The following is a 111,873-nucleotide window of genomic DNA, read 5'->3' on the forward strand; positions in this document are numbered from 1 at the left end:
GCGCGGGAGCCTACTTTGGCGGCCTAACCGGCGCCGTAATATGTGGCGGGCTGGGCGGCTTTATTTACGGACAGATCGTGACACACGTTGTCCTGAAACATTATCGCCACCGGCTGCAGGACGAAGCCCGCTGATCTTTGAAGACATTAAGGCTTGCAGGCTCAGTAAGCTGTTGGTGCAGCTCTTGATTTATGCGTCTCGGTGAATGCCACCTGGGAGTTACTGATAGTCAGTCAGCTGCGCCGAATAAATTCAGGGCAATAAACCATCTTTCATCGTTGTGGCCACCTTATAATCATCTGTTTTAATTAGAAAATAAGCCTAAGTGGTAAGCCAGTACAGAATTATTTCGGTATTTCTGGAATAATTGAGGCGAATTGAATAGGTGGTGTATTGTGTCTTTTTTGCTCGATTGGAACCTGTCCTGTCGCGCTAATGTGTTCCTCTCACTTCTGGAGGGGATTATGATAAAAAACAAAACGGTTATTTCTCTGGCTATTGTTATGAGTATGTTCTGGGCTGGTCTTTCTGAGGCGAAAGCATCGAAGAAAACTGACGATCAGATTCGCCAGCTCATAATTGAAGACTCCATTTCGGCTTATCCGGGTGTATGTGCATGCCCGTTCAACTCTGCACGCAATGGCAGCAGCTGCGGCAGGCGCAGTGCCTGGAGTAAGCAGGGCGGATATGCACCCATTTGCTATAAAAAGGAAGTGACGAAAGAAATGGTTGATGAATGGCGTAGCAGTCATGCTGCATAAACCATCTTTTCCGGCAGTTCATTATCATTAATATATAGGGTCAGCTTGCTGATTTGATTGATGATGAAAGATCAATCCCAATCTCTTGCTGGCCCGTTTGATGTGACACTATCTTCAATAACTGACTAAAACGAATAGCCGCGCATACGAACAAATACTTCCCGCTACCTTGTTATCAGTTAATCCTGTTATTTTTCCAGGCCCCAACTTTCCTTGTGTTGCTGTCTTTCTGCTTTTTCGGGCACAGATACTTCTGACAAAGGCACATGAATATGACACTTCTGCACCATGTCAGCCGGTTCGCACAGGGTATTGATACGTCCATTACCCAGCTGATGCTGGGCGACTTCGCGTTTATGAGTTTGAAGTGCCCAGGCAGGTTGCCATTTATGACAGGCAGAAGATCGCACAGGCTCAGCTGAGCGGGGGCAGGCAAAAGACCAGACTGACTTTCTGAATTTTCTCTGTACCCGGTAGCCTTCTGGTAGAGGGGTTTGCTATGTGTCAGGCGGGTTCTGTCTCAGTAACCGGTGATCTGCCGGGCAATGCTTATTTCGCTGCCGCTGATGTTGAGTGCCTCTATTGAGACATGGCCAGAGGGCTGGCCGCTGGCGGCATCGCCTCCTAAGGACAGTTACAGTTGCTGCAGCCGTTCCTGGGTCTCGCAATTTCGGCAACGCTGCTGTCTGAAACGGTAGGCCCGGTGATGATTATGATAATGCTGGGTATCATCCTGTGTGTAATCTGCTCGCGCAGATTTGCATATCAGGCCACAACCACTTCCTCTGTCTTTTTGGGCGCTGCAAATGACCTCTTCTGGCCAGGAATGTGGCTTTTATTGCAGGATGATGTTGTCATGTTCAATCTCAATCGGGTCAGGAGATGTGATTCGGGTTGCCGCCTGTGAGCGAACAGCAGATATAAAAACCTGATTATCTGGCGCTTCCTAAGTCTCGGTCACTTTCCAGACCTTTAATCATAAGTGTGGCTTCTTCGATACGAATAAATCTTCCAGAATCATCTGTTTCAGCGAACATATACACTTCCATATCAGCCTCTTCACCATCACGCTTAAAACACAAAACACGATGCCTTGAAGCATAGCGATTTCCATCCCGTAACTCGTCGTGCATCTCAATTATGCCGGAAGCAATGATCTCGCGAAGTTTACGTGCATGTTGATTAAATCCATCTAAGTCCTCCCACGCGTTATCAGTACGCTGCCGATAACCGGGACTAAAATAGCGATTAATTATCACATCGAGTGGCATCTGCTGTTGGTTAAGAATCTCATCCAGTACGTCAGTAATAGAAATCATTTTCATGGTCTGCCCTCAGTAAAAGTCAGGCGTACTCTACAATCGACTCGATGGCTTCGGTACGGTATAAAAGACATCAAATACCTCAGACGCGCCAATATGACTGAACCATTGATTTCGTTCACCCGGACTTTAGCTCCAGATGGCCCCCCATTGATTGTCACAGTCAGCCAGTCTGATGCAATAAGGGAAACGGCTCGCCACCATCACTCCTGTGGACAATTACTCGGAGCTGAGGATGGGCTGCTTACGGTCGATGCCGGAAATTATCGGTGGGTCGTACCGGCAACGCATGCCGTATGGATACCTCCAGATGTTTCGCATGGACTACGCTCGCACGGCCCTTATTCAGGCTGGAGTATCTATGTGTCTGCCACCGTATGCAGTGAACTAACTGATAAACCTGTTGTTCTCTCAATTACAAATCTGTTGCGTGAGGCAATAACACGGGCTGCCTCATGGGAAAATGCAGAGTTAAATGCGCCTCAAAAACGTTTAGCTGGCGTTATTCTGGATGAAATAGGCTCCCTTCCTGAAGTCGATCTTGGGCTGCCCATGCCGCAGGATGTCCGGCTCGTCAGAATTGCTCAGGCACTATCTGACAACCCGAACGACGATCGCGGACTTAAGGAATGGGCGGTCTGGGCAGGAATATCTTCGCGCACACTGTCTCGTCGGTTTAACGCTGAAACTGGTTTTACCTTTAATGAATGGCGACAACGCATACGGCTACTCAAGGCTCTTGAGCTTTTGGCTTCAGGCAAGCAAGTGACGACAATTGCCCTGGAACTTGGGTACAACAATGTGAGTGCTTTCATCGCCCTGTTTCGCAGAGTATTTGGTACGACGCCTGCGCGGTTTAAAGTTTAAATATCCAGGCCTGCATTAAGCGTCCGTTTCTGGCACAAGCGGGCTTACCACCAGGAATAAAAAACCCGCCGAAGCGGGTTTAGCAAATTTAATTCATTCTCAGGCTGCCATCTTTCTGCATTGTTCAGCACAGTGATGACAAGCTCTGGAGCACTCCTGACAATGGTCATGTTCATGCTTTCCACATTCATCGCCGCACTTCTGACAAACGTCAGCGCAAAGACGGCAGAGCGCCTGTGCTGAGTCGCTATTTAGTGTCATGAATTGAGCTGCGAGACGGCAGATATTTGCACATTGCATATCCAGCTTTATGCATTCACGCATCATTTCAAGATTCTCTTCTTCGAGACATGAAGCCGCGCAGTTATCACATGCAGCTGCGCACAGGTAACAGGATTCGATGCATTTTTTATATTCGTCTGACATGATATCTCCTCAGCTAAAGTTACAGATTAAGCATGGATGAGATAACTGATTATGCAATTCTGGAATGAGTTAATAACCTTTCCGGGGTTTCACACACTTCATAACATCGCCTCTTCTATTCAAAAATACTTTTTGCCCGCAGCACATCCCGGCTTGCGGAATTCCGTTTTCCTTCCATGCCAGAGGTGCGCAGTTTCCCTGAGGAAGTTCACGCCTTGTCCTGTGATCTGAATACGTTGGGTATCCATTCTGCTACAGATGGCAGGTTTTTTATCATTTTCCGGCTAAAAACAGCCGCATAAACCTGCCAGTGCGCCATATTTAATGATTAATCAAACACCAAGGGACTTCCTGTTATGTTGCAACCTCAATCTTCACGTCTGGGCGGCTTACTGCTGCTGATCGCGGCAGCGATCGGTTTCGCGGTGGCTTTGTATGCGTGGCTGACGCCACTGACCGGTGTGACCGGTACAATCGGCGCGTTAGGTGTGGCTATCGCCAGCGTCATTCTGGCGATACTGACATTTATTCTGCGTAGTGCATCCGGTCGCGGTGCACGTGCGACATTAATTGTTCTGACCCTGGTCGTGTTATTCGGTACTGCTTTCGCCGCCGCCTTGCTGCATCAGTACATCATTACGGCAGCGATGGTTGCAGGCCTTATTGGTCTGATTACGCTCTGCAGAAACCCCGCCCGTCCTGACCATCGCGTTAAAGCCTGAGGAAACCTTCGTGAAGAACAATAAAACGACTCCGGTAATGAAAGTCGGCATGACGGCGCTGGCGCTGCTGCTTACCCCACTGGCACTCCATGCGCAGGATAAAGCTGCGGAGGCCTCTATGGGCGCGCGGGAGAAGGTCAGTCCGGATGCGGCTGATCACCAATCTCCCGGTACCACTAACACCACAGACGATGCATCAACCGGCAAGCGTGATGGAGATAAGGTCGCAACGGCAGACAATCCGCCGACTTCTCTGGTGCCATCGGGTGCGACCTGGGACAGCTTTCATGGTCAGCTTAACGCGCAGAAATACAGCCCGCTGAAGCAGATCAATACCGACAACGTCAGCCAGTTAAAGAAGATCTGGGAATTTCATACCGGTGATGTCTCGGACGGCAAGGGTGACACGCCCGCGACCGTCTGGTCAGCCACCCCTATTTTTGCCAATCAGACCCTGTATATCGGTACGCCTTTCGATCGCCTGATTGCCCTCGATCCCGGTACGGGCAAAGAGAAATGGCACTACGACACCAAATCCCCGCGTAAAGCCCTGACCCAGCCCGTTCTGAAAAACCGGGGCGTCTCTTACTGGCAGGCAAAAACCCCCGTCGCCGGACAGGCGTGTCAGAAAATCGTCTACATGGGTACGGTTGATGGCAAGCTCTTTGCGCTGGATGCCGATTCCGGTAAGCCATGCAGCGACTTTGCTGATAAGGGTGTTCTCGATCTGAATCAGTGGAACACGATTAACGCCAAATACCCGCTTTCAGTTCTGCAGCCGCCAACGGTCGTGGGTAACCGCCTGCTGATTGGCTGGGCGGGCAAGGACTGGGCCTATGCTGAAGCGCCTCCGGGCACGGTTTTCGCTGTCAATGCGCAGACCGGCAAACGCGAATGGACCTTTGACGCTATTCCGGAAGCGGTCCGCAAACGGACCGGTACGGCTAACGTCTGGACACATATGTCAGCTGATGAGGCGCATGGACTGGTGTATCTGCCGGTCTCATCGCCGTCTCCCAACTACTGGGGAGGTAATCGCACTGCACCTATCCCACTGGCTACCTCAACCACTGCACTGGATGTGAACACTGGTAAAGTCGTCTGGTCCCGTCAGTGGGTGCACCACGATGTGTGGGACTACGACATCAACTCGGCGCCGACACTGATGGATATCACGGTCAATGGCAAACCGATCCCGGCACTGATTCAGGCAACCAAGCAGGGCTTTTTGTTTGTAGTGAATCGGCTGACCGGTGAGGATGTCTGGCCGATTGAAGAGCGACCTGTGCCGCAGGGGGATGGCTCAGTTCAGGGTGAAGTTCTTTCACCCACGCAGCCATTCCCGACGAAACCTGCACCGCTGCTTGACCAGTCGAAAAAGCCAGCGATCTGGAAACTGGCGGATATGGTGGGGGCAGGTCAGTGTTCAAGGCTGTGGGATAAGCTGACCTACGAAGGCATGTACACGCCGCCTGTCACCAAAGGCGAAGGCACACTGACGTATCCGGACAGTGCGGGTGGCGTGCAGTGGGGCGGCGTCGCGTTCGATCCTCAAAAGCAGATCGCGATCGTTAATACCTCCCATATCGTGCAGTACGTTAAGCTCTACAGCCGCGAAGATTATGAAAAAGCGGATAATGGCGCGGGCAATGAGAGTGGTTTTGCACCACAGGAAGGCGCGCCTTACGGCATGCGTCTCATGGTTGCCAATAACTGGCTGGGCATGCCGTGCTGGCAGCCACCCTTTGGTGAAATCGTGGCGATTGATATGCACACCGGTGACGTCAAATGGCGTCGTCCTGTTGGCGCATCTCAGCAGTATGGCTTCTTTATGCCAGAAAGCTGGGGCTCACCGACCATCGGCGGCCCGGCAGTCACTGCGGGCGGCGTGATATTTATTGGTGCGTCAATGGATGCTAAGGTTCGCGCCTATTCCGTGGAGAGTGGCGAGGAGCTGTGGTCCGATCAGGCAGAAGCCCCTGCGGTAGCCAATCCCTCGGTCTATGAGTATAAAGGCCGCCAGTACGTGGCGTTTGTCGCCGGCGGTAATACCATCCTCAAGGATCAGGTGGGCGACCAGGTGGTGGTTTACGCTTTACCTGAATAGCGGTTGCTGAAGATTCCGTGGAGAATGTATGGGGCCTCTGGGGCCCCATTTTCTTTGTGATTCTGAGCAAATGATCATTCTTCTAAAAGCAATCTCATGCCCAGTCTGAGAGCCGTCGACTGCAGATAGAACTGAAAGGCGTTATTGATAAAAGTTACTGACTAAGCAGATCAAACAGTTCTGGCTTCTGAATTTTCAGGATTAATATCTTATGTATTCTTCAGGTTCAGGAAGTAGTCCATTAACGTTTTGTCCCTGCGCTTTCCATACTGAGTGTCATTTATGCCTGTGTTTTTATCCTGTATGACATCATTGCCTTCTAATCTGAATCCATGCTTCTTGCCGGCTTCGGTGACAGTAAATACACCATCTTTGCTGATGACATCAGGTTCTTCAATTTTCAGTGTGGCTTCGCTGGCCGTTTTTATTATGTAGTTATTCTGTCCCTGACTTACATAAGTTGCGAACGGAGATGCCATGAATTGGCTTTTCGATGTCGCATCAGAACCGGTAGTTTTCATGATGGATTCCAGATAGTCAAAACTCGCGGTATGACTGAAAGAATACCCAGGGTCGAGTTCATATCTGATAAAAGCAGGGTCGAGGCCAGAGTTTGCAAAGTTATCACCGCTCAGAATACGGGATGCTGTTGCAGCATCTTTATCTGTAAATGATACCGTCTGAACCCGACCAGTCGTATCGTGACTATTCCCTGTATTATAACTACCTGACACGCTTCCGAACTTACGGTAATTACCTAAATCTCGTGCTATATCATCAACATATCGTAAGTCAGCTCCCTGTGTCTGTGCCTGATCATAGAGATGTGAAAGTGCGCCCAAATCGCTCTTCGTCAGAAAAACAGAGGCATCCATCCCCTGGTTATTTTTGGTAAGCTGAGTCTGCATTTCAGGTAAGGTGCTTACCTTACCAAACAGACGAGACATCATCAGTCCTCGTCCACTTATCGTAGACTGGCCTGACGAGACAGGCTGCACGACTGTAGCGTTGCTCTCGCTGGCAGGGTAGAGGCTGGAGCTTTCAGGGGTTTTAACTGATACAGATGGATTCTGCCTGTAAATATTGTTTAACGTATTGATGTTCATTGCCAATGCCTCTCCATCCTGAACAACACTCAGTCCGTGATAAATATCGATGGTTTTTTTAAGTAACGACAGAGCGACATAAAACTTAAGATGAAATGATTCATTTAAGGTCTCCAGTCAAAAAAGCAAACGCTCTGTTCTTTACAGATTTAAGCGAAGAGGCCGCTTCTGGTACAAAGCGGACCTTGTGAAAAGTCAGACGTTCAGCCAGAGCGATATCAGGTTTTAATACCTGAATTACATCAACCTGACTGAAAGAGATTCATTACGAAAAGTCTGTCTACTTAGACGCTCTGGCACCGCTCATCCCCGGAGAACCATCGTGACCTCCATTGGTACCACCCTGACCACCCTGACCACCTAACCCCCCGGGGCCCGCATCACCTCCATTTCCACCGTTACCTGAACCATCACCATTACCGCCATTTCCACCGTTACCTCCATCTTCGCCACCACTCCCCCCATTACCTCCGTTTCCATCAGACCCGGCTCCGGCATTTCCGCCGTTACCGCCGTCACCATTGCCGGAGCCATCACCTCCATCACCTCCATCTCCATCGTCTGCGGTAGCATTAAAGCTAATGGCAAAAGTTAATGCCGGTAACAGAATAGAAGGTGTGCAAAAAATTAATACCCGAAGTGTTATGAGAGTTATTATGACTGATGACTTTAAAAAGACGCGCAAACTAAAATATTGCATTCAGACTCTCCTTAAATGAATTTGTTACATTATCTGATTAAGTGTTTCCCCCATCCCCGCCATCTCCACCGTCACCGCCATTTCCGCCAGGTGAATTATTACTGCCCCCATCACCTCCATCTCCACCATCAGCGCCATTTCCCCCGGCCGCGCCTTCACCTCCGTTCCCGCCGGGTGAATCAGCACTATTACCATTTCCACCATTCCCGCCGTTGCCCCCATTGCCACCATCAGGCCCACTCCCGCCATTTCCACCATTCCCGCCATTGCCCCCGGCTGAGCCACTTCCGCCATCACCACCATTGCCGCCATCAGCTGTCAGATGAAACAAATGAGAAGCCGGTATTACAATTTTTTTCTCCTTGTTTGCCCAGGCATTGGTCATTGAGTTGAGAATTACTACGCTAAACAGGCTTAACGAGAAAAATGTATTTATTTTGTTATTCATCCATTAGCTCCATTAGCTCCGGGCGCACCGTTTCCGCCATTTGCGTTTCCATCAGGCGTGTTACCGCCATTACCGCCATTGCCGCCATTGATGCATGGGGTTCCCGACACACCTTGCCTGCCATTCTCACCATTAGCGTCACCGCTTTTCGTCGTGCCGCCATCTTTCCCATTCAGATATGAGCAGTCATTATGTTTATGATGATGCCTGTTTGAGGCCTGAGCATTCAAAGCACTGACTAAAATAGTTGAAAGGATAACTATATTGATGGTTAATGAGCGAACTTTCATTTTATATCTCCATAAATTAAACGCGGAGAAATCATTCGCCGCGTATTAAAATTAAAGCAGCCTGTTATGAACCACCATCACCACCATTATCTCCTCCGCCATCTCCGCCGCCATTATCGCTTCCGTCACCATTACCGGTACCGTTATTATCTCCACTGTCATTACCATTGCTGCTGCCATTCCCACTATCGGCATTACCACCATTACCGCCATTGCCGCCATCCCCGCCTGGCGCTCCCGGTGAATTATCATTCCCACCATTCCCCCCATTACCTCCTGCAGCACCTGCAGCGCCATTCGCATCGCCGATTAACACATAGGGCTTCGCAGAGTCGGATTTAACAGCCTCACTGTCCAACAGCGCTGCGACTGATAGCCGGGATGACATAATTAGCAAAACTCCTAACGCAAAAGTGATTTTATTGAGTCTCATAGTCCATCCTTAAATTAAGAAATACATGAGTAAAAAACACGTTGCTGATAACACCGTCGTGGGGTTGCCTGAAGTAAATTAAAAAAAGCATGAAAAGAGAAGGGATGCAGGTGTAATAAGAAGTGTCTGGTGATTAACTGTTGTGTGTAAAGTAGCAGGTAGGTTTGTTAGATCTTTAATGTATCTTTCTGGCGGGTGCTGTTTTGTCAGGCCAGCTCTGAAAGTGAGATACAGTTCACGGTAACAGCTTTTACAGGCTGAAACGTATTACATTTTTATTAAGCATTAATTTTATGTTTATCTAAAAAATTGGATAGGTAATGAAAAATTGCATTTCAGAAGGTTGTAACCTCTTTAATTCTGATTATTTAATTATTAATGCAGAAACTGTTTAAGAGCAGATCTGTTGCATTCAGGACAAACTGGCACGGCGAGGCTGGAGGGCTCTTCAACAGGCGCGCTGAAGATACACTACGAATCCAGAGGAGCTGGGTTAAGCGGATCGCACATCAGAAAGGAGTCAAAACGCCTGCTGATTCTGACTAAAACAGACTGTTTGCCAGCGTAAATTATTGTGAGATAGCCACTGAAAGGGCTGAATCCTTAAGGTGTGTTTCCGGCGGATGGCCAGGCGCCCCAAGCCGCGCTGCAGATCCATCAGGCTGCTAAAAAACTGCACCTGGTGTTTTTCTGAACCTGGAACTGAGTAAAATCATACGGGCTTTTACAGACCCGGTTACGCTTATCTGCCACTCTTTCTGCAGCATGAGTGAGTCAGAACCCACCTGAACTCTTTTCGATTGAACAAGCATGCTTCAGCACAGCGTCACAGTGCTCTGTTTTTATAAATTTTAACAAAGGTAATATTTTATTAACGCGGCGCGGAAAATATAACTTTCAACTCAGTGTCATAAGAATTTGTTTTAATTTTAAAATTTTTATCCCTGTCGTCTGGCTTATTTCGCCTGGCGTGCGTCTCGCTTATGCTTTTTCCCCGCAGAGTTTAAACGGGTCCGCTTGCAAACATCCTTGCCCCCTCTAGAATAAACAGTGCAACACGAATACGGCTGGCGATATTTATCATGCCGGTTACCATCTATTTTTAGAAAAGTTATCCAGGAGGATAATATGGCCGAACATCGTGGTGGTTCAGGTAATTTTGCAGAAAACCCTGAGAAAGCATCTGAAGCGGGTAAAAAAGGCGGGCAAAACAGTGGCGGTAACTTCGCCAATGACCGTGAAAAAGCTTCAGAAGCGGGCAAAAAAGGTGGCCAGAATAGCCACGGGGGCGGACGTAAGTCTGAATAATCAGAGATGTTAATGCTGATTTAGCCCCAGGCCCCGGCATTCCTGCCGGGGCTTTCATTTTTAATACATTGAGAGATGAGGGTTAATTTACGAAACCATTGTCAATAAATAAGCGCTGCCGCAGTGTTACTGGCAATGTTTATTAAATCCTTTTTCTGCCAGCCGATATTGTTTCATATCAGGCTCTCTTCTTCACTTATTCCCGTCCCGTTTAAATAGTGCCAGCCATAAGCACGTTTAACTGCCTCTTTGTCTGCCTCACAATGCATCGCGTGACTGGCACGTGTCAGCGCAAGCAGGGCATGGCGCTGCGCCTCTGCGGCATAACGTTGAGGTGAAATCACCGCCAGCGAGTGTAGCGCTTTCTGCAGGCGCAACTGAACTTCGACCAGTGCGGCACCATCGCGCGCAATCCCGGTGAAAATATCGTCAAACATGTCGCAGATTTGTGCGGGCTGCATAAAGAGCCGCGGGTAGTGCGTGGTGGCAGAGTCTGCAGAGGCGGGCAGGGTGAACAACCTGACCGCCCGGCCGATAATATCGATCGCAGTGCCCGGATCGTTAACCGCCGGAGATAGCGCGCGTGAGGCGATTTCGGACAGGACACACAGCCCAAAGCGGGGGTCCTGTTCAAAGGAACGCTGCTCACCCAGGGTGAAGGCATGACACACTCTCTGCATCTCATCCTCCTCCAGTGGCCGATCGCACCAGAGCAGCGGGGCGCCATGATGAATAAAAGTGCCCGGCTGAGCAGCAAGATAAAGATGACAGTCGTTCTCCTGAGCGAAGTCGGAAAGATTTTGCAGGTCAACATGTTGCAGATAGCCGGTCTGCGGATGAAAGATGCTCTGCGGGGCGCTATTCTCCGGCAGAACACCGTTCCAGGCAGAGCAGCCCATACAGGGTTGCCGGAGGCGATCGTGGAGGGCTGCCGTGGTGGCTTCTTCGACGCGATGTGATGTGTCAGACATGCAGCCAAACTGAGCCAGATGCTGTATCCAGCGCAGCAGCGTCACGACAATCGTAGCAATGACCACCAGGGTGACAAAAAAGAGAATCACCCGCCCCTGGGTGCCATAGGCGCCCATGCCAAGGGCGATGATGCCCACCAGGCTGTAAAGAAAGGAGCCAATAAAGGTCGCCAGCACATTCTGCGTCGTGCCATCTTCAAGCAGCAGCACCGTAGCGCGTGGCGTCACGCTGCTGCTGGCAGAGTTATAAGCGGTAACCACGATATTGAGCGAGAAAGTGGTGACGGCCAGCATACTTGAGGCGAGTATCGTCAGGATCTTATCGACTGCGTCACTGCCCACAATCCCTGATACCGAAACCGGTATAAAGGGTTTAATGGCGATAGCGACAAGGGCAGTGATAATCGCCAGCAGCGCGAATAATGAACTGCGAAACCAGAGCTGTCGGGTCAGCCGGAGAAGAAGCCACCGCGTTTTAGACATCATGTCACCTTTTTAATCAGTTTATCGTCGCGGCTTCGCATCAGGCCTTCGTCCGCTGTCCTTATAAAGCCACTCTGTCACCTCTCTTTCCTGACCATCGGCTTGGGCAGAAACCTTCATTTACAGAGCTGGCTGGTTGCAAGGTAAGAATAGCCACGGATTGGCGCATTGACACCCGCTCGCCCTGCGCGGAAAGGCGCTGACCTGTTGCAAGCGGGGTTGATCGGTCATGGCATTCGTTTATAGTAACGGGTCTGTCTGTTCAGCTTTTCGCTCTGATCAGATATCACGGCCCGCGTTCAGAACAGCATTGCGCGGGATGACTTCCGTCCTGAAGGCACTTTGTAGCCGTAAAGGAGAACCTGAAATCATGCGTCTTACGCCACCCTGAGTCTTACCCCTCCTCTGTCGCACTGAGCCCGCTCAGCTGCGCGCCCTGCACATCCCGTCTGCGGATGGATCTTTTCGTATCTGAAAATTATTGCCCCTGCGGGCTGACTTTATTCAAAATCTGAGAAATTATTATGCTGCTGTCCTCGACGCGTAAGGACTGGCTGGGTAACGTCCGTGGTGACGTCCTTGCCGGTATTGTTGTCGCGCTCGCGCTTATTCCGGAAGCGATCGCTTTTTCCATCATTGCTGGTGTCGACCCCCAGGTCGGCCTCTATTCCGCCTTCTGTATTCCCATCGTCATGGCCTTCTTTGGTGGCCGCCCGGCGATGATCTCCTCCTCAACCGGTGCGATGGCACTGCTGATGGTCACGCTGGTTAAAGACCACGGACTGCAATATCTGCTTGCGGCCTCTGTGCTGACCGGCGTGTTCCAGCTGATAGCCGGATACCTCAAGCTCGGCAGCCTGATGCGCTACGTGTCGCGCTCGGTGGTGACCGGCTTCGTGAACGCACTGGCGATACTGATATTTATGGCGCAGTTACCGGAGCTGAAGCATGTCACCTGGCACGTCTATGCGCTCACGGCTGCCGGACTCGGCATTATTTATCTCTTCCCGTACCTGAATAAAACGATTCCTTCCCCCCTGGTCTGCATCATCGTGCTGACCGCTATCTCTGTCTGGCTGCACCTGGACGTTCGCACGGTGGGCGATATGGGCAAACTGCCTGACAGCCTGCCGGTGTTTCTCATTCCGGATATCCCGCTTAACCTTGAGACCCTGCTGATCATTCTGCCGTACTCGGCGGGGCTGGCCGTGGTAGGGCTGCTGGAATCCATGATGACCGCCACGATTGTGGATGATATGACCGACACACCGAGCGATAAGAACCGCGAGTGCAAGGCACAGGGTATTGCCAATATCTGCACTTCGTTTATTGGCGGGATGGCGGGCTGTGCCATGATTGGCCAGTCGGTAATCAATGTTAAATCGGGTGGGCGGGGACGGCTTTCCACGCTTACGGCGGGCGTGGTGCTGCTGTTGATGGTGGTATTTCTGCGCGACTGGGTGTCGCAGATACCCATGGCGGCGCTGGTTGCGGTGATGATTATGGTTTCCATCGGCACCTTTTCATGGCAATCCCTTGCGAACCTGCGCACCCACCCGCTTTCAAGCAGCATTGTGATGCTGGCGACCGTGGCCGTGGTGGTCGCCACCCATAATCTGGCCTTTGGCGTGCTGACCGGGGTACTGATTGCATCACTGAACTTTGCCACTAAGGTGGCCCACTTTATGGCCGTTTCCTCTGCCGTAGAGTGCAATACCCGCACCTATACCGTGAGCGGACAACTCTTCTTTGCCTCAGCTGACCGGTTTACCCGCCATTTCGATTATCGCGAGAAGCTGGATCGCGTGGTGATCGACGTGACGCACGCCCATTTCTGGGATATCACCGCAGTCAATGCGCTGGACCGCATTGTGATTAAGTTTCGCCGTGAGGGCACCGATGTCGACATCAGGGGAATGAACGACGCGACCCGGACGCTGGTTGACCGGTTCGGCGTGCATGACAAACCTGAAGAGGTAAAAAAGCTGATGAGCGGCCACTAATTCATTGATGATTTATGGTGATACAGGATCGGCTTCCAGCCGTGTCATCACTTAAAAGCAGAATGCCGTGGCGATCACCACGGCATTGGTTTGTAACCACTTAGCAGCCTGAAGGTCTGGATGGTTGCCCTGGACAGCGTTGCTGCAGTATCGGCAATGGTAAAGCGGTAAGAGTGATCCTTTATCAGGGGGCTGAGATCGGTACAGGCAATCAGAAGCGCCTCTGCCTCAAGCCTTTCCACTTCAGCGACTAACGCCTTCCATCCTGCCTGCACCTCAGCGTCGTGGAAGCCTTTTGCTTTCACTTGCCCGATTAAAGCTGTGGTCATTTCACGAAGCCGCTGTGAATCAATCATCTCGCGGCCAGACGCTTTTATGCGTGCCTGATAGAAACCGGCCTCGAGGGTAGGTTCTGTCGCCAGTACTGCGATTCTGCTGGCTTCTGCGGGTAGCGACGCCAGGGCACTCTCTGCAATATGAAGAAGGGGAATATCTCCACAGGCCTTTTTCATTTCGGCGAAATAGCAGTGTGCAAGATTACAGGGAACGGCTATCAGGCTGACTCTGGCCTTAACAAGGTCGGCAATGCCCTCCTGCAGGGCGGTAACCATAGCGTGATCGTCAATGTCCCTGCCGGGCCAGAACGGGGTCGGCAAAGAGATGATATGCATTTTAGGAAAATCCAGATCATATTTTGCACCATAGCCCAGCTGGCACTCTGTCACCAGCATATCAATGAACGGGGCCGTAGAACGGGGTCCCATACCTGCAAGTACACCTATAGAAACCGTCACGCCAGCGTCTCCTTTCCTTAATTCTTTTTCCGGATCCCCGGACCTTCCTGAGTAATCAGCATCATGGAAGGGTGACATTTCCGTTATCTCTTTACCAGAGTTCACACGCAGCAGGGTGATGGCGGATCAAGGACTGCGCTGCCCCGCAGATTGCTCGTGGTGGCTAATTCGGCACACTCTCTCTATGATGACTTTTTTCCGACTCTCTGTCGGGAACGATCAACGACTCAGGGAAGTATCTTCGCGATGACCATGTTAAATGACCTCGATCTGCGTCAGCTGGAGGCCTTCTCGGCGGTAATTTCTGCGGGCAGCGTCACGGCGGCAGCCAAAGCACTGAACCGCTCGCAGCCCGCTGTTTCCCGTCTGATTCAGGAGCTGGAGCAGTCGCTGGGCTACCCCCTGTTTATCCGCAACGGCCCACGTATTCATCCCTCTGAAGAGGCGTTACAGCTGCATCAGTATGTGCAAAAAGCACTGCTCTCTTTGCAGCAGATCCGCTTACGCGCCCAGGAGATTGCGCATCAGCAGCATCGCCCGCTCAGTATTGCTGCTACGCCTGCGCTGGCGGCCGGATTACTGCCGCAGGCGCTGGCCGCGCTGAACCTGCAGAACAAAGTCCAGATCATCAGTGAATCTGCCGTCCAGACGGCGCACGCGGTGATCACCGCAGAGGCTGACATCGGTTTATGCAGTCTGCCGCTGGAACATCACGCGGTTGAGCTGCACTGGATTGGACAGTCGCAGTGCGTCGTGGCGCTGCCGGAAGAGGATGAGCTGGCGGCGAACCGGGAGCTTTCGCTGAGCCAGCTGGCAGGCCGCCGGCTGATCGCTCCTTTCAGCCCGCAGCGCTTACGCGGACGCTATGAAAAAGCGCTGAAAAAGGTCAGGGCCCCGCTGCTGGAAACCATTGAAACCAACTCCTCGGCCAATATCCTGGGCTGCGTGCGGGCTGGATTAGGTGTGGCGATCCTCGAACCGGTAACTGGCTGGGGCATGCCGCTGGCCGGTGTGGCAATCCGCCCGATTCAGGAAGATATTCCTTACTTCTTTGGCGTCATCACCCCGCAGGGCCGCCAGATTTCCAGTGCGGCCCGGGCGCTGGTGGAGGCCCTGGCAGATGCTGCCGCACACCTGTTGCCGGGATTTGAACGTCTGACAGCCAGTGAACATCCCCGCATCATGCGTATTATCAACCAGAATTAACACCGCCTCTCACGGTCACCCGGCAGGGTGACCTCTCGTCCTGCCAAAATCAACAGATACCCGTCAGGGTTAACCAGACGCAGGCTTCTGAATAATTCCTGTAATTTCAATGCTTATAACTTATGCGGCATAAGATATAAGAAATCCATTGGTCAATGGGTGAGCGTGCTTCTTGACTCCGATTTGGGGCAAGAGGAATATGCGAAAACTGAGTTCTTACTATGCGTTATGATGATTCTTATCCGCTTACTATGTGTTTTTAAGATAATAAAAAGCAGGGTCATCGGCGCGTTTTAATCGTTTTCGCCCGCTATCCGGCGATCGCTGACACCAGGGAAATCTCTATATGACGTATGCCGCCAAAGGCCTTGCCGCGCTTGAAGCTCAGCTGCAGCAGGATCTGGAATGTCTGGAACTGCCCGCCAAATCCTGGGTGCCGGAGCGCACCTGGCAGGGGGCGCCGGTTCGCGATGTCGTGGTCATCGGTGCCGGTATGTGCGGTCTGGCTGCGCTCGCTAAATTACAGCTCACCGGCATCAGCAATGTGGTGGGGTATGACGCCGCACCGGCAGGGCGGGAAGGCCCCTGGGTGACCTTTGCACGCATGGAAACCCTGCGCTCGCCGAAAACGCTGCAGGGCCCGGCACTGGGTCTTGCACCGCTGACCTTCCGCGCATGGTTTACGGCGCAGTGGGGCAAGGAAGCCTGGCAGGCGCTGGATAAAATTCCTAAAGCGCAGTGGATGGATTATCTGATCTGGTATCGCAGGGTGCTGAACCTGCCGGTGCAGAACAACGTGCGGGTCTGCACTATCGCCCAGGCCGGAGATGTCATTGCGCTGGATCTGGACGGCGCCGAAACCGGCCGTGTTTACACACGCCGTCTGGTGCTGGCTACCGGACGTTCAGGACTGGGCGGGTTTGCCGTTCCGGATTTCCTGCAGGGTATTGATCGCCGGTTCTGGGCACACTCCGCCGATGAGATCGATTTTGCGGCGTTACAGGGCAAACGCGTGGCGGTGATTGGAGCAGGCGCGTCGTCAATGGATAACGCCGCCACCGCACTGGAGCAGGGTGCCGCAGCGGTCGATCTGCTGATCCGGCGCAAGGCGATGCCGCGTATCAACAAGATGACCGGCATCGGCAGCCAGGGGGTAATACACGGCATGCACTCTCTGCCGGATGCGTGGAAATGGAAGTTTGTCGACTACACCGCCGCGACACAAACGCCGCCGCCGCGCGCGTCAACCCTGCGCGTTTCCCGTCATGACAATGCACGTTTCTTTCTCGACTGTGCCATTAACGCCGTCAGGCAGGAAGCAGAGGGCCTGGTGATTGAAACCACCCAGGGCGCACTGCGCTACGACTTCCTGATCGCTGCCACCGGTTTCACCAACGATTTCAACGGCCGGCCGGAGTTTGCTGCCATCGCGCCGCATATCCGCAGCTGGGCCGACGGCCGTTATCAGCCAGAGATGGGGCCAGCACGTCAGAACCTGCTGGACGCGCCGGATCTGGGGCCTTCCTTTGAGTTTCGCGAAGTGACGCCGGGGGCCTGCCCGATGCTGGCACACATCCACTGCTTTAACGATGCCGCGATGCTGACGCACGGCAAAGTCTCCGGCGATATTCCGGCCGTGAGTGCGGGGGCCGATCGTCTGGTGCGCGGCATAACGGCCTCGCTGTTTGCCGAGGATGTCGAACAGCACTTCGCCAGTTTACAGGCTTATGACACCCCTGAATTGCAGGGCGATGAATGGGTGGATTCAACCCCGCAACTAAAACAGGAGAACGCGTTGTGATCGACGTTATTGATCAGGCAGCCGGATTAACACCCAATGAGGCGTTGTATCAGACGCGCCGCCTGCGCCCCGAATTTGTTGAGGGTGCAGAAGCGTGCCGTCTGTCCGTGCTGGCGCCCGAAGATGAACAGGGTTTACCGGCGGATCTGCGTCTGGCGCTGGCCCAGCGCATGGCACACCAGAACGACGATGCCGCGCTGCAACGGGATTACCAGGCTCAGCTGGCGGCGTTAAATCCGTCTGACGTGCTGCTGACCCTGGCCGCGGGCGGTGGAGTGAGTGAAGAGCCGCTGGCAACGATTGTGCGCCATGCCGATCTGGTGACGCAGCAACCTATTCAGGCGACCGAACAGCATATCCGGCTGCTTGAGCAGGCCGGGTTAAGTAATCCGCAAATCGTCGCGCTCTCGGAACTGATCGCCTTTGTTAACTTCCAGACGCGCGTCGCGGCTGGCTTACGCCTGATGAGGTCCGCATGATTCCGTCAGTTAACCTCAAACCACTGCACTGGCATCCCTATATCACGCCGGTCGAGGTTGAACAGGCGACACCGGCGCAGCTTGATGCGATGAAGGTGACGCCCTCCAACAAGAAAATCTCAGAGTACGTGCGCACGCTGGTGCACGATCCTGAAAGTTACACCGCCCGCACCGGCCTGTTCAACGCCATTATGTATGTTGAAGGGGGACTGGACCGCGCGGATCGTGAACTGGGCGCGCTCGGTGCATCCATCGTCAACGGTTGTCGCTACTGTGCGGTGGTGCATGCGCGCCGTCATGCCCAGCTGGCCGGGAATGACGCGGTGGTCAGTGCGGTCTACTTCGACAGGGCCGATGTATTAGGTGAACGCGACGCGGCGATCTATCACTTTGCCCGTCGTTTATCGGTCACGCCCTCTGAGGCGACGCCGGACGATGTGGCCGCTCTGCGCGCTGTCGGCATGAACGATCAGGAGATCATCGATCTCATCCATGCCATCGCCATCTTTGGCTGGGCCAACCGTCTGATGCATGTGCTCGGCCATGCTGACCTGAACAAATAAGGGCTGCACCGGATGTTAGAACTCAACAATATTACGCTCGCTTACGGCAGCAACCCGATTCTTAAAGGCGTTGACCTGTCGGTCAAACGTGGCGATGTGGTGTCGATCATCGGGCCAAGCGGCACCGGGAAAACCACGCTGCTGCGCTGCATCAACTATCTGGCGAAGCCCTCCGCGGGGACGATTCAGCTCGATCAGATCCGCATGGATTATCAGTCACCCGACAAAGCGGCGATTCAGGCGATCCGTCTGCGTACCGCCATGGTGTTTCAGCAGTTTAACGTCTTCAAGAACATGACGGTGCTGGAGAACGTGATGGACCCGCTGATCGTCATCCAGCGTAAAACCCGACAGCAGGCGCGCGACATCGCCGTGCAGGAGCTGGAGCGCGTAGGCCTGGGGGCGAAGCACCATCACTATCCGTCACAGCTGTCTGGCGGGCAGTTACAGCGTACCGGTATCGCCCGGGCGCTGGCAGTCCGTCCCGATGTGATGCTGTTTGATGAACCGACCTCATCGCTCGATCCCGAGCTGGTGGGGGAAGTGCTTAAAGTGATCAAAGATGTGGCGTCATCCGGCATTACCTCGCTGCTGGTGACGCACGAAATGCAGTTTGCGAAGAGCATTTCGAACCGCATCGTGTTTATGGATCAGGGTGTGGTGGCTGCGCAGGGGACGCCAGCAGAGATGTTTGATAACCCCACGCTGCCGCGCCTTGCCCAGTTCCTCAACTCAGAAAAAGTATTCTAATAAACACAGGAATCAGAGACATGCCTGCAATCAAAACCACATTACGTCGCCTGGCCGCGCCTGGCATCATCGCACTGGCCCTGATCAGCGGTAACAGCTTTGCGGATGATGTTCGCACCATAAAGATCGCCACCGCAGCAGAGTCCAAACCCCTGTCATGGGGCGCAATCGGCCATGAGCCACAGGGCTACGAGCCGGACGTACTGAGAGCGATCAACGCGAAACTGCCACAGTATAAATTTGTGATGGAAGGCGCGGCGGATATCGCTCAGGAAACCGGTCTAGTGACCGGCAAATATGACATGGCGACGGGCGGATATTATAAAGCGCCTGCCCGCAGTAAACAGTTCCTGATTCCGGATGCACCGATCGGTGCCAGCCTGATGAAGATTTACAGTCGCAGCGACAGCAACATCAACGGCATGAAAGATCTGGTCGGTAAGAATATCGTGCCGGTAACCGCAGGGGGTGGTGTCTATAAGTTTGTCACCCAGTGGCAGCAGGATAACCCGAACGACAAAATCACCATCAAAGCGTCCAGCGCGGGTGTGCCTTACCCGGATCGCCTGAAAGAGGTGCAGAACGGGAAATATGACGCGCTGATCCTGCCGTCAAATCTGGGTGAGCAGACGGTCATCGACAACCAGAAGCTGGCGATCAAAGCCAGTGAGCCGGTGGTGATTAACAACACCTATGTGCTGATCCACCGCTCCGCTGAGAATCAGGCGCTGAGTGATAACATCGCTCAATCGTTGAAGGCGCTGAAAGCGGATGGCACGCTGGATAAGCTGGCGCAGAAGTGGTTTGGCGAAGACGTGACGAAGTACATGAAGTAACAGATTCACTGCGCCCGGTGTCAGATCGGGCGCAGGCTGTCCTTTTTAGCAGGAGTGTTTCACCGTGAATCTATCCTCCATGATCCCAGAACTGCTGTCGGCGCTGCCTCTGACGCTCGGCATCATGTTTGTGGCGATGATTATCGGGTTCTTTCTGGCGCTTATCGCCACGTTTTTCCGCGTGCGCCGTCTTCCCGTGATCAGCCAGCTGGCCGATCTCTATGTCTCCTACGCGCGCAGCGTGCCCGTGGTGCTGCAGCTTTTTGTCGCCTTCTACGGCATGCCACTGATTACCGATAACTTCGGTTTTCGCGACTTTTTTACCGCCAACGTGGCGGCGATGATCGGCCTGAGCCTCTATCACGGGGGTTACCTGTCGGAAGTGATGCGCCCGGCCTATCTTGCGGTTGAGCGTGGTCAGCACGATGCCACCGACAGCCTGGGCTACAGCTTCCGCCAGAAAATGCTGCGTGTCATCGGCCCACAGGCGGTGCACTTTGCGCTGCCGGGCTACGGCAATGCCATTATCTATCTGATTCATAATGTGGCGCTGGTGATGTACATCGGTGCAGCTGATGTGATGGCAACCGCGCACCTGATTATGGAACGCGATTACAACCAGTATCAGTTCGGCACCTATCTGGTGCTGGCCGTGCTCTATTCACTGCTGTGCGGTGTGGCGTGGCTGGTTATCCGCTTCTTCGAACAACGTCATGCGAAGTACAGCGCTAAGTCTGCACCGCGCGTGAAGTTCACCACCAGCGTCTGAGCAGGGGAGAAAAACTATGTTTGATGCTGAGGTGTTACTGCCGGACTTCTGGAGCATTCTGGATGCGGTGCCGGTAACGCTGCTGATGGCAGTGACGATATTCATCTGTTCGACGCTGCTGGGCGGACTGTTTGCCTTTATTGAGCATCAGCGCATCCCGGTGCTGCGGCAGCTGGTCATCGCCTACAAAATTGCCTTCAAAGGTGTGCCGATGGTGGTGGTGATTTTTCTCGCCTATTACGGTCTGCCCCCGGCGCTGCACTTTGTCGCCACGCTGTCCGGAATAGCGGTTAATGCTCACTCGCTGCCGAACTGGGTCATCATCATTGTGGCGCTCAGTGCCTGCGTAGCGGCGTTCCAGGCTGAAGTGTGGAAAGGCGCGCTGAATTCGTTCGACAGCGGTCAGTCGGATGCCGCCTTATCGCTCGGCTACAGCGGCGGACAGCTGTTCCGTCGGGTGATGTTTCCACAGATCATCGTGGCGGCAATCCCCGACCTGGCGAATGCGTTTATGGTGATCATGAAAGCCCTGTCGCTGGCGTTTGCCATCGAGGTGGTGGATATTTTTGCTCAGGCCCAGTTAACGGCAGCCCTGAACTTCTACTATCTCGAAGCCTTCCTGATTGCGGCAGCGTTCTACATGGTGATTGCCTATGTGGTCACGAAAATTGCCGACAGGATCGAGGCCGCACTGCGCGTGCGCACCTGATGATTATTGCGTTGTCATGAAAGGGCCGCCCGGTGTGGCATATGCCGGGCGGCCAGGATCGGTTAAACGCAGGTTCGCCGATTTTGATCAAATGGGGCACTACGCAGGCCGGACCCTGGCTTTAGTGGGATGTCCGTCGCGGCCATCGTCATGCGTGTGATCGGGATCGGGCTCAATCAGCACAATAAAATCCTCTCCTTTTCCGTCGCGCGGCAACGTAATTAAATCGCCTGCGCGGGGTTTCGCGTCAAAGTCATGCTCTTCTTCCACGCCTGTATCTTCAAAAACCACCGTAATTTTCATTTTCGCGTCCTCTTTCTGATGAGCTGCGTCGTGACCTCAGTATTCGCTGACGCTGACCAGAATAAGAATAGCGCATCCTGAAAATAGCCTGAGCGGCCTGCCCGTAACACACTATCCTTTGCAGAGGAGGTGACTATGTGTGGACGGTTTGCGCAGTACAGCAGCAGAGATGAATACTTTGACGCACTGGGGCTGACGCCCGATGAGGTCATTTACGATCCGGAACCGATAGGGCGCTACAACGTTGCGCCTGGAACAAACGTCCTGCTGCTCAATGAGCGGGAGGAGGAGATCCACTTTGACCCGGTCAACTGGGGTTATGGTCCGGAGTGGTGGCACAAGCAGCCACTCATCAATGCGCGGGGTGAGACGGCTGCCACAGGGCGTATGTTTAAACCTCTCTGGGAGCATGGACGCGCCATTGTTCCGGCAGATGGCTGGTTTGAGTGGAAGCGGGACGGCAAAGCAAAACAGCCCTATTTTATCTGCCACAAAAAGCAGGAGCCGCTGTTCTTTGCTGCGATTGGCAGGGCGCCTTACGGCAGGGATCACGGGCGCGAGGGGTTTGTCATCGTAACGGCCGCGAGCAATCAAGGCATGGTCGATATTCATGACCGTCGCCCGCTGGTTTTGCGTGCCGATGCAGTACGCGAATGGCTGAGTGCAGAAACCACGCCAGAACGTGCGCAGGAGATCGCACGTGACGCAGCCTTACCTGAGACGGCCTTTACCTGGCATCCTGTTACCCGCAAAGTCGGCAACATTCATAATCAGGGTAAATCCCTGATTGAGGCGATTGAACCTGACTCAGTCGGAAACGCAGATTGAATTCATTTCCGGATTGCGTCCCGCGCCGCTGGCACAAATTCAGTAAAATGTAATTTCATCGATTCGGGATTGCTCCTGGCCCTCTGACAGATTGCCGCATTTTAAGGGAAGCGGTACTTTGCTGGCACAGTTCATTTCTCTGCGATTCATAACAACTGCTGGCCCGGATTCAGGAAACGTCTAATGAAAATTCCAGCCTGACGTTTTTATCTCGGTCATGATTTTTATTTTTTGCCGCTTACGCTTTATTTCTGAAAAGCAGCCTGTGATTTTCTTCTTTTAGCGCCACTCTTGCTGATTTTATGCGTAGCATCATGCTCGTAAGATTATTTAACATGCTGATCAGGCAGCAGGTTATCTGAGTTATTGACGGGACTAAGAATCGTCTTAAAAGCTCATGGAAGAAACTATACAGTGAATTTCGGCCCGGTACAGATATCAGGGTGAAGCTATTGCTTATAAAGACTATATATTTATTTTTAATCGAAACGGGAATAATCAGCGCGATTATTCCCTGAAGAAATTAATAATAAAAAGTTGTGTTTAAACACCATTCAAACCACGCTTGTTGAGTCCTTAACATTTAAAGTGAGATGAATATGGAAAAGCACAGAGGCGGATCGGGTAATTTCGCAGAAAATCCCCAGCGGGCTTCAGAAGCAGGGCGGATTGGCTGAAAAGCCAGTAGTGGAAATTTTAAAAATAACCCTGAACGGGCCGTTGAAGCGGGACGTAAAGGGGGTTCAGTGAGCCGTCGCGGTAAAACGCAGGAAACCCGTGCCTGACTCCGCTATTGCTGCACGGTATTCAGATCTATTTTGTCCGGAACTTTGTGCCGTGCAGAGTTCATTTTCTCCCGCCCTATTCAGGAGTACACAATGCAATATACAAAAACGGTGAAAGGGCTGCTGGCTGTCTCAGCAGTGGTGACCTTGTTCTCTACTGGCAGCGTGCAGGCTCAGACGCAGACGAACACACCGCAAAGCGGTAATCCCGCCTCCTCCGCATCGAACGGAAAACTCAGCGCCGGCGACCAGAAAGCGGTTAAAGAGATGGCGCAGGCCAATATCAACGAAATTGCCGCCGCAAAAATCGCGCTCAGTAAGTCGCAAAGCGCTGACGTTAAGGCCTTCGCTCAGAAGATGGTTGCCGATCACGGCGCTGCCCTGACCAAAGTGCAGAAGGTCGCTCAGCAAAAAGGGGTCGCGTTACCCACCGAGCCGGATGCCACCCATAAGGCGATGGCCCTGGAACTGGAAAAGCAGAGCGGCGGGGCATTTGACAAAATGTATATGGGAAATGCCGGCCTGAAAGACCATAAAATGGTACTGTCAACGCTGGAAAGTGATGCTAAGACGATAAAAGATCCGGATGTAAAAGCGCTGGCCGACGCGCATACCCCGGTTGTCGGGGAGCACCTGAAATCTGCCCAGCAGATGTCGCAGTAACCGGCTCAGGGTTTACTGAGTAAACAGCGTGCCGGGTGGGCAGGGCGTCCGGAAGAGTGGACGCCATTTGTCGCGATGTACCGGCCGGACAAGACGCTGTCTGTAACTCCTGATGCGCCCTCATCCAGCTTCCTCTCTGAAGCACAGATGATTAAAAGAAAGACGCAAAGTCGTTTGACACCTCAGCCTACCTACTAGTAGATTAATTGCAGGCCCGGCGCGATTAACGGGTTCATCGTTCTGTCAGAGGCAAAACGTGAAGGATGACGCGCGAATGAGCGTTGACGTTAATTTCTGCAATGTTGAGTGTGTTAATGAATAAATCTTCTCTTTCTGACCGTCAGAAATTAGCGCGTCTGGCGATAATCGCTGTCATACCGTTACTGCTGATTGCGCTCTTACTGTGGGCGGGTGGCTGGCTGGACAGGTCGCGGCTGTCTTCGGATAAGCTGGTCACGGCTTTAGAAAAGTCGGGCGGCAGGCATCCAGGCTTTCGCCGCAATCATGCTAAAGGCGTCTGTATTCTGGGCTACTTTTCGGCAAACGGTAACGCCAGTGCCCTGTCGCGCGCCGCGCTGTTCGCGCCAGGGGTGACGCCTGTGGTGGGTCGTCTGGCGATTGCAGGCGGCAATCCCCATGCGCCTGACTATACGGTGCCGGTGCGCAGCATGGCGCTGGCCTTTTATCAGAAAAATGGTGAACAGTGGCGAACCGGCATGAATGCGATGCCGTTCTTTCCGGTCCAGAGCGTGGAGGGTTTTTACGATCTGCAGGCCGCGACGCTGCCGGATGCCAGAACGGGTAAACCCGATCCCGCTAAAGTTCAGGCTTTTGTGCAGCAGCACCCGGAGATCAAACGCTTTTTTGGCTGGGCAAAGCAGGCAGTGCCTTCTTCCAGCTGGGTAAGCGATCGCTTTAACAGCCTGAACGCCTTTAATTTTATCGATGCCGCAGGCCATTCCCATCTGGTGCGCTGGAGTATGGTGCCGCACGCTGACTATCAGCCGATAGCCGTAAAAGAGAAGGGGGACGCTGACTTCTTACGGAACGATTTGCAGCAGCGACTGGCACAGGGGCCGCAGCAGTGGGACCTGATCATCACCGAGGCGGATGCAGGGGATAAAGGCAATGATGCGTCGGTGGCGTGGCCAGACGACCGCAGGAAAATCAATGCCGGAACCCTCACCATCCATACGATGACGGCTCAGCAGGATGGCGCGTGTAACGACATCAATTACGATCCGCTGATTTTACCGGATGGCATTGCAGCCTCGGATGACCCGCTTCTGAATGCGCGTTCATCTGCGTATGCCAAATCTTACAATGCTCGCACCCACGAACAGGCCGGGGCTCACTGATGAAACAGAAAAACACTTTTCACCCGGCTCTGCGCATCATCCACTGGCTGATGGCCGCGGCCATCATGGCAATGCTGTTTATGGGTGTCGCCATGGTGTCCACGGTGTCGTCATGGCACAGCCTGCTGGTGGCCATACATAAACCGCTGGGTCTGATGATTCTGTTGCTGGTGATTGTGCGGCTCTGGCTGCGCTTCACTACCGCCAAACCCGCCCTGCCGGCTACGCTACCGGGCTGGCAGAAGGGGTTAGCGCATCTGTCCCACTGGGCGCTGTATGCCATGATGCTGGCTCAGCCTCTCATCGGCTGGGCGATGCAGTCGGCCGCTGGTTATCCCATTACCCTGGGTAACCGGGTGCTGCCGGCCATTTTTCCTGTCAGCAACGACGCCTATGCTGTGCTGCGGCCGCTTCACAGCTGGGTTGCTTTGGCCCTTTTCATGACGGTGATGTTGCATCTTGCCGCTGCCCTGTTCCATGGGTTGATACTCCGTGATGGGGTGTTCAGCAGTATGGCTGGCCTGAGTAAGCGTAAAGGAGGCGCGCCAGGCTCGCTTGACAACCCACATGGCGGTCAGTAGGTTCAGGGCCGTTTACCGATTTGCCGTTAACTGATCTCAACTGCCGGAGCATGCATGAGTACCCAACGTTCACAGAAAGCCGAAGAAATAATGCACCATACCCGAATGCTGCTCACCTCCGGCGGATATAACAGCTTCAGCTATGCTGATTTGGCTGAGCGGGTAAAAATCCGCAAATCCAGTATTCATCACCATTTCCCCGCCAAAGCGGATCTGGTGCAGGCGGTGGTGAGTGATTATCGTCAGCAGGCACAGACAGGCATGGCGGCAATCAGTCAGCACTTCGCCGGAGACGCCCTGGGAGAAATTAACAGCTATGTGAACTTCTGGGCCACCTGCATAAAAGAGAACAACTCGCCTTTCTGTATCTGTGTGATGCTGGCTGTGGAGTTACCGGTTTTACCTGAAGAGGTCGCTCGGGAAGTGACCGGACATTTTAGCGATCTCACGGAATGGCTGACCGCCGTGCTGGACAGGGGAAATAAGAGCCATCTCTTTAGCCTGCAGGAAAGTGCAGCAGCAGAAGCGAAATCGGTTATGGCGACGGTACATGGTGCGATTATTGCTGCACGCGCTTTTAATAATCCCGACATATTTTTGCAAATTGTCGAACCGGTAATAAAAAGATTACTGAAAAGTCACTAATCGAGTCCGGGTAAATAGCCGATTTTGCGGCACCTGTTAATATTTTCCAGCTTTCATTTAAATTCAGCGCGCTGCTGCTGAATTTTATTGCGGGCTATCCAGAAGAACGGTTAATTATCCCCGATAATTAAATTATCCGGAATCTCTGCCATGCATCCGCTGGCGGAACAGATCGCTTTTGTCTCAGCAAACACGAGGAGGTTATTTATGACGACAGTTCGTGCTCTGCCATCATTACCTGTTCTCTCTTCATTCTGTTTAAGAATGAGTAACCAGCCTGACGCCATTGAAGCCGGTTTTCAGACGCAGTTGCAGAATCAGGTCCGGCTTTCACTGGCTCATAAGGTCCCGCTGCCCGCCGGGCAAAAGATAGCGGCCGTTGCCACTCCCCAGCGGACGCACATTGATGCACTTCTTGCGCAACTGCTGGCTGACAGAAAGCGAGTCTCTGAGGCCGTCTGCCATGCGGGAGAGCATCGTGAATCTGCCTCCCTGCCGTGCCAGCTGATGAATAAAGGAGATCTCGCCTTAAGGTGTGACGCTGACGGTTATTCACTGATCCCGGACGTGCCGTTTGTCTGCCCGCTACCTTACCCGCCAGGGAGTGTGAGCCCGTTAACGCCGATTGTTATCTGGACTGCGCCTGAGTTCGCCCGGTTCCCTGCTTTGAGCCCCAGAGGAGGGCCATTGCGAATACGCAGTGTTCGTCTGATAAACAAAGCCGGTTATCGCCGGAGGGGAATTAGCGAAAACGACCTGAATGATATTGCCCCGTCTCACTGAAACGCCTGGCTCTGAGTCAGTCAGAGCCTGTGAAAATATTTACCTTCAGATCAAACCGGAGAGTTATTATGCAGACCGCTCAACCATCGATTACGCACGCCCAGAACCAATGGCTTCAGTCTTATTACTATATCCGTGCGACCGCATCTGTTATCTGGATTTTACTCGCGGTGTTGATTGGTAAAGATCATCCCGGCATCGGAGCCGTTCTCTTTATTCTCTATCCGGCCTGGGATGCCTTCGCGAATTATTTAGATGCCAGTAAGTCAGGCGGATTAGCGGTAAATCCACCGCAGAAGTTTAACCTGATTGTGAGCCTGATTGTCGCGGCGGCCATTATCTGGTCACTCTCCGTCAGTATAAATGCGACCATCAAAGTCTTTGGCATCTGGGCAATATTTTCGGGCCTGCTTCAGCTTTCGGCGTCCCTCCGCCGCTGGAACTCTTCCAATGGGCAGTGGGCGATGATTTTAAGTGGTGCGCAATCTGCGCTGGCGGGCATTTTTATGTTCAGGCAGGCGAGCAGTGATATGCATCTGGATGTCACCACGGTTGCCCCCTACGCGGCGTTTGGCGTCTTCTATTTCCTGATTTCCGCCATCACGCTGACCCTTAAAAATGGTCGCAGACGTAAAGTGACGGTGTAAGCCACCTGACGCCGTCATACTCTGTCAGTCGGGTTCCGGGGCTAGCATCGTTTCTGCAAGATCAAGCAGGGCACGCAGCCGGTCCATATGACGGAGGTCCTGATGATAACCTGCCCAGATATCCCTTGAAGGCGGCATATCTGGCGTGGCAATGCGCTGCAGGCCCGGCGTGGCGTCGCCCAGTGGCTGAGGCAGAACGGCGACGCCCATCCCGCGCAGGCACATCTGCGCCTGCACAGCCCGGCTGGTGCTTTTGAATGCCGGGGCAGACTGCGGAAACCGTTCCAGAAGCCAGGAAACGTCAGGAAAATGTGACTGTGCGCTGTTCATCAGGATCAGCCCCACCGAAGAGGGGGCGCTTACCAGCGCCTCCGCCTTCTCTGGCGTCCCGTAGAGGGCATAAGGCACGCTCATCAGACGTCGCTGAACGATGTCGGGATCGGTAAAAGGCACAATTCGAAATGCGACGTCGGCATCGCGGCGCGACAGATCGAGCAGGCGAAAGCTGGCGATTACCTCCGGCACGATCGCCGGATGACGGCGCGTCAGTTCGCTCAGAACCGGTGCCAGCACGTAGTTAGTAAACCACTCTGCCGCGGAGATACGTAGAATCCCTTCAAGGCGTTCGTGATTTCCGGCCAGGCGTCGCTCCATCGCCAGCGCCGAATTTTCCATCGCTTCGGCCAGTTTCATCACGCCGTCACCGGCATCGGTCAGCACCAGGCCATCCTGTGTCCGGCGAAACAGTGCCTGCTGCGCCTCATCCTCCAGGGCCTTTATGCGGCGTCCTACCGTCGGATGACTCACGCCCAGACTCAGGGCCGCTTTCCCGTAAGAGCCGTTACGCATGACGGCAAGAAATACCTGAACATCACTCCACTCCACAGCCGCGCCCCTCCGTACAAAAATGAACATCGAATATACAAAAGTGTCAGTTCTCAAACAACTTTGAAGGTATCAACATAGCTTTTATCGGGTCGCCGCAGGCGTCTTTATCAGGAAGCTAACTATGAAGAGATTAAAAGACAAAGTCGCTCTTGTTACCGGTGGTTCAAAAGGTATCGGAGCCGCAATAGCCCGTCAGCTGGCCGCCGAGGGGGCGAAAGTGGTTGTCAGTTACCTCTCAGACAGAGAGGGGGCTGAGCAGGTGGTCGCCGCTATCGACGCGGCCGCGGGTGAGGCGCTGGCTGTGGCGGCCGATGTCACCAGCCAGGCCGGCGTTGAAGCTCTGGTCAGCGCCACGCTCGCGCATTACGGACAGCTGGATATTGTGGTGAACAACGCCGGTGTTTATCAGTTCGCTGCCATTGAGGAGAGCACCGAAGCGCTCTATCGCCGCCAGTTCGACATCAATGTTCTGGGGCCGTTGTTAGTCACCGCGGCGGCCGTCCCTTACATGGGCAGGGGAGGCAGCATCATCAACATCAGTTCGTTTGTCACCCGCGTCTTCATCGCCGAAAGCGCCATCTACAGCGGGGCTAAAGGCGCGATAGATGCCATCACAGGGGTTCTTTCAAAAGAGCTCGGCCCGCGCGGCATCCGGGTAAATGCGGTCAATCCCGGTCTGATCGAAACAGAAGGAAGTCACAGCGCTGGCCAATGAATTCAGCGTTTCAGACGTGGAATGAAGCGCAGACGCCGCTCGGCCGTATCGGTCAGGTGGACGATGTTGCACCGATCGTCTCTTTTCTCGCTTCAGAGGAAGCGGGCTGGATAAACGGTGAAGTGATACTGGCCTCCGGCGGTATGCGCTGATTGTCGCGCCGCTGGGCTGACAGAGGCGACACGCCCCTTCCGATCCCTTGCTTCATGTCCCTGACGGGGGACGTTTCCATTTTCTAAGGAGTGATTAATGTCCATACATCACATCCCGCAGGCCGAGCCACGTCGCTGGGCCATGTTTATCATTTTACTGGTCGGCGCTTTCCTGCCGCCGCTCGATTTCTTTATCGTCAACGTGGCACTGCCCGCGATTCAGCATGAACTGGGTACGTCATCCTCGGCGGAGCAGCTGGTGATCTCCTCTTATGCCGCGGTGTATGCGGTGACGCTGATTACCGGAGGACGTCTGGGTGATATCTATGGTCGTGGCAGGATGTTCTTTCTGGGGCTGATCGGTTTTGCCGCTGCCTCTGTGCTGTGTGGTTTTGCCTGGTCACCCTGGGTTCTGATTGCCGGACGCATACTGCAGGGGGGGACAGCCGCCATTATGGCCCCACAGGCGCTGGCTTCCGTTCAGGCTATTTTTCCTGAAGCGGAGAGACCGCTGGCGCTGAGTATTTATGGTGCCGTGTTTGGGCTGGCTTCAGTTATCGGGCAGGTGCTGGGGGGCATTCTGATTCAGGCCGATCTGTTTCATCTCGGATGGCGGGCAATTTTTCTGGTTAACCTGCCGGTAGCGCTGCTGGTTGTTCTTTTTGGCCTGCCGCTGCTGAAGGAAACGCGGGCACCTTCCGCTCAGCGACTCGATCCTGTTGGCACACTGCTGGCAACGCTGACGCTGAGCGCGCTGATTGTTCCGCTGATTGAAGGCCGGGAGGCAGGGTGGCCCTGGTGGACGTGGCTGCTCTTTGTGACGGTCCCGCTGCTGGCCTCGGCATTATGGCGTTATGAGCATCGCCTCAGCCTGAAGGGCGGAACGCCACTGCTGAATCCGACTGTGCTGCGCGCGCCGGGCCTGGGGCAGGGACTGGTCATCGTTCTGCTGTTCTATTCGATTGGTACCTTCTTTCTGCTCTTTTCTGTGTATCTGCAGGGCGCGCTGCATCTGAACGCGCTGACAGCAGGCACGCTTTTTCTGCCCTTTGGTCTGGGATTTCTGATCGGGCCACTGCTGACCCCTTACCTGAGACGCTTTGTCGGCAACCTGCTCAGCGCCATCGGGATGGGATGCGAGACCGCGGGACTGGCGGGGCTGGCATGGCTGATCGCCACGACGCAGACAGGCCACTCTCCCGCCATGCTGCCGCTCGCGGCGCTCCTTTTTCTGACGGGGCTGGGTCAGGGGCTGGCCATGCCAACGCTGGTGCGGATGGTGACAGGCCAGGTTGCGGCGCCATTTTCAGGGATGATTGCGGGCGTCACCAGCGCCGCGTTGCAAATCAGCACGGCGCTCAGCGTGGCCGTCATTGGCGGACTTTTCTACAGCCTGCTCGGCAGTGATAAAAGTGCAGCCGGGATTTCGCAGGCGTTTATCGTTGCGCTTTTGACGATGGCCGGCTGCCTGGCAGTGGGGGCAGGGCTGAGTATCCGCTTAATCCGGCGCACCTCCGGGCGCACGGACGTCCCAGCCAGCGTTTCCCTTCCATCCCGCCGTCGCGGAACCGGTTAGTCATCCGTCGAGCGCGTAACCGTTTCCCAGCGATCGATCTCCTCACTGAGTGCCGTCAGCTTCTGGCGCACTAAGTCCAGGGCATCACTGCCCAGCAACAGATGAGCGGGTGGATTGTGGCTTTCAATCAGCGCCAGTATGGCCCGGGCAGCCTTTGCGGGGTTACCGCGTTGCTTTCCGCTCTTTTCTTCACGGGCCTGACGGATGGGGTCGAATAATGCGTCATAGTCCGGAATCGTGCGCGCGCTTCTTACCATCGAACGCCCCGCCCAGTCTGTGCGGAATGAGCCGGGGGCCACAGCGGTAACCGCGATATTAAAGGGTGCCAGTTCCTTGCCTAAGGTTTCTGAAATGCCCTCTAATGCAAACTTGCTGCCGCAGTAGTAGCTGATGCCGGGCAGGGTGATAAAACCGCCCATCGAGGTGATGTTAATGATATGGCCGCGACGGCGCTGACGCATGCCCGGCAGCAGAGCCTTGATCATCGCGACCGCGCCAAAGACATTAACGTCAAACTGGTGGCGCATCTCTTCCAGAGAAGACTCCTCCATGATGCCTTCGTGGCCGTAACCGGCGTTGTTTACCAGCACATCAACTTCACCGAAGGTAGATTCAATCTCCCTGACCACCTCATCAATACGCTCAGCCTCTGTCACATCCAGCAGACGGCCTGCCGCACGCGCAGGATCCAGCGCCTCAAATGCCTCCAGCGCGGCACGGTTACGCACCGTGCCGATGACCCGATGCCCGGCCCTGAGTGCCTCCTGTGCCAGAGCAAGACCAAACCCGCTGCTGACACCTGTGATCAGGATTGTTTTTGCCGTTGTCATAATCAGAACCTCCATGAATTGTCGGAATTGCATGGTATTCTCTGTGGAGCCGGATTTTCAGGCCCTTTCTTCTCGTTTTCTTGCCTGATCTTATGAGGTGCAGCGATGTCCGACATGATCACCCTGATAAAAGCCCTTGCCCCGCAGGAGGGCTACAACCTGACTGCGTTATCGGGTGTGCGCATTTTGCGTTCCGATCGCCCGCTGGCCAGAACGCCGGTGCTGTATGACCCCGGGATCGTGATTGTCTGTCAGGGCAGCAAACGCGGTTATTTTGGCCAGCAGACCTACATCTATGATGAACAGCACTATCTGGCGGTGTCCGTGCCGGTTCCGTTTACGATGGAAACCGACGCTTCAGCAGCGCATCCCCTGCTGGCCATTTATCTGCATCTGGATTTTCAGCTGGCCGCTGAGCTTATGTTGCAGATCGATCAGCATGAGGCGCTGCACCCTGCAACCGCGCCACAGAGCATGATCTCCAGCCCGATGGATGAGCCGGTGAGGTCAGCTGTAGAGGGGTTGCTTAAGGTCCTGAACAATCCGCTTGAAGCTGAGATTCTTGGCCAGGCGCGGTTGCGGGAGCTCTATTTTCGCGTACTGACCGGTGCGCAGGGTAACGCCATGCGAGCCGCGCTGGCGTTACAGGGGCAGTTCAGCAGGATAGGAAAAGTATTGCAGCGCATTCATGCCACCTATGCAGAATCCGTGACGCTGAGTGAGCTGGCTTATGAAGCGGGCATGAGCGTGCCGACCTTTCATCTTCATTTTAAAGCGATCACCCGCTTGCCACCGATGCAGTATGTGAAATCGGTACGCCTCCACCAGGCGCGAATGCTGATGGTTCGTCAGCAGATGACCGCGGCCTCGGCCAGCTTCGCCGTGGGCTATGAGAGCCCTTCGCAGTTCAATCGTGAATTTAAACGCTTGTTTGGTCTGCCTCCGGCAGAGGAGATCAAACGCATGCAGAAACACTTTGCTGTTCCGCCTGCGCAGGACGCCTCAGTTTTCGTTTCTTCACACTGACGCCGGGCTGACACTATTTTCTGGCCACAATCCGCATTTCCACCAGCGCATTCTCCGGAATGAATTCCGACACGCCGATCGCGGACCATGCCGGATAGGGGGCCTTGATATAGGCATCTTTCACGCTGGAAAACACGGCGATATGTTTTTTCAGGTCGATATGAAAAGTGGTCATCTCCACAATGTGGTCATAGGTTAGACCGGCAGCGTTCAGGTAAACGCCCAGCTTATAAAACGCATCATGAAATTGCTCGCCAGGATCTGTGCTTATCGGTTTGTCCTTACGCGCAGCGGTAACCCCTGAGAGATAGAATGTGCCATCGGATTCGATAACCGGAGAGAAGTGCCAGTCATGGTAATAGTGTTTAAAGTCTTCAGGGACGATGGGTTTTTTCAAGATCTCTCACGCTGATGAGCTTAGTGATTCAGGTCTGTTCTGCATCCCGATCTCTGCTCAGAGGTCAAATCCGCTCAGACCGGCTTAATCACCAGGTTAGCGCAAATGAAGGTTGCCGTCAGCTACACTCAGCATTCTTAACCCGCAAAAGGAAGAGATCATGAAAAAGTTACAGATGGCCCTGCTATCACTGCTGGTGGTTCTGCCGGTGACGGCCATGGCGCAGAAAGCAGAGATGAATATGACGCACGGCATGCCGGATTCTCCCGCATCAAAAGAGTACATGGCAGGCATGCAGAAGATGCATCACAACATGATGGCGGCAATGAAGGAGCAGGATCCTGACAGGGCCTTTGCCAGCGGCATGGCCGAGCATCACAAAGGAGCGATTGCCATGGCTGAAACGGAGCTGAAATATGGTAAAGATCCTGAAATGAGAAAGATGGCGCAGGAGATCATCAAAGCGCAGAAGGGTGAAATCGAACAGCTGGAAAAATGGCTGCAGAAATAATGGCTGCGATGGCGTGAAGCGCATTCACGTGATGATCTTCACAACGTTACCGCCAGAGAGTCTTGCTGCCGTTGCTGGTGCTTTATTAAACCCGCAGGGCTGACTTGTGGGTTTAAGATTCAGGAGAGTGTGATGATCTGGCTCGTGACAAAATATGCGATAACGGCCTTTATGGTTGTACTGATCTCAGAAGTGGCAAAGCGCAGCGACCGGCTCGGCGGCCTGCTCGCGGCCCTGCCGCTGGTGACCCTGCTGGTGCTTATCTGGATGAAGCTGGAAGGGCAGGCACAGGAAAAAATTGCCGCTCACGCCTGGTATACCTTCTGGTACGTGGTGCCGACACTGCCGATGTTTATCCTGTTCCCCTTTATTTACCCGCGTGCTGGCTTCTGGCTGACACTGCTCATCGCCTGCGCGATAACCGTCGTGCTCTTTGCCCTCTGGGCAATATTACTGAAGCGATTTGGAATCATTCTTCTCTGAATAAGTCTGCATGCGTTAATAAGCGCTGAAAAAGGCCATTCCACTTGCTGCCTTAATACCGGCATCTGTCACCATGAAGTGGCGGTGAATTAAATCCTCAGACAGAATCAGAATGACTATTTTATGCGGCCAGTTTGCGTTAAAACACCATTTCTTCATTGTCTGTGCGAACATTAAAATAATCTTTTTCTTAAAGCAGGAAACGCGGCTTTAAGAGATCGTGAGATTGTCAACTTTGCCGCGTTAGCTAATATTTCAGAGACGCAATCGATATTAAGGAACTCCATCATGTTTAAGCAACGTACTCTTAAAGCAGCCGTTGCGCTGGTTATAGGTTTTGCCGTCTGTGCTGCACCGGTTTATGCAAATCCTGGCAATGGCAATGGCAATGGCAATGGCAATGGCAATGGCAATGGCAATGGCAATGGCAACGGTCACGGCGGTGGTCAGGGTAACGGGAATCACGGGAACAATGGCGCGCACGGCAATAAAGGGCCGGGTAACGCAAAATCAAAAAACGAACATGGTCATCGTAAAAATGCCGGGAAACCCGATCGCGTAGACGCTGACATCAACTTCTCTCGTGCACGGAGCCTTGCCGTCAACTATGGCCTGGTCGGCTATCAGTCCCTGCCGCCGGGCATCGCGAAGAAAGTGGCACGCGGTAAACCGTTGCCGCCTGGTATTGCGAAAAAAGCGTTGCCCGCTTCCATGCTAAACGATCTGCCTTACTATCCGGGCTACGAGTGGCGAGCCGTGGGCGACGATTTAGTGCTGATTGCCCTGAGTACGGCAATCGTGACCGCCGTCATCAACGGTGTGTTTGATTAACCCCGTAACAGAGACTCCGCTCAACGCTGGCGGAGTCTTATCAGGGGCAGGTAATACCTGAGAGATTAAACGCTGCGATAAGTTGTGTATTATTGTCAGGCTATCAGAACAGGCTAATCAGGAAAAAGCATGGACAGGGACACACTGGTTACACTTTTAAAATTCAAACGCTGGATTGATGCCGAAACCCTTAAAACGATTAAAGGCCTCAGCGACAATGCTGATGCACATAAACGTCACCTGATGTTAAGGCTGATGAACCACATATATGTGACAGACATGATTTTCAGCGCCAATATTTCGGGCAAGCCGCACGGCTATACGGCCCTGAACACGCCTGAAACACCCACAGCAGAAGAGCTTGAAGTTAAAATGGCCGCCTGTACCAACGGCTATATTGAATATGTCAGCGCACTCTCTCCCGCCGATTTAGACGAAATGATTACATTCCGTTTTGTCGATGGAGGCGAGGGCAGAATGAGGGCCGTTGATATGCTGAATCACATGCTTTTGCATGGAAGCTACCACCGCGGCGCGACAGGCTGGTTAATCTCGGAGTGCGGCGGTGTTCCGCCAAAAGATGTGCTGACCGTTTTTCTGCGGGATCACAATCACTGACAGGAAATACCTTTGGCGGCGTTGATGGCCGCCATACGTCTTCACGCAGCCGTCTTATATCCCCAGACTGGCCAGCAGATCATCCACATCATCCTGACTGGCGGCTGGTTCAGCTGAGAACGCAGGTGCCGGCGGCGTAGCGCGCGCGGCGCTGGATGGCGAGGCTGATTTATCGCGGATCACCTGGATTAACTGCTGCTCTGCCTGATTCAGCACCGCCATCATCGCCTGCACGATCTGTCCGGTAATATCCTGGAATCCCTGCGCCATCATAATGGCGTGAAGATGCTGACGTGTCAGATTCGTGGCATGAGGGACATCGTCCAGCAGGGCTACGGTATCTGCTGCTAGCAGATGTGTTTGCTCTTTCGTCAGGGGCTCTGCTGACGTGGCATTCCAGCGCTGCAGTAATCGATCGGCCTTTTCTGTCAGCTGAGTCTGCACAGGCTGAGTAATTTCAACGCTGTTAATAACCTCATCTGCGGCTTCACGGGTCAGTGTGACCACGTAGCCCAGCCTTTCACGCGCGTTGGGGATGCTTCCCGCAACCTCGGCAATGGTTTTATCCAGTCCCAGCTGTTGCAGACTGTCCCGAAGCGTCCGCAGGATAGCGCCCGCACGCGCCGTGATCTCGGTGATTTCCTGTTGCTCACTATGGGTATCGGGTAATGACATGGGTGCTTTCTCCTGCGTAGGCAATGTCGCTATCTGCTGTTATCGGCAGTTCCTGGCGGAATTTGATTTTTTCCTCCTGACGGCAGGGGAGGGGGGATGGGAAGGCGGCTGAAACCGCATGAAGAAACGTCAGCGTCGTGTCTGAGAAAAGCGGTTATGCGGCTATGTGAATAGCAAGCTATAAATAAATCAGCGATTTTATCGCTTGCTATTTACTTTGGCGTTTTTTGTGGTAGATTGGCTTTAACGATGGGTAGATGACCCTCGAGAGATTTTTTATTCAGCCCTGGCAATCCTGTCAGGGCTTTTTTTTTGGGCTGAATCTCTTCGGTCTGCTCATCTCAAAGACTCGCCAGGGCATAAAGCCGGCAATACACAGCGCTACGCCAGCGGCGCTGTCATCACGCATCAGGTTTGTGTCTGATGTTTATGGCACGCCATCAGACCTGTGCTTCGGCGGCGTCCATCATCGCTGGCAGGGCGCTGAACAGCGCCTGAATAGCCAGTCTGACTTTCAGCGACTGATGCGGCGTGCGCAGCCAGACGACAGAAACCGGCCAGCTTCCGGAGGTATGTTCTTTCAGTATCTGTTTCAGGCTGCCGCTGATGAGGTCGTCCCGCACCAGCCAGTAGGGTAACCAGGCGATACCCGCCCCCGTCAACGTCATATCTTTTACCGCCTGCATATCATCCAGGGTGAATCGGGCAGTCGGCGAAATCTCCACCGCGTCACCCCGTTCATTTTTAAATTGCCACTTCAGCACCTGTCCGCCACGGATGTAGGCCACTGCCGCATGGTGCCGGAGTTCATCCGGGGAAGCCGGCTCGCCAGCCTGGCTGAGATAGTCCGGTGACGCGCAGAAGACCATCGTGTGATAAGCCAGCCGCCGGGCTATCAGGCTGCTACTGTCAGCCAGCGCGCCAATCCTGACTGCCAGATCGAAACCCTCCCCGGACAAATCGACCTGACGATCGCTGAAAGATATCTCCAGTTCCAGCTTCGGGTGCGCTTTCGCCAGCGCGGAGAAGACAGGGGAGACACAGAGGTGCCCCAGCAGCACCGGCACCGATACGCGAAGTTTACCGCTGGCCTGCAGCTTGCCGCTCTCCAGCAGATCTTCGGCAGCCTTAAGTTCGTTCATCGCCCGGCGACAATATTCATAATAGAGCGCGCCTTCATCGGTAAGACTCTGTTTGCGGGTGGTGCGGTTAAACAGCGTGACGCCAAGTCTCTCTTCGAGACGGGCGATGGTTTTTGCGACGGCAGAGCGCGTAACGTGCAGCCGCTCAGCTGCCTGAGAGAAACTCATGGATTCAGCCACGGCCACAAATACCGGAATGGTGTTCATTTCGCTTTTCATATTGTCGCCTCAGCGGAATCAATGACGAGAAATAGTATCGCCGTCGTATCTTAAAAGGCAATGCTAAGATTCTGATCTCTGCTCTTAACCCCTACAGGAATTGCGATGAATCACACCATGAAACGCTGGACACTGAATGAGATTGGCCGTCAGCATCTGACACTCACCGAGACAGCCATCCCGCAGCCGGGGCCGGGCGAAGTGCTGGTCCGGGTAAGTGCCGTTGCCCTTAACTTCCGGGATAAGGTCATTATTGAAGGTGGGATGGGAAAAGGAATGCCGATGCCTTTTACGCCGGGTTCCGATATGGCCGGCGTGGTTGAGGCTGTCGGTCCGGGCACGTCTCGTTTCAGTCAGGGTGATCGCGTCATCTCCTCGTTCAACGCAGACTGGATCGAGGGAAAGGCGGTTAACAACGCCAGAAATCCGCATTACAACACCCTCGGCTACGCCTTGCAGGGCGTGCTGGCAGAATATGTGGTGATGAACGAAGCGTGGCTGGTCAACGCGCCGCAAACGCTGAACGATGCGGAAGCCTGCACCCTGGTCTGTGCGGGGCTGACCGCCTGGTTTGCACTGATTGAACGCGGGGGCCTTAAAGCGGGCGAAAGCGTTCTGGTGCAGGGAACCGGCGGGGTGGCTCTGTTTGCACTTCAGATCGCCCGTGCGATGGGTGCAGAGGTCTTTATCACCTCCTCCAGTGATGAGAAGCTGACGGCAGCAACCGCGCTGGGGGCAACCCATGGCATTAACCGTCAAAAGGAAGAGTGGGTAGAAGCCGTTTACCGCCTGACGCACGATCGGGGTATTGACCATGTGATAGACACCGTCGGCGGGCGTAACTTCGCCGATTCTGTCCGCGCTGTCGCCTCACATGGCCGCATCTCTCTGATCGGGATGATGGACACACACGATACGTCAGCCTCTGGCGGACTGCTGCTGCTCAAGTCTCCGACGGTTCAGGGCATCGGCGTGGGGCACCGGCGGGCGCTGGAAGATCTGGTCCGGGCGGTGGATGTCATAAACCTGAAGCCGGTCATCGATAAAGCCTACCGGTTCGATGAACTGCCTGCGGCACTGGCGCATCTTGACCGGGGCGCATTCGGGAAGATTGTTATCAGCCTGGACTGACAGCGCGCCCGGCCTTAACCAGAGCCAGCACAAAACCATCCCATCCCTTCTCACCCACCGTCTGAATGGCGGTGGCGTCAAGCCGTTCATCCTCAGCAATCATCCGGACAAACTCCCGCAGGCCCCGGACATTAGGATCGTCACTCTCCGCATCAAGCACCTGTCCGCCACGCACCGTGTTATCACCGACGATAACCGTGCCCGGGCGAGAAAGTCTGATGGCCCATTCCAGATAACGTGGATTGTTCACCTTGTCGGCATCAATAAAAATCAGATCAAAGGGCGCCTCCAGGTCAGGCAGGATATCAAGCGCTGCGCCAGTGTGCAGCGTAACGCAGTGCGTCAGCCCGGCTTGATGGATATTCTGGCGGGCGACCTCTGCATGATGCTCACTGTATTCGATAGTGGTCACGCTTCCATGCTGAGGAAGCGCTCTGGCCATCCAGATCGTGCTGTATCCACCAAGCGTACCGATTTCAAGAACCCGGACGGCCTGCGACATCCGGACGAACAGTGACAGCATTTTTCCCTGCAAAGCAGACACATCATGAGCAGGTAAGCCCTGCTTTGCGTTGTTAGAGAGCGCGAAATTTAATTCAGTATCTTCGGGCGCAAGCTTTTCAGAAAACCAGGCATCCACCTGTGCCCACTTATCTGAATCTGTCGAGGGATAGTCAGGGATTCGCATAGGTTATTCACTCTCCTCAGAAAAGGTGTTTTCCCGGCGCGGCTGGCCCGACAGGGCCAGGACGGCCAGCGCGCAACACAGTGTGATGGCTGCCAGCACCCGGAAAAGGCACAGATAGGCGCTGTCATAACTATTCTGGACCACTGCGCGGGAAACGCCGGGTAAAAGTGTTATTGCCTGCTGAAGATTGCCGCCTCCCAGCCAGGCTGCCGCCTGGTGAATCTCCGCTGATGTCAGCCCCTGAACGCTTTTGCTGAGGTTCAGATCGTTCATTCTGGTAAGAAAGGCGGAAACCATCGCCAGCGCGATGCCTTCTCCCGCTACACGAACGGTGTTGAACAGGCCGGCCGCCATCCCGGCTTTTTCAACCGGAACCGCAGAGAAGGCAAGTCCATCCATCAGCCCCCACGGCAGCGCCGCGCCTGCACCAGTTATCAGCAATGCGACGATAAGCAGCAGGGTGCTGTGACCCTGTAACGCCTGCCCGAGGAAAAGTAACCCGGCTGCCGCGATCATCAGCCCGGATGCTGACACCACGGACGGTGAAAACCAGCGCGTCAGCACGGCGGCGCAGGCGGGAAGAACCAGCATCGGTGCAGTCAGGGCCATAAGGAAAAGCGCACTTCGCGACTCACTGAATCCATTTCCCCCCATAAAGTGCAGCGGAACGATGATCAACAGCACAACGTAGCAGTAGCAGGTTGCCACCGGCAGCAGCAGAATCCCGGCGAAGCGCGGGCTGCGCAGCAGGGAAATATCGAGTACAGGATGGGCAATGCGCTGGCAACGCACAATAAATGCACCCAGAGACAGTATGGAGCAGAGGAACAGCACCAGCGGCAGAGGGGATAAAAACCCGACCGTGGGTAACAGCATCATCGCAGTGGTAAACAGAATCAGCGCCGCGGTAAACAGCGTCAGCCCGGCCTTGTCTGCCGGATGAGAGGCGTTCAGCGCCGATAGCGGCAGGTATGCTCTGCCAGCGAGCAGCACGCCGCCTGAAAGCAGCGCAAACAGGGTATAGACCCAGCGCCAGCCGAGGGTATCGGTAATAAAGCCCACCGCCAGCGGTCCAAACGCTAAGCCAGCGCCGAAGAGGATGCCGAGCAGGCTGAACATCCGCGTCCGGTCTGCGCCCTCATAGATCCCGGCCAGCAGCGCGCTACCGCTGGCTAAGAGCATGGCCGCGGCCAGCCCCTGCAGGGACCTGAGCAGGCCCTGCATTATCAGGTTGTTCATCACGCCGATGATGAGACTGCAGAGACAGAACAGCGCTGCGCCAGCGATAAAAACAGGTTTTCTGCCGAGGGCGTCTGCAGCAATGCCTGCTGTCAGCAGAAAACTGCCAAACGTCAGCATAAATCCATTCGTCAGCCATGACAGCTCGCCAGGGGAACCGCCCAGCATGTGCTGGATGGCAGGCGTGGTAACCACACCGCCGGTGAAACTCAACGGCAAAAGCAGCGCCGCCATAAAAACGGTAAGGGCGGCTGGGGTTCTGGTGTGGCGAAAAATCGCGCGGGCTCTGTATGACATAACAAGACCTTTTATCCTGACAGCGAATGAGTGAAAACTGCTGCGATGTTATTGCGGACATGTGAGTGGATAAATAGACTGGATGGACGGTCTCAATGGAGATAAAGTTGATAATCGATGGATAGCCTGACTTCTCTTACCTCTTTTGTGCGGACAGCCGAGACGCTGAGCTTTGTTCAGGCTGCGCGACTGCTGGGGATTTCAGCGTCAGCAGTCGGTAAAAACGTCGCCAGACTTGAGCAAAAACTGGGCGTGCGGCTTTTTAACCGTAGCACAAGAAATGTGAGCCTGACGACGGAAGGGGCGGCACTCCTGACCCGATGCAAAGCGATCCTGGAACAGCTTCAGGAAGCTGAGTCAGCACTGGCGAGCAGTGCCGCAGAACCTGCTGGCAGACTCCGGGTCTCACTCCCCGCCGCGGGCTACAGATTACTGCTTCCTGCGCTCCCCGCGTTTACCCGCCGTTATCCTCAGGTCGAACTGGATCTGGATTTCAGCGATCGGCTGGTGAATATCATCGACGAAGGGTTTGACGTGGCGATCCGCAGTGGTGAGTTAGCTGATTCCAGGCTGACGGCAAAGAGGCTGGGTCATTTCCGCTTCCTCCTCTGCGCCAGTCCCGCTTATCTGAACAATTCCGGGGTTCCGGCGTCAGCGGATGATCTGGCTGAGCACAGGTGCATTTTTTTCCGCCTGCCCGCCACCGGCTTGCTACAGACGTGGGAGCTTCAGGGGCTGCGGCCCGGCGCTGAACCCAGAGCGGCATCGGTGTTGACGGTAAATAACATTGAAGCGGCGATTGGCCTGAGCTTATCGGGAATGGGTATCAGCTATCTGCCCGACTTCGCCGTTCGCGACGCGCTGGCTGAGGGACAACTGAAAGAAGTGATGCAGGGTTGCTGTACACAGCAGGGGCACTTCTCCGCCGTGTGGCCCTCCGGCCGCTACCTCTCCGCCCGGGTCCGCTGCTTTATCGATTTTATTGCTGAATCGGGACTGGCCCTTTAAGACCGCGTCACGCCTGCTGCGGCGGTTCAAACCAGGGTGTCACCAGCATATGCGGAAGGGCGAGCGCGGCAAGGGCGGCAAACAGTGACCGGATGCCCGCAGCGTCACCGGGTAACATCATATAAATGATCAGCGAGGCCAGCAGTATGGCCGCGGTCAATATCGGCCACGTCAGATGGAGATAGCCCGCGTACGTGGTAAAGCCCAGCTGGTCACGGCGCAGTCGGGTTTGTGGCAGCGCGTGCAGAATCAAAAATCCCATCGAAAAGCCGACGAAAGGCGGCAGCAGCAGCAGCGCCAGAATGCCCGCGATAAGATGTCCATCCCGCCGAAGAAGCCCGGTGAGGGTCAGCCCCAGCGCACCGATGCCACCGAGGATCGCAAGGGCCGCCGTCACAGACCCCGGCATTACAGATGCCAGCCCGGCCTGATGCAGGATAGACCTGAACGCGGGCAGATGAAGGGTGGCCGGGGCCGCTATCATCGTGATCCCCCGCGCCAGACGTTCTGTCAGTCCGCCGTGTGGTGCATCCTCAAGGGCAAAATGGACAGCTGAGGCGATCAGAAAGCCGGGCAACGCCAGCCCTGGCGCGCGGTGCCACCAGAGCAGACAGAGCGCAATCACTGCGCCATACAGGGCAAGAAACGGCAGCCGGCGGCGACGCTGAACCACGTCCAGATCGCTGGCGCCGTGCGCCATGCCGATAATCCCGATAGCGATAACCGCAAACAGCACCTGTACGGACAGCGGGCAGAAGGAGGCAGCCAGGGCTGCCCCCCACAGAGCCATCCATCCGGCCCCTGATCGTGTTATCACTTCACGGTACCCGTGCGGCGGGTATGATCGAGCGCTTTTTCCAGGTTAGCCGCCGCGTAAAAGGCATAGAAGACCTTCGCGATGATATCCAGTACTAAAAATGCCCAGACCGATGAGGGATCGGTAATGATTTTCAGGCCTTCCGGACCGACGAGGAACACAATCGGATAGATGAACCAGACGACGGTCAGCAGTGCGACATTTTTATTGTAGGCACCCGCCAGTGCACTGCCGCGATTGGCCGCCATGGTGCGAAGCGGTCCCCACAGCAGGTAAACCACTCCCAGAAACGCGGCACAGGACCAGAGGTACCAGACCCATTTCGCCGCCGCCGTTTCAGCCAGTGACGAAACCAGACCGGTGATAATCATCATGACATCCAGCACGATGATGGCAGTGAGAAAACCGCCCATTTCACCGGGTTTACCGTGTTCGTGGAAGGCGAGCATAACCAGTCCTGCCAGTAAAATCGGCGTCGTAATCGACCAGTCAGCGTAACGCGCCAGATAGACGGTGGTGCCGCTGTCCAGCGTCAGATTACCGAACCCGAATGCCATGGCCAGATAGGCGGTGGCGGCGATAAAAGGGACGGATGCATGCATGAGGGTATGATGACGGGAAGGAAATGTTTTGCCGCCGGTGGCGTAAATAACCAGTGACGCAATTGCCATGACCGAAAACCCGATCAAAAATGCGGTTTGATCCATGTTAATCTCTCCTGAGCAGTAGCGCGGAAATGCCGCCTGCTGCGTTGCCATAAATTGAATGCGTTTATATTCCGAAAAGAATATGCATTCAGTATATGGCGATTTCAGCAGCCTGCTCATTGTCAGGACGATTTCCGCCTGCGGGTTAAAATAAAGAGGGTGAAAAGCCCCCGTTATCTGATTTAAAAAAGAACGGTGATGTTACGTTCTGTTTCTTAGCGTTTCGTTTTCCGATCGGCTGTCGGGTTGCCGTCAGGCTTACTGGCTATTTTATACTTAAAATTCAATTACCTGAATGTTTTAAGAAACAGAGCTTCTGTTTCACCCAAAAAAGAGAAAGTACAAGAAAAATATTTTTATCTGGAAAAATGAACACGCTGTACTAAGTCAATCCCGTGACGACATCAGGATTCAGCTCAGCGATGAGTGAAATAACAGAAGTCAGCACCTCTTATTGCCTACCAGGATAATCAGAAAACCAGAAACGGCGTACTGAATAGTGACCCGACAGGAAAGGGAAATATCCTGTAAACGATCGTCGCGGCTTAGGCGAGGGCGCTAATAAGTGCGGGAAGAAGACGGAAATAGTCAGACCCGCATCGTCATTTGTTTATCTGCTTTAGTCTTTCTGTTCACCGCTGCGTGTTGCGCAGACCGCATCTGTTTTGCTCTATGCGCCATGCTTATGCCTGCGTGAACGCTGCAACCGGTCAGTGATGTCTGGCACCAGGGCGGAAAGCCTGCTGTTTAGCCAGCAAGGCGATTACAAACGCCACAGCCATCAGCGCCATCAGCGCCCACGGAAATGAAGCGGCACCGGCACGATTGAGCAACAGTCCGCCGAGAATGCCGCCACTGGCGATCGCCAGATTCCAGGCGGTCGTCACCATCGCCTGAACCACATCCACATGGTTGCCAGCCGAATCAGCGGCGGCCGTCTGCATCTGGGTTGATGCTCCACCGAATGACCATCCCCAGACGATAACCGCCAGGAAGATAACAATCTGTTCCCGCATGCCCATAGCCAGCACCACAGAGACCGCAGCCAGTGCCGCCAGGCTGAGCAGCACCAGCCTGCGCAGGTGGCGATCGACCCAGATGCCGGTCATCCCGATCCCGGTTAATGCGGCCAGTCCGAACACCAGCAGGATAAGCCCGACAGCGTTGCTCAAGCCCGACAGCGCCAGAAAGGGCCCGATAAAGGTATAAAGAATGTTATGGGCCGTCATCCAGAGAAAGATGACCGCCAGTACCGGGCGAACACCCGGCATCCTGAAAACCTGCCAGACGGGCAGACGGCGGTCTGCCTTCTGTCCCGGCAGATCAGGAACGGCAACCCATGCCCAGATAAACAGCACAATCGCCAGGGCAGCCATCACGCCAAAGGCGACCCGCCATCCCAGCATGTTTCCCAGCCAGGAGCCTGCGGGTGTGCCCAGGGATAACGCAACCGGAATGCCGACCATGGCAATGGCCAGGGCGCGACCCTGTAAATCTGGCGAAACGAGACGCCGCGCATAGCCCGCCAGCATCCCCCATGCCAGCCCGGCCGCCACACCGGACATAAAACGGGCCGCCAGCGTGAGCCAGTAGCTGGCAGAAAAGGTGGTGATGGTGTTGAAAATCACAAAGATCCCGATAGCGAGCAGCAGGACTTTTTTGCGGCGCCAGCCGCTGGTCAGCACGGTCAGCGGGATCGCCGCCAGCAGTGACCCCAGAGCATAGAGACTCACTAACTGTCCTGCCATCACCTGAGAGACGCCAAGTCCCTGACTGATGTCCGGCAGCAGACCGGCCGGCAGGGTTTCGGTCAGAATGGCGATAAAGCCGGTCATGGCAAAGGCCAGCAGGGAGGCGAGCGGCAGACCCGCCTGAGCGGTGACTTCACGGGGTTCGATATGGGCGGACACGGTAACCTCTTTTAATCTCACTGAAGGAAAGAAGCCGCTGACAGCGGACTTCATGACATTTGTATCGATTGGTATATTTATCGAAGCTAGAGATCGGATCGTCACTTGTCAAGCACATATGTATCGATTAGTATTTAAGTCTCACAGGCATGAACAGGAGGGGCTATGGCTCAGATGGGACGTCCACGTTCGTTTGACCGGGACGAGGCGATTCGTCAGGCAATGTTTCTTTTCTGGCAGCATGGCTTCGAGTCCACCTCGCTTGCTCTGCTCAAGGCCAGTCTCGGCAACGGCATTACCGCACCCAGTTTCTACGCTGCATTTGGCTCAAAAGAGGCGCTGTTTGAAGAGGTTGTCGACTGTTATCTCTCCTCATATGGTCAGGTTAACGACTGTCTCTGGGACGACGAGCTCAGGCCGTTTGATGCCATAGAACAGGCATTGCGCGCTTCCGCAAAGATGCAGACCGATCCGGGGCATCCCAGCGGCTGTCTGATCGCCTTGTCCGTAAATACCTGTTCCCCTTCAAACGAGCACATCCGCACCTTACTGGCAATCCAACGCCAGCGCACCCGGTCGGGGTTTTTGCGCTGTGTCGTCAGAGCCAAAGAGGCGGGCGAGCTGGCTGCCGACACCGATGCGCGCGCGCTGGCACAGACCTTTCACAGTTTTGAGACAGGACTTTCGACGGAAGCGCGGGATGGGGCAACGGGAGAGGAACTGGATGCAGCCGTGACGGCTGCGCTGAAAGTCTGGGAGAGGTTTACAACGAAGGCGGCATAGCCTGAAGCCATAGACGTATCATCATAAAGCCCGCACCGGGCGGGCTGAATACGCCTACAGGCCGACCAGCGTAATGCGTTTCCGGGCGGTCAGCGTTTCATACAGCGCTTTAGCCAGACGGTCAGGTTCCACCACGCCACATTCCGACTGCTCGCCGTCGGAATCAGCCCAGAACGATTTAATACGCAGTGTGGTGTTGATCCTGGCGACGCGTTCCATCTCCAGCACGGCAAGCACCTGATGCCGCATCTCTCCCCCTTTAACGCTCGATTTAGCCTCTATCACGGCTGCGCGGGTGGCTTTTCCGTCATAGATGACATGGCAGCGTGCGCCGTTAAGGTTGAAAGTATGAAGCACCTCATAAAGGCCCTGAACTGTCTTTGCACTGTAGGATAACGGCATATCAAACATAACAGATCCCTCTGACGCGGAACGGTGTGAGCCCCCAGCATAGGTGAACTGTAACCAGAGGAGAAGTTACTGTTTTTTAATGAGAAATATAGATATCTAAGGATACTGTAACGTCCGTGATTTTTATTCCAGTTCTGGCTGGCACTACCAGAAAGCGAAGCGCGAAAAGAGGAGGCCTGGCGGGGGCGGATTTGGGTTAATAAAAAGCCTGCGCGAGGCAGGCTAATCGTTCCAGCAGAATGTATGCACACAATCTGATATTTGTCTGCTTCCGCTATCGTACAGGAGAAATATTAGGATAAGATTAAGAATAATCGCTATCTCAACGCATTAACTTTTGTTGTGCGCGACGTCCTGATTACGCGGCGTGCGGTCAGTTTATTTTTGTGCCTGCGTGTTTTGCTCAGCCTCTTTCTGTTTTTTCTTCGCCATATGATGACCGACTGCGCATCCGGCTGCGGCGCCAGCCACACCATGATGGGCAAGATGACCTGCCACGCCGCCTGCTACGGCACCCTTCAGACATCCGGCAGCGTTAGCCTGCAGGTTGACGGACAAAAACAGACCGGTAGCCATAACGATAACTGATAATTTTTTCATCTCTTCCTGTCCTGGTGATCGTGGTTGTATGTTCATGCCAACAGAGCATAGCCACTTTTTTTCACTTCAGGCTGGCCCGGTCAGAGTTATCGCGAAGTTAGTTACCGGTCGTTACGCTTTTGTCGTTCCTGACCGCAATGCGTGATTTATTTCAACGGGTGTCATACTGGATCATAATTAAACGCCAGATAAACGAAAGCAGAATGCGATCATCTCTTTTCTCTCTGTTTAACCCGTGGTGAGAATATTGAAGACTGTAATGAACCAAAAAAAATAAATAGTCCGTTTTTATTTTCATTCCTGAAAATGTTTATTAGTTCAGCGAAAAAAAATTAAAAAATGAGTTGATCCCATATGGCAAAGATTGTTGAAATCAGGCGGCAGGTTTAGCCGGCGGCTATTTAATTATTGTTTAGCTTTCTCAGCTGAAAGATAAACAAAATCTAAATAGATGAGTACGGTGAAATTATTTAACGCCATGCAGGGGAGTTCACTGAAGTGAATTTCACTCCTGTTCTGGAAAACATTCTTTAATGCTTTCCTGTGATTAACCAGAACGAATGACACTATCATGAAAAATATACTCATTACCGGGTCAACAGGTTTTTTAGGCGGCGCTGTCGTCGCCAGTTTATTGCAGAACAGTCCCAGGGACAGACTGCTGCTCCTTGTCAGAGGCGAAAATGTTGAGGAGGGGGTAAACCGCGTTAAAACAAACCTGAAAAACTTTGGGTTAGATGAGTCATTAATCAGCACGATAGAGAGTGACAATATTCTTCTGGGCGACCTCGCCTTCACGGAAAACTTTATCCACGACACGCGCCTTGACGACGTGACGCACGTGATTAACTGCGCCGCCGTCGCATCCTTTGGCAATAACCCCTTTATCTGGAAAGTGAATGTTGAGGGCACGTTTCAGTTTGCCGAGCGCATGAGCCGGGTTGCGGGGCTGAAAAAGTTTATCCACGTGGGTACGGCCATGTCCTGCGCCCCGGAACCGGGATCGCTGGTGACCGAGAGCGGGCTGGACTCCAGCCGCGATCAGCACGTTGTCGAGTACACCTGGAGTAAGGCCTCAATTGAAAAACTGATGACGGAAAAGCTGCCCGGGCTGCCGCTGGTTATCGCGCGTCCTTCGATTGTCGTGGGCCATTCCGATCAGGGTTGTCTGCCCTCAGCCAGCATTTTCTGGGTGTTCCGGATGGTGCTGGCGCTGGGTAAATTTACCTGCGAACTTGGCGATCGGATTGATGTGGTGCCGGTTGATTACTGCGCAGAGGCACTGGTACTGCTGCTTGATGCGGAAGCGGTGATCAATGAGGTCATTCACATTTCTGCCGGGGCGCAGAGCAGTGTCACCTTCGCGGAAATTGACGAAGCGATGGCCAGAGCATCCGGTGAAAAAGCCCTGGGCCCGGATTATCAGAAGGTCTCCTATAAACACCTGGCGGAGAGCAGAAGAACCTTTAAAGATCTGTTCGGGCCCTGTAACGAACGCATCATGCTGCGAGCCATGAATTTATATGGTCATTTTTCCAATCTGAATGTGGTCTTTGATAATTCAAAATTACTGCAGCTGGGAATGAGCAGGCCTTCACGCTTCACCGATTATCTGGATCGCTGTGTGGTGACGACGCGCAATTCAACGATTGCAGAACTGATGCAGGTGGACTTTAAATAGCAGAGTCCGGGCGTGGATGGCTGGGGTATTGAGCTCAGGAATTGATGTGAAAATGAAAAAGCGCTTCCGGAGGGAAGCGCGTTATTTTCAGAAGGTGAACGTCAGACCGGCATAATAGGCACGACCCGGTTCATTATACGTTGAGGCCCCGTCAGCTTCGCGATACAGCTGTTTATCCAGCAGGTTATTAATCCCGGCATTGGCGCGCAGGTTTTTAGTAATATCATAATTAAAGTTAATGCCAAAGACGGAATAAGCACCCACTTCACGATCAGACATCGATCCATTTTCCGTCCGCGACTCGGCATGGCGGCGCGGTTTCTGACGCCCATACATGGTCCAGTTCAGGTCAGTCGAGAAATCCTGCGTAACCTGCCAGTCGAGCAGGGTATTAATGGTATATTTCGGGATGATCGACAGCGGGTTTCCGGTCTCCTTATCCTTAGACTCGATCATATAGGTGGCATTAGTGCGCCACTCCAGTGTGTCCCGGACCAGTGGGATCGTGACGTTACCCTCCAGCCCCTCAACCACCGCTTTGCCGCCGTTACTCCATTGCAGAATATTATTGCCATTGGAGGCGTAGCCCAGCACCTCGGTACCGGAGACGATTTTGTTTTTATAGTCATTGCGGAACCAGGTGATCCCCGCAATATATCCCTGCTCGCTGTACTCAATACCCAGTTCTTTATTAACGCTGACTTCGGGATCAAGATTTTCATTACCCAGCAGATAGCAACTGCCGCGCACAACATTGACCGGACAGCCGTTGCCCCGGGTCGCCAGTAAATAGCCTTCACTGGACTGATAGAGGTTGGGGGCTTTAAAAGCACGGGCAATACCCGCCTTCAGCGTAAAACTGTCACCCAGTCCCTGCGAGATATTCAGCGACGGACTCCAGTTCGCGCCGAACGTATCGTGATAATCAAAGCGCAATCCGGGGATCACTTCAGTGCTGTCCGTCAGGGCGATGTTATCTTCAACGTAGAGGGAGCTGAGCGTGGCGCTGTTTTTACTGTTACGACTGCCGGGGTCACCACTGACTCCATTGATCGACACGCCTGGCGCACGGGTGCCGTTCATGGAGTTGGGATCGTTCAGCTCATCCCGGTTCCACTCGGCGCCCAGCGTCACGGTCTGCTCACGCAGCAGCTCCAGGGGGAAGCTGATCTCTCCGCCAGCACGATAACTGTCGAAACGGCTGGTCGAAAAGGTTCTGCTGTTGATCCGGCCTTCACCTGATCCGGCTGTGCCTTCGTTCAGGCGGGTATTGTTGGTTTTTTCATAGTTGAAGGTGAGTTTCGACTGTCCCCAGTCCCAGATCCCATTGTGGGCAAGCCCCCAGGTCTGACGGTAGAGCCGGTTGGTCTCCGCGCCATCGAGCGATTCGATCAGCGCATTACCGGCCCCGTTGCTGTACTGCGTATCACCGGCATAGATATTGCCCTGGCGGCTATAGCCGTAACTGAAATCCAGCACCTGAAGCGGCGTGATCTTCCAGGAGAGCACGCTGTTAATGTCTTTGTTACGCACACCTTCACGACCGGCGGCAGCCGAGCCGTTCTGCGACTGGTTAATATCGAAGGCATCACTGTCGGTTTTGTTGATGTTGCCATAGAGACGCATGGTCAGCGCATCGCCTGCCAGCGGCCCGCTCAGATTGAAGTTGGCGCGGCGCGTTGCGCCTTCTTTATTATCTTCCGGCTGGTTGGTGTAGAGCGACAGCGAACCGCTCCAGTGATCGGTGGGACGTTTGGTGATGATGTTCACCACACCGCCAGCCGCGCCGGAACCATAGCGGGCTGCCGCCGGTCCGCGAATGACTTCAATTCGCTCGACCATTTCAGGTGGCACCCAGTTAGAGTCACCGCGGGAGTCACGCTCGCCGCGCCAGCTGTATCGAACCGAATTGCGCGACGTGGTGGGAACGCCATCGATCAGAATCAGGGTGTTTTCCGGCCCCATGCCGCGAATGTCGATCTGGCGATTATTGCCGCGCACACCATTAGCACTGTTGCCGGTAAGATTAACACCCGGCATTTTGCGGATAATATCGGAGAGGTCATTGACCGGCGGATTCTTTCTGATGTCCTGCGCGGTGATCACCGATACCCCCGGCTGCTGCTTTAACTCCTCTTCGGCGGTGACCAGCATGGTCTGATCGTCGGCCAGCTTCTCCGTCTCTTCCTGACTCGCCCCATTGGCAGAAGTACTTAATACGCCAGCCAGCAGCAGCGCAGCAGGGCGTTTATGGACACGCATGGTTACATTCACTTAGAAGTTCTCCCTGAATCGTTAATGTATGTAAGCAAATGCGTATGATAATGATAATAGTTCGCATTGTATATCGCAGCAGGGGATCTTTACATTCCCGCATTCGCGATCGTGCTGTCACCTAAGAGAGCGGCAAATTCGTGCGGAAAACGTACAGTCGGGAGGCATCGGGTTCTGTGTCATGGCCCGTTTTAATTCTCAGATTTCATCAGAATGCGTTTCTGTGACTCCAGACTTAATAGGTCTGGAGTCACAGCGACTGAGTCAGTAGAATGGCCCGCCTGTAGAGTGAAAGGGAGAGTAATGTGATCGATCGGACATCCAGCCCGGTGCGCTCCGCACATGTCGGCCAGCACGTCATGATCTGGCTGGAGCAGGTTAAAGCCGCCTCGTTAGGTGAGCTGGATAACTTCGGGGATGAAGGAACCGTAGAGCAGGTCATGAAGGTCTGGGTCAAACTGTCGCTGCTGATCAGCCGCCGCCGCCCGGAGATCGCCGTTTCTTCCCTGCTGAAACATGTTCTGCCCGGTATCGGTTCTCAGCCGCTGAAAAACCTGACGCGTCTGCGTCTCAACCGGCTCTATAACATTCTGATTGCGGAAGGGAAAAAGGAAGAGGCGCGGCGGGTCTTTGCACTGACGAAACAGTTTCTGGCCTGGGCCGAGATGCAGGGCTATCTCGATCACTCCCCGATTGCCTCAATGAAAAAGCGCGATGTGGCGGGCCGGGCATCACCGCCGCGCAGTCGCCAGCTGAGCGATGCGGAGATCTGGGTTTTCTGGCACGGGCTGGATAACTGGGCGCTGTCGGAACAGGCACGCTGGGCGCTGCGGTTGTGTCTGGTCAGCGCCCGGCGACCGGATGAGATTGTGCAGGCGCAGAAAGCGGAGTTTGATCTGCAGCTGGAACTCTGGAAGCAGGGCACGCGTAATAAATCACAGCGGGAACATGTGTTGCCAATCTCACCGCTGATGCGTCAGTGCATCGAGGCTCTGATGCAGGCCGCCGATCCGGACTCCCCCTGGCTGGTGCCCGCACCCCGCGATCCGCAGCAGCCGCTCTCTAAAGGCGCGCTCAATCAGGCGCTGCGCCGGATGATCCGCGCCCCGCGCGGGCTGGGACTGGAAACCTTCACGCCGCGCGACCTGCGCCGCACCGCGCGATCCAAACTCTCTGCGCTCGATACGCCCAACGACGTTGCCCGCAAAATCATGAACCATGCGCTGGAAGGGATCGATCGGGTTTATGACACGCATGACTACCTGAGCCAGATGCGCATCGCCATGAACCGTTTTTCTGCTGCCGTTGAGCAGATCATCGCCTGCGAAAGTTATCATCAGCTGCAACACCGCTATGAGGGTGAAACTCTGTTACTCGACGAGCGCGCCATTATGGCGATGGCGCGCTGACCGCACAGTCAGAAGTGGTAACGCAGCCAGGCAAAGTAGACGTTACCGTTATTGTGCGTGCCGGGAATGTAGGTCATCTGGAAATCGAGATCGCCATAGCCGATGGCGGCAAGCGGCAGTATCGCCGGCACCGGGATGTAATCCCAGTTGTGACGTGCCGTCACACCGGCGGTATAACCCGCGCCCCAGTGGAAATTCTGATCGGCCAGCGGACGCCACGTCGCCACCCAGCCGTAGCCGCCAAAGGGCTCCCACTTATTAAAGGAGTCCTTGAACGCCATTAAGTAGATACCGTTCCAGTTGCCTTTCTCATCGTAGCGGGAGATCCCGCCACCGGCGCCCCAGGGCCTTTCATTATATTTATCAATATGTTCCCGGTCGTAGGTCGCACGGTTGTGCCACGTGATAGCGGGCAGGTAAAAATCGATACCCTGTGGCTGCTGCCAGGTCGTGGCAACGTTATTGCTGAAGGTGTTCCAGCCAGCACTGACATTCTGCACCAGCGTGGCAGACCAGGCAGAAGGGGCTGAAAACAGACTCAAAACGGTCGTCGTCATCAGCGCATTGAAAAGGGAAGTTTTGCGCATGTGCGAATTCCTGCAATCTCTGGTGTTTAATAAGGTAATAAAAGGGTTAAGGCGGGTATTGTGGCATGAAGAGTGACAACTTCAGGTCAATGAACGGCCCTTACGGGATATTATAGTGACGGTAAGCGAAACGGCACCCGAATTTTTCTGATAAAGCCGCCGGGATTTATCGGGCAGCTTCTCCCATCTCCCTCTTCCCGGCCTCTCCGGCACCGATCATTTCCTGAAAAAAGCGGCATCATCTGTTAACAAAATCTTGCAATGAAAATCGCAATGCGTATATTTCTCATTTGCTTTAAAGGTTTATCACACCCGCCTCAGGCGCACAGGGAAAACGTTTCTGGTTCCTCAAACCAAAAGCAGGGCAGCGATGTCCGCAGGATGCACGGTCGTGACAGTGGCAGATAAAAATCATAAAGATAATTGAGGAATAAATGAACGCATTTGAATTTCAGCGTGCCGGGGAAACGGGCGCGACGGCTTCGCACCGCCTGTTCCGCCTCTCCCTGCTGGCTGCCCTGGTCGCCACCTCACTGGGACAGAACGCGGCACGGGCCGCAGAAAGCGCGGCGCCCGCCGTCAGCGATGAGCAGACCCTCACCGTCAGCGCCTCTGCCGATGACGGCGTGACAACGTCACCTGCCACCGATTACAGCGTACCGGTTACCCGCGCGGGCACAAAAATGCTCGGTACCGTGCGGGATGTGCCACAGTCTGTCAGCATCGTCAGTTCGCAACGGATGGCTGACCAGCAACTGCAGTCGCTGGATGACGTTCTGGCTAACACCACCGGCATCCGGGGCGTCAGTGTCGATATGGATCGCACCAGCTACTACTCCCGTGGCTTTTTGATCGACAACTATATGGTCGATGGTATTCCGACCGCGTTTGCCGAGCGCTGGAATCTGGGTGACGCGCAGACTGACATGGCGCTCTATGAGCGTGTCGAAGTGGTGCGCGGGGCAACCGGTCTGCTGACCGGTCCGGGCAATCCCTCTGCCGCCATTAATATGGTGCGCAAACATGCGGACAGCAAAACGTTCGGCGGCACCGTCTCCGCCAGCTACGGTAGCTGGAACAAACAGCGTTATGTGGCCGATCTCTCGGCACCGTTCAGTGACAGCGGCAATGTCCGTGGCCGGCTGATCGCGGGCTGGCAGGATAACAACAGTTTCATTGAGCGCTACGGCGCTAAAAAACAGTTTATCTATGGCGTGGTTGATGCCGACCTGACCGACTCTGCCACCCTCTCGGTCGGGTATGAGTTCAGCCAGGTTAACACCGATTCAACGATGTGGGGGGGCGCGCCGCGCTGGTATACCGACGGGACGCAGGTCCACACCCGTCGCGGCTATAACACCGCGCCTGACTGGGCCTACAACGACAAAGAGAACCGCAAGCTCTTCGTCAACCTGAAACAGGACTTTGCTAACGGCTGGAACCTGACGCTGAACGGCACGCACAATGAGATGCGTCTGGACAGTAAGCAGATCTATCTCGATGGCTTCTTCGATCGCAACAGCGGCGCGGGTGTCTCCTCCTATGCCAACTACCCGGTGGTGGGCGGGACCGGCTACAACACCGGCAAACGCAAGGTGGATGCGGTCGATGCCTTTGCCAGCGGCCCGTATGAGCTGCTGGGACGCCAGCATGAGCTGATGGTGGGCGTCAGTTACAGCCGTCAGGATAATAAATATTTCAGTACGTTTGAGAACATCTCGCCTGAATCGCTGGGCAACTTCAACGATTTCAACGGCCAGTATCCGGAATCAGCCTGGACACCGCGCCTGCCGGCCAGCGATACCCAGCTGGTGCACCAGAAGTCGACCTATATGGCAACCCGTCTGTCGCTGGCCGATCCGCTGCATCTGATCCTCGGCGCCCGTTACACCAACTGGAATCGCGAAACACCCGGCGGTGAGATGGAGAAGAACAACACCACGCCGTATGGCGGTCTGATTTATGACTTCGCCGAAAACTGGTCTGCCTACGCCAGCTACACCTCGGTATTCCAGCCGCAGGATTATCGCGATGTCAGCGGGGCGTACCTGTCGCCGGTGATCGGCAAAAACTATGAGGCCGGTCTGAAATCAGACTGGATGAATAGCCGCTTCACTACCTCACTTTCCGTGTTCCGCACCGAACTGGATAATGTCGGAGAAGCCACCACGCAGATCGTTCAGGGTTCCGGCGATGTGGCCTATATTGGCCGCAAAGGGGTGGTGAGTCGCGGCGTGGAGTTTGAGGTCAACGGCGCATTAACCGATGACTGGCAGATGACCTTTGGCGGCACGCGCTACATCGCAGAAAACCGCGATGGCACGACGTTTAATCCGCAACTGCCACAGACCAGCTTCAACCTCTTCACCAGCTACCGTCTGCCTGCCCTGGAGGCACTGACGCTGGGCGGCGGCGTCAACTGGCAGACGCACATCTGGAACGATGTCGGTGCGCCGGAAGGCAATGGCACCTGGCGGGCGCGTCAGGGCAGCTACGCGCTGGTTGACCTCTTTGCCCGCTATCAGGTAAATAAAAATCTGTCGCTGCAGGGTAACCTGAATAACCTGTTCGACAAGGCGTATGACACCAGCGTCGCCAGTTCGGTGGTCTACGGCGAGCCGCGTAATTTCTCGGTCACCGCCAGCTACACCTTCTGATCGCACTCCATGAAAACGCCTCAGCCGGGGCGTTTTTTTCGGATCACACCGCCTTCAGGCAAAACGCAGCGCCAGATTAAAGCCCTCTCCGGACGCCACGACAATCGCCTCAGCCTGCTCGTGAAACAGAATATTCCCTGCCAGCAACGCGTTTTTCACCAGGGCGAGATCCGTTGTGGCAAACCCCAGCGCCACCATTCGGGCGCTGCCATCATAATCCTCCGGCAATGGGCCGAAGCGCTGTTGCGCATAGTCAGCGGAGGCAAAGCGCACCGTGGCAGCCCCGGCGCGCAGCACGAAAGCGCCTTCCGGACAGGCGAGAACCTTTGCGGCACCAAAAAGCCGGCTGTAGACCTGCGCCGCGTGCGCCGGATCCTGCGCGACGATGACAAACTCACTGATATTCTGCACCCCATTGGGATGGCGCTGCCAGGCGGGCTGCCACACCGTGTCCGGCGTTAAATGCTGGCAGAAAAAGGATCGTCCATTGGGGATCAGTGAGGCACGCAGCCGCACGGTCCGGAAGTGCGCTTCACTGACCGAGCCATCCGGCAGGGTCACCGGCCGCCAGAAGGCAGAAGGCGGATCGCCATCCAGATCCTGTCTTTCCAGGTGCAGAAACTCACTCTCTGCATCGCCGCTTTTCCACACCAGTCCGCTTAGTCCCAGCGGTGAATTCCACAGGTCGGCACGCTGGCTGCCTTTGCCGGGCTCATAGCCGAGCAGCTCCAGATAATTTTCGCCAAAAATAGCCAGATGATTGCTCGATCCCAGCGAGTGGTGGCCCCGCTCGGTGAGCTGAAAGCCGAGCCGCCGGAAGCGGGCGCTGGCGTTATCCAGCTGGTCGGCCACATTAATGACTGCGTGGTCGAGAACCGGTTGCGGCACCGGAACAGCGATCGTCGTACGCTTTTTTTTCGTCATTGCGCTACCACTCTCTGCAGCGCGCGCGGCACCAGCCGGGTAAAATACGCCACGGCCGGGCCTATCAGCGCCTCATCCGGATCGAAAGCGGCGTGATGCAAACCATACTCGCTGGCACTGCCGATGCTGACAAAGGCGCCCGGCACCTGTTGCAGGTAGAAAGCAAAATCTTCGCCACCCATCTGTGGCGTCTCCGCCTGTTCAGCGAGATAGCCGCTCTCGCGGGCGACGTCCAGCGCCACCTCCACCCACGCCGGTGTATTGATCAGCGCAGGCGGGCCAGCCGTCCATGCCAGTTCCGCGGTCGCGCCAAATCCGCCAGCAATACCCTGAATCAGCGCCCGGATGCGATGCGGGATCTGCTCGCGGATCGCGCTGTTGTGGGTGCGCACGGTTCCCTCCAGTTCGACGGTCTGGGGCAGCACATTCCAGGTATTCCCGGCGGTAAACCGCGTGACGCTCAGCACGACGGTTTCCAGCGAGCTGAACACCCGACTCGGCAGGGTCTGCAGGGCCGTCACAATATGGCTGGCCACCACAATAGAATCGATGCCCTCCTGGGGGCGGGCAGCATGCGCGCCTTTGCCCGCAACGCGGATCACAAAGCGATCCACATTGGCATAAAATGCGCCCGGCCTGCTGCGCAGGGTGCCCAGCGGCAGGTCGGGCGCATTATGCAGGCCAAATATCGCCTTCACGCCCTCCAGCGCACCCGCCGCGATCAGCTGCTGCGCGCCATCGAAGGTCTCCTCAGCCGGCTGAAACAGAATCCGCACCCGGCCTGGCAGCGTGCTTTCCTGCTGCTTCAGCTGCAGGGCAACGCCCAGCATGACGGCGCTGTGAACGTCATGACCGCAGGCGTGCATCACACCCGGCTGGCGGGATCGCCACGGGCGGTCGGTGATCTCCTCAATCGGTAGCGCATCTATGTCAGCACGCAGGGCGATGAGCGCTTCACCGTGACCTATTTCTGCCACCACGCCCGTTTTCAGCCCCAGCGGCAACAGCCGTATCCCGGCCTCGGTCAGCCAGCGGCTCAGGCGTTCCGTGGTGGAAAATTCATGATTCGAGAGTTCAGGATGCTGGTGCAGTTCACGCCGCCACTGCACCAGCTGTTCGGTTAAAGGCAATGTCATGGTTATCCCTGTTGTTCCGGCGGAAAAGGCTCGCCCGGCGTCAGCATCAGGCGGCTGGCCCAGGCAAAAAAGGTTGGGCACAAATCAGAGCGGGCAGGTAGAGCATGGTGCAGGGTGAAATAACGTCTTCATGATAAATTCCTTTGTTATTAATTGCCTCAGCAGGCGGAATCATCATCGAATGACGCAGGGCGCAGATAAAGAAACGAATTGGTCAAAGCTTATCTGAAAAAAATAAATGCGGATTGCTGTCAGCTTCTCTTACCAGTCGAATCATCCGCCACTCTCTATGATAGCGGTTATAATTGTGCATATTTTGTTCGTAGCTAACAGATAACCCTATCCCGATGGAGTTTCTATGAATAATCTGCATGTTGCTATCATTGGTGCTGGCGCAACCGGCGTGGCCGCGTTTATTGCCCTTGTCCGACAGGGGGCCTGCAAACGCATTACACTGCTGGATGCGTCGGGGCCCGCCATCGGGCAGGTTTATGCCAGTCAGCATCCGGAACTCCTCTGTAATACCTCTGTTGAATTAATGTCTCTGTTACCGCCGCACTATCACGATTTACTTCATTACCTGCATGAGCATACAAATAACGAGATTACGCTGGCAGATTTTGTTTCCCGTAAAATCATCGGAGATTATATTCAGGATCGATATACCCGTTATCTCTCCCTGGCTTATCAGCAGGGCATAAGCGTCTCCTTTATCAGGGATGCGGGGAAACAGGTTATGCGTCAGCCGGGCGGAGATTATCTGATCGAAACCCGGCAGAGCGGCACCATTACTGCCGATGCGGTAATCGTCTGCACCGGTTACACGCATCCCGCGATTCCTGAGGCCCTGGTATCCTATCAGGGCGATCCTCTGTTTTTCGCTTCACCCTATCCGGAAAAACTGATGCTGGAAAAGATCCGGCCGGATAGTCATGTCCTCATCGTGGGAACACGGCTCTCCGCGATAGATGCGGCATTAGTTCTTTGCCGACAGGGTTGCCGGGTCAGCCTGGTTTCTCCCTCCGGCGACCTGCCGGCGGTGCGCTCTGCCGTCATGCTCAGACCCATTCAGGCTTCACGACTCGCCTGGCTTACAGACAGCGCGGTAATCAGTGAACAGGTCAGGCCGGACATCAGAAAATGGGTGATCCGGCTGCTGGCTCACGCCTCGGCGATCTCCCTCAGAGAGCAGTTTGTCGCAGAGGCGGAGAGTATCCAGCGACTGCGGAGAGAGAGTGAACTGGCGCGTCAGGACAAAACGGAATGGCAGTACAGGATTGTCGGAATGATTAACGCGATCAATCAGCATTCGCACACACTCCCCGAGGCGGTTAAGCACTCCCTGAGCGCCTTTCTGCGGGCAACGGGACGCTATATCAGCGCGATGCCCTTAAAGAATGCCGAAAAATTGCTTGGTTATGTTGATAGCGGGTTATTAAGCGTTGAAAAGCTGAGGGCTGACTCTCTGCAGAAATCAGATTCGGGCTGGACCCTCAGCAACCCGCAGGGCGAAATCACACACTTTGACGCCCTTGTCTGTGCCACCGGCTACGCACCGCCCACACATTCGATGACCCATAATGGGCTGATCCTCGCGGATGCCCGTGACGCTTCAGCCGCACCGCCCCGGCTGAATAACCATTTACAGCTGCATCTGGCCCACAGGGTGTCGCCTGAATCTGTCTGGCTGGCAGGCATATCAACGCATCTGTCCGTCCCGGTGGTGAATGCGCTGTTTGTCGCGGTCAAACAGGTGAACAGAATTGCACAACAAATCAAAAGATTATAAGGATTGAGTGACTGCGTTGTGATGCCGTCAGAGCAAGAGGCCTGCGTCCGGCCCCTTACCCTGACGAGACGCTACTCAGTACAGAGTGCCTGCTGGCGACACTGACTTTCGCGCAGAAACGCACTCACCAGAACGAGCCACAGCAGACCGCAGGTCAGATTCACCAGGCTAAAGCCGCCGGTGCCGAAGCTGAAATAAGCCGTTTTCGCGGCTTCAATGCCCAGCGCAATAATCAGGATGCTCACCATGCCCAGCAGTGCCGCGACGCTGCCTTTTCCGGCGCTGCTGGAAAAGAGCGTCATACGGTAAAGTCCGGCGTTAATCAGCCCGGTGCCGAAGCCGTAGAGACTCATTCCGGCAGTGAGCCACAGATAGCTTTGCGGATTCAGCAGGGTGGCAACCACCGCAACGGTCAGTCCGCAGACTACTGGCCAGGCACCCAGCTTTACCGGCTGTTCAATCGGCAGACGGCTGGATAAACGGCCCAGCGTCAGGTTGCCCGCAATCATCGCGGCAAAGACCGGCAGCTGAAGCAGGGCATAGTCGATGCGGCTCAGTTGCGCGCCGTGGATCAGGATGACGGGTGAAAGCGCCACCCAGGCAATGCAGGGGACGCTGACCAGTCCGATAGCCAGTGAACCGCGCATCACCTGACGATCCTTCAGCAACGCCGCGTAACCGCTGATAATCGATCGCAGCGACAGCGCTTTTTGACGATCGCCCGCCGTTTCAGGCATGGCATACCAGAGCCCGGCCAGCGCCAGCGCCGCAACAGCGCCAATCAGCCAGAACAGCGTGCGCCATTCTCCCACGGTCAGAAACGCCGCGCCCGCCAGCGGCCCGGCCAGCGGAGCCAGCAGGGCGACGTTGGCCATCAGCGCCATCATTTTGATGCTGAGCGATTCGGTGAACGCCTCCTGGATCGCTGCATAACCCACTGCACCGATGAAACAGAGGCTGATCCCCTGCAGGAAGCGCAGCAGAACGAACTGCTCAATGCTTTGTACCCAGTGCGTTGCGACGCAGGAGAGCATAAAAAAGGTCACGCCACCGATCAGCACCGGACGCCGTCCGATGCGGTCCGAGAGCGGTCCAAGCAGCCACTGCAGCAGGATGCCACCGGCCAGGTAAGCAGTCAGGGAGGTGGAGACCCACTCCGGTCCCACCTTAAACTCCTGAGTCACCAGCAGCATCCCGGGCTGGATCATGTCATGGGCGATATAGGTCGCAAACTCAAACAGCACCAGCGACAGGGGAAAGATCAGATGCCGCCGGGTCAGCTTTGCGACCGGTATAAAAGAGGACATTACAGATTCCTGCGATAACTCATTAAAAAAAAGGCGGCCACCCAGGTGACCGCCTGACCATTACGTGACAGGGTAACGCTTAGCGCCAGCGCGCGATCGGGTTGACCAGGGTGCCGGCAAATTTCAGGTTCTCCGCCGGGTCGGTGAGGTTGATCATCTGCTGGTTGTTGGCCAGCTGCAGGCGGTTAAGGCAGGAGCGGGTGAACTCTGGCGCAAACATGTCATAGCGCGCAAACTTCGTCGCCAGCTGCGGATGCGCCTGCTGATAATCCTTCACGCATTCCGCTACCGACTGCCAGAACTGCTCCTCAGGCAGTGTGCCTGACTGGTCGAGGATCGCGCTGATAAAGCGGAAAATGCAGTCAAAGACGTCGGTGAAGATCGACAGCAGTTTAAGCTCCTCCGGCACATCCACCGCAAGTCGCTGCACACCTTCCGGCAGCACGGCATCCGGGTTCATCACCGCGATCTCCTCGCCGATATCCTTCATATAGGCGCTGACCGGTACGTTGTTCTCCAGCAGCATAATCAGGTTTTCACCGTGCGGCATAAAGACCAGGTCATGCTGATAGAAGCAGTGCAGCAGCGGACTGAGGTAGCAGGTCAGATAGCGGTCAATCCACTGCTTCGCGGGTAAACCGGAATCGGCAATCAGCGCGGGCAGCAACGCCTGCTGATGGTGATCGACGTGCAGGAACGAGGCCATGGTCATCAGACGCTGACCGGGTTGCAGGCTGGCCGCCGGATTATCCCGCCACAGGGCGGCAAACATCTTCTTGTAAGCGGAGTCGCCTTTAATCGCCTGCTCGTAATAGCGGTTGTGATAGCCGACCGAAGCAACTTCGCGCAGGATGCGGAAATCGCACTTTTTCAGCCAGGCATCGCCTGTCACCAGCTGCTCCAGCCAGCCGTTGATGGCCGGTGTGGTCGCCATGTAGTAGGGCGACAGACCGCGCATAAAGCCCATGTTCAGTACCGAAAGCGCGGTTTTCACGTAGCGCTTTTCCGGCTGACTGCGGTTAAAGAAGGTGCGGATGGACTGCTGCGCCTGATAGGCGTCGTCGCCCGTGCCGAGCCAGACAATATCGTGATTCGCGATGTCCGCGGCGAAAACCGTCAGCAGTTTGTTCTGCCACTGCCACGGGTGCACCGGCATCAGGATATACTCCTCAGCCGCCAGCCCTTTTTGCTCCAGCTGCGCATTAAACTGCTCAACGGTGTTCTGGCCCAGCTCATCACGCAGCAGCTGCTCGTAACTCAGCTCGCTCAGGCTGGCGAAATGCGCATTGCGGCGATGGACCGCGACCCAGATAAGGTGAACCGGCGCGGCGGCTTCGGGTGCATAGGCCAGGTAGTCCTGCGCATCAAAGCCGATGCGGCCGTTGTTCGCGACAAAGCAGGGATGCCCTTCGGTCATGGCCGCTTCAACGGTCTGGAAATCCGCGGAGACCAGCGCCTGACTGTCCGGATTGTGCTTCTGCAGCTTATAGACAGTGCTGCAGAGGGTGCTGCTGATCTCCTCCATGTAGGTAGCCAGCAGCGCCTGGGGAATGCCGATCTCCCCGTTGAACTCCACGATAAATTTCAGCGCATCCAGCGGCAGATCATGGCCATTCTCCTGCTTACGCAGCGAACCCGCGTCAATCTCCCAGTGATCCAGCGCCAGCCGCGCCGCGCGGAAATGGTAGCTCGCCTCGCCACCCGGTACAGCCAGCTGATAACTGCCGTTGCCGGATTCCTGCGGCGCGATGATTTTCTCATGCGCAAACTCGGCAATCGCTTTGCGGATCAGCATGCGGTTTGCCTGCGCCCAGTTGTCGCCCGTCAGATGCGTGCCGTTCATCAGTGAAGAGGGGGTGGTCATAGTCTGCGACTCCTGCAGTAACGCGTGTTGATAATCTTCCCGCTGGCAGAAGGCCAGCCAGGCGGTTTTATGGCCCAGGTCGAGGGTATGCTGATAGCGGAAACCGGCACGCCTGTTCAGAACGTGGATCTTCTCGTTGCGCACGTCCGGCTCGACCACCACGCGGTTCACTTCGGGACGGCTGAACATATAGTCCATCACCAGCGAAAAGACCTGCCAGCTGAAGGCGCGGATCGGCTTGCTGGCCGGGGCAATCAGGATGTGCATGCCGTAGTCATCGGGCGCAGCCGGGTAGAATTTTCCAATCTCATCATCACAGGCGCGATAGCACTCAATCAGACAGATCGGCTCATCGTTGCAGCAGCCAATCAGTGCCGCTTTGGGATCCTTTGCCGTCAGTGTCTGATAGAACGCCGCGACCTGCTCCAGACTCTGCTGCTGCATGCCCCAGAAGCGCGCATAGTCGCGGGTGACCCAGCTGTGGATGAGCGGCGCATCGCTGGCCTGCATCGGCCGGAGGGTGAACAGACCCGCGGGACGGCGGGCGCTGAACAGGACAGAAGAACTCATTTCAGCGCTCCGTTTTAGCCGGGAAAGTCTGGAAGGCGATCTGACGCTCGATCGGGTAAACCTCGCGTCCGGTCAGTTCGCGCAGCAGCACCGAGTTGCGGTAGCAGGCCATCCCCAGATCCGGGGTGACAAAGCCGTGGGTGTGTAGCTCGGCGTTTTGGACAAAGACCTGATTGTGATGGTCAATGCTGTAGTTGCGCTGCACGTCGTAGCGGCCTTTCTCATCCCAGCGCAGACGCGCGGTGATCCCCTCCAGAAACATCGGTGGCCGATAGTGATAGCCGGTTGCCATCACCAGCCCTTCGGTGCGGCGGGTAAAGGTACAGTCCTGCTCCTCCTGATGCAGCGTCAGCTCAAATTCCCCCTCCGGCAGCCAGCGCATCGCGGTCAGGGCCGAGTGGGTGAAGAGATTGACGTTCAGATCGCCATCGAGCTGTTTAACGTACATCAGATCGTAAATGTCATTAATCAGGCTGCTGTTGATCCCCTTGTAGAGGTTCTTATGCCGGGCATTGAGTTCGTCGCGGGTGCTGGCAGGCAGGGCGTGGAAGTAGTCCACCCACTCCGGCGAGGTCATCTCCAGCGTCAGCTTGGTGTACTCCAGCGGGTAAAAGCGCGGCGCACGGGTGATCCAGTTGAGCTGATAACCAAAGCGATCGATATCGGTCAGCAGGTCATAGTAGATCTCCGCTGCACTCTGACCGCTGCCCAGCACGGTTATCGACCGCTTCTGCTGCAACGCGGCTTTGTTCGCCAGATAGTGACTGGAGTGGGTCAGGCGCTGACGATGCGGCTGGCTGCACTCCGGCATCCAGGCCACCGGGCCGGTGCCGAGAATGAGATGGCGCGCCTGATAACGCTGTTTCTCGCCGCTGCGGGTCTCCCTGACCTCCAGCTGATAGAGGCCGGAGGCCTCATCGTAGCTGACATACTCGACGTGGCTGTTCCAGCGCAGATTCGACAGCTTTGAGCTGGCCCACTGGCAATACTGGTTGTACTCCTTGCGCATCAGGAAGAAGTCTTCCCGGATGTAGAACGAGTAGAGTTTCCCCTTCTCCTTCATGTAATTAAGCAGGCTGTACGGGCTGGTCGGATCGGCCAGCGTCACCAGGTCAGCCATGAACGGGGTCTGCAGATGAGCACTTTCCAGCATCATGCCGGTGTGCCAGTCAAATCCAGGATTCTCATCCAGGAAAAGACCGTTCAGACCCTCAACCGGCTCACTCAGGCAGGCGAGACTCAGGTTGAAGGGACCGATGCCGATGCCAATAAAATCGTAAACAGGACTCTTCATTTCACATCTCTCCCTGGTTCGCCGCACGCAGCGCAGACGCCCGGACCTGCTCGCGGCCATAGTGCGCAATCAGGCTCAGCACATCTTCGAGGTCGGCAGGGGTCGTGGTCGGATTTAGCAGGGTAAATTTCAGATACTGGCGGCCGTCGACTTTGGTGCCGGCAATCACGGCATTTCCGGAGCGGAACAGCGCTTTGCGGATTGCGGCGTTGATTTCGTCAATCTGCGCATCACTGGCGTGTTTGCCCGGCACGTAGCGGAAAATCTGGGTGGTCAGCTCCGGGGCGTGCAGCACTTCGATAGACGGGTGATCGCTCAGCAGCTGATGCGCCGTCTGCGTCAGCGCGATCAGGGTATCGAAGGCTTCACCCAGCGCCGCCGGACCCATGACGCGCAGCGTCAGCCACATTTTCAGGGCATCAAAACGGCGGGTGGTCTGAATGCTCTTGTTGACCAGATTCGGCGTCCCTTCCTGCTGGGCGCTGAGCGGATTCAGGTAGTCGGCATGGTGGGTGACATGCTTCAGGTTCTGGCTATCCCGGACGAAGAAGGCCCCGCAGCTGACGGTCTGGAAGAAGGATTTGTGATAATCGACGGTGACGGAATCCGCCCGCTCAATGCCGTTCAGACGTGAGCGATGCTGCTCAGAGACCAGCAGCCCGCAGCCATAGGCGGCGTCAACGTGCATCCATAAACCGTAATCGTCACAGAGACGGGCGATTTCCGGCAGCGGATCGATGCTGCCAAAATCGGTGGTGCCGCTGGTGGCGACAACCGCAATCGGGATCAGCCCTTCGCTGCGGCAGCGCTCAATCTCCTGCGCCAGCAGGGCCGGGTCCATACGGAACTGCTCGTCGTGATCGATAGCGATCACCGCATCGTAACCCAGCCCCAGGATCGCCATCGACTTCTGGATGCTGAAGTGGCTCAGCTTCGACGTAAAGACGCGCCACTTCGGAGCGGTCTCTGGCAGGCCGCGCTGCTTGATCAGATGACCGGGATGATGCGCCGCGCACCAGCTGTCACGCGCCAGCAGCATCGCCATCAGATTCGACTGGGTGCCGCCACTGGTGAAGATCCCGTCTGATCCGGCGGGCAGGCCGATGCGGCCCAGCGTCCAGTCGATCACCTTCTGCTCAATGAGGGTGCCGCCTGCGCTCTGATCCCAGGTATCCACCGAGCTATTCACCGCCGCCATGATCTGTTCAGCCATCAGCGAAGGCAGCACAACAGGGCAGTTGAGGTGTGCCAGATATTTCGGGTGATGGAACCAGACGGCGTCACGCAGATAGAGCTGACTCAGCTCCGCCAGAGCGTCATCGTTGTTACCCAGAGGACGGTCAAGATCGACATCGCTGAATTCCGCCGCCAGTTCATGAGGCAGGATGCCGCTGAACGGCTTCTCAACACCGGTGACGGTGCGGGTCATCAGCGCCAGCACCTCCTGCGTCTGCTGCGACCAGGCAGCCAGTTGCCGATCGTTGAAAATCGCCGTTTCGGCCGTGCAGGCAGTGGAGGCCGGTTCGAAGTCCTGTGCCGATTGAATAGATGAGCGTAAAAGCATGTTCAGTTCCTGTGCGTTAAAACCATAACCCTGCCGACCTGAATCAGCAGCGTGGGATATCCGCTCAAAACTCCAGTAAACATAAAAATGACTAACCAGATAAAAGCCCTGACAATCCTGGGGACCAGGGTTTTCATCCTGAAACAGGTAAATACCGCATTTTTTTTGTGGATTAGGCCGCGTTTATCGCGTTGTTATATGCGGATGAGAGTGTAAATGTTAATCATTATCATTCAAATGTTTTGTTGTTAAATTTTATTTATTAGCGCATCTAATGTTGAAAGTGTGACGCAGATCACTTTTCTGAATCGGAATAGTCCTTTTTTTGCGGCTTTCAGGGCCAGCAGAAGGCAGTGACACAGGCAAAATAGCGCCTGCAGGCGGAGCAGAAGAGAATGGAGAGGGGATGGAAAAGGGGCGTCTGACGGGTCTGAGAAGGGCGGCACTCACCTGAAAAGAAACAACCAGAAAGTCACGCCTGCCCTTTCTGGTTGGGATCAAAAATGGAAACTAACCGGCATCGGTTTCGGCAGGCATTTTCTTTCTGGCGGTGAAGTTATAGAGCACTAACAGAGCGAAAATACCGGTAACGATCAGGGTAATGGTGTCCTTATCCATAAAGTGAGCCATGTTGCCCAGCAGAATGCCTGTGACGCCGAAGTCGGTGTCTGAGAAGGTGGTGTTGGTCAGCCCAATCTGTCCCAGCACGGGCAGCAGCGCCACCGGCAGGAAGGTGATTAACAGCCCATGTGCAAAGGCACCGCAAATCGCCCCGCGTTTGCCGCCGGTCGCATTACCAAAGACCCCCGCGGTGGCACCGCAGAAGAAGTGAGGAACCACACCCGGCAGAATCAAAACCCAGTGCAGCTGGCCGAGGACAAACAGTCCCACCAGACCCCCGGCAAAGCTGGAGATGAAGCCAACCAGAACCGCATTCGGGGCATAGGGGAAGACAATCGGGCAATCCAGCGCCGGGCGGGCTTCCGGCACCAGTTTTTCTGAAAAACCGGTAAAGGCCGGGACAATTTCAGCCAGGATTAAGCGAACCCCCTGCAGAATGATGAAGACGCCTGCGGCAAAGGTAATAGCCTGAATAAACGAGTAAACGAGGTAGTTCTGACCATTGCTGAAGGTGGATTCCACATAGGCTTTACCGGCCGAGATCGACAGGATTAAGTAGATAATCATCATCGTCAGTGAGATGGAGATGGTACTGTCGCGCAAAAAACTCAGGTTTTTTGGCATGTTCATCTCTTCGGTCGAGCGCGAGCCTTTTCCCACCAGAGAGCCGATCCAGCCCGACAGGACATAACCGATGGTGCCGGTGTGCGCCAGCGCCACCTGGTCACCGCCAATGATCTTCCGCATATAGGGCTGAGCGATCGCCGGAAACGTGGCCATCAGCATCCCGAGTGCCAGCGAACCGGTATAGATGAGCTGAATGCCTTCAAAACCTGCGACCGATAATATGATTGCGATCATGCAGGCCATATAAAAGGTCACATGCCCTGACAGGTAAATATATTTAAGCCGGGTGAACCTGGCGACGAGGATATTGGCGACCATACCAAAGGCCATAATCATCGTGGTCGGCGCACCATATTTTGCCAGTGCGATAGAGACCATCGCCTCATTATTCGGGATAATGCCCTGAACATTGAACGCATGTTTAAAAATATCGCCAAGCGGCGTCAGGGAACCGACCAGAACGGTCGCGCCACCGGCCAGCACCAGGAAGCCCAGAATCGTTTTTACCGTGCCCTTAATCACATCCGGGAAGGGTTTCTTCTGCGCAACCAGGCCGAAAAATGCCACCAGTCCGACTAATATAGAGGGCACTTTCAGCACGTCGACGACGAACTGCAAAAGATTTTGAGTAAACATATTAACCTCGAGGGTAAGTGTTTATCGGCTTATAACTGTCCGTTTTTCTCAAAATAGTCTCGTATTTTTTGCTCAATCTCTTTCAGGTCAATAATGTTATTGATGATGATGATTTTCTCTTCCGGAAGATTGGCGCTGTAGGCAATATCTTTTGCCATCACAAAAATATCCGCCACGTCGGGCGTTACCGAGCCGAGATCGGAATGTTCAATCTCAGCCTCCACCCCTAATGTCTTCAGCACTTTTTTGATGTTCATTTCCATCATGAAACTGCTGCCCAGACCTGAACCACACACTGCCATCATCTTCATATCAGACCTCATTCTCTGGTGATCAAAATTAACGTGTTAACGGGTACATCAGACGCCTGACAAAATTGCCAGCAGCGCTTCATGGCTGTCTGCATTAAAAACCTGCGCCATGATGTTCTCATCGGAGAGGACTTCCGCCAGCTGGGAAATCATTTCGATATGGCTGTTACTGTCCGGTGCGGCAAACATAAAAAGCACTTTCACCGGATCGTTCTCTTCAGAATCAAATTTCACCGCCGTTCCCAGCAGCAGCACCGACAGCCCCAGTCCGAGCGCGCCCTGTTCAGGACGAGCGTGAGGCATGGCAATCTGCGGAGCGATAACAAAAAAGGGGCCGATCGCCTTTTTTTGCTGGATGATGGCATCAATGTAAGCCTGTGAGATGACGCCTTCGCTGAGCAGAGGACGCCCTGCCAGCACAATCGCTTCCTGCCAGTCAGCCACGCGCTCCACGTACTGAATTCGCTCGCTATTCAACCAATCCGCCAGATGTGACATCGCTGTAATCCTGTCTCTCGTTGCGCGTTCAAAGTTAACGCCACGCAGATGCCGTTTGCGCGTCGCCGCGCTCTTCGGCACGGCTGCGTTCGTTAACTCTCCCTGAACCTGTACAGACACTTTCCAGAGATACGTCCTGATGACTTCCCGCAGTGAAGGGGACAGCCGGTGGATGAGTGACCCGGCAACACATCTGTACAGGTTAAAGATGTCTAGTCATCCTGATGATGTCCTTCGACGTGTAGGGACACAACCGCTAAAATTAAAATATGGCTACACAGGCTTAACATCTGTGCCAATTTGATAGGTTGGTCACATATTCACCTGACCGGAGTAGTACTTCTCCGGCAATGTCAGGCAGAAAGGGAGTGGCACGGATACAGGGAGTCTCTCCTTCACGCAAATGGGAAGAACGTCGATGGCTGATGGCATGACTGAAAAGCAGAAAGAAGTGGTCGATTACATCCTCACGCGGATTAAAGATGACGGCCTTCAACCTGGTGAAAAGCTGGATACGGAAATAGCCATCGCAAAGTGCCTCGGTATTACCCGCACAACGGTGCGTGAAGCGACCCGAATTCTGGTGGAGCAGCAGCGTATTTATCGGGTGAAGGGATCGGGGATATTTGTGGGTGCGACGGAGATCAGTAGCCAGGCTCACCGATATCACGTGCTTTCCCCGTTTGATTATCAGGCGCAGAGAAACGGACACAAAGGCGTCCGCAAAATTATCTCTGCCAGCATTATCCGGGTGCCATCGGCAGAGATGGCGCAGGCGCTGCGCATTAAAACCAGCGATCCGATCTATAAAATATTACGACTGATGTGCTTCGATGAAACGCCGGTGGCGCTGGAACATATCCATCTGCCGGTGAATATGTTTAACAGCATGGAGTTCAGCAAGCTGGAAGTGTCGAAATATGCCTATATTGAGGAAGTGACCGGAAAAAAAGTGCAGCTGCGCGACCAGCATTTAACGGCCATTAACCTGACGCAGGCTGAGACGCTGGCATTACTGAAATTAGGGGCAGGGGATGCGGTTATCCAGATTAATGAGACGGTTTTTCTCGATGATGGCGTTCCCTGCGAGGTTAATGTGGCGATTATCAACACCCGCTTTTTTCCACTGAAGCAGAACTCTCAGCGCCCCTGAATAAAGCCGGCAATTCAGCGCTTCACATAAGACGATTTTGTGCAATCCTTTGCCACTCTGCACGTTTTATTCACTCTGAACCCGCCCTGATGAGGCGATAACAGGCCCGGCCTCGGGGCTTTCGTCGCTTATTTGCCTTATATTTCGCCGCGCCCCGCCAATATGACGAATTCAATAAAGCATAAAACAATATGATGTTTTACCAATAATCGCCTGCGCAGCACACTGGTCAGCAACCGGAATCAATAAGGACCAGGTGAATGGCATATCAATTAAGTCTGTTAGACAAAGCGCCCATCCTGCAGGGCGAGACGCCTGCGGCGGCGCTTCAGCGCACGCTGCAACTGGCGCAGCGGGCAGAGGCGTGGGGCTATCACCGCTTCTGGCTGGCGGAACATCACAACACTGCACAGCTTGCCAGCCCTTCACCGGAGCTTCTGATCGCCTGGATCATTGCGCAGACCCGCCATATCCGGGTCGGATCGGGCGGCGTGATGTTGCAGCACTACAGCCCCTATAAAGTGGCCGAAAACTTCAACCTGCTCGCCTCGCTGGCGCCGGGGCGCATCGATCTCGGCGTCGGGAAAGCGCCAGGCGGGTTACCGCTCTCCACCCAGGCGCTACAGCGGGGTGTTGATACCGCCAGCAAAGGCAGCTTTGCCGAACAGCTTCAGCTGCTGGATAGCTGGCTGAAATCGGATCAGCCGAAACCGGATGAAGAGGGGCTGGCGGCGACACCGCTGCCTGCACGTCCGGCTAGCCGTTTTCTGCTGGGGGCCAGCGAAGAGAGCGCACGGCTGGCTGCCTCGCTGGGCTGGCAGTTTGTCTTTGCGGCGCATCTGAATGGTGACCGCGCGTTGCTTGAGCATGCGCTGAGTACCTATACCCGCCTGAGTCACGGTCAGCGCGCGCTGATTGCGGTTCAGGTGGTGGTGGCTGACTCGCCCGCCGAAGCTGACCTGCTGGTTGCCTCTCTGCGCCACTATCATGTGGCGGTGAAAGGGGGCCCGGGTGTCAACGTCGCCAGCCTGGAGCAGGCGGAGCGCTTCGTGCGTCAGGGGGGCTATCGCGACTATCAGATTGAACCTCGCACCCCGTCACTGCTGAAAGGCACGGCGGCGCAGGTGCATGCTCAGCTGGACGCCCTGCATCATCACTTTGCTATCGACGAGTTCGTCATCGATACGCCCGTCACCGATCCGGTTGCCCGCCAGCGCTCGCTGGAACTGCTGGCCACCCACCATCTGATTGCGGCCTGATCCCCAGCCAGCGGAGAGTCATCATGTACCCTGAATCACAACTGATTGAATGGCGACGCGAACTGCATACCTGGCCGGAGCTGTCCGGTCAGGAGTTTGCGACAACCGCACGGCTGCGCGGCTGGCTGCAGGCCGCAGGCATCCGGCTGCGCGATTACCCGCTGGAAACCGGCGTGGTTGCTGAAATCGGCCAGGGTGAAACGGTGATTGCTCTGCGCGCCGACATTGACGCGCTGCCGATCCATGAGGCGAGCGGGGTGCGCTTTCACTCCCGTCATCCCGGCGTGATGCACGCCTGCGGTCACGACCTGCACAGCGCGGTGATGCTGGGCGCGGCCCTGCAGCTTCAGGCTCAGGCCGACACCCTGCCCGGACGGGTGCGCATCCTGTTTCAGCCCGCCGAGGAGATTGCGCGTGGTGCCCGGCAGTTCATCGGGGCGGGCGTGCTGGATGAGGTGCAGGCTATCTTCGGGATGCACAACGAACCTTCGCTGCCGCTTGGTACGTTTGCCACCCGCAGCGGCGCGTTCTACGCCAATGCCGACAAATTCATCATCCGCGTGACCGGCAAAGGTGCGCATGCCGCCTACCCGGAGCAGGGCGTCGACAGCATCGTGACGGCCAGCCAGATTATTCAGGCACTGCAGGGGCTCACCAGCCGCAGTTTTAACGCCTTCGACAGCCTGGTGCTCAGCATCACCCGCATCGACGGCGGCAAAAGCTGGAATGTGTTGCCGGGCGGGGTGGAATTTGGCGGCACGGCGCGTACGCACGATCTGCAGGTGCGCGCCGACCTGGAGCAGCGGGTGCGTACCCTGGTTGAGCAGTTTGCCGCGGCCAATGGCGCGCAGGCGACCCTGACCTGGCAGCCTGGCCCGCCGGTGCTGATCAACGATCCCCACTGGGCAGAATTCTGCAGCGATGTGGCCGGCCAGGCGGGTTACCGGGTGCAGACCGCCGAACTGCATCTGCTGGGTGAAGACTTTGCTTTTTATCTGCAGCAGGTGCCCGGCGCCTTTGTCAGCATCGGCAGCGCCAGCGAGTTTGGCCTGCATCACGCCAGCTTTACCCCCGACGAGGCGCTGATTGCGCCCGCCGCTAACTACTTCGCTCAACTGGCTCGCCAGGCGCTGCAACATCTCAGTGCGCGATGTCAGGCGTCCCTCCCACTCTGAATAGCATTTATCTGCTGCCGTAACCGCACGACGGTGCTGAACAGCGTCGTCAGGCACCGCGACGACTAAAAAAAGAGAGAACATCATGACCACAAGACAACTTCGGCTGGGCACCATTCTGCATGGCGCCTCAGGTAACATGTCCGCCTGGCGCCATCCGGCGGCCCAGGCCGATGCCAGCATCAGCCTGGATTACGCCAAAAAAATCGCCCGTAAGGCGGAGCAGGGCAAACTCGATTTTCTGTTTGTCGCCGACGGGTTGTTTATCAATGAGAAATCGATTCCCCACTTTCTCAACCGCTTTGAGCCGCTGACGCTGCTCTCGGCGCTGGCCGGTGTTACGGAGCATCTGGGGCTGGTCGGCACCGTCTCCACCTCCTACAGCGAGCCGTTCACCGTGGCGCGTCAGTTTGCCAGCCTCGATCATCTCAGCGGCGGGCGCGCAGGCTGGAACGTGGTGACGTCACCGCTGGAAGGATCGGCAAAAAACTTCTCCCGTCAGCAGCATCCGGAACATGCGCTGCGCTACCGCATTGCCGATGAGTATCTGCAGGTGGTGAAAGGGTTGTGGGATTCGTGGGAGCAGGATGCGTTTGTGCGGGACAAGGCGAGCGGGCAGTTTTTCGATCCGGCTAAGCTGCACACCCTGGATCATCACGGTGACTTCTTCCAGGTGCAGGGGCCGCTGAATATCGGCCGCACCCCGCAGGGGCGTCCGATTATCTTCCAGGCGGGCGCATCCGCAGACGGCAAAAAGCTGGCGGCGCGCCATGCCGACGCCATTTTTACCCATCAGCCAACGCGCGAAGAGGCGCAGGCCTTCTATCAGGATGTGAAGCAGCAACTGGTGGCCAATGGCCGTCAGCCGGAAGATCTGCACATCTTTCAGGGTGTCAGCGTGATTGTGGGCGATAACGCCGATGACGTCGAACAGCAATATCAGACCACTGCGGCGCTGGTTTCGGTGACTGATGCGCTGAACTACCTCGGCCGCTTCTTTGACCATCACGACTTTTCGCAGTACCCGCTGGATCAGCCGTTCCCCGATATCGGTGACATCGGACAGAACAGCTTCCGCAGCACCACCGACGAGATCAAACGCAAAGCGAAAGAGCAGGGTCACACCCTGCGTCAGGCGGCACTGGAAGCGGCCACCCCGCGCCCCCTGTTTCACGGCACGCCTGAAGAGGTGGCGGATGGCCTGCAGCTCTGGTTTGAAACCCACGCCGCTGACGGCTTCATCATCAATGGCGGCACGCCTGACACCTTTGAACGCTTTGTCGATCGGGTGGTGCCGATTCTGCAGGCACGCGGCCTGACGCGCCGTGACTATCCGGGCACCACCCTGCGCGACAGCTTCGCCCTGAAATCCCCCGTTAATCAGTTCACCTCACAATAAGAGTCCGGATCATGCAAAAACCCTTACGTCTCATCGCTCTGTTTATGCTGGCCGCCAGCAGCCACGCTCTGGCAGAGGGCACCAGCGTCTCCTACAACGGCCAGCGTGTCAGCGTGGAAGCCAATAAAGCGCCGATCAACACCGCGAAAAATGCGGAGGCCATCGCGCAGCTGCCCGCCGGTTACCATTTTGTGGTGCCGGGCGCGTTTACCGTGGCGGTGGCCGCGCTTAACTCTCCGCCGCTTACGGTCTTTTCAGACGACAACAAAACCCTGCTCGGCAGCGAGGTGGATATCGCCCGGCTGGTCGCCGACAGCCTGGGACTGAAGCTGAATGTCGTCCCGACCTCCTGGGAGGACTGGCCGCTCGGCGTCGCCTCGGGCAAGTATGACGCGGCAATCTCGAACATCACCGTGACGAAGCCACGCAAAGAGAAGTTCGACTTCGCAACCTACCGCAAAGACTCGCTGGGTTTTTATGTCCGGACCGGCAGCCCGATTCAGTCGCTGACCAAAGCGGAGGAGATTGCCGGGCTGCGGATCATCGTGGGATCCGGCACCAATCAGGAGGCGATCCTGCTGGCGTGGGATAAAGAGAATCAGGCTAAGGGCCTGAAACCCTTTACGCCGATCTATGCCAAAGATGATGCCGCCCAGACGCTGGCGCTTCAGTCGGGTCGGGCAGACGCCTATTTCGGGCCGAATGTCATCGGGGCCTGGAAGGCGGCACTGACCGGGAAAACCCGGCTGGTGGGGAGTGTGGATGGGGGCTGGCCAAAAGCGGCTCACATTGCGGTGACGGTGAAAAAAGGCAGCGGTCTGGCCGAACCGATTAGCACGGCGCTGAATGGCGTGATCGGCAATGGCGACTATCAGAAGGTGCTTAACCGCTGGGGCGAAGGCGTTGAGCAGATTGGTCATTCTGAAGTTAATCCCGCCGGACTGGGCGATTAAGGAGCTGAGATGAGTGAATTAACGTTTCGCGAGGTGTCGCCCGAGGCGCCGGAGCTGCAACCGATCCTGGGCGGCCTGTTCGGTGAATATGCCGCACGCTACGGCGACTATTTTGCCCGGCTTAAGGAGCAGGAGCTGACAGAGTGGTATCTGCCGCCGCAGGGGCTGTTTATCGTGCTGGAGCGCGACGGCGAGATCATCGCGATGGGCGCCTACAAACCTTATGACCCGCAGACCGCCGAGCTGAAGCGCATCTGGACCCGCAGCGATCTGCGCCGTCAGGGCCTGGCGCTGGTGGTCCTGCAGGAGCTGGAGCGTCGGGCCCTGCAGGCGGGCTACCAGCGGCTGTTTCTCACCACCGGCTTCCGTCAGCCTGAGGCCGTCCGGCTCTACACCGGTCACGGTTATCAGCCTCAGTTCGATCTCAGCGGCGATCTGGAGCGTTACGGTCAGCCGCCCCACGATGGGCGACTGCGTTTTATTAAAGTGATTGGCGTGTATAACGTCGCGGAAGCGAGTTAAGGATCGACGATGAGTAAACCTCAGCATCAACAGTTACAGGTGGTGCCGGCCCGTTATCCGGCACGCACCGCTGGCGCGATCGTTGCGCTGTTTATCCTGGCAGGCGTCGTGCAGTCGGTGGCCTTTAATCCGCGCTGGGAGTGGGGGGTGTTTGCACGCTGGTTCTTTGATCCGGTGATCCTGCACGGTCTGGGACAGACGCTGCTGCTCACCCTGCTGGGGACGATCTTCAGCCTGCTGGCTGGCGGTCTGCTGGCTCTGGCGCGCCTCTCCTCCTCCTGGCTGCTGAGCACGCTGGCATGGGGCTACATCTGGCTGTTCCGTTCACTGCCGCTGATCGTCGTGCTGATTATTCTTTATAACTTCTCCTATCTCTATGAAACGCTCTCGATAGGGATTCCGTTTACCGGCCTGTCGTGGGGCGCGTTTCAGACCATCAATGTGCTAGGACAGTTTCCGGCTGCGGTCATCGGCCTGACACTGGTGCAGGCGGCCTACAGCGCGGAGATCATTCGCGGCGGCATTCTCGGTGTCGATCAGGGGCAGGTGGAGGCGGCTTCTGCGCTCGGCCTCTCTGCCACGCGCCGCACCTTCCGCATCATTCTGCCGCAGGCGCTGCGCACCATTATTCCGACCACGTTCAACGAGATCATCAGCCTGGCGAAAGGCACGGCGATGGTTTATGTGCTGGCCATGCCGGAGCTCTTTTACACCATTCAGATGATCTATAACCGCAATCAGGAGGTCATTCCGCTGCTGATGGTGGGTGCCGCGTGGTATCTGATTATCACCACCGTGCTCTCCGTCATTCAGTACAACGCAGAACGCTGGATGGCCCGCAGCGTAACGCGTGAACCGCAACCCTCTCGCTGGCGTCAATGGCGCAACCGCGTCTCGCCACTTCAACCGACCGAGGAGATCAGCCATGTCCGAAGCCATTGATTATCGCCTTTCTCACACCAGCGGGGCCATCAGCATCACCGGCGTCAGCAAACGTTTTGGCAAACATAAAGCGCTGGATAATGTCTCACTCTCCCTGCCGCCTGGCTCGGTCACGGTGATCCTCGGCCCCTCCGGCTCCGGTAAATCCACCCTGCTGCGCACCATTAATCATCTGGAGCGGGTCGATGAAGGCTTTATCCAGATTGATGGCGACTATATCGGCTATCAGCAGCGCGGCAACAAGCTCTATGAGCTGAAGGAGCAGGCGATTTTGCGGCAGCGCATAAACGTCGGCTACGTCTTCCAGAACTTTAACCTGTTCCCGCACCTGAGCGTGCTGGATAACCTGATTGAAGCCCCGATTGCGCATCGCCAGCTCTCCCGGCAGGCGGCGATTCAGCGGGCCGGTGAACTGCTGGACATTGTCGGCCTGCGCCACAAAGCCGATGCCTGGCCGCGCCACCTGTCAGGCGGGCAGCAGCAGCGCATCGCTATCGCGCGGGCGCTGATGCTCAATCCCAGGGTGATGCTGTTCGATGAACCCACTTCGGCGCTGGACCCGGAGCTGGTCGGCGAAGTGCTCGATGTGATCAAGAAGCTGGCGCGCTCCGGCACCACGCTGGTCATTGTGACGCACGAGATCGGGTTTGCCCGCGAAGTGGCTGACCATGTGGTCTTTATGGTGGATGGCCGGATTGTGGAGCAGGGCACGACCCAGCAGGTGCTCAGCAATCCGCGTCACGAGCGCACCCGTCGCTTCCTGGCGCGCGTCTTATGAGGCGCCTGACGCCCCTGGCGCTGGCTTTCGCGGGGCTGATCCCGGCGCTCTCCATGGCCGCCCCGGAAAAGCCCGACATCCGCCGCAACGAAACGCCCATCCATGCTCCGGCTAATCCGCTGGCGATCGCTAAAATTCCGGCGAACTATCATTTTATCGAGCCGGGCACCCTGACCGTAGCGACCTCAGCCACAAACTCGCCGCCGCTGGCGCTGCTGGCCTCTGACAACGTGACCCGCATCGGCAGCGATCCCGACATCGCCAGGCTGCTGGCTGACAGTCTGGGGTTAAAGCTGAAGCTGGTGCCGGCCTCATGGGAGGACTGGCCGCTGGGGATCAGCGCCGGGCGCTATGATGTGGCGATGTTTAATATTGCCGTCACCGAAGGCCGTAAGAAGAAGTTCGACTTTGCCACCTATCGTGCTGACAACCACGCTTTCGCGGTGAAAAAGGAGAGTCCGATCAGACAGATCAGTGCCCCTGCTGACATTGCCGGGAAGCGCATTATCGTGTCGTCCGGCACCAATCAGGAGCGGATCCTGCTGAGCTGGGATGCACAGAACCGGGCGAAAGGTCTGCCTGCCGTAACGCCGATCTACCTGACCGATGATGCCTCTGCGACGCTGACGCTGCTGTCGGGACGGGCCGACGCCCTGTTTGGCCCGCACTCCATGGCCGCCTGGAAAGCCGCGTCGCGCGGCCAGACCCGACTGGTAGGCAACGGGCCGTTCCGTGCCTGGGTCGCCGTCACCACCAAAAAGGGCAATGGTCTGGCCCCGGCACTCCAGACTGCGCTGGATGGCACCATCGCGGGCGGCCAGTATCAGCAGGTGCTGGCCCGCTGGGGTGAACAGGATGAGGCCGTCGACCACTCCCTGATAAACCCGCCGGGTATCGTTTACTGACACCGCCAGGCCGGTTGCACTGCGCTAACCGGTCTGGTGCACGGCATGCTGATAACCCGATAATTGCACTACACTCTCCGGCGTGACTGTTTTATCCTGCCCCCTCAAACTCATAAAAAATTCTGTTGTGTGGCGGAGTTTCAGCCCTGGAAGCCCATGAAAATCAGATTCCTTTCTGCCAATGAGCAAAAGCTGGCGGAGGTGCGCAAGATACTCGAACCTGTCGGGGTCGAAGTGCTGCCCATCGCCCGTCGCATCGAAGAAATACAGACAGAAAACGAGCTTGACCTGGTGCGTGACAAGCTGACCAAAGCTTTCGCGCTGATCGGGCGGCCGCTGTTTGTTGAGCACACCGGCCTCTATCTGGATGGCCTGAATGGGTTACCCGCGGGTCTGACCCGCATCTTCTGGAATCGCCTCGACGCTGAGCGCTTTACGGCGCTGGTGCAGGGACTCGACAGCCAGGCCGTCACGGCCAAAACGGTGCTGGGTTACTGTGACGGCCGCAAGATGTATCAGTTTTCAGGCGAGCTGCGCGGCACCATCGCGGCAAAACCCGCCGGCACGCGCGGCTTTCAGTGGGACTGCGTCTTTATTCCCGAAGGCTATGAGCAGACCTTCGCCGAAATGGGTGAACTCAAGAATGAGATCTCCATGCGGCGCATTGCGCTGGATCGCTTCGCCACCTTTTTGAAAACCGCCCGGGGAGTGGCATGAAACCTGAACTCAAACGCGCCTATGATTCCGGCAAACTGATCCTGTTTGCCGGTGCCGGTATCTCACGCAATTTCGGCCTGCCGGAGTGGCATGAGCTGATTGCTCACCTCGCGCATGAACTGGGCTACGATCCAAAAATCTTTAATACTTACGGCACGCACCTGTCGCTGGCGGAGTATTACAAACAGAAAAAAGGCTCGCTGGGTCCGCTGCGCAGCTGGATGGATCGCGAGTGGCACCGGCCCGATATTGATGTCCGCTCTTCTGAAATTCACACCATGATTACGCAGGGTAATTTCTCGCGTATCTACACCACTAACTACGATCGCTGGCTGGAAGCGGCGCACGACGCGCATGGGGTTCCCTATTATAAAGTGGCGAATGCCGCCGATCTGGTGTCGCTGACCGAAGAGAAGCGACACATCATCAAACTTCACGGCGATTTCGACGACGATACCTCCATCGTGCTGGATGAGAGCAGCTATTTTGAGCGTCTCTATTTCGACTCGCCGCTCGACATCAAACTCACCCACGACGTGATGGGCAATTCGGTGCTGTTTGTCGGCTACAGCATCAGTGACTTCAACATTCGCCTGCTCTTTTACCGCCTGACGAAAATGTGGGGCCGCACCGGGCTGGCAACGGCCCGGCCAAAATCGTACCTGTTTACCAACCGCAACAACCCGGTGGCAAAAGAGGTGCTGGGGCAGTGGGGGATCGAAGTGATCGTCTCGGAAGAGGATGATCCGCGTAAAGCGCTGGCACAGTTCCTGGAAGAGTTGCTGGTGTAATGCCTGTATCGCCTGCTCAGAGAGTGGCTGCTTAAAATCAATCAATGCGTGGCGTTATGATCAGAAGTGTTGTGAAGGGTACAGTGATCGGTTTTACGGGGCTTGTTCTGCTGGCCCTGACAGGGACAGGAACGCTGATCTATCTGAAAACGGGTGACCAGTACTACAGTGAGGAAAACCTTGCGGCGTGCAAACATTACACGGTTGAGCAGGCAAAACAGACCGTGCTGAGTGCCTGGCTGAGACAGCCCAACGACTGGCAAAACTGGCATGAAGCAGCCGAAGTCGCCCGCCAGAAGGGCATACGGTTCATTGACGCAGAGATAAGCGGCCCGGCTGAGCAATGGCTGGTCCCTTTTTATGCAGAACGCGTTACGGGCAGAAAGCAGTACGGCATGCTGGATTGCGGCAAACTCACCGTTGAGTTCGCGTCAGAGTAGTATACTGAGCAACGCGACGATTCAGGCCATTGGAAACGGCCACCTTTGGCTGGTTGTTGCGATAAAACAGCCCGCTTTGAGCGGGCTGTCAGGTTAAAGGTCTTATCGTTTTATAAACTCTTCGAATTTTTCCTGATTATCTACCAGCCAGGCCGGCATATATTCATAATCAATAGGCCGGATGACCATCTTCCTTGGCCGGTTCCAGATATCTATATTTTTATCAACACAGCGCCGGATGTGATCCGGATTATTGAACTCGGGAAGATTATTTTCTGTATGGGAAATTGTCTCCATCTTCTCGCTGATGCGTGCATCGGTCATTACCCAGGAAAAATGCCAGCCCGCGTTCATGACAATCCGGGTGCGCATCTTAAGAAGTCTCCAGCGCCACCAGCTATCCCGTATTGGGGTGCCTTTACGCTTCACGTTGCGTAACAACTCTGGTTGTCCCTGAAAAAAGCCCTTAAGGTTTTTCATCGTCGTCATTTTCGGCAGGCGACATAAGCGCGCCGAGCCATCATCGTTGAGTACCTGAACATTAAATTTATAGTTAAAAAAGTTCTGATACAGCGTCGTGCACAGATGACGGCGACTGAACTGCGTGAGGGCAGCAGGGTGAGGAATTTCATCAACGTCGGAAATGATGATGATATCGTCGTCCTGAGCATGGCGCAGACCATGCATAATGCTGTTACGCGCAATGGTTTCATTTTCCCACGGATCGGATTCCCCGGCTTTCACCACAGAACTGCCGGACAGGAATTCATGTTGATAAATGGTGGGAACGGAATCATTTATCACATAGATGATCTTTTCGCGAAACGCGGCGAACCGGTCAATATTGAAATTAAGTTTTTCTCGTCGCTTGCCCGTGAAAGTATAGAGAGACTCAACGATGACAAAGCGGTCAACATGCTCATAAAGTGTATTTAAACGCAGCTCAAGAAGCATATCTTCATCGTAGTACAGGAAACAATCGTAAATCATTGGCGAACTAATCCTTTTGCCATCATCATCAATTTTATTTTTTGCGGATTGTACCTGCTGTTTTACGCTTTCCATACACTTTCCAGCGTTTTTACTGCCACCCTCCTGACAGAATCTTTCTGCCCCCCGCCTGAAGCTGCGTCAGACAGGGGAATCTGACCCCATCGCCGGATTAACGTCCTGATCGGAGAAAAGCCTGCGCGATGATAAGGTTCAATTGCACGTCTCCGTTAAACTCCATTCTCTGCTGGCAAAGCAAACTGAGCATGATATACTGTATGTATACACAGTACCTGAGGGCGAAAAGATGGCTGTTGAAACAAAATTTGTAGTAGTCAGAAAGGGTGAAGAGAAGATGACGTTTGCCAATAAGAAAGAGGCCGATGCCTACGACAAAATGCTCGATATGGCCGAAGCCTTCACCGACTGGCTGTTACAGCATCAGCCCGCGATGGACGAAGCACAGGCTGAAACGCTGGGCCTGCTGATTGCTGAGCAGAAAGAGTCGGTACAGCATATCCTTCGCACCAGCAAACTGCCGGAGGCGACGACCCACGCTTCCCGCTCAGACGATGCTGACAGCCAGGCTGATGAGCCTGCGGCGAAGAAAGTGCGCGCAGTAAAAGCGGCCTAATCTTCACTACAACGCCGGAAGCGAATCTTCCGGCGTTGCTGTTTCTGACTTAAGATTCTCTTCCCGTCTCATCCGTATTAGCTCATTAAATGAGTCCCATCGTTCATCGTTATTCCTGAGCGCTCTGATTCTGACAGAACAGGCGGGGGTAATGCACATTAAAATTCTTTTCTGAAAAATATAAGCTCATCAAAATTCTTTGCCCGCACTCTCCCTCTGCCATTCTGTGCGACCCATCAGTGATGACAGTAGTGCTCAGACAGGGTCAGCATGCCTGTTCCGCCTCTATCAATCTCTCCTGGCAGTAAATAAGGCATCCTGAAACAGGGTAAATCCTGCCTAAGTCCGGAAAATAAATGTGAAACCCTTCCGGAAATCCCCCCAGTCATTGACCAGGAAAATGCTACTGAATTTTTTAATTCTTTTATGAACCTGTACGTTAAAAACGCGCTTTCCAAAAAAATTATCATATTGGACTTTTTTTTAATTAACATCTACCGCCTGTTATGTATAGAAATCATAAAAACGGAGAGGAGGTTCGATTTTGATTATACTTGTGAATAAAAAAACCAGAAGCCTGTTTTGTAAAGGAAAGGTAATTTCCCTGAGCAGGAACGAATTCACACTTTTTATTTTTATGATCAAAAGCAGGAAGGCAAGGGAGATTGATGTTGCCGATTTAATTTTACAGGTGTGGGAAGCAAGATATAAATCCATCTCTGCCAATAATATCTCTCAACTTTTCTATCTGTTGAGAAAAAAAGTTCAGATAATAGACCCCCTTTTGAATCTGACTTACTCAAAAAGCAAAGGCGTTCAGTTTTTTATACCCAAAAGCCTCGTTTTTATCACCTGTAATGAAAAGCTCTACTTCTTTTTACAAAAGAAAATGACCTGGTTCAGAAAATTTACACGTCGCACTCTGTTTTTTATTTGAGCATTGCGCTGATCTTCATTATCACTATATCCACTCCAGGTACGACAGGAGGCGTTAACATGTCAGGGGAGATATATGAGAAATGAACCTGAAACAATCTGGCTGATGATCTTCTTGCTGATATCCTTTTTCGGGGGCGTAACAAGATATCTGTTAAGTGCATACGCAGGAAGAGCAGCGCCAACGATACAAACACTTTTATCTGCGCTGACCATCTCAATTTTCTGGGGACTTCTTGGAGGTATTATATGTGTTAATTATGGATTAAGTCTGTATGAAGCCATTGTTATAAGTGGGTCTGTCTCATTTTTCTGTGGTGGATGTGTTTACCGTTAAATCTGAAGAGGTTAAATAAGGACATTCTATGAGCAACCAGATTGCAACTGCATTCCCGTTAAAAACGTTCCGCACTGATTTTTTAAACTGGTCAAAAGAGACATCCGGAAAAAACATTCTCTCATGTTCACCTAAAACCAGTGCTGAATTACTCGATGTCATTAACTGGGCTGTTGATAATAAATTCAAAGTTCGCCCGGTAGGTATTCAGCATAACTGGTCAAGATTGACTATTGATAATAATGCTGACAACAGTGATGTTGTCCTGGTTGACATGACGAAACATCTTAATGCTGCAACGATAGTTAAACATGGTGATTACGGCTATGTCACGGCTCAGACCGGCATTCAGATGGAAGCTCTTGTTACTCTGCTTGAGAAAAAGAAACTAGGCTTTTACAGCATGCCTGCACCAGGCGATCTGACGCTTGGTGGTGTCCTCGCAATAGGAGGACATGGGACCGGCATCGCCTCTGTCAATGAAGAACGCCCCGCAGGGGGGAGTTGGGGAACCGTCAGCAATAACATTGTCGAACTCAAAGCCATTGTGTGGGATGACAAGCTTAAGCAGTACGTGTTGAAAACGTTCGAAAGAACCAACCCGGAGATATCAGCCTTTATGGTGCATGTCGGGAGAGCATTTATTTATGAAGTTAAACTTCAGGTGCCGCGCAACAAGCGTTTACGCTGCCAAAGTTTTGTCAATGTTCCCGCCGTCGAATTATTTGGTCAGGAGGGTGAAGGTATCAGAACCTATACCTCCTATCTGGATAAATGCGGGCGTGCTGAGATCATCTGGTTTCCGTTTACTACCACACCATGGTTAAAAATCTGGACAGAGTCTCCAGCCTACAACAGGATATCTAAACCCGTCCATTCTCCCTTTAACTATCCTTTTTCGGATAATATTCCTGTTCAGGTTTCCGATTTGGTCAGGAAGATTCACAATGGCTTTCCGGAACTCACACCTTCATTAGGAAACCTGATGTTCAATCTGGTCAATATCGGACTTGGTGCGACAATCAGTAGCGACCTGTGGGGGTGGAGCAAAGATGTCTTGATGTATATCAAGCCAGACACGCTTCGGGTGACGGCTAACGGCTATGTCATCATCACCCGCAGAGAGAACATTCAAAAGGTACTCAGTGAATTTAAGGCGAAATATGAGAGCATGGTGGATATCTACAAAAAATCTAACGCTTATCCCATGAATGGTCCGATTGAAATTCGTGTGACCGGTTTAGATAATCCAGCTGATACCGATATTGCTGGTGCTGTTCCTCCTGCACTCTCCGCAGCCCGGCCTGTTGATGCTCACCCTGAATGGGATGTTGCAATCTGGCTGGATAATCTGACAATGCCTGGTACTCCTGACTCACTGAAGTTTTTCAGAGAGTTGGAAGAGTGGGTGTTCAATCACTATTCTGGCGATTATGCAACGGTACGCGTTGAGTGGAGCAAAGGCTGGGGATATTCAGAAAAAGATGCCTGGGATAATGAGACGGTTATCGACACCCTTATTCCTGATAGCTTAACTCAGGGTATCACCGATGGGTATGACTGGCGTTTTGCAAAAGCGACGCTCGATAAGTATGACCCTCACTACCTCTACTCTTCACCTTTAACCATGAGGCTTTTTAAAGCGACCCTGTAGTCATCATTCGGTCGCTATGAATGAAGCCACCTAAACGGTGGCTTCATATCCGGATAGCTTATTTTTAATCACCCCATTCCTCATTGAAATGGTAGTTAATCTGACTGGCATCGCCACCCAGCGCACTGCCTAATGAAGCAATCGTTGTAAATATAGCAAAGCCAATCGAGTCAAGGGCGTGATGAATGCTTCCTAAGCCGATGGCATCCAAAAGTCTCCCTGGAAAAGAGAGCAGGGGGGTATTGAATAAGTCGTTAATCAGCTTTACACCACCAACAATAATTTCACCAACGTTGCCACCTGAGACTGAGTTTACTTCGCTTATAGTAAGTTCACGCATTGAAATTTCCTTATCACAATAATAAATGGCAAATTTATTACAAAATAATTCCGCCTTCAATTGATGGTTGCATAAGCCAGACAGGCTGTCAATAATCCGGAAGCCAACCTCTTTTCATGATAAAATAATAAATCTTCTCCAGCCTGATATCCGGAAGGAGTCGTTTAAATTATTTGTCATTATTCAGGATGTCTATTTCCGGTTTTTTATTGTGCCGTCGCGATCTCAGTATCGGTGGCATGTTAATTCGCTCACGCTTTTCTCAAACAGAAATTCCCCGGCTTTTCACTGCCCGCGTTCGATATTAGTGTGGCCCCATCATCTGCAAAGGGTTATTACTGGTTAACAGGAAAAACCTGAGCGTTTCACGGTTTCTGCCACTGTGAGGCGCTCAGGTTTTTTTTGCCTTGCTCGTCCCTTCAGCTGGCTGGAACTGCAGCCCGGCATTCAGTACTGGCATCGCCCGGCGGGTATCGCCCGCACTCAGGATGCCTGGGTGACGGAACTTAAAACCGTGGTGACATTTTAAGTTTCCCTGTGGAGCAGGATCGCCGTCACGCTTTTCACCGAGGCAGATTGAGGTCCGCCTTAAAAATGGTAGAGTGCGCGTACTGGATTGTTACTGCTCAGGCAGGCAAAACCTGATTTCTGGCATCAGCCGGAGGTCAGGTTTTTTGTTTTTGGGGTCTGGATGAAAATCGCCAAAGTGCTTAATAACAATGTGGTGGTGGTTCAGGACGAACAGGGACGTGAGCAGGTCGTGATGGGACGCGGACTGGCTTTTCAGAAGCGTGTCGGGGACAGTCTTGATACCGCGCAGATTGAGAAAGTATTCGCGCTGCAAAGCGATCTTCTGGTGCGCCGTCTTGAGGAGTTACTGAACCAGATCCCCGCTGAGGTCATGACGACCTGCGACCGCATTATCAACCTGGCAGCACAGCGATTAGGGAAACTGCAGGAGAGTCTCTACATCACATTAACGGATCACTGTTTCTTTGCCATCGAGCGGCAGAAGAAGGGGCTGGCGATAAAAAACGTGCTGCTCTGGGATATCAGGCGACTCTATCCCCGGGAGTTTGAGCTGGGTCAGGAAGCCCGCGCCATCATTGCCCGTCGTCTGAATGTGGAACTGCCTGAGGATGAAGCCGGATTTATCGCGCTTCATCTGGTAACGGCTCAGCTCAACAACGAAATGCCGGAAGTGATGGATGTGACGCGGGTGATGCAGGACGTCCTGCAACTGGTGAAGTATCAGCTGCAGCTGGACTATGACGAGTCATCGCTGAGTTACCAGCGGTTCGTCACCCATCTGAAGTTTTTTGCCCAGCGAATGCTGACACGAACCGTCGTTGATGACGATGATGTGTCACTCCATGCCGCGGTCAAAGAGAACTATCCCAAAGCGTGGAAATGCGCGGTGAAGATCGCGCAGCATCTGCAGCAAAGCTATCAGCGCGATCTGACAGCGGAAGAGATGATGTTTCTCGCCATCCATATCGAACGGGTGAGAAAAGAGGGGCGTTAACCCCCTGAACCTGGATTGTTACTGCGTAGTGCAGGCAAAACCTGAGCGCGGCCTCTGAAAAGAGGTCGTTCTCAGGTTTTTTTATTTTTGGCTCCCTCAACGGATGTCTGCGGACATTGCTTGTAAGGAAATAGAGATGGAATATCAGAAACTGGCGCAGGAGATCCTCAGCCATGTGGGTGGTAAAGCGAACATCGTCAGCCTGGAGCATTGCGCCACCCGGCTTCGTTTCAGACTGAAAGAGAGTCAGAAGGCGGATGCGGAGGCACTGAAGAAAAACCCGGGTGTGATTATGGTGGTTGAAAGCGGCGGGCAGTTCCAGGTCGTCATCGGCAACCATGTGCATGCGGTCTGGCAGGCGGTTCGCGCTGAAGCGGGACTGCGCGATGACGCCCCTGTCGCAACGGATGAAAACGACAGTGGCGGTAATCTCTTCAGCCGGCTTATCGACATTATTTCAGGTATTTTCACCCCTTTTATCGGCATTCTGGCCGCTTCGGGCATTCTTAAAGGCCTGCTGGCCCTGGCTGTGGTCTGCGGCTGGCTTTCCGTTGAGAGCGGCACCTATAAAATCTGGTTTGCTGCCAGTGATGCGCTGTTCTTCTTTTTCCCGCTGGTGCTGGGTTATACCGCCGGTAAGAAGTTTGGTGGCAATCCCTTCATCACCATGGTGATAGGCGGGGCACTCACCCATCCGACCATGATCGCCGCCTTTAATGCCAGCCAGCAGACCGGCGCAATGGCGGACGCGTTTCTGGGTATCCCTGTCACCTGGTTCAACTACAGTGCGTCGGTCATTCCGGTGATTCTTGCCGCGTGGGTGAGCTGCTGGCTGGAAAAACAGAGCAACAGGCGGCTTCCTGCCTCAATGAAGAACTTTTTTACGCCCCTGATCTGCCTGGGCGTTACCGTGCCGCTCACTTTTCTGGTGATTGGCCCCGTGGCCACCTGGCTGAGCATGATGCTGGCCAACGGCTACCAGTGGATTTATGCGCTGGCCCCCTGGCTGGCTGGCGCCGCCATGGGTGCGCTGTGGCAGGTCTGTGTGATCTTTGGTCTGCACTGGGGGCTGGTGCCTCTCATGATCAACAACCTGGCGGTGCTGGGGCACGACTCAATGCTGCCGATGCTGCTGCCCGCCGTCATGGGTCAGGTTGGCGCCGCGCTGGGGATTTTTCTGCGCAGCCGTGATGCCCGGCAGAAGGTTTTGGCTGGCTCGTCCGTGACGGCAGGGATTTTTGGAATTACCGAACCGGCTGTGTATGGCGTCAATCTGCCGCTGCGTCGTCCCTTTATTTTTGGCTGCGTGGCGGGTGCTATCGGCGGGGCGATTGTCGGCTTCAGCCACACACACGTTTACTCCTTTGGCTTTGCCAACGTCTTCACGATTGCTCAGATGATCCCGACCGGCGGGGTCGATGCCACCTTATGGGGCGGGATTGCCGGAACAGTGCTGGCGCTGTTTCTTAGCTGTGGCATGACCCTGCTTGCCGGTATGCCCAAAGCCGCCCCCCCTGTGGCGGCGACACCCCTCTCCTCAGACGAAAACGCGATCCTTTCCCCGCTGTCTGGCACCGTGCTGGCGCTCGATCAGGTGCCGGACGCCACGTTCGCCAGTGGCCTGCTGGGACGCGGTGTCGCCATTATTCCGATTGATAACAAAGTCATCGCGCCGTTTGCCGGTGAGGTCGCCTCGCTGTTTCAGACCCGGCACGCCATCGGCCTGCTGAGTGATAGCGGCGTCGAGCTGTTGATCCACGTCGGCATCGATACGGTGAAGCTCGACGGCAAGCCGTTTATCGCACACGTCAGCGCAGGCGACAAAATTCAACCGGGCGATCTGCTGCTGGAATTTGATCGTCAGGCGATTCTTGATGCCGGCTATGACCTGACCACCCCCATCATTATCAGTAACAGCGATGACTACGCTGATGTCATCACGGCTGCAGCCAGCACCGTGACGGCCGGACAACCTTTACTCAGCCTCAGCCATCAATAACAGGAGAACAGCATGAAAACTTTCCCGGATTCATTTTTATGGGGCGGCGCCGTTGCCGCAAATCAGGTGGAAGGAGCCTGGCGTGAGGCGGGTAAAGGCCTTTCGACCTCCGACCTTCAGCCGCAGGGGATTTTTGGTCCGGTTTGCGAGCGGGGCCCCGGCAGTCACAGCCTCAAGGATGTGGCGATTGATTTTTACCACCGCTATCCGGAGGATATCCGCCTGTTTGCCGAGATGGGTTTCAGCTGCCTGCGGGTCTCAATTGCGTGGACACGCATCTTTCCGCAGGGTGATGAGCAGCAGCCTGAAGAGGCGGGTCTGGCTTATTATGACCGGCTGTTTGACGAGCTGGCCGCCCACAACATCACGCCGCTTGTGACGCTGTCACACTATGAGATGCCCTGGGGACTGGTGACGCAGTATGGGGGCTGGGGCAATCGGCGGGTGATTGATTTCTTCAGTCACTACGCCCGCACCGTCTTTACCCGTTACCGGCATAAAGTCAGACTCTGGCTGACCTTTAATGAGATTAACATGTCGCTGCATGCTCCTCTGACCGGGGTGGGTCTGCCGGAAACCGCCAGCAAAGGAGAGGTGTATCAGGCGATTCACCATCAGCTGGTCGCCAGCGCGCTGGCGGTAAAAGCCTGCCATGAAATTATCCCTGACGCCCAAATCGGCAACATGCTGCTGGGTGGGCTGGTCTATCCATTGAGCTGCAAACCCGAAGATGTTCTGGAAGCCCTGCAGGAGAACCGGACATGGCAATTCTTTGGCGACGTTCAGTGCCGTGGCGCTTATCCAGGCTACATGTTGCGCTTCTTCCGCGACAACCATATTGCCCTGGAGATCACCGACGCCGACCGTGAAGCGCTGAAATCGACCGTCGATTTCATCTCTTTCAGCTACTACATGACCGGCTGCGTCACTGCCGATGCCGCGCTGAATCAGCAGCTGCGGGGCAATATCCTGAGTATGGTGCCGAACCCCCATCTGCCCGCGTCTGAATGGGGCTGGCAGATTGATCCGATCGGCTTGCGCACGCTGCTCAATCTGCTGTGGGATCGCTATCAGAAGCCGCTGTTTATCGTTGAGAATGGGCTTGGCGCGAAAGATAAACCCGATGCCGCCGGGGTCGTGCAGGATGACTACCGCATCAGCTACCTCAACGATCATCTGGTGCAGGTCCGTGAGGCGATTGAAGATGGCGTGGAGGTCATGGGCTATACCAGCTGGGGCCCGATCGATCTGGTCAGCGCATCGAAAGCCGAACTCTCTAAACGCTACGGATTTATCTACGTCGATCGCGATGACAACGGTGAGGGTTCACTGGCGCGCAGCCGTAAGAAAAGCTTCTACTGGTATAAAGAGGTCATCGCCACCCGAGGAGGATCGCTGAAAGGGTGATCGCCGCGGGAAAGCGACATCGCGCTGCCTGCGATCTCTTTTCCCTCCGTGCAAAACCGGCTGAGTCAGGGTGTCTCGCCGGTATTAACCTGATAGCGGGTGCTCCTGCCACCGCCTTCCAGCCGGTAAAGGCACCCTTTTTCGACCAGATCCGCCAGATGTCGGGTTGCAGTCGCTTTACTGACTTTTGCCACCTTCTGATACTGACTGGCGCTGATCCCCTGTGCAAATCCCTGCTCGCCGCCATCCAGCAGCCGGTTCAGCACTTTAACCTGCTCCTGACTCAGTCCCGTTCCCTGATAGCGCAGCCAGAATCGCGCCTTAATCTGCGTGCGGTCAATCACGCTCATCGCCTGTTGCAGGCTCTCATCAAGGATATCCAGAAACCACACCAGCCAGCGGGTGATGTCGGTGTCGCCTTTTTGCGTCTGTTCCAGAATGCGGTAATAGTCCGCACGGTGCGCCAGAATAGCGGGAGACATGGCGTAGAGACGGATACTCTGACTGTCGGCCTGCGCCAGTGCCAGGTCGGTAAGTGCCCGCGTGATGCGGCCGTTGCCGTCATCAAAGGGATGCAGGGTCACAAACCAGAGGTGACAGATCGCGGCCCGCAGCAACGGGTCGAGCATGACGTCCTGCTGGCTCTGGTTAAACCACGCTATAAACTGCGCCAGCTGCGGCTCCAGTCCGTCACGCGGCGGGGCTTCAAAATGGACGGTAGGCCGGTCGATACGCCCTGAGACCACCTGCATCGGCTCGCTGCCACGCAACATCCCGACGCTCAGACGCTGCACCGTCCATTCATCTGCCGGAAACAGCCAGTGATGCCACTGATACAGTCGCTCCATCGTCAGCGGCTGGCTGCGGTTGTTGATCGCGTCCAGCATCATCGCCGCCAGGCCTTCTGAGCGGTCAGAGACCGGCCAGGGCTGCTCTTCCGTGACGCCCAGCCGCCGCGCCAGCGACGAGCGGACCGACTGCACGTTAACCCGCTCCTCTTCAATGGCCGATGAGGAGAGGATATTACTGAGCAGGGTATCCAGCGTCTGGCTTTCGCTGTCGGGGTGCAGACTGGCGCGGCCCAGCAGCAGGCCGCGCTGCTGCTGCAGATGGCGCAGGCGCGGTAACAGCACAGCATCCTGCCAGTGAAAGTGGGGCCAGTCGGCCTGTTGCCAGATCCAGTGGGTGTTCATCGTCAGCTCAGGGTCAGAGAATGAGCCGAATCACGCATCTTATTCGGCTCACAGAATGAGGCGATAATAACAAACAATCGGCTCACAGAATACGCTGGCGAACCTGAAGACAGAAAAAAGGGCCCGAAGGCCCTGTCTGTTTAGCGGGAGAACTGAATAAAGGTGTCTGAGTAGTAATGTACAATCCAGGCAACATAAGCCAGCCAGATAATTAACCCACCTGTTAAACCGAATTTACCAATCATTGATTTCTCTCCACAGTGATAAGGGTCTGCAGCAATGTTTTACATAAACTGACAGTTGTGGAGAGCGGCTGTATTGTCGCAGATCAAAAAAATCCCGTTCACCATTCACGACATAATCCCTTAGCGATCAATTTCCCCGAAATAATCAGGCGGCGTTCTGCGTGCCGCAGGCTGAGCGCAGGGTAAAGTTCAAAAAAACGCCGCCGATAGATGATCTCAGGAGCACTATAACCACAAGGAGGTAAAGAGCAGGATCATTTCCAGGGGAAAAAATTATGTCCAGTTCGTTACTAAAAAAGAAAAAAATGAGTACCCGTGCGCAGATGCTGCTCATGGGCGGTTTAACCATCACGCTGGGCTTTACCGTCACCATCGGTGTCCTCAGCTGGCAGTCCGGTAAAGAGCAGAAAGCGCTGGCAGAGAAGTATCTGCAGCAGATTGCTCAGAGCCGGGGTCTGCAGGTGCAGCAGGAGCTGACACATGCGCGCGATGTGGCCAGTCATCTTGGACAAAGTCTGATCGCTTTACCGCATGCAGGCATTACCGATCGTAAGGCAGCGGACAAAGTGATGGAATATGCGCTGCGCGCCAATCCGGAGTATCTGTCGATGTCAGTGATATTCGAACAGAATGCGTTCGATGGCCGCGATGCGGAGTTCGCCACCCAGCAGGGTCAGGCGCCACAGGGCCGCTATGCCTGGTTTGTTGACCGCGATGCCTCAGGCCATTACGCCATGCATCCTCTGCTTTCTTACCTCACGCCGGGACAGGGCGACTACTATCTCATCCCGCAAAAGTCTCAAAAAGATACGCTTACCGAACCCTATAGCTACGCCTATAACGGCGTGCCGACATTACTCACTTCGGTGGCTGCGGTGATTATGGATCAGGGCACGCTGAAGGCGGTCGTCACGTCAGATATTTCGCTGGCCTCGCTGCAAGCGAAAGTGAACCAGATTAAACCCTGGCAGGGCACCGGCTATGCGCTGCTGCTCTCCAATGGCGGCAATGTGGTCTCATCGCCGGTTAAAGAGGAGGCCGGAAAACCCTGGAAAGGCCAAACCGATAACTTTACCTCGAAGGTGGTGCAGCATTTTGATGCGGTACTGGGTGAAGAGGCGCTGGTCACCTGGCAGCCGGTCGTGATCGGCAACAGCGATAAGCCCTGGTATCTGGGTGTGGTCGCGCCGGTCAGCCAGGTGATGGCCGCCGCCAACCGCCAGCTGATGTGGGCAGTGATCCTGATGGTGGTGAGCATTCTGCTGGTCGGTACGGTGCTGGGTATGCTGTTCAGCCGTAAGGTGCTGCGTCCGATTGGCGGCGAGCCGATCGAAGCGGCGCAGATCGCGCTGGCGGTAGCCGATGGCAAACTGGATGACGCGATTGCCGTGCAGAAGGGCGATCGCAGCAGCCTGTTCTTTGCCCTTGAGACCATGCAGACCCAGCTGCGACAGATTGTCGGACAGATTAAAGATGCCAGTGAGTCGGTGCGTCAGGGGGCGGGGGAGATTGCCAGCGGCAACCTCAACCTGGCGTCGCGCACCGAGGAGCAGGCTGCTGCGCTGGAGCAGACCGCCGCCAGCATGGAGCAGATTAGCGCCACGATTCGTCTGAACGCCGACAACGCGCAGCAGGCGACCAGCCTGACCGAAAACGCGACGCACATTGCCAGCCGCGGTGCCACGCTGGTCGGTGAGGTCGTGCAGACCATGGCGCAGATCGATGACAGCTCGAAAAAAATTGGCGATATCACCACGATGATCAACAGCATCGCTTTCCAGACCAATATTCTGGCGCTGAATGCGGCAGTGGAAGCGGCGCGTGCTGGTGAACAGGGACGCGGCTTCGCCGTGGTCGCCAGTGAGGTGCGTAATCTGGCCCAGCGCAGTGCCAACGCTGTGAAAGAGATTGGCGCGCTGATCGAAGAGTCAAGCGTGCGGGTCGAAAGCGGCGTCCGGCTGGTGAACGATGCCGGTAAGACCATGCAGGAGATGATGCAGGCGGTGAACTCAGTGCAGGGGATTATCGGTGAGATTGTCACTGCCTCTGACGAACAGGCGCGTGGCATTAGTCAGGTCACGATTGCCGTCAACGAGATGGATGGCACCACCCAGCAGAACGCCGCGCTGGTGCAGCAGATGTCCGCCGCCGCCAGCTCACTGGAGGATCAGGCGCAGCAGCTGGCACAGACGGTGGAGCAGTTTCACCTGGCATAAAACGCACTGACAACGCCGTCGCTGCCGGACAGGGCGACGGCGCAGACCTCTTCCGCAAAGTCGCAACACCCGCCATCCCTGGCGGGTTAGCCCTCTGTGTGGGCTGTCTGATGCAGATTCATTACGCCTCTGTCAGGCGCTCACCGCTGACGGCATCGAACAGGTGCATCTTGTCCGGATTAACCGTTACCGGCAGCGTGCCACCCGGCACGGCATCACTGCGGCCGCTCAGCTGCATATGCAGCAAAAATCCCTGCCACGCCAGATGTAACAGCGTCGACTCCCCCGTTATCTCAACGATATTCACCGTCGCCGGTTGCCCGGTGACATCGGTGATCAGATCGTGAGGGCGCACGCCCAGCGTGACCGGCTGACCCGCCTGCTGCTGTGCGGCACGATGCCAGCGGGAAGGGAGCCGCAGCCACTGCTCACCACAGCAGACGCCAGGCACGGCGTCCCGTACTTCAAAGCAGGCATCCAGCAGATTCATCGGTGGTGAGCCGATAAACCGCGCCACGAATGTGTTAACAGGGCGATCATAAATCGCCAGCGGCGCACCCTGCTGCACGATAACGCCATCCTTCATCACCACGATCTGATCGGCCAGCGTCATCGCTTCGACCTGATCGTGGGTGACATAAACCATGGTGGTTTTAAAACGCTGATGAAGCGATTTGATTTCGGCGCGCAGCTCCATCCGCAACTGCGCATCCAGGTTCGAGAGCGGCTCATCAAATAAAAACACCTGCGGGTTGCGCACCATCGCCCGGCCCATCGCCACGCGCTGCCGCTGTCCGCCCGATAAAGCCCGGGGATAGCGCTGCAACAGCTGATCGATGCCGAGAATGCCCGCAATCCGGGCGATTTTGCTCTTCTGCTCCTCGCGCTTCACCTTTTTCACCTGCATATGAAACGCCAGGTTCTCAGCAACGGTCAGGTGCGGATAGAGCGCGTAGCTCTGAAACACCATCGCGATATCCCGGTCGGCGGGGTCGAGATCGTTGATGCGCTTTTTGTCGAGCAGGATGTCGCCGTCAGAGACGCTATCCAGACCGGCAAGCAGCCGCAGCAGGGTGGATTTACCGCAGCCGGAGGGACCGACCAGCACGGTAAAAGTGCCGTCAGGAATGGTTAAATCCAGCGGCTGCAGTACGCTCTGTTTACCGTAGCGCTTCGCCACCTGTACAAGTTCAACACTGGCCATGGTCAGCGCACCTCATTTGAAAGTTGGAGTTGTTGCCAGCTGGGATAGCGGCGCGGTGAGCTACTGATTGCCTGTGACGCCACGTCAATGCCCCAGCGCAGGGCGGTATGAGAGGAGTGCTGATAGAGCAGAGCCGTGAGAAAACCGGCATTGAAACTGTCCCCCGCACCGATGGTGTCGACCACCGTCACCGGTTGTGCGGCGGCAAATTGCACAGAGGCGGCAGACCAGAGGCGTGCGCCCTCTGCGCCGCACTTGATCACACATCCGCCGCGGCCGCTGAGCCGCGCTGACAGCTGTTTGCCGCTCTGCTCCAGCAGCTCTGCGCCCGCCAGACCCAGCGCCTCCACCTCATTCAACAGCAGCCAGTCGCAGTCCGCTAACCAGGACGCAATCTGTAAGCGAAGGGCATCGCTCCAGCCCGCTGGCGGCCAGCCGGTGTCCACCGCCACACAAAAACCACGCTGCTGTAAGGTGGCCAGCAGCGCGGGATAGTGTGCATAAAGTTCCAGGCAGAGAAAGGTGCCGCACAGCAGCACGATGTCACCCGGGACGGCCTGCGGCGGCAGCTGAGCCAGCACATCGTCGACGGTCAGCAGGGTAATGTGCCCGTAGTTGCTGAGAAAGGAGCGTTCGTTATCGGGGTGAGTGACGCCCACCGTCAGTGACGTCTCGCAGGCGTAGCGCGGCCACTGCTTCGCGCTGTGCGGAAAATGGCTGGCCAGCCAGTGACTCAGACCATCATTACCCTGGTTGGCGATAGCGCGATGCGGCACCTGCATCGCCTCCAGCGCCAGCGCGCAGTTTCCGGCCGAGCCGCCGGGACGAAGCTCACTGTGCTGCAGCATCACTTCGGTGCCGCGCTGCGGCCAGTCACTGAGCGTACTCATGATTAAATCGACGTTGATATTGCCCACCACATAGAGGGTGGCGACAGTGGAATGGTTCATAGTTATCCCTTACTTCCCCCGCTGGTGAGACCACTGACCAGCGTTTTCTGCAGCCAGATGGCGATAAACAGAGGCGGTACCGATGCCAGAATGCCAATGGCGGCGATCAGCCCGTCATCCGTCGCCCGTCCGGCGGTAAAACCGGCAATGGCGACCGGCAGGGTCTGGGCCGACAGATTGCTGGTGAACAGCAGCGCGTAAAAAAACTCATCCCAGGCGAGCAGCCAGCCAAACAGGGCAGCGGCACCCAGCACCGGTTTTGCCAGCGGCAGCGTGATGCGCAGCAGAACCTGCCAGAAGCGCAGGCCATCCAGCCGGGCCGCCTGTTCAATATCACGGGGCAGGGCGTCGAACTGATTCTTCAGCATCCAGGTCAGAAACGGCAGGATCAGCGAGCAGTAGACCATCACCAGACCGGGATGGGTGTTGAGCAGCCCCAGCTGTTGCAGCAGGAAGTAGAGCGGCAGTACAAAGGCCACGGGCGGCACCATATAGATCGCCAGGGCGCCGGAAAGCCAGGCATCGCGACCGCTGTAGCGTGAGAAGCTGAACGCCGCCGGGATCGCCAGCAGCAGGGAGATCGCCGTGGCGACCGACGCGACCAGCAGACTGTTTCCCAGCGCATGCAGGAAAATCGTGCCCGGCTGGCCAGGTGCCAGCGAAATCAGCCCCTGATAGCGGCTGAAATCCCACTGGCGCGGCAGCCATTCTAACGGCACCCGGGAGAGATCGCTGGCGGAACTGACGCTCATCAGAAACAGCCAGCCCATCGGGGCGAGAATGCTGAGGGCGACCAGCAGCGCAGCCCCGTAACGCAGCCCCTGGCGCAGTTTAGTTTTCATAGGCGGAACTCCGGCGGCGCTGATGCCATAACATCAGCAGATAGAGCGTGATCAGCAGGGCGCACATCAGGGTCATCAGGATCGCGTAGGCAGCGCCGCTGCCCGCGCGCAGGTAGCTGAACGACTCCTGATAGACGAAGAAGCTCAGGGTTTTGGTGCTGTCCACCGGCCCGCCGCGCGTCATCACATAGATGATGTCAAAAATTTTAAAGGCATCGATGGTGCGCAACACCAGCGCCACGCCCAGCGGCGCGACAATCGCCGGGAAGGTGATCGCCCGGAAACGACGCCAGGCGGAGGCTCCATCCAGTCGCGCCGCCTCAAACAGATCGTCGGGGATCGACTGCAGCGCAGCCAGCACCAGCAGGGTCACCAGCGGATAGTTTTTCCAGATGTCTGCAAACATCACCGCATTCAGCGCGGCATCCGGCGACCCCAGCCAGCTGCGATAGCCGTCAATAATGCCCAGCTGGGTGAGCAGGGCGTTGATGCTGCCGTAGTCGGGGTTGAAGTTCAGCCGCCACATCATGGCGTTGACAATCGTAGGCAGCGCCCACGGCAGGATCACCAGCACCCGCAGCACGTTGCGTCCGTGGAATCGCTGATTCAGCAGCAGCGCCACCAGCACGCCGATGATCCCTTCACAGACCACAGACACCACGGTGAAATAGAGGGTACGCCAGATCGAAGCCCGGAAATCGGGATCGCTCAGCGCATAGAGGTAGTTTTCCAGCCCGACCCAGCCTGGCGTTTCCCCGCTGCCAATCAGCGCAGCATCGGTAAAGCTGAGCCAGATTGTGCGCACCAGGGGCCAGGCGGTCAGCAGCAGCATCACCAGCAGCATGGGTGCCAGCAGCACCCATGCCTGACGCTGTTCGCGTTGACGCAGACTCAGCATCATCACTCCTTAACGCAGCCGGGCGGCGCTTTTATCGACCGTCGCCATCGCATCCTGGGCCGACGTTTTGCCCAGTAACACCTGCTGCAACTGCTGCTGGAGCTGGTTCGACAGGCGCGAGTAGTCGGCCGTCTCAGGACGTGACAGCATCACGTTAAGCGATTTATCCGCCGCGGCGATCAGACTCTCCTGGCCTTTTTCCACCGCCTCATCCTGATAGGACGATTTCCAGATCGGCAGGCTGAGTTTCGCATACTGATTCTGCACCGGCTGAGAGGTCATATAGCGGATGTACTGCCACGCTTCATCCGCATGGCTGCTGCCTTTGGTGATACCCAGCCCCATTGAGCCGTTGACCGCACCCACTTTGCCCGGTGCATCCCCCGGCGCAGGCATGATGCCCACCTCACCCGCCACTTTGCTCTGCTTTGGATCGTTGGCCATGTTGTACATGTAGGTCCAGTTCAGCGCGAACGCCGCATCGCCATTGGAGAACGATTTACGCACATCCTCTTCCAGATATTCACGCGACGCCGGATTGCTCAGCCCCTGATCGAGTGAGCTTTTCATCAGCGCCAGCGCCTTCAGAGAGGCCGGGCTGGAGAAGCTGAGCTTACCGTTCTGATAAAACTGGCCGCCAAAGCCGGAAACCAGCGTGGTGTAATCACACACCAGCGCTTCCGCCTGAGACCAGCTCCAGACGAGCGGATAGTTGACGATCTTTTTCTCTTTAATGATTTTCGCGTCATCCAGCACCTGCTGCCAGGTCTCTGGCAGCGTCGTAATGCCCGCTTTCGCCAGCATCGCTTTGTTGTAATAGAGGTACTTGGTGTCGAGGATCCACGGCATGCCGAGCGTTTTGCCTTTGAAGATCACCGTGTTCATCGCACCCGGGAAAACCTTCTCTTTTTCGTCGGGGGTAATGCGTGATGAGACATCCTGCAGCAGATCGAAACGGCTGAATTCTGCCGGCCAGATGGCATCGAACAGCACCACGTCATAGCCATTGCCACCCGCACCGCGCGCCGCCACGATCTTGTCATGCAGGGCTTCATAGGGAACAAACTCCAGATTGACGCTGACATCCGGATGCGCTTTCTGAAAGTTCTGCGTCATGGCGCGGATATCATTTTCGCTGTAGGCGGCCTGCGTCATAAACAGGGCATTAATCTGCGTGGCCGCCGCGGCGCTGCCTGCGCTTAACATCATTAAGGCGGCAAAGCCGGCTTTGAGTCGGGGGGTATAACGCTGTGACATGGTCTTCTCCACTATGCAGCAACAGGCTGTCGGTTAATTAAATCAATTTGATTGATTTAATCAGGGGCGTAATGGTCAGCGGGCAGGCTGACCTGTCAGGAATTAAGCAAAGGACGTGCCAGTAAAGGGCGGTAACATTAACAACGTCGTAACAACGCTGGCGCCAAGACTGCGCTTTTATCGCCGCCTTGCCTATCCTGAACCGCAGAAATTGCGTACACGATCAAAGATATTGTTTGCCTCCATTCCTCCGCATACCAATACTGTGAGGTCGCGCTGTAAGGGAAAACAACATGAGAACCTCGGGCACCAACCTTGAACATGCGCGGGCGCATAACCGCCGTGTGGTGATTGAAGCGATTCGTCTGCATGGTGAGCTGACCCGTGCCGAACTGGCACGGCTGACGGCGCTGACGCCGCAGACCGTCTCCAACATCGTGGCAGAGCTGGAGCAGGCTGAACTGCTGACCAGCCGCCAACCTCGCCGCAGCGGGCGTGGTCAGCCCTCCATTCCGGTCACGCTGAATCCGACCAGTGCCTGGTCGATCGGGATTCACCTCGATCACCAGACCCTGCTGCTGGTTCTGGTCGATCTCAGCGGCGAAGTCCACTTCCGCCGCCTCCTGCTGGTGCAGAAGCCCCAGCCTGCTGCCACCCTGGCGTGCATTGCTGACGTGCTGACGGAGATGCGGGCCTTTCTCGGCGCGCAGTGGCAGAAAGTGTTAGGCATAGGCGTGGTGATGCCGGGACCGTTTGGCGTAGAGGGCATCTCATCAGTGGGGCCGACCACCCTGAACGGCTGGGAGCAGGTCGATATCGAAGCTGAACTTGGCGCGATCAGTGGCCTGCCGGTGACGCTGGAGAATGACGCCACCGTGGCCGCCATTGGTGAACGGTTTCATGGCATCGCCCGTCAGCTTAACTCCTTTATCTATCTCTATATCGGCACCGGCCTGGGCGCAGGGATCTTCACCGATGGCCACATCTACACCGGCCATGCCCATAACGCGGGGGAGATCGGCCACATCGTGGTCGAGCCGGACGGGCGCGACTGCTACTGCGGCAATCAGGGCTGTCTTGAGCGTTATGTCTCGTTACAGGCTGCCTATGAGTTCTGCGGCCTCGATCCGATGCGGGCGCTGCCTGACGACCTGCTGCAGATTGATCCTGCGCGTTTCAGTGCCTGGATTGAAAGCATAAAGACGCCACTGCGCCAGGCAATCAATATTCTGGAGTCGGTGTTTGATGCAGAAGCGGTGATTATCGGCGGGATGATGCCCGCGCCGTTGCTGGAGCAGATGGTCGCGCAGTTACCGCCGCTCTATCAGTCGGTTCGCGGACGCTATCTGAATGCGATGCGACTGAAGACCGGCATGACCGGCAGCGATACCGCCGCGCTGGGTGCCGCCGCGCTGCCCATCTTCGATGAGTTTAACCCACAGTTTCAGGTGCTGATGAAGTAGAGAGGAAATGGCGCTGTTGCAGACAACAGCGCCACCGGGATCAGCCCGGATAGATCCCGCGATCTTTACGCGCCATCAGGATACGCTCACACGCCACAATGTAGGCCGCGGTGCGCAGCGAGCATGCTTTCTCTTTCGACTTGTCCCAGACGTGAACCATCGCTTCTGTCATGATCTTGTCTGAGCGACGATTGATCTCATCTTCACTCCAGAAGAAGCTGGCCATGTCCTGCACCCATTCGAAGTAGCTGACGGTTACGCCGCCCGCATTGCAGACCACATCCGGCACCACGATAATGCCGCGTGAAGCGAGCATGTCGTCGGCGTCAGGGTAGGTGGGGCCGTTCGCGCCTTCCAGCACGATTTTGCAGCTCAGCACCTCAGCACGCTCACGGGTAATCTGACCCTCCAGCGCCGCCGGGATCAGAATGTCCATCTCCGTCGTCCAGAACGCCTCTTTGCCGATGCTCTGCGCGCCCGGGAAACCGGCGATCTGCTTGTGCGCAATCTGCCATTCCGTCAGGGCTGCCATGTCGATACCGTCGGCATTGAACAGGGTGGCCGTGTGATCCTGAATCACCACCACGCGCGCGCCCGCCTCGTCAAACAGTCGGGCCGCTTCACTGCCGACATTACCAAACCCCTGAACCGCCACGCGGGCGCCTTCAATTTCAATGTCTGCGCGACGCGCCACTTCGCGTCCGGTGATAAAGACCCCGCGGCCGGTGGCTTTCTCACGGCCCAGCGAGCCGCCCAGATGAATGGGTTTACCGGTGACGACGCCGGTAACGGTGGTGCCGAGGTTCATGGAGTAGGTGTCCATCATCCACGCCATCACTTTACCGTTGGTGCCGACATCCGGAGCCGGGATATCTTTCTGCGGCCCGATGATGATGCCAATCTCACTGGTATACCGGCGTGTCAGACGCTCCAGCTCGCCCTCAGAAAGTTTAAAAGGATCGACGCGGATGCCCCCTTTAGCGCCACCGTAGGGCAGGTTAACGGCGGCACACTTGATGGTCATCCAGGCGGAAAGCGCCATGACTTCGTTAAGGTCGACATCCGGATGATAGCGAATGCCCCCTTTGCCGGGACCGCGTGAAAGGTTGTGCTGAACGCGATACCCTTCAAAATGGCGAATTGAGCCATCATCCATCTGCAGGGGAATGTCGACAATCAGTGCCCGCTTGGGATGACGTAAAGTATCTATCCAACGTGAAAGATCGCCCAGATAGGGCGCCACCCGGTCGATTTGCTGCAGGTAGGTTGACCAGGCAGATGTGCTGCTTTCAGACGCATAAGATAACTTATCCATAAAAAACCTTTCTTAATGAAGTTATTTATTGTGTGGAGCCGTGGATGACGCGCGTACTGTTTTGCGCCGTCATAATCTAACACTCCTGAAACAAATAAGATGTGGCAGGCGCCCGTTCCCGACCGGGTTATGCCCCATTCTGGGGCAGAGAAAGTGAATAGTTTGCTGATTACACCCCCTGCGGGGCGAATAATGATGCGCACGAAGTGCGTATTTCGTGCATAGCGCGAGAAAACTCGCTATCTTTCAATTCTTTGAAGGCGTTCAAAAAGTTAAAGAATTGATCGACGCGATATTGACTTTATTGCACCAATTAAGTGCATGAGAATAAGTAATCAACCGATTACATTAAGTAATGGATAAAAGGTGAATAGCGGTGATTATTCAGCAGGTTAGAAAACAGCCGGGAAAAATTAAAAAATAAGAGGCCAGCATCGCTGGCTGGCCTTATCAGATTAGTGCGTCAGCGCCTGTTCCGCTTCCTTCAGGTCCTGACGCGCCTCAGCAAGCTTCTCTTCACGCTTGCGGATTTTGCTGGCACTGCGTTCTTCGGCTTTCGCCTGAGCCAGTTCCTGTTCGCGCTCCTGAACCTTGCTGCGCTTTTCGGCCACTTTTTCCTGTCGCTGCTTCAGCAGGCCGCTTTCGGTGCAGTGCTCTTCAACCTCACGCCGCGCTTTTTCCAGCCCGGCAATCTGGTGAGAATTATTGTGCTGTCGGGCAAAGGAGAGCTGCGTCTCAATCTCCTGCTTTTTTGCTGCACAACCGGTTAACGCAGAGTCGGCATGCGCCGCCGTGAAGGTCAGGGGAAGCAGGCAAAGGCTGAAGGCCAGTAAGGTCTTTTTCATTGTCGTCTCATCTATGAGTCAGGAGGTGGAGACAACAGTATACGAAGCCGCCTTAAGCGGTTCTTAACAGAAAAAAATATTCACTGGCGCGGAAAAAGCGGAGAGGGGGAAAGGCTGCCTGCTGTCAGGCAGCGCTTGAGGCGTTTGACCGGGAAAGGCTAAGGCGGCAATCAGGACCACTGAGCATGACGGGATGCCCCTGCTGACTCTGCTGTCTGAAATAGTCCTGCATCACCTGACTGATGCCGGCACCACACCACATGACATGATGCGCATGGCGTCCGGTGTTAAACGCCGGTTGTCCGCTGGCACTGGCATCCACCTCGACACTAAAACCCATCGCGGTCAGACGAATGGCTTCCAGCCAGATTTCGGTTTTGTCCAGGACGCTCACGGCTTCCAGAAACAGCGGAACAGAGGCGTGGTTTCGCGCCGCGTCACGCATCATCAGGTCAGCCTGCTGCTGCACCGTTTTTTCAAACCGGGCAAGACGGCGTGTGGCCCCCTGACGCCGGTCTGCGTGAAGCCAGACACTCAGAGGGCGCAGCAGATTAATAATGAAGTCATCCCCGCTGTAGTTACCGGACATATTGTTCATCTGACGCGAAAGCGACAGGGGTGTCCCGAACTCAAGCTGCCAGAGCATGTCACCTTTACGCGCCGCCCAGCCGTTGGTCATGATCGAGGTGGCGGTCTGCTGACCCTGTCTGATCTCCTCGGGCGTCGCGCCCGTGGCAGTTAAGTCAACCAGCGTGCGGATTTCACTGAGCTGTGCGTCACTCCAGTGTTCAGCGTGTTGTCTGGGCGTCAGTAACCCCTGCTTCACCCAGCGCTTCAGGTTCGCAGGATGCGTGCCGGTTATTGCACAGACCGTTTCCGTTGTATGAAAAAGCATATTGTGCCCTCTGTTGAGGGAATGGCCGCCGGGGTTAACCGGGGATGAACGTCTACTATGAACCTGATAACTGCTAATGAACAGGGGGGGTCCGGAGGAAAAACAGCGGCCACGCGGCGTGACGCTGCGTTTATTCGTCGTGAGCAGCCGGGTAAATCGAGGCTGATCAGCAGGTTAAAAAATCTGCGGCTCGTGAAAAAAAAGACTGTTTATTTATTCAGTAAAAATTCTTTACGCAACTATACCGGGCAATCCAGGGATATTTTAACTTTTTTAAGAGGATACCGATCTCTCCTCCTCTTTTATCTGCCAGGCAAACGACTAAAATATGGGGTTCTGATGATCAGGAGAAAGAGTGCCCAATGCCTTATCGTTTTACCTTCGCCGCGTTGACGGTTACTGCGTTATTAACCGGCTGTGCGAAACAGACGCCCAGCGATACGCCAGATGAATTTGCTGCGGGTCCGACGCAGATTGATGTTTCACACGTTAAAACCCGTGCCGATGATGGTTCAAGCGTCTTCCTGACGGTAGATGGCAAAGATGCCGGTAAATTACCGAATGGCGAAAGCATGCTGCTGCACGTTCCGGCCGGAAAACACCAGATTGGCGGTTATGTACCGACGCTGTTCGGGATGGGGCGTGTCACCATCGCACCGGTGGAAGTGACCACGTCACCTCAGGACGTCAAAAAAGTGGCCTATACGGTCACCCGTAACAAAGCCACCTTTGTCGAGAACAAGGACGAGCAGGGCTGAGCAGAGGACAGCGGAGAGCAACGCTCTCCGCTGAACGCGCCACGGTTATAAGCCGAGTTCACTCAGGGAAGGGTGATCGTCAGGCCGGCGTCCCTGCGGCCAGTGGAAAAGCCGCTGCGCTTCGCTGATTTTCAGATCGTTGATGCTGGCAAAGCGCTGCTTCATCAGACCCTGCTCGTCAAACGCCCAGTTCTCATTGCCGTAAGAGCGATACCACTGCCGCCGCTCATCGTGCCATTCATAGGCAAAGCGCACCGCTATCCGGTTTTGATCGAAACTCCACAGCTCCTTTATCAGCCGGTACTGCTGCTCCCGCTGCCATTTTTGCTCCAGAAAGGCGATGATCTCACTGCGGCCGGTCAGAAAGGTATCGCGGTTGCGCCACTGGCTGTCCACAGAATAGGCCAGGGCTACCCGCCCGGCATCGCGGCTGTTCCAGCCATCCTCAGCCAGACGCACTTTCTCTGCCGCCTCTTCAGGCCGGGTAAAAGGGGGTAAGGGCGGACGTGAAGTTTCCAATGTTTCTCCTTAACGACGCAAAGGCCCGGATGTTATCGCTCCCCGGGCTCTGTTACGGCCATATTAAAGTTCAAGCGCGTGGATCTGGCAGACGGCACGGGCCGCTTCCTGACCTTTTTTCACGAAGTGCTGGGTGTAGAAGTCGATAAACTCCGCCGAAGGCTGGAAGTTATGCGGCGTCAGGGAGACCGAGAAGACCGGCACGTTGGTGGCCAGCTGGGCCTGCATCAGACCACTCACCACCGCCTGAGCCACAAAGTCATGGCGATAGATGCCGCCATCCACGACCAGCGCCGCGCAGACAATCGCATCAAAGTTGCCGGTCTGCGCCAGACGCTGTGCCAGCAGCGGCATCTCAAAGGCGCCCGGCACATCCCAGGTTTTGATCTCATAGGAGGTTCCCCGGCTCTCCAGCTCCTGTTCGAATCCGGTCAGAACCTGAGAAACGATTTCGCTATGCCAGTTAGCTTTAATAAAGGCGACTTTCAACGGCTGCATGACTTACTCCAGTAAAAGGTAATATCCCGTGGTAATGAGCGCGATGACGTCCCTGAACCCCGGATGAAACGTTAAGCCGGACAGGCCGGTAACCTGCTGACTCTCATCACTATACTGTAATGTAAACAGCCTGTGTCCACCATTGTCATTATGTGTGAATAACCTTTCTTCTCTTTGCGGGCATTAAACCCTGTCAGACAACCGCCAGAGCCGTTCAGACGCCTGATCCTGCCAGCAAAATCCCTTTCACCGCCCGGTTTGCGTAACAGATTCCGGTTATGAAACTGCTTAAATAAAATACTGGATATCTGAACAGTATTTTGTATAATAAATGGACTGCCCGCCGGGTATTGGTAGCGTTAGCGAGGGGTGAACCCATGATGATTTCGACTGAAAGCCTCAAATCTCTGGAACAATCGGTCACAATGAGCAGCCGTGAGCTGGCTCAGATGACCGGTATTACACATGGAGAAGTGAAGCGGTTAATCAAAAGTCTGGAAACGGCTCAGCGTCTTTCTCAGCCGCTCAAAGTGAATGACTATGAGCGCGAAGGGGAGGTGCGTCAGGAGTACCGCCTGAGCAAGCGTGACTCCCTGCTGGCCGTGGCACGCCTGTCGCCAGGCTTTACGGCCGAAGTGCTGGATCGCTGGCAGGACCGGGAAAGAACCACCCATCTGCCGGACTTTACCAACCCGGCTGAGGCTGCACGTGCCTGGGCTGAACAGTTTGAACAGCGTCAGGCGGCGGAGCAGCAGCTGGCTCTCTCCGCGCCTAAGGCCGCCTTCTTTGATAACTTCGTTCAGGTGGATGACTCGCTGGGCTTTCGTCAGCTCTGCAAAATGCTGAAAGCGAAAGAGCCGGAGTTTCGTCAGTTTCTGCTGGAGCGCAATATCATGTACCGCGCCAAAGGTACCCTGACGCCGCAGCATTACCATCTGCAGGCCGGCTACTTTACGCTGCACACCGGCACCGGCGAAAACCAGCACGCCTTCTCACAAGCGCGTTTTACTGCAAAAGGGGTGAAATGGGTGGCAAGCCTGTGGGCAGCGCATCTTTCCGCTCAGCCAAAAGGGGCCGCTGCGTAGCGGTGCCTCTGGCCTGGCGGGCTGGCGCGGCGTGACTGGCAGAGGTTAAGGCGCAGGCATCCGCTCATACATACTGTGCTGACATAAAAAAGGCCGCATCGGAATGCGGCCTTTTTTGATTTTTTGATCCCAGGGATGCGTTGCGGGCGATTACCAGCCTTTAATTGCATCGCCTTTATAAACTTCTTCCGCTTTAGCCGCGACTTCAGGCGACTGCAGCGCCGCTTTCAGCTTCTGAATTTTATCGCTGTCTTTATTGTCTTCGCGTGAAACCAGGGCATTGACGTAAGGCGAAGAGGCGCTCTCCATAAATAAACCATCGCGGTGAGCGGATAATCCTGCCTGAGCCGAGAAGTTCGTATTAATGATCGAGAACGCCACGTTCGGATCATCCAGCGTGCGGGTCAGCTGCGGCGTATCCACTTCAACCAGTTTCAGGTTTTTAGGATTTTCGATGATATCCAGTGAGGTGGGTAAATAACCCACACCCTCTTTCAGCTTAATCAGGCCCTGCGCCTGCAGCAGCAGCAGGCTGCGTCCCAGGGTGGTAGCTTCGTTAGAGATGGTCACTGTCGCACCATTCTGCAGCTCACTGATGTTCTTGATTTTGTGCGAATAGGCAGCAATCGGGAAGACGAACGTCTTGCCAACTACCGCAAATTTATAGCCGCGCTCTTTAGACTGATCTTCCAGATAAGGCAGGCTCTGGAAAGCGTTGGCGTCGACTTCCTTGTTATTCAGCGCTTCGTTCGGCAGTACATAGTCATTGAAGTTCAGCACTTCGACATCGAGCTGATATTTATCTTTTGCAACCTGTTTCACCACCTGCCAGATCGCTTCGTCCGGCCCGGTATTAATCGCCACTTTGACTTTGTTATCGTCATCTTTAGAGCAGGCGGATAATAATAAAACAGAACTGGCCAGTAATGCGGCAAACAAACCTTTCATTATCAGAAATCCCTCAGAGAATTGATGGCTTCAAAGATAATACAGAAATGTCAGGTTGCGAACTGACGGAGGGATATATCTTATAACCATATACCGGATATTGTTCATTAATTCATCAGGCTGGCGACTTATGCCCGTGAATTAACCGATGCCATTCACGGCTGTCCGGGCGGTTTTATTCCTCTGGCGCACTCATCCGGTCAACATCCCCTCAGCCAGTCCGCGCATTCTCTTCTACGCTTAAAGCCTGCGGTTCGCAGCATTGCATTGATTGTTAACAGGGAATACTGATGTCAAAAGATGAAAAGAACGGGATCGAAGCGGTTGAAGTCATGCGCAGCGGGGAGGCCTGGAACGGGGAGGTCATTGAATCCTATCCGCACGGCGAGCCGGAACTGACCGTAATGCGCCTGTCACTGCCTGCCCATACGTCATTGCCGTGGCACACGCATCCGATGCCGAATGCGGCGTTTATCCTTTCAGGCACCCTGATTGTGGAAGACAAAGCGAGCGGGGAGCAGCGTACCTTCCACGCCGGAGAAGCGCTGAATGAGACGGTCAACAGTGCGCACCGTGGCTACACGCTGGAGGAGCCTGCCGAACTGGTGATTACCTATGCCGGGGTCAAAGGACAGGCGCTGACCGAGCCACTGCCGGGGGAACCCGAAGAGTTCTGACACTCTTGCAAAAACGGCAGTGCAGCGCGCTGCCGTTATTCATCCCGCCCGCAGCGCCGCCGCAGTCATTCACTTCCCTGATAAGCGATTCGCCAGAGCCTGCATATCCACATCCTGAAACCGCTGTTTTATCGACAGGCGAGGCGCGTCACAGCTGAGTTCACCTGCGCTCAGAAATGGCATCCTGAAGAGGAGTGAATCCCGGCACTGATTATGTGCAACGCACGCTGCTGACTCACCATCACGGGGCCTGTCGTTATACATGCTTTATAAGTGAATGATTAAAAAGACTTTAAATTCTGGTACGCCAATTGCAATAACCCGTTCAGTAAGCAGCGCACTACACAACTGATACTGAATAGCTTGCTAGGGTTCCGGTTCACGCAGGTGAATGTCTGGTCCGAGAGCTGGCGACCTCTGCGAGGTTACACGGCGGGACAAAAGCCCGGGAGACAGCGGCACCATCTGGTGTCTTGCGCTGCTCCCGTTTTTTTGTGCCAACCAGAGGTCAACCATGAAGACATTTTCCCTTCTCCGCACGCTCATTCTCTCCCTGGCACTGCTGGCCAGTGTGCCCTCTTTCGCCGCAGTTAAAAAAGAGTTCAACGTCTGCTGGACCATCTATGCGGGCTGGATGCCCTGGGGCACGATCGCTAATGAAAAAATCATCGATAAGTGGGCCAGCAAATATGGCATTAAAATCAATATCGTCCAGCTGAATGACTATATCGAATCGATCAACCAGTACACCGCAGGGCAGTTCGACGGCTGCACCATGACAAATATGGATGCCCTGACCATTCCCGCCGCGGGCGGCGTCGATTCCACGGCGCTGATCACCGGCAGCTACTCCGAGGGTAACGACGGCATCGTTCTGAAAGGCGTGAATAAAAAACTCAGCGACCTGAAAGGCATGTCGGTTTATCTGCCCGCGCTGTCCGTATCGCACTATCTGCTGGTGCGCGGTCTGGAAAAGGCCGGACTGCAGGAGAAGGATGTTAAGGTCGTGAACACCTCTGATGCCGATATCGTCTCCGCCTTCGGCACCAGCGGTGTCAAAGCCGCAGTGGCCTGGAACCCGCAGCTTTCCGTCATCAAAAAGAGTCCGCAGACCACAGAAGTGTTCAGCTCCTCCGCCGTGCCGGGCGAGCTGATCGATATGATGGTCGTGAACACAGCAACCCTCCACGACAACCCCGCACTGGGCAAAGCGCTGACCGGTGCGTGGTTTGAGATGATGGCAAAAATGCAGGCGGGTGATACCCAGGCGCTGAGTGCGATGGCCGCGGATTCCGGCACTGACCTCGCCGGTTATCAGGCACAGCTCAAAACCACCCATCTCTTCTGGACCCCTGCCGATACAGAGGCCTTTGTCGCTTCGCCCGACCTGGCAAAAACCATGCAGCGCGTGGCCGCGTTCTCTTTTGATAAGGGGCTGCTCGGCGAGGGTGCGCAAAGCGCTGACTTCATCGGTATGGCCTTTCCCGGCAACCAGACCCTCGGCGACAAAGCCAACATCAGACTGCGCTTTGACGACAGCTATCTGAAGATGGCCGCGGCAAGCCAGCTCTGAATTCCGGGCTGAGGAGCTTACGCCATGCGCCACATTAACCGTTATCCCCGACAGGGAATGCGCCTGACGCTGATGCTGTTGCCGTTTGTCTTGCTGATCGCCGCCTGGTTTATCAGCTCGGCGGTGCGGCTGGAAGCAAACCCGCAGGATAAACTGCTGCCCGGTCTGTCGCAGATGGTCGCCGCGGTTGACCGGATGGCGTTCACGCCCGATAAACGCAGCGGTGAGTTTCTGCTGTGGGCGGATACGCTGATCAGTCTCACCCGTCTGCTGACGGGCCTGATGATCTCTGCGCTGATCGGCCTGGGCATCGGTATTGCTGCCGGGGTATTTCCCATGACCCGCGCGGCGCTGTCGCCGTTTATGACCGTCGTGTCGATGATCCCGCCGCTAGCGCTGCTGCCGATGCTGTTTATCGTCTTCGGGCTGGATGAGCTGTCAAAGGTGATGCTCATCGTCATCGGCATCACCCCGATGCTGGCCCGCGACCTGGAACAGCGGGCGCGGGAGATCCCGATCGAGCTTTTCATCAAAGCCCAGACGCTGGGCGCGAACAGCTGGACGGTGGTATTGCGGGTAGTGCTGCCCCAGCTGCTGTCGCGACTCATTACCTCGCTGCGCCTGCTGCTGGGTTCGGCGTGGCTGTTCCTGATCTCCGCCGAAGCCATCTCTGCCACCGCCGGGCTGGGTTACCGCATCTTCCTCGTCCGCCGCTACATGGCGATGGACGTCATCATTCCTTATGTCATCTGGATAACCCTGCTGGCCTGGCTGATGGATCTGGCGCTGCGTCAGCTGCACAAAGCCTGTTTCCCGTGGGCGGAAGGAGGCCGGGAATGAGTTTTATCGATATCAAAAACATCTGGCAGGAATATGGCGACCACGTGGTGCTGGAGCGCATCAATCTGCAGGTCAGGGAAGGGGAGTTCTGCTCGCTGGTGGGTGCCTCCGGCTGCGGGAAATCGACTTTCTTACGACTGCTGCTCGGTCAGGAGCAACCAACGCGCGGCACCATCACGCTCGATGGTGAGCCGCTGCCGGCGGAGCCCGATCGCAGTCGCGGCGTGGTCTTTCAGCGCTACTCGGTTTTTCCTCATCTCAACGTGCTGGATAACGTCACCATCGGTCTGGAACTCCCGGCGTCACCGCTGTGGGGCCGGCTGCTGGGCGCCCGAAAACGTCAGGCGCGTCAGCAGGCCAGAGAGATGCTGGAGCGAGTGGGGCTGAGCCATGCGCTCGACAAATATCCGGCGCAGCTGTCGGGCGGGATGCAGCAGCGGCTGGCGATTGCCCAGGCGTTTGTCATGCAGCCACGGGTGCTGCTGCTGGATGAGCCCTTTGGCGCACTTGACCCTGGCATCCGCAAAGATATGCACGCCCTGCTGCTTCAGCTCTGGAGCGAAACCCGCATGAACGTCTTTATGGTCACGCACGACCTTGCCGAAGGGTTCAACCTGGGCACCCGGCTGCTGGTTTTTGACAAGGTGCGCCTCGATCCCCAGGCACCCAATGCGTGGGGAGCGCGTATCACCTATGACATTCCGCTCAACGAGACGCGGCTGTCCCAGCTGGCGACCGGCCGCAAAGACAACATTTACCCCTTAAAGGAGAACGCTCAATGACGGCACTTTTTCACTCCGGCCCCAGCCTGCGCGAAGAGCAGATTCCAGGCGGCGCGCATACCTCGCTGATCCTGCGTAAGGGCGGGATCCTGCGCCTGACCGATATCGACGGCGGGGCTAACGTCAGCGCCATGATGCTCAATCCGCACGAAAAAAGTGAACGG

Annotated in this window: 108 protein-coding genes, 4 pseudogenes and 1 riboswitch (1 of these 113 running past the window's edge); of the genes and pseudogenes, 65 read left to right on the forward strand and 47 right to left on the reverse strand. The window is 55.4% G+C overall.

The window, feature by feature from the left end:
- The first annotated feature begins 503 nt into the window (after positions 1–503).
- On the forward strand, positions 504–761 hold the full coding sequence (locus OJ965_RS00830; RefSeq protein WP_419720123.1) for a hypothetical protein: 258 nt from the start codon (positions 504–506) through the stop codon (positions 759–761).
- A 530-nt stretch (positions 762–1,291) separates the two neighbouring features.
- Positions 1,292–1,530, forward strand: a pseudogene (locus OJ965_RS21315) (EamA/RhaT family transporter); the annotation flags it as partial.
- Between the two features lie 163 nt (positions 1,531–1,693).
- Here OJ965_RS21315 and OJ965_RS00835 read toward each other — a convergent pair.
- Positions 1,694–2,080, reverse strand: coding sequence for a nuclear transport factor 2 family protein (locus OJ965_RS00835; protein WP_265135579.1), 387 nt, complete (start codon positions 2,078–2,080; stop codon positions 1,694–1,696).
- Between the two features lie 99 nt (positions 2,081–2,179).
- Between OJ965_RS00835 and OJ965_RS00840 the strand changes: the two genes are divergently transcribed.
- Positions 2,180–2,950: an AraC family transcriptional regulator gene (locus OJ965_RS00840; protein ID WP_265135488.1), complete on the forward strand. Its 771-nt coding sequence runs from the start codon at positions 2,180–2,182 to the stop codon at positions 2,948–2,950.
- 99 nt (positions 2,951–3,049) lie between these two features.
- On the opposite strand, the gene OJ965_RS00845 is transcribed toward OJ965_RS00840, so the two are convergent.
- Entirely contained in the window at positions 3,050–3,376 is a 327-nt protein-coding gene (locus tag OJ965_RS00845; protein WP_140029438.1) for a four-helix bundle copper-binding protein, read from the reverse strand.
- 356 nt (positions 3,377–3,732) lie between these two features.
- On the opposite strand from OJ965_RS00845, the gene OJ965_RS00850 reads away from it, so the two are divergent.
- Both OJ965_RS00850 and OJ965_RS00855 read left to right on the forward strand, forming a co-directional pair.
- A complete protein-coding gene (locus tag OJ965_RS00850) occupies positions 3,733–4,098 on the forward strand; it encodes a hypothetical protein (RefSeq protein ID WP_265135491.1) in 366 nt (121 codons plus the stop codon).
- Positions 4,099–4,147: 49 nt separating this feature from the next.
- Positions 4,148–6,205, forward strand: a complete 2,058-nt coding sequence (locus tag OJ965_RS00855; RefSeq protein WP_374043615.1) for a pyrroloquinoline quinone-dependent dehydrogenase — start codon at positions 4,148–4,150, stop codon at positions 6,203–6,205.
- A 209-nt stretch (positions 6,206–6,414) separates the two neighbouring features.
- Here OJ965_RS00855 and OJ965_RS00860 read toward each other — a convergent pair whose 3' ends face one another.
- From OJ965_RS00860 to OJ965_RS00880, 5 genes are all read right to left on the reverse strand, one after another.
- Entirely contained in the window at positions 6,415–7,311 is an 897-nt protein-coding gene (locus OJ965_RS00860; RefSeq protein WP_265135495.1) for a hypothetical protein, read from the reverse strand.
- Between the two features lie 360 nt (positions 7,312–7,671).
- Positions 7,672–7,899, reverse strand: a complete 228-nt coding sequence (locus tag OJ965_RS00865) for a hypothetical protein (RefSeq protein WP_265135497.1) — start codon at positions 7,897–7,899, stop codon at positions 7,672–7,674.
- Between the two features lie 136 nt (positions 7,900–8,035).
- A complete protein-coding gene (locus OJ965_RS00870; RefSeq protein WP_265135499.1) occupies positions 8,036–8,323 on the reverse strand; it encodes a hypothetical protein in 288 nt (95 codons plus the stop codon).
- A 132-nt stretch (positions 8,324–8,455) separates the two neighbouring features.
- A complete protein-coding gene (locus OJ965_RS00875) occupies positions 8,456–8,749 on the reverse strand; it encodes a hypothetical protein (protein WP_071987830.1) in 294 nt (97 codons plus the stop codon).
- A 51-nt stretch (positions 8,750–8,800) separates the two neighbouring features.
- The gene (locus OJ965_RS00880; RefSeq protein WP_265135502.1) at positions 8,801–9,010 is read right to left on the reverse strand and encodes a hypothetical protein; all 210 of its coding nucleotides are present in this window, start codon (positions 9,008–9,010) and stop codon (positions 8,801–8,803) included.
- Positions 9,011–10,310: 1,300 nt separating this feature from the next.
- Here OJ965_RS00880 and OJ965_RS00885 point away from each other — a divergent pair.
- The gene (locus OJ965_RS00885; protein WP_009092874.1) at positions 10,311–10,490 is read left to right on the forward strand and encodes a con-10 family general stress protein; all 180 of its coding nucleotides are present in this window, start codon (positions 10,311–10,313) and stop codon (positions 10,488–10,490) included.
- A 173-nt stretch (positions 10,491–10,663) separates the two neighbouring features.
- On the opposite strand, the gene OJ965_RS00890 is transcribed toward OJ965_RS00885, so the two are convergent.
- Entirely contained in the window at positions 10,664–11,947 is a 1,284-nt protein-coding gene (locus OJ965_RS00890) for a DUF2254 domain-containing protein (RefSeq protein WP_265135504.1), read from the reverse strand.
- A gap of 521 nt (positions 11,948–12,468) precedes the next feature.
- On the opposite strand from OJ965_RS00890, the gene OJ965_RS00895 reads away from it, so the two are divergent.
- Complete coding sequence (locus OJ965_RS00895; RefSeq protein WP_265135506.1) at positions 12,469–13,947, forward strand: SulP family inorganic anion transporter; 1,479 nt, start codon at positions 12,469–12,471, stop codon at positions 13,945–13,947.
- Positions 13,948–14,021: 74 nt separating this feature from the next.
- Here the strand turns inward: OJ965_RS00895 and OJ965_RS00900 are convergent, their stop codons facing one another.
- A complete protein-coding gene (locus tag OJ965_RS00900) occupies positions 14,022–14,741 on the reverse strand; it encodes an aspartate/glutamate racemase family protein (RefSeq protein ID WP_167431620.1) in 720 nt (239 codons plus the stop codon).
- 246 nt (positions 14,742–14,987) lie between these two features.
- On the opposite strand from OJ965_RS00900, the gene OJ965_RS00905 reads away from it, so the two are divergent.
- The 8 genes from OJ965_RS00905 (at position 14,988) to OJ965_RS00940 (ending at position 21,854) form a co-directional block, all read left to right on the forward strand.
- Complete coding sequence (locus tag OJ965_RS00905) at positions 14,988–15,947, forward strand: LysR family transcriptional regulator (RefSeq protein WP_265135509.1); 960 nt, start codon at positions 14,988–14,990, stop codon at positions 15,945–15,947.
- Between the two features lie 346 nt (positions 15,948–16,293).
- Positions 16,294–17,748, forward strand: coding sequence for an NAD(P)-binding domain-containing protein (locus OJ965_RS00910; protein WP_265135511.1), 1,455 nt, complete (start codon positions 16,294–16,296; stop codon positions 17,746–17,748).
- Positions 17,745–18,227 carry a CMD domain-containing protein gene (locus OJ965_RS00915; protein ID WP_265135513.1) on the forward strand — a complete coding sequence of 161 codons (483 nt, stop codon included), beginning with the start codon at positions 17,745–17,747 and terminating at the stop codon, positions 18,225–18,227. The genes OJ965_RS00910 and OJ965_RS00915 overlap by 4 nt, the downstream gene beginning before the upstream one ends.
- Positions 18,224–18,790: a peroxidase-related enzyme gene (locus tag OJ965_RS00920; protein ID WP_046102724.1), complete on the forward strand. Its 567-nt coding sequence runs from the start codon at positions 18,224–18,226 to the stop codon at positions 18,788–18,790. Before OJ965_RS00915 ends, OJ965_RS00920 begins: the two co-directional genes overlap by 4 nt.
- Before the next feature lie 12 nt (positions 18,791–18,802).
- Positions 18,803–19,540: an amino acid ABC transporter ATP-binding protein gene (locus tag OJ965_RS00925; RefSeq protein WP_009092882.1), complete on the forward strand. Its 738-nt coding sequence runs from the start codon at positions 18,803–18,805 to the stop codon at positions 19,538–19,540.
- A 20-nt stretch (positions 19,541–19,560) separates the two neighbouring features.
- Positions 19,561–20,376 carry a transporter substrate-binding domain-containing protein gene (locus OJ965_RS00930; protein WP_265135516.1) on the forward strand — a complete coding sequence of 272 codons (816 nt, stop codon included), beginning with the start codon at positions 19,561–19,563 and terminating at the stop codon, positions 20,374–20,376.
- A gap of 64 nt (positions 20,377–20,440) precedes the next feature.
- The gene (locus OJ965_RS00935; RefSeq protein ID WP_033736754.1) at positions 20,441–21,145 is read left to right on the forward strand and encodes an amino acid ABC transporter permease; all 705 of its coding nucleotides are present in this window, start codon (positions 20,441–20,443) and stop codon (positions 21,143–21,145) included.
- Between the two features lie 16 nt (positions 21,146–21,161).
- Positions 21,162–21,854, forward strand: a complete 693-nt coding sequence (locus OJ965_RS00940; RefSeq protein ID WP_140923388.1) for an amino acid ABC transporter permease — start codon at positions 21,162–21,164, stop codon at positions 21,852–21,854.
- Positions 21,855–21,953: 99 nt separating this feature from the next.
- On the opposite strand, the gene OJ965_RS00945 is transcribed toward OJ965_RS00940, so the two are convergent.
- On the reverse strand, positions 21,954–22,157 hold the full coding sequence (locus OJ965_RS00945) for a hypothetical protein (protein WP_009092886.1): 204 nt from the start codon (positions 22,155–22,157) through the stop codon (positions 21,954–21,956).
- Positions 22,158–22,292: 135 nt separating this feature from the next.
- Between OJ965_RS00945 and OJ965_RS00950 the strand changes: the two genes are divergently transcribed.
- The 8 genes and pseudogenes from OJ965_RS00950 (at position 22,293) to OJ965_RS00985 (ending at position 28,447) form a co-directional block, all read left to right on the forward strand.
- On the forward strand, positions 22,293–22,985 hold the full coding sequence (locus OJ965_RS00950; RefSeq protein WP_111208779.1) for an SOS response-associated peptidase family protein: 693 nt from the start codon (positions 22,293–22,295) through the stop codon (positions 22,983–22,985).
- 599 nt (positions 22,986–23,584) lie between these two features.
- A pseudogene (locus OJ965_RS00955) lies at positions 23,585–23,770 on the forward strand (con-10 family general stress protein).
- A gap of 93 nt (positions 23,771–23,863) precedes the next feature.
- On the forward strand, positions 23,864–24,433 hold the full coding sequence (locus OJ965_RS00960; RefSeq protein WP_265135522.1) for a DUF4142 domain-containing protein: 570 nt from the start codon (positions 23,864–23,866) through the stop codon (positions 24,431–24,433).
- 314 nt (positions 24,434–24,747) lie between these two features.
- Complete coding sequence (locus OJ965_RS00965) at positions 24,748–25,791, forward strand: catalase family peroxidase (RefSeq protein WP_265135524.1); 1,044 nt, start codon at positions 24,748–24,750, stop codon at positions 25,789–25,791.
- Positions 25,791–26,372 carry a cytochrome b gene (locus tag OJ965_RS00970; protein WP_265135526.1) on the forward strand — a complete coding sequence of 194 codons (582 nt, stop codon included), beginning with the start codon at positions 25,791–25,793 and terminating at the stop codon, positions 26,370–26,372. The genes OJ965_RS00965 and OJ965_RS00970 overlap by 1 nt, the downstream gene beginning before the upstream one ends.
- A gap of 54 nt (positions 26,373–26,426) precedes the next feature.
- Positions 26,427–27,017 carry a TetR/AcrR family transcriptional regulator gene (locus OJ965_RS00975; protein ID WP_265135528.1) on the forward strand — a complete coding sequence of 197 codons (591 nt, stop codon included), beginning with the start codon at positions 26,427–26,429 and terminating at the stop codon, positions 27,015–27,017.
- 150 nt (positions 27,018–27,167) lie between these two features.
- Positions 27,168–27,800 (forward strand): hypothetical protein, encoded by a 633-nt coding sequence (locus OJ965_RS00980; protein WP_265135530.1) that lies wholly within the window; start codon positions 27,168–27,170, stop codon positions 27,798–27,800.
- A 68-nt stretch (positions 27,801–27,868) separates the two neighbouring features.
- Entirely contained in the window at positions 27,869–28,447 is a 579-nt protein-coding gene (locus OJ965_RS00985) for a DUF308 domain-containing protein (RefSeq protein WP_265135532.1), read from the forward strand.
- Between the two features lie 24 nt (positions 28,448–28,471).
- Here the strand turns inward: OJ965_RS00985 and OJ965_RS00990 are convergent, their stop codons facing one another.
- Complete coding sequence (locus tag OJ965_RS00990) at positions 28,472–29,332, reverse strand: LysR family transcriptional regulator (protein WP_265135534.1); 861 nt, start codon at positions 29,330–29,332, stop codon at positions 28,472–28,474.
- A 124-nt stretch (positions 29,333–29,456) separates the two neighbouring features.
- Here OJ965_RS00990 and OJ965_RS00995 point away from each other — a divergent pair.
- Positions 29,457–30,202, forward strand: a pseudogene (locus OJ965_RS00995) (SDR family NAD(P)-dependent oxidoreductase).
- Positions 30,203–30,299: 97 nt separating this feature from the next.
- Complete coding sequence (locus OJ965_RS01000) at positions 30,300–31,778, forward strand: MFS transporter (RefSeq protein ID WP_265135536.1); 1,479 nt, start codon at positions 30,300–30,302, stop codon at positions 31,776–31,778.
- Here the strand turns inward: OJ965_RS01000 and OJ965_RS01005 are convergent.
- A complete protein-coding gene (locus tag OJ965_RS01005) occupies positions 31,775–32,608 on the reverse strand; it encodes an oxidoreductase (RefSeq protein ID WP_140029132.1) in 834 nt (277 codons plus the stop codon). The genes OJ965_RS01000 and OJ965_RS01005 overlap by 4 nt on opposite strands.
- Before the next feature lie 105 nt (positions 32,609–32,713).
- Here OJ965_RS01005 and OJ965_RS01010 point away from each other — a divergent pair, with 105 nt between their 5' ends.
- Positions 32,714–33,634: an AraC family transcriptional regulator gene (locus OJ965_RS01010; RefSeq protein ID WP_265135539.1), complete on the forward strand. Its 921-nt coding sequence runs from the start codon at positions 32,714–32,716 to the stop codon at positions 33,632–33,634.
- 13 nt (positions 33,635–33,647) lie between these two features.
- Here the strand turns inward: OJ965_RS01010 and OJ965_RS01015 are convergent, their stop codons facing one another.
- Positions 33,648–34,031 carry a Rid family hydrolase gene (locus OJ965_RS01015; protein WP_265135541.1) on the reverse strand — a complete coding sequence of 128 codons (384 nt, stop codon included), beginning with the start codon at positions 34,029–34,031 and terminating at the stop codon, positions 33,648–33,650.
- 175 nt (positions 34,032–34,206) lie between these two features.
- Here OJ965_RS01015 and copM point away from each other — a divergent pair, with 175 nt between their 5' ends.
- The 4 genes from copM (at position 34,207) to OJ965_RS01035 (ending at position 36,474) form a co-directional block, all read left to right on the forward strand.
- Entirely contained in the window at positions 34,207–34,542 is a 336-nt protein-coding gene (copM, locus tag OJ965_RS01020) for a CopM family metallochaperone (RefSeq protein WP_420874781.1), read from the forward strand.
- A 132-nt stretch (positions 34,543–34,674) separates the two neighbouring features.
- Positions 34,675–35,025, forward strand: a complete 351-nt coding sequence (locus OJ965_RS01025) for a DUF3147 family protein (RefSeq protein WP_009092904.1) — start codon at positions 34,675–34,677, stop codon at positions 35,023–35,025.
- Positions 35,026–35,313: 288 nt separating this feature from the next.
- Positions 35,314–35,856: an anti-virulence regulator CigR family protein gene (locus tag OJ965_RS01030; RefSeq protein WP_265135545.1), complete on the forward strand. Its 543-nt coding sequence runs from the start codon at positions 35,314–35,316 to the stop codon at positions 35,854–35,856.
- Between the two features lie 129 nt (positions 35,857–35,985).
- Positions 35,986–36,474, forward strand: a complete 489-nt coding sequence (locus OJ965_RS01035; protein ID WP_140923401.1) for a DinB family protein — start codon at positions 35,986–35,988, stop codon at positions 36,472–36,474.
- A gap of 54 nt (positions 36,475–36,528) precedes the next feature.
- On the opposite strand, the gene OJ965_RS01040 is transcribed toward OJ965_RS01035, so the two are convergent.
- Together OJ965_RS01040 and OJ965_RS01045 are read right to left on the reverse strand one after the other, a co-directional pair.
- Positions 36,529–37,149: a protein phosphatase CheZ gene (locus OJ965_RS01040; RefSeq protein WP_058957135.1), complete on the reverse strand. Its 621-nt coding sequence runs from the start codon at positions 37,147–37,149 to the stop codon at positions 36,529–36,531.
- A 440-nt stretch (positions 37,150–37,589) separates the two neighbouring features.
- Complete coding sequence (locus tag OJ965_RS01045; protein WP_265135549.1) at positions 37,590–38,510, reverse strand: LysR family transcriptional regulator; 921 nt, start codon at positions 38,508–38,510, stop codon at positions 37,590–37,592.
- Positions 38,511–38,615: 105 nt separating this feature from the next.
- On the opposite strand from OJ965_RS01045, the gene OJ965_RS01050 reads away from it, so the two are divergent.
- The gene (locus tag OJ965_RS01050; RefSeq protein ID WP_265135551.1) at positions 38,616–39,641 is read left to right on the forward strand and encodes a zinc-dependent alcohol dehydrogenase family protein; all 1,026 of its coding nucleotides are present in this window, start codon (positions 38,616–38,618) and stop codon (positions 39,639–39,641) included.
- Here the strand turns inward: OJ965_RS01050 and OJ965_RS01055 are convergent.
- Complete coding sequence (locus tag OJ965_RS01055; RefSeq protein WP_265135553.1) at positions 39,628–40,329, reverse strand: O-methyltransferase; 702 nt, start codon at positions 40,327–40,329, stop codon at positions 39,628–39,630. The genes OJ965_RS01050 and OJ965_RS01055 overlap by 14 nt on opposite strands.
- 3 nt (positions 40,330–40,332) lie before the next feature.
- Positions 40,333–41,865 (reverse strand): MFS transporter, encoded by a 1,533-nt coding sequence (locus OJ965_RS01060; protein ID WP_265135555.1) that lies wholly within the window; start codon positions 41,863–41,865, stop codon positions 40,333–40,335.
- Positions 41,866–41,982: 117 nt separating this feature from the next.
- Here OJ965_RS01060 and OJ965_RS01065 point away from each other — a divergent pair, with 117 nt between their 5' ends.
- Positions 41,983–42,873 (forward strand): LysR family transcriptional regulator, encoded by an 891-nt coding sequence (locus OJ965_RS01065; protein ID WP_265135557.1) that lies wholly within the window; start codon positions 41,983–41,985, stop codon positions 42,871–42,873.
- Positions 42,874–42,880: 7 nt separating this feature from the next.
- On the opposite strand, the gene OJ965_RS01070 is transcribed toward OJ965_RS01065, so the two are convergent.
- The 3 genes from OJ965_RS01070 to OJ965_RS01080 form a co-directional block, all read right to left on the reverse strand.
- Entirely contained in the window at positions 42,881–43,663 is a 783-nt protein-coding gene (locus OJ965_RS01070) for a Brp/Blh family beta-carotene 15,15'-dioxygenase (protein WP_046102698.1), read from the reverse strand.
- A 23-nt stretch (positions 43,664–43,686) separates the two neighbouring features.
- Complete coding sequence (locus OJ965_RS01075; protein WP_265135560.1) at positions 43,687–44,397, reverse strand: bacteriorhodopsin; 711 nt, start codon at positions 44,395–44,397, stop codon at positions 43,687–43,689.
- Positions 44,398–45,107: 710 nt separating this feature from the next.
- Positions 45,108–46,232 carry an MFS transporter gene (locus OJ965_RS01080; protein ID WP_338117906.1) on the reverse strand — a complete coding sequence of 375 codons (1,125 nt, stop codon included), beginning with the start codon at positions 46,230–46,232 and terminating at the stop codon, positions 45,108–45,110.
- 240 nt (positions 46,233–46,472) lie between these two features.
- On the opposite strand from OJ965_RS01080, the gene OJ965_RS01085 reads away from it, so the two are divergent.
- On the forward strand, positions 46,473–47,090 hold the full coding sequence (locus tag OJ965_RS01085; protein ID WP_167431642.1) for a TetR/AcrR family transcriptional regulator: 618 nt from the start codon (positions 46,473–46,475) through the stop codon (positions 47,088–47,090).
- Between the two features lie 54 nt (positions 47,091–47,144).
- On the opposite strand, the gene OJ965_RS01090 is transcribed toward OJ965_RS01085, so the two are convergent.
- Together OJ965_RS01090 and OJ965_RS01095 are read right to left on the reverse strand one after the other, a co-directional pair.
- Complete coding sequence (locus tag OJ965_RS01090) at positions 47,145–47,501, reverse strand: hypothetical protein (RefSeq protein WP_167428600.1); 357 nt, start codon at positions 47,499–47,501, stop codon at positions 47,145–47,147.
- A gap of 378 nt (positions 47,502–47,879) precedes the next feature.
- The gene (locus OJ965_RS01095; protein ID WP_009092919.1) at positions 47,880–48,101 is read right to left on the reverse strand and encodes a hypothetical protein; all 222 of its coding nucleotides are present in this window, start codon (positions 48,099–48,101) and stop codon (positions 47,880–47,882) included.
- Positions 48,102–48,672: 571 nt separating this feature from the next.
- Here OJ965_RS01095 and OJ965_RS01100 point away from each other — a divergent pair.
- Positions 48,673–49,782, forward strand: a complete 1,110-nt coding sequence (locus OJ965_RS01100; protein WP_265135571.1) for an SDR family oxidoreductase — start codon at positions 48,673–48,675, stop codon at positions 49,780–49,782.
- A gap of 87 nt (positions 49,783–49,869) precedes the next feature.
- Here the strand turns inward: OJ965_RS01100 and OJ965_RS01105 are convergent, their stop codons facing one another.
- Positions 49,870–52,044 carry a TonB-dependent siderophore receptor gene (locus OJ965_RS01105; RefSeq protein ID WP_265135573.1) on the reverse strand — a complete coding sequence of 725 codons (2,175 nt, stop codon included), beginning with the start codon at positions 52,042–52,044 and terminating at the stop codon, positions 49,870–49,872.
- A gap of 371 nt (positions 52,045–52,415) precedes the next feature.
- Between OJ965_RS01105 and OJ965_RS01110 the strand changes: the two genes are divergently transcribed.
- Complete coding sequence (locus OJ965_RS01110; protein WP_265135581.1) at positions 52,416–53,465, forward strand: tyrosine-type recombinase/integrase; 1,050 nt, start codon at positions 52,416–52,418, stop codon at positions 53,463–53,465.
- 8 nt (positions 53,466–53,473) lie between these two features.
- Here the strand turns inward: OJ965_RS01110 and pagP are convergent, their stop codons facing one another.
- Complete coding sequence (gene pagP / locus OJ965_RS01115; RefSeq protein ID WP_276047261.1) at positions 53,474–54,052, reverse strand: lipid IV(A) palmitoyltransferase PagP; 579 nt, start codon at positions 54,050–54,052, stop codon at positions 53,474–53,476.
- Positions 54,053–54,486: 434 nt separating this feature from the next.
- On the opposite strand from pagP, the gene fhuE reads away from it, so the two are divergent.
- Positions 54,487–56,709 (forward strand): ferric-rhodotorulic acid/ferric-coprogen receptor FhuE, encoded by a 2,223-nt coding sequence (gene fhuE / locus OJ965_RS01120; protein WP_265135574.1) that lies wholly within the window; start codon positions 54,487–54,489, stop codon positions 56,707–56,709.
- 54 nt (positions 56,710–56,763) lie between these two features.
- On the opposite strand, the gene OJ965_RS01125 is transcribed toward fhuE, so the two are convergent.
- Together OJ965_RS01125 and OJ965_RS01130 are read right to left on the reverse strand one after the other, a co-directional pair.
- Positions 56,764–57,609: a VOC family protein gene (locus OJ965_RS01125; RefSeq protein WP_265135584.1), complete on the reverse strand. Its 846-nt coding sequence runs from the start codon at positions 57,607–57,609 to the stop codon at positions 56,764–56,766.
- Positions 57,610–57,629: 20 nt separating this feature from the next.
- Entirely contained in the window at positions 57,630–58,769 is a 1,140-nt protein-coding gene (locus OJ965_RS01130; RefSeq protein WP_265135320.1) for an amidohydrolase, read from the reverse strand.
- 358 nt (positions 58,770–59,127) lie between these two features.
- Here OJ965_RS01130 and OJ965_RS01135 point away from each other — a divergent pair, with 358 nt between their 5' ends.
- The gene (locus OJ965_RS01135) at positions 59,128–60,558 is read left to right on the forward strand and encodes an FAD/NAD(P)-binding protein (protein ID WP_265135321.1); all 1,431 of its coding nucleotides are present in this window, start codon (positions 59,128–59,130) and stop codon (positions 60,556–60,558) included.
- Between the two features lie 71 nt (positions 60,559–60,629).
- Here OJ965_RS01135 and OJ965_RS01140 read toward each other — a convergent pair whose 3' ends face one another.
- The 7 genes from OJ965_RS01140 to OJ965_RS01170 all read right to left on the reverse strand — a co-directional run bounded on the left by OJ965_RS01140 (position 60,630) and on the right by OJ965_RS01170 (position 69,850).
- Positions 60,630–61,865 (reverse strand): MFS transporter, encoded by a 1,236-nt coding sequence (locus tag OJ965_RS01140; RefSeq protein ID WP_265135322.1) that lies wholly within the window; start codon positions 61,863–61,865, stop codon positions 60,630–60,632.
- A gap of 79 nt (positions 61,866–61,944) precedes the next feature.
- A complete protein-coding gene (locus tag OJ965_RS01145) occupies positions 61,945–64,299 on the reverse strand; it encodes a GNAT family N-acetyltransferase (protein ID WP_265135323.1) in 2,355 nt (784 codons plus the stop codon).
- Position 64,300: 1 nt separating this feature from the next.
- On the reverse strand, positions 64,301–65,593 hold the full coding sequence (locus OJ965_RS01150; protein WP_046102688.1) for a lysine N(6)-hydroxylase/L-ornithine N(5)-oxygenase family protein: 1,293 nt from the start codon (positions 65,591–65,593) through the stop codon (positions 64,301–64,303).
- Between the two features lies 1 nt (position 65,594).
- Positions 65,595–67,157, reverse strand: coding sequence for a pyridoxal phosphate-dependent decarboxylase family protein (locus tag OJ965_RS01155; RefSeq protein ID WP_009092931.1), 1,563 nt, complete (start codon positions 67,155–67,157; stop codon positions 65,595–65,597).
- A 510-nt stretch (positions 67,158–67,667) separates the two neighbouring features.
- On the reverse strand, positions 67,668–69,041 hold the full coding sequence (locus OJ965_RS01160; protein ID WP_265135324.1) for a PTS ascorbate transporter subunit IIC: 1,374 nt from the start codon (positions 69,039–69,041) through the stop codon (positions 67,668–67,670).
- Positions 69,042–69,070: 29 nt separating this feature from the next.
- Positions 69,071–69,352 carry a PTS sugar transporter subunit IIB gene (locus tag OJ965_RS01165; RefSeq protein WP_265135325.1) on the reverse strand — a complete coding sequence of 94 codons (282 nt, stop codon included), beginning with the start codon at positions 69,350–69,352 and terminating at the stop codon, positions 69,071–69,073.
- 48 nt (positions 69,353–69,400) lie between these two features.
- On the reverse strand, positions 69,401–69,850 hold the full coding sequence (locus tag OJ965_RS01170) for a PTS sugar transporter subunit IIA (RefSeq protein ID WP_046102686.1): 450 nt from the start codon (positions 69,848–69,850) through the stop codon (positions 69,401–69,403).
- Between the two features lie 418 nt (positions 69,851–70,268).
- Here OJ965_RS01170 and OJ965_RS01175 point away from each other — a divergent pair, with 418 nt between their 5' ends.
- From OJ965_RS01175 to OJ965_RS01230, 12 genes are all read left to right on the forward strand, one after another.
- Complete coding sequence (locus OJ965_RS01175) at positions 70,269–71,003, forward strand: GntR family transcriptional regulator (protein WP_009092935.1); 735 nt, start codon at positions 70,269–70,271, stop codon at positions 71,001–71,003.
- A gap of 260 nt (positions 71,004–71,263) precedes the next feature.
- Positions 71,264–72,262: an LLM class flavin-dependent oxidoreductase gene (locus OJ965_RS01180; protein WP_265135326.1), complete on the forward strand. Its 999-nt coding sequence runs from the start codon at positions 71,264–71,266 to the stop codon at positions 72,260–72,262.
- 23 nt (positions 72,263–72,285) lie between these two features.
- Entirely contained in the window at positions 72,286–73,437 is a 1,152-nt protein-coding gene (locus tag OJ965_RS01185; RefSeq protein ID WP_265135327.1) for an amidohydrolase, read from the forward strand.
- 85 nt (positions 73,438–73,522) lie between these two features.
- Positions 73,523–74,836, forward strand: a complete 1,314-nt coding sequence (locus tag OJ965_RS01190; RefSeq protein ID WP_265135328.1) for an LLM class flavin-dependent oxidoreductase — start codon at positions 73,523–73,525, stop codon at positions 74,834–74,836.
- 11 nt (positions 74,837–74,847) lie between these two features.
- On the forward strand, positions 74,848–75,789 hold the full coding sequence (locus OJ965_RS01195; protein WP_420874779.1) for an ABC transporter substrate-binding protein: 942 nt from the start codon (positions 74,848–74,850) through the stop codon (positions 75,787–75,789).
- Between the two features lie 9 nt (positions 75,790–75,798).
- Complete coding sequence (locus tag OJ965_RS01200; protein WP_167428614.1) at positions 75,799–76,311, forward strand: GNAT family N-acetyltransferase; 513 nt, start codon at positions 75,799–75,801, stop codon at positions 76,309–76,311.
- 9 nt (positions 76,312–76,320) lie between these two features.
- A complete protein-coding gene (locus tag OJ965_RS01205; RefSeq protein ID WP_046102680.1) occupies positions 76,321–77,253 on the forward strand; it encodes an amino acid ABC transporter permease in 933 nt (310 codons plus the stop codon).
- Entirely contained in the window at positions 77,237–78,031 is a 795-nt protein-coding gene (locus OJ965_RS01210) for an amino acid ABC transporter ATP-binding protein (protein WP_009092943.1), read from the forward strand. The genes OJ965_RS01205 and OJ965_RS01210 overlap by 17 nt, the downstream gene beginning before the upstream one ends.
- Positions 78,028–78,936: an ABC transporter substrate-binding protein gene (locus OJ965_RS01215; protein WP_265135329.1), complete on the forward strand. Its 909-nt coding sequence runs from the start codon at positions 78,028–78,030 to the stop codon at positions 78,934–78,936. The genes OJ965_RS01210 and OJ965_RS01215 overlap by 4 nt, the downstream gene beginning before the upstream one ends.
- A gap of 156 nt (positions 78,937–79,092) precedes the next feature.
- On the forward strand, positions 79,093–79,653 hold the full coding sequence (locus OJ965_RS01220; RefSeq protein ID WP_009092945.1) for a non-canonical purine NTP pyrophosphatase: 561 nt from the start codon (positions 79,093–79,095) through the stop codon (positions 79,651–79,653).
- A complete protein-coding gene (locus OJ965_RS01225) occupies positions 79,650–80,444 on the forward strand; it encodes an SIR2 family protein (RefSeq protein ID WP_009092947.1) in 795 nt (264 codons plus the stop codon). The genes OJ965_RS01220 and OJ965_RS01225 overlap by 4 nt, the downstream gene beginning before the upstream one ends.
- A gap of 56 nt (positions 80,445–80,500) precedes the next feature.
- Positions 80,501–80,884 (forward strand): hypothetical protein, encoded by a 384-nt coding sequence (locus OJ965_RS01230; protein ID WP_154928793.1) that lies wholly within the window; start codon positions 80,501–80,503, stop codon positions 80,882–80,884.
- Between the two features lie 102 nt (positions 80,885–80,986).
- On the opposite strand, the gene OJ965_RS01235 is transcribed toward OJ965_RS01230, so the two are convergent.
- Positions 80,987–81,949 carry a glycosyltransferase family 17 protein gene (locus tag OJ965_RS01235; RefSeq protein WP_111208740.1) on the reverse strand — a complete coding sequence of 321 codons (963 nt, stop codon included), beginning with the start codon at positions 81,947–81,949 and terminating at the stop codon, positions 80,987–80,989.
- Between the two features lie 232 nt (positions 81,950–82,181).
- Between OJ965_RS01235 and OJ965_RS01240 the strand changes: the two genes are divergently transcribed.
- The 3 genes from OJ965_RS01240 (at position 82,182) to OJ965_RS01245 (ending at position 85,435) form a co-directional block, all read left to right on the forward strand.
- Positions 82,182–82,508 carry a YebG family protein gene (locus tag OJ965_RS01240; protein WP_009092949.1) on the forward strand — a complete coding sequence of 109 codons (327 nt, stop codon included), beginning with the start codon at positions 82,182–82,184 and terminating at the stop codon, positions 82,506–82,508.
- 1,042 nt (positions 82,509–83,550) lie between these two features.
- Entirely contained in the window at positions 83,551–83,781 is a 231-nt protein-coding gene (locus OJ965_RS21320; protein WP_369750608.1) for a phage holin family protein, read from the forward strand.
- A 28-nt stretch (positions 83,782–83,809) separates the two neighbouring features.
- A complete protein-coding gene (locus OJ965_RS01245; RefSeq protein ID WP_265135330.1) occupies positions 83,810–85,435 on the forward strand; it encodes a cholesterol oxidase substrate-binding domain-containing protein in 1,626 nt (541 codons plus the stop codon).
- 64 nt (positions 85,436–85,499) lie between these two features.
- Here the strand turns inward: OJ965_RS01245 and OJ965_RS01250 are convergent, their stop codons facing one another.
- A complete protein-coding gene (locus OJ965_RS01250) occupies positions 85,500–85,775 on the reverse strand; it encodes a hypothetical protein (protein ID WP_009092952.1) in 276 nt (91 codons plus the stop codon).
- A 412-nt stretch (positions 85,776–86,187) separates the two neighbouring features.
- On the opposite strand from OJ965_RS01250, the pseudogene OJ965_RS01255 reads away from it, so the two are divergent.
- From OJ965_RS01255 to OJ965_RS01270, 4 genes and pseudogenes are all read left to right on the forward strand, one after another.
- Positions 86,188–86,304: pseudogene (locus tag OJ965_RS01255) on the forward strand (hypothetical protein); the annotation flags it as partial.
- A gap of 162 nt (positions 86,305–86,466) precedes the next feature.
- Entirely contained in the window at positions 86,467–87,300 is an 834-nt protein-coding gene (gene licT / locus OJ965_RS01260) for a BglG family transcription antiterminator LicT (protein ID WP_265135331.1), read from the forward strand.
- Between the two features lie 136 nt (positions 87,301–87,436).
- On the forward strand, positions 87,437–89,299 hold the full coding sequence (gene bglF, locus OJ965_RS01265) for a PTS beta-glucoside transporter subunit IIABC (protein WP_265135332.1): 1,863 nt from the start codon (positions 87,437–87,439) through the stop codon (positions 89,297–89,299).
- A 12-nt stretch (positions 89,300–89,311) separates the two neighbouring features.
- On the forward strand, positions 89,312–90,706 hold the full coding sequence (locus OJ965_RS01270) for a glycoside hydrolase family 1 protein (protein WP_265135333.1): 1,395 nt from the start codon (positions 89,312–89,314) through the stop codon (positions 90,704–90,706).
- Positions 90,707–90,771: 65 nt separating this feature from the next.
- On the opposite strand, the gene OJ965_RS01275 is transcribed toward OJ965_RS01270, so the two are convergent.
- Positions 90,772–91,899, reverse strand: a complete 1,128-nt coding sequence (locus tag OJ965_RS01275; protein WP_265135334.1) for a Fic family protein — start codon at positions 91,897–91,899, stop codon at positions 90,772–90,774.
- Positions 91,900–92,419: 520 nt separating this feature from the next.
- Here OJ965_RS01275 and OJ965_RS01280 point away from each other — a divergent pair.
- Positions 92,420–94,360, forward strand: a complete 1,941-nt coding sequence (locus tag OJ965_RS01280) for a methyl-accepting chemotaxis protein (RefSeq protein WP_265135335.1) — start codon at positions 92,420–92,422, stop codon at positions 94,358–94,360.
- Between the two features lie 121 nt (positions 94,361–94,481).
- Here OJ965_RS01280 and OJ965_RS01285 read toward each other — a convergent pair whose 3' ends face one another.
- From OJ965_RS01285 to OJ965_RS01305, 5 genes are read right to left on the reverse strand one after another with little or no spacing between them, the layout of a single operon-like run.
- The gene (locus OJ965_RS01285) at positions 94,482–95,564 is read right to left on the reverse strand and encodes an ABC transporter ATP-binding protein (protein ID WP_265135336.1); all 1,083 of its coding nucleotides are present in this window, start codon (positions 95,562–95,564) and stop codon (positions 94,482–94,484) included.
- A gap of 2 nt (positions 95,565–95,566) precedes the next feature.
- The gene (locus OJ965_RS01290) at positions 95,567–96,514 is read right to left on the reverse strand and encodes a carbohydrate kinase family protein (protein WP_009092959.1); all 948 of its coding nucleotides are present in this window, start codon (positions 96,512–96,514) and stop codon (positions 95,567–95,569) included.
- Between the two features lie 2 nt (positions 96,515–96,516).
- Positions 96,517–97,356, reverse strand: coding sequence for a carbohydrate ABC transporter permease (locus OJ965_RS01295; protein ID WP_265135337.1), 840 nt, complete (start codon positions 97,354–97,356; stop codon positions 96,517–96,519).
- Positions 97,346–98,254, reverse strand: coding sequence for a carbohydrate ABC transporter permease (locus OJ965_RS01300; protein ID WP_058958074.1), 909 nt, complete (start codon positions 98,252–98,254; stop codon positions 97,346–97,348). Before OJ965_RS01300 ends, OJ965_RS01295 begins: the two co-directional genes overlap by 11 nt.
- 9 nt (positions 98,255–98,263) lie before the next feature.
- Positions 98,264–99,511 (reverse strand): extracellular solute-binding protein, encoded by a 1,248-nt coding sequence (locus tag OJ965_RS01305; protein WP_265135338.1) that lies wholly within the window; start codon positions 99,509–99,511, stop codon positions 98,264–98,266.
- Positions 99,512–99,804: 293 nt separating this feature from the next.
- Here OJ965_RS01305 and OJ965_RS01310 point away from each other — a divergent pair, with 293 nt between their 5' ends.
- A complete protein-coding gene (locus tag OJ965_RS01310) occupies positions 99,805–100,974 on the forward strand; it encodes an ROK family transcriptional regulator (RefSeq protein ID WP_111208729.1) in 1,170 nt (389 codons plus the stop codon).
- A gap of 40 nt (positions 100,975–101,014) precedes the next feature.
- Here the strand turns inward: OJ965_RS01310 and OJ965_RS01315 are convergent, their stop codons facing one another.
- The 3 genes from OJ965_RS01315 to OJ965_RS01325 form a co-directional block, all read right to left on the reverse strand.
- Complete coding sequence (locus OJ965_RS01315) at positions 101,015–102,289, reverse strand: Glu/Leu/Phe/Val family dehydrogenase (protein WP_140029172.1); 1,275 nt, start codon at positions 102,287–102,289, stop codon at positions 101,015–101,017.
- Positions 102,290–102,744: 455 nt separating this feature from the next.
- On the reverse strand, positions 102,745–103,134 hold the full coding sequence (locus tag OJ965_RS01320; RefSeq protein ID WP_046102669.1) for a DUF1090 domain-containing protein: 390 nt from the start codon (positions 103,132–103,134) through the stop codon (positions 102,745–102,747).
- Between the two features lie 124 nt (positions 103,135–103,258).
- Complete coding sequence (locus OJ965_RS01325) at positions 103,259–104,029, reverse strand: MerR family transcriptional regulator (RefSeq protein WP_265135339.1); 771 nt, start codon at positions 104,027–104,029, stop codon at positions 103,259–103,261.
- A 362-nt stretch (positions 104,030–104,391) separates the two neighbouring features.
- Between OJ965_RS01325 and OJ965_RS01330 the strand changes: the two genes are divergently transcribed.
- Positions 104,392–104,787: a hypothetical protein gene (locus OJ965_RS01330; protein ID WP_140923429.1), complete on the forward strand. Its 396-nt coding sequence runs from the start codon at positions 104,392–104,394 to the stop codon at positions 104,785–104,787.
- Between the two features lie 45 nt (positions 104,788–104,832).
- Here OJ965_RS01330 and OJ965_RS01335 read toward each other — a convergent pair whose 3' ends face one another.
- Together OJ965_RS01335 and OJ965_RS01340 are read right to left on the reverse strand one after the other, a co-directional pair.
- Positions 104,833–105,306 (reverse strand): nuclear transport factor 2 family protein, encoded by a 474-nt coding sequence (locus tag OJ965_RS01335; RefSeq protein ID WP_009092968.1) that lies wholly within the window; start codon positions 105,304–105,306, stop codon positions 104,833–104,835.
- Positions 105,307–105,369: 63 nt separating this feature from the next.
- Positions 105,370–105,804, reverse strand: coding sequence for a 6,7-dimethyl-8-ribityllumazine synthase (locus OJ965_RS01340; RefSeq protein WP_009092969.1), 435 nt, complete (start codon positions 105,802–105,804; stop codon positions 105,370–105,372).
- Between the two features lie 377 nt (positions 105,805–106,181).
- On the opposite strand from OJ965_RS01340, the gene OJ965_RS01345 reads away from it, so the two are divergent.
- Positions 106,182–106,889: a phage antirepressor KilAC domain-containing protein gene (locus OJ965_RS01345; RefSeq protein WP_009092970.1), complete on the forward strand. Its 708-nt coding sequence runs from the start codon at positions 106,182–106,184 to the stop codon at positions 106,887–106,889.
- Between the two features lie 150 nt (positions 106,890–107,039).
- Here OJ965_RS01345 and OJ965_RS01350 read toward each other — a convergent pair whose 3' ends face one another.
- Positions 107,040–107,837, reverse strand: coding sequence for a MetQ/NlpA family ABC transporter substrate-binding protein (locus OJ965_RS01350; RefSeq protein WP_009092972.1), 798 nt, complete (start codon positions 107,835–107,837; stop codon positions 107,040–107,042).
- Positions 107,838–108,127: 290 nt separating this feature from the next.
- On the opposite strand from OJ965_RS01350, the gene OJ965_RS01355 reads away from it, so the two are divergent.
- From OJ965_RS01355 to OJ965_RS01375, 5 genes are all read left to right on the forward strand, one after another.
- The gene (locus tag OJ965_RS01355; protein ID WP_009092973.1) at positions 108,128–108,514 is read left to right on the forward strand and encodes a cupin domain-containing protein; all 387 of its coding nucleotides are present in this window, start codon (positions 108,128–108,130) and stop codon (positions 108,512–108,514) included.
- A gap of 355 nt (positions 108,515–108,869) precedes the next feature.
- Positions 108,870–108,968: riboswitch (guanidine-I (ykkC/yxkD leader) on the forward strand.
- A 60-nt stretch (positions 108,969–109,028) separates the two neighbouring features.
- A complete protein-coding gene (locus OJ965_RS01360; RefSeq protein WP_265135340.1) occupies positions 109,029–110,087 on the forward strand; it encodes a putative urea ABC transporter substrate-binding protein in 1,059 nt (352 codons plus the stop codon).
- A 24-nt stretch (positions 110,088–110,111) separates the two neighbouring features.
- On the forward strand, positions 110,112–110,927 hold the full coding sequence (locus OJ965_RS01365; RefSeq protein ID WP_154928766.1) for an ABC transporter permease: 816 nt from the start codon (positions 110,112–110,114) through the stop codon (positions 110,925–110,927).
- Positions 110,924–111,709 carry an ABC transporter ATP-binding protein gene (locus tag OJ965_RS01370; protein ID WP_265135341.1) on the forward strand — a complete coding sequence of 262 codons (786 nt, stop codon included), beginning with the start codon at positions 110,924–110,926 and terminating at the stop codon, positions 111,707–111,709. Before OJ965_RS01365 ends, OJ965_RS01370 begins: the two co-directional genes overlap by 4 nt.
- Positions 111,706–111,873, forward strand: the 5' portion of a protein-coding gene (locus tag OJ965_RS01375) for an urea amidolyase associated protein UAAP1 (protein ID WP_265135342.1). 561 nt of this gene lie beyond the right edge of the window; 168 of the gene's 729 nt are visible here — the first part of the coding sequence; the start codon lies at positions 111,706–111,708; the stop codon falls past the right edge of the window. Before OJ965_RS01370 ends, OJ965_RS01375 begins: the two co-directional genes overlap by 4 nt.

Origin of the sequence: Pantoea anthophila (assembly GCF_026104315.1) — a bacterium.
Classification (GTDB): domain Bacteria; phylum Pseudomonadota; class Gammaproteobacteria; order Enterobacterales; family Enterobacteriaceae; genus Pantoea; species Pantoea anthophila.

What these genes read in the sequence shown, in the direction of transcription:
- OJ965_RS01285 (WP_265135336.1), bottom strand. Translation starts at nt 95,564, where the DNA reads ATGGCCAGTGTTGAACTTGTACAGGTGGCGAAGCGCTACGGTAAACAG.
- OJ965_RS01150 (WP_046102688.1), bottom strand. Translation starts at nt 65,593, where the DNA reads ATGAAGAGTCCTGTTTACGATTTTATTGGCATCGGCATCGGTCCCTTC.
- OJ965_RS00975 (WP_265135528.1), top strand. Translation starts at nt 26,427, where the DNA reads ATGAGTACCCAACGTTCACAGAAAGCCGAAGAAATAATGCACCATACC.
- OJ965_RS01275 (WP_265135334.1), bottom strand. Translation starts at nt 91,899, where the DNA reads ATGAACACCCACTGGATCTGGCAACAGGCCGACTGGCCCCACTTTCAC.
- OJ965_RS01340 (WP_009092969.1), bottom strand. Translation starts at nt 105,804, where the DNA reads ATGCAGCCGTTGAAAGTCGCCTTTATTAAAGCTAACTGGCATAGCGAA.
- OJ965_RS01230 (WP_154928793.1), top strand. Translation starts at nt 80,501, where the DNA reads ATGATCAGAAGTGTTGTGAAGGGTACAGTGATCGGTTTTACGGGGCTT.
- fhuE (WP_265135574.1), top strand. Translation starts at nt 54,487, where the DNA reads ATGAACGCATTTGAATTTCAGCGTGCCGGGGAAACGGGCGCGACGGCT.
- OJ965_RS01100 (WP_265135571.1), top strand. Translation starts at nt 48,673, where the DNA reads ATGAAAAATATACTCATTACCGGGTCAACAGGTTTTTTAGGCGGCGCT.
- OJ965_RS01310 (WP_111208729.1), top strand. Translation starts at nt 99,805, where the DNA reads ATGAGAACCTCGGGCACCAACCTTGAACATGCGCGGGCGCATAACCGC.
- OJ965_RS00905 (WP_265135509.1), top strand. Translation starts at nt 14,988, where the DNA reads ATGACCATGTTAAATGACCTCGATCTGCGTCAGCTGGAGGCCTTCTCG.
- OJ965_RS21320 (WP_369750608.1), top strand. Translation starts at nt 83,551, where the DNA reads ATGATCTTCTTGCTGATATCCTTTTTCGGGGGCGTAACAAGATATCTG.
- OJ965_RS00895 (WP_265135506.1), top strand. Translation starts at nt 12,469, where the DNA reads ATGCTGCTGTCCTCGACGCGTAAGGACTGGCTGGGTAACGTCCGTGGT.
- OJ965_RS01035 (WP_140923401.1), top strand. Translation starts at nt 35,986, where the DNA reads ATGGACAGGGACACACTGGTTACACTTTTAAAATTCAAACGCTGGATT.
- OJ965_RS01055 (WP_265135553.1), bottom strand. Translation starts at nt 40,329, where the DNA reads ATGCGAATCCCTGACTATCCCTCGACAGATTCAGATAAGTGGGCACAG.
- copM (WP_420874781.1), top strand. Translation starts at nt 34,207, where the DNA reads ATGGCCCTGCTATCACTGCTGGTGGTTCTGCCGGTGACGGCCATGGCG.
- OJ965_RS01140 (WP_265135322.1), bottom strand. Translation starts at nt 61,865, where the DNA reads ATGTCCTCTTTTATACCGGTCGCAAAGCTGACCCGGCGGCATCTGATC.
- OJ965_RS00950 (WP_111208779.1), top strand. Translation starts at nt 22,293, where the DNA reads ATGTGTGGACGGTTTGCGCAGTACAGCAGCAGAGATGAATACTTTGAC.
- OJ965_RS00920 (WP_046102724.1), top strand. Translation starts at nt 18,224, where the DNA reads ATGATTCCGTCAGTTAACCTCAAACCACTGCACTGGCATCCCTATATC.
- OJ965_RS01010 (WP_265135539.1), top strand. Translation starts at nt 32,714, where the DNA reads ATGTCCGACATGATCACCCTGATAAAAGCCCTTGCCCCGCAGGAGGGC.
- OJ965_RS01345 (WP_009092970.1), top strand. Translation starts at nt 106,182, where the DNA reads ATGATGATTTCGACTGAAAGCCTCAAATCTCTGGAACAATCGGTCACA.
- OJ965_RS01180 (WP_265135326.1), top strand. Translation starts at nt 71,264, where the DNA reads ATGGCATATCAATTAAGTCTGTTAGACAAAGCGCCCATCCTGCAGGGC.
- OJ965_RS01145 (WP_265135323.1), bottom strand. Translation starts at nt 64,299, where the DNA reads ATGAGTTCTTCTGTCCTGTTCAGCGCCCGCCGTCCCGCGGGTCTGTTC.
- OJ965_RS01240 (WP_009092949.1), top strand. Translation starts at nt 82,182, where the DNA reads ATGGCTGTTGAAACAAAATTTGTAGTAGTCAGAAAGGGTGAAGAGAAG.
- OJ965_RS01355 (WP_009092973.1), top strand. Translation starts at nt 108,128, where the DNA reads ATGTCAAAAGATGAAAAGAACGGGATCGAAGCGGTTGAAGTCATGCGC.
- OJ965_RS01000 (WP_265135536.1), top strand. Translation starts at nt 30,300, where the DNA reads ATGTCCATACATCACATCCCGCAGGCCGAGCCACGTCGCTGGGCCATG.
- OJ965_RS01235 (WP_111208740.1), bottom strand. Translation starts at nt 81,949, where the DNA reads ATGGAAAGCGTAAAACAGCAGGTACAATCCGCAAAAAATAAAATTGAT.
- OJ965_RS01325 (WP_265135339.1), bottom strand. Translation starts at nt 104,029, where the DNA reads ATGCTTTTTCATACAACGGAAACGGTCTGTGCAATAACCGGCACGCAT.
- OJ965_RS01300 (WP_058958074.1), bottom strand. Translation starts at nt 98,254, where the DNA reads ATGCTGAGTCTGCGTCAACGCGAACAGCGTCAGGCATGGGTGCTGCTG.
- OJ965_RS01360 (WP_265135340.1), top strand. Translation starts at nt 109,029, where the DNA reads ATGAAGACATTTTCCCTTCTCCGCACGCTCATTCTCTCCCTGGCACTG.
- OJ965_RS00970 (WP_265135526.1), top strand. Translation starts at nt 25,791, where the DNA reads ATGAAACAGAAAAACACTTTTCACCCGGCTCTGCGCATCATCCACTGG.
- OJ965_RS01295 (WP_265135337.1), bottom strand. Translation starts at nt 97,356, where the DNA reads ATGAAAACTAAACTGCGCCAGGGGCTGCGTTACGGGGCTGCGCTGCTG.
- OJ965_RS00885 (WP_009092874.1), top strand. Translation starts at nt 10,311, where the DNA reads ATGGCCGAACATCGTGGTGGTTCAGGTAATTTTGCAGAAAACCCTGAG.
- OJ965_RS01040 (WP_058957135.1), bottom strand. Translation starts at nt 37,149, where the DNA reads ATGTCATTACCCGATACCCATAGTGAGCAACAGGAAATCACCGAGATC.
- OJ965_RS00910 (WP_265135511.1), top strand. Translation starts at nt 16,294, where the DNA reads ATGACGTATGCCGCCAAAGGCCTTGCCGCGCTTGAAGCTCAGCTGCAG.
- OJ965_RS01065 (WP_265135557.1), top strand. Translation starts at nt 41,983, where the DNA reads ATGGATAGCCTGACTTCTCTTACCTCTTTTGTGCGGACAGCCGAGACG.
- OJ965_RS00945 (WP_009092886.1), bottom strand. Translation starts at nt 22,157, where the DNA reads ATGAAAATTACGGTGGTTTTTGAAGATACAGGCGTGGAAGAAGAGCAT.
- OJ965_RS01250 (WP_009092952.1), bottom strand. Translation starts at nt 85,775, where the DNA reads ATGCGTGAACTTACTATAAGCGAAGTAAACTCAGTCTCAGGTGGCAAC.
- OJ965_RS01060 (WP_265135555.1), bottom strand. Translation starts at nt 41,865, where the DNA reads ATGTCATACAGAGCCCGCGCGATTTTTCGCCACACCAGAACCCCAGCC.
- OJ965_RS00930 (WP_265135516.1), top strand. Translation starts at nt 19,561, where the DNA reads ATGCCTGCAATCAAAACCACATTACGTCGCCTGGCCGCGCCTGGCATC.
- OJ965_RS00835 (WP_265135579.1), bottom strand. Translation starts at nt 2,080, where the DNA reads ATGATTTCTATTACTGACGTACTGGATGAGATTCTTAACCAACAGCAG.
- OJ965_RS01195 (WP_420874779.1), top strand. Translation starts at nt 74,848, where the DNA reads ATGCAAAAACCCTTACGTCTCATCGCTCTGTTTATGCTGGCCGCCAGC.
- OJ965_RS01175 (WP_009092935.1), top strand. Translation starts at nt 70,269, where the DNA reads ATGGCTGATGGCATGACTGAAAAGCAGAAAGAAGTGGTCGATTACATC.
- licT (WP_265135331.1), top strand. Translation starts at nt 86,467, where the DNA reads ATGAAAATCGCCAAAGTGCTTAATAACAATGTGGTGGTGGTTCAGGAC.
- OJ965_RS01315 (WP_140029172.1), bottom strand. Translation starts at nt 102,289, where the DNA reads ATGGATAAGTTATCTTATGCGTCTGAAAGCAGCACATCTGCCTGGTCA.
- OJ965_RS01280 (WP_265135335.1), top strand. Translation starts at nt 92,420, where the DNA reads ATGTCCAGTTCGTTACTAAAAAAGAAAAAAATGAGTACCCGTGCGCAG.
- OJ965_RS00875 (WP_071987830.1), bottom strand. Translation starts at nt 8,749, where the DNA reads ATGAAAGTTCGCTCATTAACCATCAATATAGTTATCCTTTCAACTATT.
- OJ965_RS00960 (WP_265135522.1), top strand. Translation starts at nt 23,864, where the DNA reads ATGCAATATACAAAAACGGTGAAAGGGCTGCTGGCTGTCTCAGCAGTG.
- OJ965_RS00940 (WP_140923388.1), top strand. Translation starts at nt 21,162, where the DNA reads ATGTTTGATGCTGAGGTGTTACTGCCGGACTTCTGGAGCATTCTGGAT.
- OJ965_RS00845 (WP_140029438.1), bottom strand. Translation starts at nt 3,376, where the DNA reads ATGTCAGACGAATATAAAAAATGCATCGAATCCTGTTACCTGTGCGCA.
- OJ965_RS00840 (WP_265135488.1), top strand. Translation starts at nt 2,180, where the DNA reads ATGACTGAACCATTGATTTCGTTCACCCGGACTTTAGCTCCAGATGGC.
- OJ965_RS01320 (WP_046102669.1), bottom strand. Translation starts at nt 103,134, where the DNA reads ATGAAAAAGACCTTACTGGCCTTCAGCCTTTGCCTGCTTCCCCTGACC.
- OJ965_RS00850 (WP_265135491.1), top strand. Translation starts at nt 3,733, where the DNA reads ATGTTGCAACCTCAATCTTCACGTCTGGGCGGCTTACTGCTGCTGATC.
- OJ965_RS00985 (WP_265135532.1), top strand. Translation starts at nt 27,869, where the DNA reads ATGCAGACCGCTCAACCATCGATTACGCACGCCCAGAACCAATGGCTT.
- OJ965_RS01190 (WP_265135328.1), top strand. Translation starts at nt 73,523, where the DNA reads ATGACCACAAGACAACTTCGGCTGGGCACCATTCTGCATGGCGCCTCA.
- OJ965_RS01165 (WP_265135325.1), bottom strand. Translation starts at nt 69,352, where the DNA reads ATGAAGATGATGGCAGTGTGTGGTTCAGGTCTGGGCAGCAGTTTCATG.
- OJ965_RS01305 (WP_265135338.1), bottom strand. Translation starts at nt 99,511, where the DNA reads ATGTCACAGCGTTATACCCCCCGACTCAAAGCCGGCTTTGCCGCCTTA.
- OJ965_RS01045 (WP_265135549.1), bottom strand. Translation starts at nt 38,510, where the DNA reads ATGAAAAGCGAAATGAACACCATTCCGGTATTTGTGGCCGTGGCTGAA.
- OJ965_RS00980 (WP_265135530.1), top strand. Translation starts at nt 27,168, where the DNA reads ATGCATCCGCTGGCGGAACAGATCGCTTTTGTCTCAGCAAACACGAGG.
- OJ965_RS01215 (WP_265135329.1), top strand. Translation starts at nt 78,028, where the DNA reads ATGAGGCGCCTGACGCCCCTGGCGCTGGCTTTCGCGGGGCTGATCCCG.
- OJ965_RS01330 (WP_140923429.1), top strand. Translation starts at nt 104,392, where the DNA reads ATGCCTTATCGTTTTACCTTCGCCGCGTTGACGGTTACTGCGTTATTA.
- pagP (WP_276047261.1), bottom strand. Translation starts at nt 54,052, where the DNA reads ATGCGCAAAACTTCCCTTTTCAATGCGCTGATGACGACGACCGTTTTG.
- OJ965_RS01365 (WP_154928766.1), top strand. Translation starts at nt 110,112, where the DNA reads ATGCGCCACATTAACCGTTATCCCCGACAGGGAATGCGCCTGACGCTG.
- OJ965_RS00925 (WP_009092882.1), top strand. Translation starts at nt 18,803, where the DNA reads ATGTTAGAACTCAACAATATTACGCTCGCTTACGGCAGCAACCCGATT.
- OJ965_RS01155 (WP_009092931.1), bottom strand. Translation starts at nt 67,157, where the DNA reads ATGCTTTTACGCTCATCTATTCAATCGGCACAGGACTTCGAACCGGCC.
- OJ965_RS01205 (WP_046102680.1), top strand. Translation starts at nt 76,321, where the DNA reads ATGAGTAAACCTCAGCATCAACAGTTACAGGTGGTGCCGGCCCGTTAT.
- OJ965_RS01350 (WP_009092972.1), bottom strand. Translation starts at nt 107,837, where the DNA reads ATGAAAGGTTTGTTTGCCGCATTACTGGCCAGTTCTGTTTTATTATTA.
- OJ965_RS01245 (WP_265135330.1), top strand. Translation starts at nt 83,810, where the DNA reads ATGAGCAACCAGATTGCAACTGCATTCCCGTTAAAAACGTTCCGCACT.
- OJ965_RS01090 (WP_167428600.1), bottom strand. Translation starts at nt 47,501, where the DNA reads ATGTTTGATATGCCGTTATCCTACAGTGCAAAGACAGTTCAGGGCCTT.
- OJ965_RS01200 (WP_167428614.1), top strand. Translation starts at nt 75,799, where the DNA reads ATGAGTGAATTAACGTTTCGCGAGGTGTCGCCCGAGGCGCCGGAGCTG.
- OJ965_RS00870 (WP_265135499.1), bottom strand. Translation starts at nt 8,323, where the DNA reads ATGGCGGCAATGGTGGTGATGGCGGAAGTGGCTCAGCCGGGGGCAATG.
- OJ965_RS00855 (WP_374043615.1), top strand. Translation starts at nt 4,148, where the DNA reads ATGACGGCGCTGGCGCTGCTGCTTACCCCACTGGCACTCCATGCGCAG.
- OJ965_RS01085 (WP_167431642.1), top strand. Translation starts at nt 46,473, where the DNA reads ATGGCTCAGATGGGACGTCCACGTTCGTTTGACCGGGACGAGGCGATT.
- OJ965_RS01290 (WP_009092959.1), bottom strand. Translation starts at nt 96,514, where the DNA reads ATGAACCATTCCACTGTCGCCACCCTCTATGTGGTGGGCAATATCAAC.
- OJ965_RS01105 (WP_265135573.1), bottom strand. Translation starts at nt 52,044, where the DNA reads ATGCGTGTCCATAAACGCCCTGCTGCGCTGCTGCTGGCTGGCGTATTA.
- OJ965_RS01080 (WP_338117906.1), bottom strand. Translation starts at nt 46,232, where the DNA reads ATGACCGGCTTTATCGCCATTCTGACCGAAACCCTGCCGGCCGGTCTG.
- OJ965_RS01185 (WP_265135327.1), top strand. Translation starts at nt 72,286, where the DNA reads ATGTACCCTGAATCACAACTGATTGAATGGCGACGCGAACTGCATACC.
- OJ965_RS01095 (WP_009092919.1), bottom strand. Translation starts at nt 48,101, where the DNA reads ATGAAAAAATTATCAGTTATCGTTATGGCTACCGGTCTGTTTTTGTCC.
- OJ965_RS00880 (WP_265135502.1), bottom strand. Translation starts at nt 9,010, where the DNA reads ATGGTGGGAATGATAATTCACCGGGAGCGCCAGGCGGGGATGGCGGCA.
- OJ965_RS01210 (WP_009092943.1), top strand. Translation starts at nt 77,237, where the DNA reads ATGTCCGAAGCCATTGATTATCGCCTTTCTCACACCAGCGGGGCCATC.
- OJ965_RS01135 (WP_265135321.1), top strand. Translation starts at nt 59,128, where the DNA reads ATGAATAATCTGCATGTTGCTATCATTGGTGCTGGCGCAACCGGCGTG.
- OJ965_RS01270 (WP_265135333.1), top strand. Translation starts at nt 89,312, where the DNA reads ATGAAAACTTTCCCGGATTCATTTTTATGGGGCGGCGCCGTTGCCGCA.
- OJ965_RS01025 (WP_009092904.1), top strand. Translation starts at nt 34,675, where the DNA reads ATGATCTGGCTCGTGACAAAATATGCGATAACGGCCTTTATGGTTGTA.
- OJ965_RS00965 (WP_265135524.1), top strand. Translation starts at nt 24,748, where the DNA reads ATGAATAAATCTTCTCTTTCTGACCGTCAGAAATTAGCGCGTCTGGCG.
- OJ965_RS01110 (WP_265135581.1), top strand. Translation starts at nt 52,416, where the DNA reads ATGATCTGGCTGGAGCAGGTTAAAGCCGCCTCGTTAGGTGAGCTGGAT.
- bglF (WP_265135332.1), top strand. Translation starts at nt 87,437, where the DNA reads ATGGAATATCAGAAACTGGCGCAGGAGATCCTCAGCCATGTGGGTGGT.
- OJ965_RS00860 (WP_265135495.1), bottom strand. Translation starts at nt 7,311, where the DNA reads ATGAACATCAATACGTTAAACAATATTTACAGGCAGAATCCATCTGTA.
- OJ965_RS01075 (WP_265135560.1), bottom strand. Translation starts at nt 44,397, where the DNA reads ATGGATCAAACCGCATTTTTGATCGGGTTTTCGGTCATGGCAATTGCG.
- OJ965_RS01030 (WP_265135545.1), top strand. Translation starts at nt 35,314, where the DNA reads ATGTTTAAGCAACGTACTCTTAAAGCAGCCGTTGCGCTGGTTATAGGT.
- OJ965_RS01050 (WP_265135551.1), top strand. Translation starts at nt 38,616, where the DNA reads ATGAATCACACCATGAAACGCTGGACACTGAATGAGATTGGCCGTCAG.
- OJ965_RS00830 (WP_419720123.1), top strand. Translation starts at nt 504, where the DNA reads ATGAGTATGTTCTGGGCTGGTCTTTCTGAGGCGAAAGCATCGAAGAAA.
- OJ965_RS01160 (WP_265135324.1), bottom strand. Translation starts at nt 69,041, where the DNA reads ATGTTTACTCAAAATCTTTTGCAGTTCGTCGTCGACGTGCTGAAAGTG.
- OJ965_RS01130 (WP_265135320.1), bottom strand. Translation starts at nt 58,769, where the DNA reads ATGACATTGCCTTTAACCGAACAGCTGGTGCAGTGGCGGCGTGAACTG.
- OJ965_RS01170 (WP_046102686.1), bottom strand. Translation starts at nt 69,850, where the DNA reads ATGTCACATCTGGCGGATTGGTTGAATAGCGAGCGAATTCAGTACGTG.
- OJ965_RS01225 (WP_009092947.1), top strand. Translation starts at nt 79,650, where the DNA reads ATGAAACCTGAACTCAAACGCGCCTATGATTCCGGCAAACTGATCCTG.
- OJ965_RS00890 (WP_265135504.1), bottom strand. Translation starts at nt 11,947, where the DNA reads ATGATGTCTAAAACGCGGTGGCTTCTTCTCCGGCTGACCCGACAGCTC.
- OJ965_RS01370 (WP_265135341.1), top strand. Translation starts at nt 110,924, where the DNA reads ATGAGTTTTATCGATATCAAAAACATCTGGCAGGAATATGGCGACCAC.
- OJ965_RS01220 (WP_009092945.1), top strand. Translation starts at nt 79,093, where the DNA reads ATGAAAATCAGATTCCTTTCTGCCAATGAGCAAAAGCTGGCGGAGGTG.
- OJ965_RS01070 (WP_046102698.1), bottom strand. Translation starts at nt 43,663, where the DNA reads ATGGCTCTGTGGGGGGCAGCCCTGGCTGCCTCCTTCTGCCCGCTGTCC.
- OJ965_RS01005 (WP_140029132.1), bottom strand. Translation starts at nt 32,608, where the DNA reads ATGACAACGGCAAAAACAATCCTGATCACAGGTGTCAGCAGCGGGTTT.